General features: G+C 54.5%; 114 protein-coding genes, 1 rRNA gene, 1 pseudogene and 3 riboswitches (1 of these 119 only partly in view). Of the genes and pseudogenes, 81 read left to right on the top strand and 35 right to left on the bottom strand.

What is annotated here, in order from left to right; translation table 11 throughout:
* The first annotated feature begins 3 nt into the window (after positions 1–3).
* From rrf to BLT01_RS01835, 8 genes are all read left to right on the top strand, one after another.
* Positions 4–119: ribosomal RNA gene (gene rrf, locus BLT01_RS01800) — 5S ribosomal RNA — on the top strand.
* A gap of 461 nt (positions 120–580) precedes the next feature.
* Positions 581–1,375 carry a transporter substrate-binding domain-containing protein gene (locus tag BLT01_RS01805; protein WP_092093946.1) on the top strand — a complete coding sequence of 265 codons (795 nt, stop codon included), beginning with the start codon at positions 581–583 and terminating at the stop codon, positions 1,373–1,375.
* Between the two features lie 80 nt (positions 1,376–1,455).
* Positions 1,456–2,100: an amino acid ABC transporter permease gene (locus tag BLT01_RS01810; RefSeq protein ID WP_092093949.1), complete on the top strand. Its 645-nt coding sequence runs from the start codon at positions 1,456–1,458 to the stop codon at positions 2,098–2,100.
* Positions 2,097–2,825 carry an amino acid ABC transporter ATP-binding protein gene (locus tag BLT01_RS01815; RefSeq protein ID WP_092093952.1) on the top strand — a complete coding sequence of 243 codons (729 nt, stop codon included), beginning with the start codon at positions 2,097–2,099 and terminating at the stop codon, positions 2,823–2,825. Before BLT01_RS01810 ends, BLT01_RS01815 begins: the two co-directional genes overlap by 4 nt.
* A 173-nt stretch (positions 2,826–2,998) precedes the next feature.
* Positions 2,999–3,670, top strand: coding sequence for a response regulator transcription factor (locus BLT01_RS01820; RefSeq protein WP_092093954.1), 672 nt, complete (start codon positions 2,999–3,001; stop codon positions 3,668–3,670).
* Positions 3,667–5,049, top strand: a complete 1,383-nt coding sequence (locus BLT01_RS01825) for a HAMP domain-containing sensor histidine kinase (protein WP_092093957.1) — start codon at positions 3,667–3,669, stop codon at positions 5,047–5,049. Before BLT01_RS01820 ends, BLT01_RS01825 begins: the two co-directional genes overlap by 4 nt.
* Positions 5,050–5,129: 80 nt before the next feature.
* Positions 5,130–5,528 carry a hypothetical protein gene (locus tag BLT01_RS01830; protein ID WP_092093960.1) on the top strand — a complete coding sequence of 133 codons (399 nt, stop codon included), beginning with the start codon at positions 5,130–5,132 and terminating at the stop codon, positions 5,526–5,528.
* Positions 5,528–7,609 (top strand): MMPL family transporter, encoded by a 2,082-nt coding sequence (locus BLT01_RS01835; RefSeq protein WP_092093962.1) that lies wholly within the window; start codon positions 5,528–5,530, stop codon positions 7,607–7,609. The genes BLT01_RS01830 and BLT01_RS01835 overlap by 1 nt, the downstream gene beginning before the upstream one ends.
* A 57-nt stretch (positions 7,610–7,666) precedes the next feature.
* Here the strand turns inward: BLT01_RS01835 and BLT01_RS01840 are convergent, their stop codons facing one another.
* Both BLT01_RS01840 and BLT01_RS01845 read right to left on the bottom strand, forming a co-directional pair.
* A complete protein-coding gene (locus BLT01_RS01840; protein WP_092093965.1) occupies positions 7,667–8,113 on the bottom strand; it encodes a FixH family protein in 447 nt (148 codons plus the stop codon).
* 84 nt (positions 8,114–8,197) lie between these two features.
* Positions 8,198–9,094, bottom strand: a complete 897-nt coding sequence (locus BLT01_RS01845) for an EamA family transporter (protein ID WP_092093967.1) — start codon at positions 9,092–9,094, stop codon at positions 8,198–8,200.
* A 163-nt stretch (positions 9,095–9,257) separates the two neighbouring features.
* Here BLT01_RS01845 and BLT01_RS01850 point away from each other — a divergent pair, with 163 nt between their 5' ends.
* From BLT01_RS01850 to BLT01_RS01865, 4 genes are read left to right on the top strand one after another with little or no spacing between them, the layout of a single operon-like run.
* Complete coding sequence (locus BLT01_RS01850) at positions 9,258–9,467, top strand: PLD nuclease N-terminal domain-containing protein (protein WP_092093969.1); 210 nt, start codon at positions 9,258–9,260, stop codon at positions 9,465–9,467.
* Entirely contained in the window at positions 9,464–10,357 is an 894-nt protein-coding gene (locus tag BLT01_RS01855; RefSeq protein WP_092093972.1) for an ABC transporter ATP-binding protein, read from the top strand. Before BLT01_RS01850 ends, BLT01_RS01855 begins: the two co-directional genes overlap by 4 nt.
* Complete coding sequence (locus tag BLT01_RS01860) at positions 10,354–11,139, top strand: ABC transporter permease (protein ID WP_092093975.1); 786 nt, start codon at positions 10,354–10,356, stop codon at positions 11,137–11,139. Before BLT01_RS01855 ends, BLT01_RS01860 begins: the two co-directional genes overlap by 4 nt.
* Positions 11,140–11,152: 13 nt before the next feature.
* The gene (locus tag BLT01_RS01865; RefSeq protein WP_092093978.1) at positions 11,153–11,857 is read left to right on the top strand and encodes a CBS domain-containing protein; all 705 of its coding nucleotides are present in this window, start codon (positions 11,153–11,155) and stop codon (positions 11,855–11,857) included.
* 69 nt (positions 11,858–11,926) lie between these two features.
* Here BLT01_RS01865 and BLT01_RS01870 read toward each other — a convergent pair whose 3' ends face one another.
* Complete coding sequence (locus tag BLT01_RS01870) at positions 11,927–12,223, bottom strand: hypothetical protein (protein WP_245696843.1); 297 nt, start codon at positions 12,221–12,223, stop codon at positions 11,927–11,929.
* Positions 12,224–12,451: 228 nt separating this feature from the next.
* Between BLT01_RS01870 and BLT01_RS01875 the strand changes: the two genes are divergently transcribed.
* The 8 genes from BLT01_RS01875 (at position 12,452) to BLT01_RS01910 (ending at position 18,872) form a co-directional block, all read left to right on the top strand.
* Positions 12,452–13,465, top strand: coding sequence for a YsnF/AvaK domain-containing protein (locus BLT01_RS01875; RefSeq protein ID WP_245696844.1), 1,014 nt, complete (start codon positions 12,452–12,454; stop codon positions 13,463–13,465).
* Between the two features lie 35 nt (positions 13,466–13,500).
* A complete protein-coding gene (locus BLT01_RS01880; protein WP_092093982.1) occupies positions 13,501–13,698 on the top strand; it encodes a CsbD family protein in 198 nt (65 codons plus the stop codon).
* Between the two features lie 189 nt (positions 13,699–13,887).
* A complete protein-coding gene (locus tag BLT01_RS01885) occupies positions 13,888–14,316 on the top strand; it encodes a hypothetical protein (protein WP_125903425.1) in 429 nt (142 codons plus the stop codon).
* Between the two features lie 88 nt (positions 14,317–14,404).
* Complete coding sequence (locus BLT01_RS01890; RefSeq protein WP_092093986.1) at positions 14,405–15,565, top strand: betaine/proline/choline family ABC transporter ATP-binding protein; 1,161 nt, start codon at positions 14,405–14,407, stop codon at positions 15,563–15,565.
* Positions 15,565–16,218 carry an ABC transporter permease gene (locus BLT01_RS01895; RefSeq protein ID WP_092093988.1) on the top strand — a complete coding sequence of 218 codons (654 nt, stop codon included), beginning with the start codon at positions 15,565–15,567 and terminating at the stop codon, positions 16,216–16,218. The genes BLT01_RS01890 and BLT01_RS01895 overlap by 1 nt, the downstream gene beginning before the upstream one ends.
* Positions 16,218–17,141, top strand: a complete 924-nt coding sequence (locus BLT01_RS01900; RefSeq protein WP_092093990.1) for an osmoprotectant ABC transporter substrate-binding protein — start codon at positions 16,218–16,220, stop codon at positions 17,139–17,141. Before BLT01_RS01895 ends, BLT01_RS01900 begins: the two co-directional genes overlap by 1 nt.
* Before the next feature lie 4 nt (positions 17,142–17,145).
* The gene (locus BLT01_RS01905; protein WP_092093992.1) at positions 17,146–17,823 is read left to right on the top strand and encodes an ABC transporter permease; all 678 of its coding nucleotides are present in this window, start codon (positions 17,146–17,148) and stop codon (positions 17,821–17,823) included.
* A 212-nt stretch (positions 17,824–18,035) separates the two neighbouring features.
* Positions 18,036–18,872 (top strand): metallophosphoesterase, encoded by an 837-nt coding sequence (locus tag BLT01_RS01910; protein ID WP_092093995.1) that lies wholly within the window; start codon positions 18,036–18,038, stop codon positions 18,870–18,872.
* Between the two features lie 25 nt (positions 18,873–18,897).
* Here the strand turns inward: BLT01_RS01910 and BLT01_RS01915 are convergent, their stop codons facing one another.
* Complete coding sequence (locus BLT01_RS01915) at positions 18,898–19,968, bottom strand: PQQ-dependent sugar dehydrogenase (protein WP_092093998.1); 1,071 nt, start codon at positions 19,966–19,968, stop codon at positions 18,898–18,900.
* 108 nt (positions 19,969–20,076) lie between these two features.
* On the opposite strand from BLT01_RS01915, the gene BLT01_RS01920 reads away from it, so the two are divergent.
* Positions 20,077–21,285, top strand: a complete 1,209-nt coding sequence (locus BLT01_RS01920; protein ID WP_092094001.1) for an MFS transporter — start codon at positions 20,077–20,079, stop codon at positions 21,283–21,285.
* Between the two features lie 62 nt (positions 21,286–21,347).
* Here the strand turns inward: BLT01_RS01920 and BLT01_RS01925 are convergent, their stop codons facing one another.
* A complete protein-coding gene (locus tag BLT01_RS01925) occupies positions 21,348–22,997 on the bottom strand; it encodes an SLC13 family permease (RefSeq protein WP_092094003.1) in 1,650 nt (549 codons plus the stop codon).
* A gap of 310 nt (positions 22,998–23,307) precedes the next feature.
* On the opposite strand from BLT01_RS01925, the gene BLT01_RS01930 reads away from it, so the two are divergent.
* The 4 genes from BLT01_RS01930 (at position 23,308) to tatC (ending at position 27,205) form a co-directional block, all read left to right on the top strand.
* A complete protein-coding gene (locus tag BLT01_RS01930; protein ID WP_092094006.1) occupies positions 23,308–24,063 on the top strand; it encodes a gluconate 2-dehydrogenase subunit 3 family protein in 756 nt (251 codons plus the stop codon).
* A 17-nt stretch (positions 24,064–24,080) separates the two neighbouring features.
* A complete protein-coding gene (locus BLT01_RS01935) occupies positions 24,081–25,793 on the top strand; it encodes a GMC family oxidoreductase (RefSeq protein WP_092094008.1) in 1,713 nt (570 codons plus the stop codon).
* A gap of 190 nt (positions 25,794–25,983) precedes the next feature.
* A complete protein-coding gene (gene tatA, locus BLT01_RS01940) occupies positions 25,984–26,193 on the top strand; it encodes a twin-arginine translocase TatA/TatE family subunit (protein WP_092094010.1) in 210 nt (69 codons plus the stop codon).
* Between the two features lie 100 nt (positions 26,194–26,293).
* Positions 26,294–27,205, top strand: a complete 912-nt coding sequence (gene tatC / locus BLT01_RS01945) for a twin-arginine translocase subunit TatC (protein ID WP_092094012.1) — start codon at positions 26,294–26,296, stop codon at positions 27,203–27,205.
* Positions 27,206–27,305: 100 nt separating this feature from the next.
* Here the strand turns inward: tatC and BLT01_RS15595 are convergent.
* Positions 27,306–27,389: pseudogene (locus BLT01_RS15595) on the bottom strand (SF0329 family protein); the annotation flags it as partial.
* Between the two features lie 422 nt (positions 27,390–27,811).
* Between BLT01_RS15595 and brnQ (BLT01_RS01950) the strand changes: the two are divergent.
* Positions 27,812–29,164 carry a branched-chain amino acid transport system II carrier protein gene (brnQ, locus tag BLT01_RS01950; RefSeq protein ID WP_092094015.1) on the top strand — a complete coding sequence of 451 codons (1,353 nt, stop codon included), beginning with the start codon at positions 27,812–27,814 and terminating at the stop codon, positions 29,162–29,164.
* Positions 29,165–29,273: 109 nt separating this feature from the next.
* On the opposite strand, the gene BLT01_RS01955 is transcribed toward brnQ (BLT01_RS01950), so the two are convergent.
* Positions 29,274–29,462, bottom strand: a complete 189-nt coding sequence (locus BLT01_RS01955) for a hypothetical protein (RefSeq protein ID WP_092094017.1) — start codon at positions 29,460–29,462, stop codon at positions 29,274–29,276.
* Positions 29,463–29,682: 220 nt separating this feature from the next.
* Between BLT01_RS01955 and brnQ (BLT01_RS01960) the strand changes: the two genes are divergently transcribed.
* Entirely contained in the window at positions 29,683–31,047 is a 1,365-nt protein-coding gene (brnQ, locus tag BLT01_RS01960; RefSeq protein ID WP_092094020.1) for a branched-chain amino acid transport system II carrier protein, read from the top strand.
* Between the two features lie 66 nt (positions 31,048–31,113).
* Here brnQ (BLT01_RS01960) and BLT01_RS01965 read toward each other — a convergent pair whose 3' ends face one another.
* Entirely contained in the window at positions 31,114–31,776 is a 663-nt protein-coding gene (locus BLT01_RS01965; protein WP_092094511.1) for a GntR family transcriptional regulator, read from the bottom strand.
* 192 nt (positions 31,777–31,968) lie between these two features.
* On the bottom strand, positions 31,969–32,319 hold the full coding sequence (locus BLT01_RS01970) for a winged helix-turn-helix transcriptional regulator (RefSeq protein ID WP_092094023.1): 351 nt from the start codon (positions 32,317–32,319) through the stop codon (positions 31,969–31,971).
* 245 nt (positions 32,320–32,564) lie between these two features.
* Here BLT01_RS01970 and BLT01_RS01975 point away from each other — a divergent pair, with 245 nt between their 5' ends.
* Positions 32,565–33,425 carry a VOC family protein gene (locus tag BLT01_RS01975; protein ID WP_092094025.1) on the top strand — a complete coding sequence of 287 codons (861 nt, stop codon included), beginning with the start codon at positions 32,565–32,567 and terminating at the stop codon, positions 33,423–33,425.
* A 124-nt stretch (positions 33,426–33,549) separates the two neighbouring features.
* Positions 33,550–34,638, top strand: coding sequence for an AI-2E family transporter (locus BLT01_RS01980; RefSeq protein ID WP_092094027.1), 1,089 nt, complete (start codon positions 33,550–33,552; stop codon positions 34,636–34,638).
* Between the two features lie 221 nt (positions 34,639–34,859).
* On the opposite strand, the gene BLT01_RS01985 is transcribed toward BLT01_RS01980, so the two are convergent.
* Positions 34,860–35,252 carry a CHY zinc finger protein gene (locus BLT01_RS01985; RefSeq protein WP_312024142.1) on the bottom strand — a complete coding sequence of 131 codons (393 nt, stop codon included), beginning with the start codon at positions 35,250–35,252 and terminating at the stop codon, positions 34,860–34,862.
* 41 nt (positions 35,253–35,293) lie between these two features.
* On the opposite strand from BLT01_RS01985, the gene BLT01_RS01990 reads away from it, so the two are divergent.
* The 12 genes from BLT01_RS01990 (at position 35,294) to BLT01_RS02045 (ending at position 43,587) form a co-directional block, all read left to right on the top strand.
* On the top strand, positions 35,294–35,845 hold the full coding sequence (locus BLT01_RS01990; protein WP_092094030.1) for a biotin transporter BioY: 552 nt from the start codon (positions 35,294–35,296) through the stop codon (positions 35,843–35,845).
* 97 nt (positions 35,846–35,942) lie between these two features.
* Positions 35,943–36,587, top strand: a complete 645-nt coding sequence (locus BLT01_RS01995; protein WP_092094032.1) for a hypothetical protein — start codon at positions 35,943–35,945, stop codon at positions 36,585–36,587.
* Between the two features lie 157 nt (positions 36,588–36,744).
* Positions 36,745–37,020: a hypothetical protein gene (locus tag BLT01_RS02000; RefSeq protein ID WP_092094515.1), complete on the top strand. Its 276-nt coding sequence runs from the start codon at positions 36,745–36,747 to the stop codon at positions 37,018–37,020.
* A gap of 58 nt (positions 37,021–37,078) precedes the next feature.
* Entirely contained in the window at positions 37,079–37,933 is an 855-nt protein-coding gene (locus tag BLT01_RS02005) for an MBL fold metallo-hydrolase (RefSeq protein WP_092094035.1), read from the top strand.
* A gap of 185 nt (positions 37,934–38,118) precedes the next feature.
* On the top strand, positions 38,119–39,522 hold the full coding sequence (locus tag BLT01_RS02010; RefSeq protein WP_092094517.1) for an MBL fold metallo-hydrolase: 1,404 nt from the start codon (positions 38,119–38,121) through the stop codon (positions 39,520–39,522).
* A gap of 44 nt (positions 39,523–39,566) precedes the next feature.
* Positions 39,567–39,827, top strand: coding sequence for a metal-sensitive transcriptional regulator (locus BLT01_RS02015; protein ID WP_092094037.1), 261 nt, complete (start codon positions 39,567–39,569; stop codon positions 39,825–39,827).
* Positions 39,828–39,861: 34 nt separating this feature from the next.
* Complete coding sequence (locus tag BLT01_RS02020) at positions 39,862–40,215, top strand: rhodanese-like domain-containing protein (RefSeq protein ID WP_092094040.1); 354 nt, start codon at positions 39,862–39,864, stop codon at positions 40,213–40,215.
* Positions 40,212–41,015, top strand: coding sequence for a sulfite exporter TauE/SafE family protein (locus BLT01_RS02025; RefSeq protein ID WP_092094042.1), 804 nt, complete (start codon positions 40,212–40,214; stop codon positions 41,013–41,015). Before BLT01_RS02020 ends, BLT01_RS02025 begins: the two co-directional genes overlap by 4 nt.
* Positions 41,016–41,077: 62 nt before the next feature.
* Entirely contained in the window at positions 41,078–41,467 is a 390-nt protein-coding gene (locus tag BLT01_RS02030; RefSeq protein WP_092094044.1) for a DsrE/DsrF/DrsH-like family protein, read from the top strand.
* Between the two features lie 50 nt (positions 41,468–41,517).
* Entirely contained in the window at positions 41,518–42,072 is a 555-nt protein-coding gene (locus BLT01_RS02035; RefSeq protein WP_092094047.1) for a sulfurtransferase TusA family protein, read from the top strand.
* Between the two features lie 325 nt (positions 42,073–42,397).
* Positions 42,398–42,565 carry a PspC domain-containing protein gene (locus tag BLT01_RS15550; protein ID WP_407639296.1) on the top strand — a complete coding sequence of 56 codons (168 nt, stop codon included), beginning with the start codon at positions 42,398–42,400 and terminating at the stop codon, positions 42,563–42,565.
* Positions 42,566–42,888: 323 nt separating this feature from the next.
* Positions 42,889–43,587 carry a MerR family transcriptional regulator gene (locus tag BLT01_RS02045; protein ID WP_176764991.1) on the top strand — a complete coding sequence of 233 codons (699 nt, stop codon included), beginning with the start codon at positions 42,889–42,891 and terminating at the stop codon, positions 43,585–43,587.
* A gap of 57 nt (positions 43,588–43,644) precedes the next feature.
* Here the strand turns inward: BLT01_RS02045 and BLT01_RS02050 are convergent, their stop codons facing one another.
* Positions 43,645–44,352 (bottom strand): hypothetical protein, encoded by a 708-nt coding sequence (locus BLT01_RS02050; RefSeq protein ID WP_092094055.1) that lies wholly within the window; start codon positions 44,350–44,352, stop codon positions 43,645–43,647.
* A 92-nt stretch (positions 44,353–44,444) separates the two neighbouring features.
* Here BLT01_RS02050 and BLT01_RS02055 point away from each other — a divergent pair, with 92 nt between their 5' ends.
* From BLT01_RS02055 to BLT01_RS02085, 7 genes are all read left to right on the top strand, one after another.
* Positions 44,445–45,008 (top strand): AAA family ATPase, encoded by a 564-nt coding sequence (locus BLT01_RS02055; protein ID WP_176764992.1) that lies wholly within the window; start codon positions 44,445–44,447, stop codon positions 45,006–45,008.
* Positions 45,005–45,475, top strand: coding sequence for a YaiI/YqxD family protein (locus BLT01_RS02060; RefSeq protein WP_092094062.1), 471 nt, complete (start codon positions 45,005–45,007; stop codon positions 45,473–45,475). Before BLT01_RS02055 ends, BLT01_RS02060 begins: the two co-directional genes overlap by 4 nt.
* The gene (locus BLT01_RS02065; protein ID WP_092094064.1) at positions 45,476–46,474 is read left to right on the top strand and encodes a sodium:calcium antiporter; all 999 of its coding nucleotides are present in this window, start codon (positions 45,476–45,478) and stop codon (positions 46,472–46,474) included.
* Between the two features lie 140 nt (positions 46,475–46,614).
* Positions 46,615–47,022, top strand: a complete 408-nt coding sequence (locus BLT01_RS02070; protein ID WP_092094067.1) for a hypothetical protein — start codon at positions 46,615–46,617, stop codon at positions 47,020–47,022.
* Positions 47,023–47,173: 151 nt separating this feature from the next.
* Positions 47,174–47,980, top strand: a complete 807-nt coding sequence (locus tag BLT01_RS02075; RefSeq protein WP_092094070.1) for an ABC transporter permease — start codon at positions 47,174–47,176, stop codon at positions 47,978–47,980.
* Between the two features lie 4 nt (positions 47,981–47,984).
* Entirely contained in the window at positions 47,985–48,764 is a 780-nt protein-coding gene (locus tag BLT01_RS02080) for an ABC transporter ATP-binding protein (protein ID WP_092094072.1), read from the top strand.
* Between the two features lie 89 nt (positions 48,765–48,853).
* Positions 48,854–49,948: an ABC transporter substrate-binding protein gene (locus BLT01_RS02085; protein WP_092094075.1), complete on the top strand. Its 1,095-nt coding sequence runs from the start codon at positions 48,854–48,856 to the stop codon at positions 49,946–49,948.
* Between the two features lie 180 nt (positions 49,949–50,128).
* On the opposite strand, the gene BLT01_RS15370 is transcribed toward BLT01_RS02085, so the two are convergent.
* Entirely contained in the window at positions 50,129–50,236 is a 108-nt protein-coding gene (locus BLT01_RS15370) for a putative holin-like toxin (protein WP_221761803.1), read from the bottom strand.
* A 231-nt stretch (positions 50,237–50,467) separates the two neighbouring features.
* Between BLT01_RS15370 and BLT01_RS02090 the strand changes: the two genes are divergently transcribed.
* Positions 50,468–51,025 (top strand): YusW family protein, encoded by a 558-nt coding sequence (locus BLT01_RS02090; RefSeq protein ID WP_092094078.1) that lies wholly within the window; start codon positions 50,468–50,470, stop codon positions 51,023–51,025.
* Positions 51,026–51,232: 207 nt separating this feature from the next.
* On the opposite strand, the gene BLT01_RS02095 is transcribed toward BLT01_RS02090, so the two are convergent.
* The 4 genes from BLT01_RS02095 to BLT01_RS02110 form a co-directional block, all read right to left on the bottom strand.
* Complete coding sequence (locus BLT01_RS02095) at positions 51,233–52,198, bottom strand: DMT family transporter (protein WP_092094081.1); 966 nt, start codon at positions 52,196–52,198, stop codon at positions 51,233–51,235.
* A gap of 12 nt (positions 52,199–52,210) precedes the next feature.
* On the bottom strand, positions 52,211–53,437 hold the full coding sequence (gene pepT / locus BLT01_RS02100) for a peptidase T (RefSeq protein ID WP_092094084.1): 1,227 nt from the start codon (positions 53,435–53,437) through the stop codon (positions 52,211–52,213).
* Positions 53,438–53,569: 132 nt separating this feature from the next.
* Positions 53,570–54,220, bottom strand: a complete 651-nt coding sequence (locus BLT01_RS02105; RefSeq protein ID WP_092094087.1) for a lysoplasmalogenase — start codon at positions 54,218–54,220, stop codon at positions 53,570–53,572.
* A gap of 67 nt (positions 54,221–54,287) precedes the next feature.
* A complete protein-coding gene (locus BLT01_RS02110; RefSeq protein ID WP_092094090.1) occupies positions 54,288–55,172 on the bottom strand; it encodes a LysR family transcriptional regulator in 885 nt (294 codons plus the stop codon).
* A gap of 109 nt (positions 55,173–55,281) precedes the next feature.
* On the opposite strand from BLT01_RS02110, the gene BLT01_RS02115 reads away from it, so the two are divergent.
* Positions 55,282–56,274, top strand: coding sequence for a YeiH family protein (locus BLT01_RS02115; protein ID WP_092094093.1), 993 nt, complete (start codon positions 55,282–55,284; stop codon positions 56,272–56,274).
* 175 nt (positions 56,275–56,449) lie between these two features.
* On the opposite strand, the gene metH is transcribed toward BLT01_RS02115, so the two are convergent.
* The 3 genes from metH to BLT01_RS02130 all read right to left on the bottom strand — a co-directional run bounded on the left by metH (position 56,450) and on the right by BLT01_RS02130 (position 62,329).
* A complete protein-coding gene (gene metH / locus BLT01_RS02120) occupies positions 56,450–59,884 on the bottom strand; it encodes a methionine synthase (RefSeq protein ID WP_092094096.1) in 3,435 nt (1,144 codons plus the stop codon).
* Positions 59,865–61,718: a bifunctional homocysteine S-methyltransferase/methylenetetrahydrofolate reductase gene (locus BLT01_RS02125; protein WP_092094098.1), complete on the bottom strand. Its 1,854-nt coding sequence runs from the start codon at positions 61,716–61,718 to the stop codon at positions 59,865–59,867. Before BLT01_RS02125 ends, metH begins: the two co-directional genes overlap by 20 nt.
* Positions 61,719–61,803: 85 nt before the next feature.
* A riboswitch (SAM riboswitch) is annotated at positions 61,804–61,910 on the bottom strand.
* A 194-nt stretch (positions 61,911–62,104) separates the two neighbouring features.
* The gene (locus BLT01_RS02130) at positions 62,105–62,329 is read right to left on the bottom strand and encodes a DUF2187 family protein (RefSeq protein ID WP_092094101.1); all 225 of its coding nucleotides are present in this window, start codon (positions 62,327–62,329) and stop codon (positions 62,105–62,107) included.
* Positions 62,330–62,583: 254 nt separating this feature from the next.
* On the opposite strand from BLT01_RS02130, the gene BLT01_RS02135 reads away from it, so the two are divergent.
* Both BLT01_RS02135 and panF (BLT01_RS02140) read left to right on the top strand, forming a co-directional pair.
* Entirely contained in the window at positions 62,584–62,862 is a 279-nt protein-coding gene (locus tag BLT01_RS02135; protein WP_092094104.1) for a YhdT family protein, read from the top strand.
* The gene (gene panF, locus BLT01_RS02140; protein WP_092094106.1) at positions 62,859–64,322 is read left to right on the top strand and encodes a sodium/pantothenate symporter; all 1,464 of its coding nucleotides are present in this window, start codon (positions 62,859–62,861) and stop codon (positions 64,320–64,322) included. The genes BLT01_RS02135 and panF (BLT01_RS02140) overlap by 4 nt, the downstream gene beginning before the upstream one ends.
* 74 nt (positions 64,323–64,396) lie before the next feature.
* On the opposite strand, the gene BLT01_RS02145 is transcribed toward panF (BLT01_RS02140), so the two are convergent.
* Positions 64,397–65,197 carry a M15 family metallopeptidase gene (locus BLT01_RS02145; protein ID WP_092094109.1) on the bottom strand — a complete coding sequence of 267 codons (801 nt, stop codon included), beginning with the start codon at positions 65,195–65,197 and terminating at the stop codon, positions 64,397–64,399.
* Positions 65,198–65,626: 429 nt separating this feature from the next.
* On the opposite strand from BLT01_RS02145, the gene BLT01_RS02150 reads away from it, so the two are divergent.
* The 6 genes from BLT01_RS02150 (at position 65,627) to BLT01_RS02175 (ending at position 72,093) form a co-directional block, all read left to right on the top strand.
* Positions 65,627–65,905, top strand: a complete 279-nt coding sequence (locus BLT01_RS02150; RefSeq protein ID WP_092094112.1) for a YhdT family protein — start codon at positions 65,627–65,629, stop codon at positions 65,903–65,905.
* Complete coding sequence (gene panF, locus BLT01_RS02155) at positions 65,902–67,380, top strand: sodium/pantothenate symporter (RefSeq protein ID WP_092094114.1); 1,479 nt, start codon at positions 65,902–65,904, stop codon at positions 67,378–67,380. Before BLT01_RS02150 ends, panF (BLT01_RS02155) begins: the two co-directional genes overlap by 4 nt.
* Positions 67,377–68,615: a M20 family metallopeptidase gene (locus tag BLT01_RS02160; RefSeq protein WP_092094116.1), complete on the top strand. Its 1,239-nt coding sequence runs from the start codon at positions 67,377–67,379 to the stop codon at positions 68,613–68,615. Before panF (BLT01_RS02155) ends, BLT01_RS02160 begins: the two co-directional genes overlap by 4 nt.
* Positions 68,608–69,693, top strand: coding sequence for a tartrate dehydrogenase (locus BLT01_RS02165; RefSeq protein WP_092094119.1), 1,086 nt, complete (start codon positions 68,608–68,610; stop codon positions 69,691–69,693). Before BLT01_RS02160 ends, BLT01_RS02165 begins: the two co-directional genes overlap by 8 nt.
* A gap of 5 nt (positions 69,694–69,698) precedes the next feature.
* Positions 69,699–70,445, top strand: a complete 747-nt coding sequence (locus BLT01_RS02170; RefSeq protein ID WP_092094519.1) for an SDR family NAD(P)-dependent oxidoreductase — start codon at positions 69,699–69,701, stop codon at positions 70,443–70,445.
* 199 nt (positions 70,446–70,644) lie between these two features.
* Positions 70,645–72,093, top strand: coding sequence for an aldehyde dehydrogenase family protein (locus tag BLT01_RS02175; protein ID WP_092094122.1), 1,449 nt, complete (start codon positions 70,645–70,647; stop codon positions 72,091–72,093).
* A 122-nt stretch (positions 72,094–72,215) separates the two neighbouring features.
* Here BLT01_RS02175 and BLT01_RS02180 read toward each other — a convergent pair whose 3' ends face one another.
* Positions 72,216–74,765: a Spaf_1101 family AAA-like ATPase gene (locus BLT01_RS02180; RefSeq protein ID WP_092094125.1), complete on the bottom strand. Its 2,550-nt coding sequence runs from the start codon at positions 74,763–74,765 to the stop codon at positions 72,216–72,218.
* Positions 74,766–75,060: 295 nt separating this feature from the next.
* On the opposite strand from BLT01_RS02180, the gene BLT01_RS02185 reads away from it, so the two are divergent.
* Positions 75,061–76,083 carry an ATP-binding protein gene (locus tag BLT01_RS02185; RefSeq protein ID WP_092094128.1) on the top strand — a complete coding sequence of 341 codons (1,023 nt, stop codon included), beginning with the start codon at positions 75,061–75,063 and terminating at the stop codon, positions 76,081–76,083.
* 187 nt (positions 76,084–76,270) lie between these two features.
* Here BLT01_RS02185 and BLT01_RS02190 read toward each other — a convergent pair whose 3' ends face one another.
* Positions 76,271–77,428, bottom strand: a complete 1,158-nt coding sequence (locus BLT01_RS02190) for an iron-containing alcohol dehydrogenase (protein ID WP_092094521.1) — start codon at positions 77,426–77,428, stop codon at positions 76,271–76,273.
* Between the two features lie 115 nt (positions 77,429–77,543).
* Here BLT01_RS02190 and BLT01_RS02195 point away from each other — a divergent pair, with 115 nt between their 5' ends.
* Entirely contained in the window at positions 77,544–78,014 is a 471-nt protein-coding gene (locus BLT01_RS02195; protein WP_218123183.1) for an HAD family hydrolase, read from the top strand.
* A 94-nt stretch (positions 78,015–78,108) separates the two neighbouring features.
* On the opposite strand, the gene BLT01_RS02200 is transcribed toward BLT01_RS02195, so the two are convergent.
* Positions 78,109–79,488 (bottom strand): amino acid permease, encoded by a 1,380-nt coding sequence (locus tag BLT01_RS02200; RefSeq protein ID WP_125903432.1) that lies wholly within the window; start codon positions 79,486–79,488, stop codon positions 78,109–78,111.
* Positions 79,489–79,984: 496 nt separating this feature from the next.
* On the opposite strand from BLT01_RS02200, the gene BLT01_RS02205 reads away from it, so the two are divergent.
* From BLT01_RS02205 to BLT01_RS02225, 5 genes are read left to right on the top strand one after another with little or no spacing between them, the layout of a single operon-like run.
* The gene (locus tag BLT01_RS02205; RefSeq protein ID WP_092094133.1) at positions 79,985–80,203 is read left to right on the top strand and encodes a hypothetical protein; all 219 of its coding nucleotides are present in this window, start codon (positions 79,985–79,987) and stop codon (positions 80,201–80,203) included.
* On the top strand, positions 80,203–81,708 hold the full coding sequence (locus BLT01_RS02210; protein WP_092094135.1) for a sodium:solute symporter family protein: 1,506 nt from the start codon (positions 80,203–80,205) through the stop codon (positions 81,706–81,708). The genes BLT01_RS02205 and BLT01_RS02210 overlap by 1 nt, the downstream gene beginning before the upstream one ends.
* Positions 81,709–81,740: 32 nt before the next feature.
* Complete coding sequence (locus BLT01_RS02215) at positions 81,741–83,360, top strand: amidohydrolase (protein WP_092094138.1); 1,620 nt, start codon at positions 81,741–81,743, stop codon at positions 83,358–83,360.
* Positions 83,357–84,409 (top strand): C45 family autoproteolytic acyltransferase/hydolase, encoded by a 1,053-nt coding sequence (locus BLT01_RS02220; RefSeq protein WP_092094141.1) that lies wholly within the window; start codon positions 83,357–83,359, stop codon positions 84,407–84,409. The genes BLT01_RS02215 and BLT01_RS02220 overlap by 4 nt, the downstream gene beginning before the upstream one ends.
* Before the next feature lie 46 nt (positions 84,410–84,455).
* Positions 84,456–85,712 carry a Zn-dependent hydrolase gene (locus BLT01_RS02225; RefSeq protein ID WP_092094144.1) on the top strand — a complete coding sequence of 419 codons (1,257 nt, stop codon included), beginning with the start codon at positions 84,456–84,458 and terminating at the stop codon, positions 85,710–85,712.
* Positions 85,713–85,789: 77 nt separating this feature from the next.
* Here BLT01_RS02225 and BLT01_RS02230 read toward each other — a convergent pair whose 3' ends face one another.
* Positions 85,790–87,430, bottom strand: a complete 1,641-nt coding sequence (locus tag BLT01_RS02230) for a PucR family transcriptional regulator (RefSeq protein WP_092094146.1) — start codon at positions 87,428–87,430, stop codon at positions 85,790–85,792.
* Positions 87,431–87,578: 148 nt separating this feature from the next.
* Between BLT01_RS02230 and BLT01_RS02235 the strand changes: the two genes are divergently transcribed.
* The 3 genes from BLT01_RS02235 (at position 87,579) to ald (ending at position 91,773) form a co-directional block, all read left to right on the top strand.
* The gene (locus tag BLT01_RS02235; RefSeq protein ID WP_092094148.1) at positions 87,579–89,042 is read left to right on the top strand and encodes a CoA-acylating methylmalonate-semialdehyde dehydrogenase; all 1,464 of its coding nucleotides are present in this window, start codon (positions 87,579–87,581) and stop codon (positions 89,040–89,042) included.
* A gap of 171 nt (positions 89,043–89,213) precedes the next feature.
* Positions 89,214–90,572: an aspartate aminotransferase family protein gene (locus tag BLT01_RS02240; protein WP_092094150.1), complete on the top strand. Its 1,359-nt coding sequence runs from the start codon at positions 89,214–89,216 to the stop codon at positions 90,570–90,572.
* A 67-nt stretch (positions 90,573–90,639) separates the two neighbouring features.
* Positions 90,640–91,773 (top strand): alanine dehydrogenase, encoded by a 1,134-nt coding sequence (gene ald, locus BLT01_RS02245; RefSeq protein WP_092094152.1) that lies wholly within the window; start codon positions 90,640–90,642, stop codon positions 91,771–91,773.
* A gap of 78 nt (positions 91,774–91,851) precedes the next feature.
* On the opposite strand, the gene BLT01_RS02250 is transcribed toward ald, so the two are convergent.
* Together BLT01_RS02250 and BLT01_RS02255 are read right to left on the bottom strand one after the other, a co-directional pair.
* Positions 91,852–92,502 carry a glycerol-3-phosphate acyltransferase gene (locus tag BLT01_RS02250; protein WP_092094154.1) on the bottom strand — a complete coding sequence of 217 codons (651 nt, stop codon included), beginning with the start codon at positions 92,500–92,502 and terminating at the stop codon, positions 91,852–91,854.
* A 72-nt stretch (positions 92,503–92,574) separates the two neighbouring features.
* Complete coding sequence (locus BLT01_RS02255; RefSeq protein WP_092094156.1) at positions 92,575–93,357, bottom strand: YwqG family protein; 783 nt, start codon at positions 93,355–93,357, stop codon at positions 92,575–92,577.
* 140 nt (positions 93,358–93,497) lie between these two features.
* Positions 93,498–93,610: riboswitch (SAM riboswitch) on the top strand.
* A gap of 127 nt (positions 93,611–93,737) precedes the next feature.
* On the opposite strand from BLT01_RS02255, the gene BLT01_RS02260 reads away from it, so the two are divergent.
* Both BLT01_RS02260 and BLT01_RS02265 read left to right on the top strand, forming a co-directional pair.
* Complete coding sequence (locus tag BLT01_RS02260) at positions 93,738–95,030, top strand: O-acetylhomoserine aminocarboxypropyltransferase/cysteine synthase family protein (RefSeq protein ID WP_092094158.1); 1,293 nt, start codon at positions 93,738–93,740, stop codon at positions 95,028–95,030.
* A gap of 98 nt (positions 95,031–95,128) precedes the next feature.
* Positions 95,129–96,124, top strand: coding sequence for a homoserine dehydrogenase (locus BLT01_RS02265; protein WP_092094160.1), 996 nt, complete (start codon positions 95,129–95,131; stop codon positions 96,122–96,124).
* A gap of 118 nt (positions 96,125–96,242) precedes the next feature.
* On the opposite strand, the gene cysK is transcribed toward BLT01_RS02265, so the two are convergent.
* Positions 96,243–97,166 (bottom strand): cysteine synthase A, encoded by a 924-nt coding sequence (gene cysK / locus BLT01_RS02270; RefSeq protein ID WP_092094162.1) that lies wholly within the window; start codon positions 97,164–97,166, stop codon positions 96,243–96,245.
* A 188-nt stretch (positions 97,167–97,354) separates the two neighbouring features.
* Between cysK and BLT01_RS02275 the strand changes: the two genes are divergently transcribed.
* From BLT01_RS02275 to BLT01_RS02285, 3 genes are all read left to right on the top strand, one after another.
* A complete protein-coding gene (locus BLT01_RS02275; protein WP_092094164.1) occupies positions 97,355–98,137 on the top strand; it encodes an ABC transporter ATP-binding protein in 783 nt (260 codons plus the stop codon).
* Positions 98,121–98,882, top strand: coding sequence for an ABC transporter permease (locus tag BLT01_RS02280; RefSeq protein ID WP_092094166.1), 762 nt, complete (start codon positions 98,121–98,123; stop codon positions 98,880–98,882). The genes BLT01_RS02275 and BLT01_RS02280 overlap by 17 nt, the downstream gene beginning before the upstream one ends.
* A 62-nt stretch (positions 98,883–98,944) precedes the next feature.
* Positions 98,945–99,949 (top strand): ABC transporter substrate-binding protein, encoded by a 1,005-nt coding sequence (locus BLT01_RS02285; RefSeq protein WP_092094168.1) that lies wholly within the window; start codon positions 98,945–98,947, stop codon positions 99,947–99,949.
* Positions 99,950–99,997: 48 nt separating this feature from the next.
* Here BLT01_RS02285 and BLT01_RS02290 read toward each other — a convergent pair whose 3' ends face one another.
* On the bottom strand, positions 99,998–100,192 hold the full coding sequence (locus tag BLT01_RS02290; protein WP_092094170.1) for a PspC domain-containing protein: 195 nt from the start codon (positions 100,190–100,192) through the stop codon (positions 99,998–100,000).
* 91 nt (positions 100,193–100,283) lie between these two features.
* Positions 100,284–100,775: a QueT transporter family protein gene (locus BLT01_RS02295; RefSeq protein ID WP_092094172.1), complete on the bottom strand. Its 492-nt coding sequence runs from the start codon at positions 100,773–100,775 to the stop codon at positions 100,284–100,286.
* A gap of 7 nt (positions 100,776–100,782) precedes the next feature.
* Positions 100,783–100,828: riboswitch (PreQ1 riboswitch) on the bottom strand.
* Between the two features lie 179 nt (positions 100,829–101,007).
* Between BLT01_RS02295 and BLT01_RS02300 the strand changes: the two genes are divergently transcribed.
* Genes BLT01_RS02300 through BLT01_RS02310 form a run of 3 tightly spaced genes read left to right on the top strand, consistent with a single transcriptional unit; the run spans position 101,008 to position 103,240 of the window.
* Positions 101,008–101,580 carry a DeoR family transcriptional regulator gene (locus tag BLT01_RS02300; protein ID WP_322787842.1) on the top strand — a complete coding sequence of 191 codons (573 nt, stop codon included), beginning with the start codon at positions 101,008–101,010 and terminating at the stop codon, positions 101,578–101,580.
* Positions 101,581–101,609: 29 nt separating this feature from the next.
* Positions 101,610–102,179: a copper resistance CopC family protein gene (locus BLT01_RS02305; RefSeq protein WP_176764993.1), complete on the top strand. Its 570-nt coding sequence runs from the start codon at positions 101,610–101,612 to the stop codon at positions 102,177–102,179.
* Positions 102,176–103,240, top strand: a complete 1,065-nt coding sequence (locus tag BLT01_RS02310) for a copper resistance D family protein (protein ID WP_092094178.1) — start codon at positions 102,176–102,178, stop codon at positions 103,238–103,240. Before BLT01_RS02305 ends, BLT01_RS02310 begins: the two co-directional genes overlap by 4 nt.
* Positions 103,241–103,287: 47 nt before the next feature.
* Here BLT01_RS02310 and BLT01_RS02315 read toward each other — a convergent pair whose 3' ends face one another.
* Together BLT01_RS02315 and BLT01_RS02320 are read right to left on the bottom strand one after the other, a co-directional pair.
* Positions 103,288–104,787 carry a BCCT family transporter gene (locus tag BLT01_RS02315; RefSeq protein ID WP_092094180.1) on the bottom strand — a complete coding sequence of 500 codons (1,500 nt, stop codon included), beginning with the start codon at positions 104,785–104,787 and terminating at the stop codon, positions 103,288–103,290.
* A gap of 167 nt (positions 104,788–104,954) precedes the next feature.
* Positions 104,955–106,469 carry a BCCT family transporter gene (locus BLT01_RS02320; protein ID WP_092094182.1) on the bottom strand — a complete coding sequence of 505 codons (1,515 nt, stop codon included), beginning with the start codon at positions 106,467–106,469 and terminating at the stop codon, positions 104,955–104,957.
* A gap of 158 nt (positions 106,470–106,627) precedes the next feature.
* Here BLT01_RS02320 and BLT01_RS02325 point away from each other — a divergent pair, with 158 nt between their 5' ends.
* On the top strand, positions 106,628–107,539 hold the full coding sequence (locus BLT01_RS02325; protein WP_092094184.1) for a DMT family transporter: 912 nt from the start codon (positions 106,628–106,630) through the stop codon (positions 107,537–107,539).
* A gap of 40 nt (positions 107,540–107,579) precedes the next feature.
* On the opposite strand, the gene BLT01_RS15135 is transcribed toward BLT01_RS02325, so the two are convergent.
* Complete coding sequence (locus BLT01_RS15135) at positions 107,580–107,741, bottom strand: hypothetical protein (RefSeq protein WP_176764994.1); 162 nt, start codon at positions 107,739–107,741, stop codon at positions 107,580–107,582.
* A 168-nt stretch (positions 107,742–107,909) separates the two neighbouring features.
* On the opposite strand from BLT01_RS15135, the gene BLT01_RS02335 reads away from it, so the two are divergent.
* Genes BLT01_RS02335 through BLT01_RS02340 form a run of 3 tightly spaced genes read left to right on the top strand, consistent with a single transcriptional unit; the run spans position 107,910 to position 110,987 of the window.
* On the top strand, positions 107,910–108,599 hold the full coding sequence (locus BLT01_RS02335) for a response regulator transcription factor (protein WP_092094188.1): 690 nt from the start codon (positions 107,910–107,912) through the stop codon (positions 108,597–108,599).
* Positions 108,577–108,750, top strand: a complete 174-nt coding sequence (locus BLT01_RS15140) for a hypothetical protein (RefSeq protein WP_176764995.1) — start codon at positions 108,577–108,579, stop codon at positions 108,748–108,750. Before BLT01_RS02335 ends, BLT01_RS15140 begins: the two co-directional genes overlap by 23 nt.
* On the top strand, positions 108,750–110,987 hold the full coding sequence (locus BLT01_RS02340; protein ID WP_092094190.1) for a sensor histidine kinase: 2,238 nt from the start codon (positions 108,750–108,752) through the stop codon (positions 110,985–110,987). Before BLT01_RS15140 ends, BLT01_RS02340 begins: the two co-directional genes overlap by 1 nt.
* A gap of 165 nt (positions 110,988–111,152) precedes the next feature.
* Here BLT01_RS02340 and BLT01_RS02345 read toward each other — a convergent pair whose 3' ends face one another.
* The 3 genes from BLT01_RS02345 to BLT01_RS02355 form a co-directional block, all read right to left on the bottom strand.
* Positions 111,153–111,800, bottom strand: a complete 648-nt coding sequence (locus BLT01_RS02345; RefSeq protein ID WP_092094193.1) for a CPBP family intramembrane glutamic endopeptidase — start codon at positions 111,798–111,800, stop codon at positions 111,153–111,155.
* Between the two features lie 104 nt (positions 111,801–111,904).
* The gene (locus tag BLT01_RS02350) at positions 111,905–112,408 is read right to left on the bottom strand and encodes a hypothetical protein (protein ID WP_092094195.1); all 504 of its coding nucleotides are present in this window, start codon (positions 112,406–112,408) and stop codon (positions 111,905–111,907) included.
* Positions 112,408–112,809, bottom strand: a complete 402-nt coding sequence (locus tag BLT01_RS02355; protein WP_092094197.1) for a hypothetical protein — start codon at positions 112,807–112,809, stop codon at positions 112,408–112,410. Before BLT01_RS02355 ends, BLT01_RS02350 begins: the two co-directional genes overlap by 1 nt.
* 134 nt (positions 112,810–112,943) lie before the next feature.
* Here BLT01_RS02355 and BLT01_RS02360 point away from each other — a divergent pair, with 134 nt between their 5' ends.
* Positions 112,944–113,586 carry the 5' portion of a potassium channel family protein gene (locus BLT01_RS02360; RefSeq protein WP_092094199.1) on the top strand. 395 nt of this gene lie beyond the right edge of the window, so the window shows 643 of its 1,038 coding nt (coding positions 1–643); it begins with the start codon at positions 112,944–112,946; its stop codon lies off the right edge, out of view.

Consider the following 113,586-nt stretch of genomic DNA (forward strand, 5'->3'; position numbering starts at 1 on the left):
AGGTCCAGTGATGAAGGCGAAGAGGTCACACCCGTTCCCATCCCGAACACGGAAGTTAAGCTCTTCAGCGCCGATGGTAGTCGGGGGCTTCCCCCTGCAAGAGTAGGACGTCGCTGGGCACAAAGCCGTCTCCTGATGGAGGCGGTTTTTTTGTGCGGAAAAATGGAGCGCACCTAGAAACTTCGGCTCTAAAATATTTGGGCTCTACAATATTTGTTGGGGTGGTCGATTGGACCGACTCAAATAAAAATACACGCCAACTTCCAATTCTCTTATACTTGAGTTGTCTAGAAACAAGCAGAGAATGGAGTGGCGTGCAATTGGATTTTATCATGTATTTACCCGGGTTGAAAGATGCAAAGGTAACAGGTATGGAGAAGCGGTCGGACGGAATAGATATCCATGGCCCTGAGTGTTAAAAAGGGGTGTTTAGAGCTTTTTGGACACCCGCATGATTCAGCCCAAAATCACAGATGAGTATGCCTAAAATAGTTAACTGAAATTATTGAATTATCATTCTAAGGAACCTGCTATTATGGTATTGTAGAGATGGATGATTCTAAAGACAGGGGGATTTTGAGTGAAGGGGTTCAAATTTCTGCTGACACTGGCGGTGCTGGTTCTGTTTATCGCAGCCTGCGGAACCGATGACGGGGGAGCTTCAGAAAAAGAAGGCAGCACAGGGGAAGACAGTGGCGGACAGACATACACAGTCGGGATTGATACGACCTATCCGCCATTTGAATTTGAAGACAGCAGCGGGAATTACAAGGGGATTGATGTAGACCTGATCCGGGCCATCGCGGAAAACCAGGGGTTTGAAGTGAAGCTTGAACCAATGGATTTCGGCGGAATCATTCCGGCTCTCCAGGCAGGCCAGTTGGATGTGGCGATCGCAGGGATGAGTATCACTGACGAGCGAAAGAAGATCGTTGATTTCTCCGAACCGTATTTTGAAGCGGGGCTGACGCTTGTCTCTCAGAAAGGCAACAATGAAATCAAGACGCTTGAAGATCTCAAAGGCAAGACGGTTGTTGTAAAGTCAGGCACGACGGGTGCCCAGTTCGCCCAGGACAATAAGGATAAATATGAATATGAAATCACGGTGCTCGAAGACAGCCCATCGATGTTCCAAGAAGTTTCCAACGGCAATGCGGATGTCCTGATCGAGGATTATCCTGTGATTGTATATGCCATTGCGGAAAGCAATCTAGACCTGAAGATTGTAGGTGACCGTCTGAACGGTGACCATTATGGAATCGCTGTCCTGAAGGGAGAACATGCGGATCTTCTCGACATGATCAATACGGGGCTTCAAGAGCTGAAAGACAGCGGCAAGTATGACGAGATCCTGAACACGTATATCTCGGAATAAGCCGGTCAGGCAATCGGCGCGCTGAGGCGCGCCTTTTCCATTTGATCATCAGAGATTTGCAGCGACGGGAGAGTGAGTGAATGGAAACGATCATTGAGTCTCTTCCCATGCTGTGGGAAGGCTTGAAAATGACACTTTATATTTTTGTCATTGCGATTGTCCTTGGGTTTCTGATCGGCCTGGTGATGGCGCTTCTGCGGCTTGCACCGCTAAAGATCCTGAACTGGATTGCGAAGATTTTCGTGGATGCGATACGGGGAACACCGTTCATCGTCCAGCTATTTTTTATTTACTTTGGACTGAACTCGTTTTCCTGGGTGTCCCTGGATAACGTATGGGCTGGAATTATAACCGTTGCGATCAATGCAGGTGCCTATTTCGCAGAAATCATCCGTGCGGGAATCCAATCCATAGACAAAGGACAGACGGAAGCAGCGCGGTCGCTTGGGCTGAACCAGTCACAGAACATGAGATTCATCATCCTGCCCCAGGCTTTTCGGCGGATGTTGCCGACGATTACCAACCAGGCGATCATCTCGCTGAAAGATACTTCGCTGTTGTCGATAATCGGCGTCGCTGATCTGACACAGCGCGGCCGGGTGATTGTCAGTGCCACGTTTGATCCGTTTACCATCTATCTGGCGCTTGGTGTCATGTACTTCATCATCATCTATCTGCTTTCACTCTTGTCCGGTTATCTGGAAAGGAGGTTTGTGCTCCGATGAGTATGATCCAAGTAAAGAATCTGAAGAAATCATTCGGGAATCTGGAAGTTATCAAAGACATCACGACTGCCGTGGAGCCCTCTGAAGTGGTGTGCGTAATCGGGTCTTCGGGTTCGGGAAAAAGTACGTTTCTACGTTGCCTGAATCGGCTAGAGGAACTATCGGGCGGGCATGTTTATATCGACGGCGTGGATATCACTGATCCAAAAAATAATATTAATGAAATCCGCCAAAAGGTCGGAATGGTGTTTCAGCACTTTAACCTGTTTCCTCATATGACGGTGCTTGAGAATCTGATACTCGCCCCGGTCAAGCTAGGGAAACTGAAATCGGAACCGGCCGAGAAAAAGGCGCTCGGCCTGCTGGAGAAGGTTGGCCTGGGGGCCAAGGCCAAGGCCTATCCGGGTGAATTGTCGGGAGGCCAGAAGCAGCGCGTGGCCATTGCGAGGGCGCTTGCCATGGACCCGAAAGTGATGCTGTTCGACGAGCCGACCTCTGCCCTCGATCCGGAAATGGTCGGGGATGTTCTCGGCGTCATGAAAGAGCTTGCGAAAGAAGGCATGACGATGGTTGTCGTGACTCACGAGATGGGCTTTGCCGCTGAAGTGGCGGATCGGGTTCTGTTCATCGACGAAGGTTACATCGTCGAAGAGAATGTCCCGAAAGAACTGTTCGGCAATCCGCAACAGGTGCGGACGAAAGCATTCCTGAGCAAAGTGCTTTAATATCAGAAACCGCTTCTCTTTTCAGGAAGCGGTTTTTCTTGTTCCGCAACCGGCTAATATTAGGCTCATACACGTTTATGAACGCTCATAGAACGCCGGAGGAGCAGGCAACGTTCCCACTTGTCCGGCAATCCGCTGTGTTGCACAATGGAGTCAGGAAAGAAGGGATGAGCGTGAAGATACTTGTAGTGGATGACGATCCCGGAATCCGGGAACTGGTCAGGATCACTCTTCAGGACGCCGGATATGGAGTCGTTGCTGCGGCAGATGCCATCGCTGCACTGATGCTGCTGGACGCTGAACAGCCGGATCTGGCCATTGTCGATGTCATGATGCCCGGAATGGATGGCTTTGCCCTCACGAAGGAGCTTAAATCGTTCAGGGACATCCCGGTTCTGCTCCTGACTGCAAAGGGTGCGCTGGAAGACAAGGAACGCGGTTTTCGGGCAGGGTCGGACGACTATGTCGTAAAGCCATTTGAGCCTAAAGAACTGCTGTTTCGTGTGGAGGCGATTCTCCGGCGCTACAGAAAGGATGAGGAAGCCCGGATTCAGGCGGGACCGCTTGAAATCGACCGCCAGAGCTATGAAGTGACCTGCGGGAGCCGGACGCTGCTGCTTCCTCTGAAAGAATTCGAGCTGCTGGCGATCCTCGCTTCACGGCCAAATGTGGTGTTCGAGCGTGAGATGCTTCTGGAGCGAGTATGGGGACTGGACTATGAGGGGGATGACCGGACACTGTCGGTCCACATCAAGCGGATCCGCGACCGTCTGGAAGGGCTTACGGACCAAGTGGAAATCGTGACGGTCAGGGGCGTGGGGTATAAGCTGGAGGTCCGGCCATGAAGTCACTTTACGGGAAGTTTGTGCTTTCGTCCGTCCTGGTCATTGTATCGGGCCTTGTCCTGGCCTATCTGGTCGTCAACACGGTGTACCACCGGGATATGAAGGAAGACAATGACGCAAAGCATGTGGCCATCGCGGAGTCGATGGCTGATTTCATCGGGAACACCGATCATCTGGATCTCGGACAATTTCTGAGCACGCAGGCGGATGCCGGCTATATCTTGTATGCGACGGACAGGGAAGAGGGCGGTTCTTTCTACGGCGGCCCGTTCAACAGCAAGCAGCTTCCTCCTGAAACGGTCGGATCGGTGCTGGCGGGAGAGATTTATCACGGCATGCGGGATTTGCCCGCGGAAACGTTCTGGTCCGGTTATTTTGCCAATGACCTTGCCAATACAGTGGGGGTTCCGTTCACATATGAGGGGCAGCCGCATGCGCTCTTTATCCGGCCCGATATCGGGCTCCTGTTCAATGAGCTTCACTGGCTGACGGCGATCATGCTCGTGTCGTTTGTGCTGGTCGGGTTCCTTGCGGTGCTGTTCACGGCCAAGCGCCTCATCCGGCCGCTCACGGAGCTGACAGAGGCGACAAACCGGGTGGCGGAGGAGCGGTTCACGGACCTTCCGGATATTCGGAGGAGCGATGAAATCGGTCAGTTATCCGACAGCTTCCGCAGAATGGCGGGCAAGCTTGCGGAAAATGACCTGGCGCGCAAGGCGTTCATCAGTGACGTCTCCCATGACTTCCAGTCGCCTCTTCAGAACATGAAAGGGTATGCGACGCTTCTCATGAATCCGGGCCTGCCGGAGGAGCACCGGCTGGAATATGCAAGAATCATCCGGAGTGAAGCCTCGAGGCTCTCTACTCTCTCCGGACAGCTGCTGCTCCTGACATCGCTCGACCAGTTTACCGAACTGCCGGAGCGGGTCCGCTTCAGTGTCACGGATCAGGTCAAAGAGATGGTCCGGACGATGCGCTGGCCGTTTGAGGAAAAAGGAATTTCCGTCTCGCTGGATGCGGATAGCGCCTGCCTGGCCGGTGACCGGGAGTTGCTCGGGAAGGTTTGGGAAAATCTCTTGTCCAATGCTGCGAAGTACACGCCGGAGGGCGGAGAAGTGCATATTTCCGTCGGGGAGACACAGGATACCGTGGAGGTCATCGTGGACGACTCCGGTCCCGGCATCCCGCCCGAGGAGAGAAATCGGATTTTTGATCGCTTTTACCGGTCTGACAAAGCGCGCGGCCAAGGCGGCACGGGGCTCGGGCTCGCGATTGCCGGAGAGATCGCATCCTTGCATGGCGGCAGCCTGACGGCGGCGGAATCGCCTGCGGGAGGCGCACGGTTCACCGTCAGCCTGCCCAAGGAACTCGCGGATTGACCATTTTGTCACGCTGAGTTCATCTTCCGTTCAACTTGTGAATCTATAATGAAATCATCAAGTAAACGGAGGGATTCAATATGCAAGATAAATGGAGTTTGCGCCTGATGCGCATTGCCGCTATTTTTGGTCTGATCGGAACGGTGCTCGGCTCCCACATGGCGGGTTCCGGATCGTACGCGTTCCGCCCGATTCACGCCCATATCCTGCTTGTCGGGTGGCTGTCGCTGTTTGCGTGGGGTGTCTTCTATAAGCTTTATGCGATCCGTTCCGAAAAGCTCGTGGCCATTCAGGGGTGGACGGGGATCATCGGTGCCATCGGCCTGACTGCAGGGATGTGGATGCAGTTCATGCAGCCATTCGGCATCAATGAGACGTTCTCGCTCATCTTCTATATCGTCGGAGGAACCATTCTTCTGATCGCGTTTGCCCTGTTCGTCGCAGTCACATTCATGACAGCCAAAGGACAGGATCGGTGATGAGAGGAAAACGGAAGTATTGGGCCACCCTGCTCATCTGGGTGGTTGCAGCAGCCGTGCTGTCAGCAGTGGCACCGGGCGCTAGGGATTTCTTTGTGCCAAATGAAAACTCCGGACTTCCGGCAGACGAAATGTCCATTGTCGCCACGGAGAAAATCAACGAATACTTCCCTTCGGAACAGGAAGGGGTACCGGCTATTGTCGTCGCGGAAAATGAGGAGGGCCTGACCGATGCGCAAATCACCGACTTTGCAGAAGCAATCGGGGGGCTTGAGAACGATTTCGATCAGGTGACCTCTATCCCGGCACAGGCACTTCTCGGGGAGCGGGATGCGTTCCTTTCCGAGGACGGGACGGTGTTTTTCGCGCCGGTCAATGTCCCGGGATTGGAAGGCAGTGAACTGAAGGCGCTCCTTGACGAAATGAAGGAAACGGTCGCGGCGGAGGCCGGGGCCGGGATGGATATCTACTGGACCGGCCCTGCCGGCATTTCAGCCGATGCAGTCGAACTGTTTTCACGGGCGGATGTAGTCCTCCTCCTGTCGACTGTGGCGATTATCCTCGTTCTGTTGCTGATCATCTACCGTTCGCCGTTGCTCGCGCTTATTCCCCTGGTCGGTGCGTCGATCGTTTACGCAGTCGTCGACAGAGTGGTCGGCCTCGGAGCGGATGCGGGCTGGTACGTCACGGAGAGCCAGTCGAATTCGATTATGCTGGTTCTGTTGTTTGCGGTCGTCACCGACTATTCCCTGCTCGTCTTCTCCCGATTCCGCGAGGAGTTGCGGACACATGAAGATTCCGCAGGAGCGATGGATGCGGCCGTCCGGGCCGTTCGGGAACCGATCTTCTTTAGCGGAAGCACGATTTTCCTGGGCGTCCTGACGCTGTTCTTTACGCTTTACGAGTCCTACAGGAACTTTGCACCGGTATTCGCGATTGCGGCAGCAGTCATGCTGATTGCCGGCCTGACACTGATCCCGGCGCTGTTCGCCATCGCGGGCCGCCGTGCGTTCTGGCCTAAAATCCCGTCCTACGGAGAACAGGCGCATGATAAGAAGACGATCTGGGCGCGGGTCGCCGAGAAGGTATCGGGCCGTCCGGTGGCGTTCCTGGTGCCGGTTCTGGCCCTGATGGTCCTGGCCTCCATCAATACAGTGAACTACAAAGAATCGTTTGACCTGATCAAGTCGTTCCCGGAAGACTTGTCGTCACGGGAAGGGTTTGAGGTCCTAGGCTCCGCTTTTGGTGAAGGCGAATTGGCCCCGGGCACGGTGCTTGTCGTGTCCGACAAGGAGATCACCCATCAGGAAGCCGGAGCCCTTGCAGAACGGATCGGGGAAGAGCCGGGCATAGCGGGCACCTCCTTCCAGGGCATCCCGGTGTCCGAAGACGGCCACGCCGCTCGGGTCACCGTCACGTTTGCAGATAACCCGTATAGCAGCAAGGCGCTCGATGTGGCGAACCGCCTGAGGGATCAAGGCAAAGAGATTGCGCAAGATGCCGGCATCGATGCTGCAGAATTCCATCTGGCGGGCCAGAGCGCGATTCATGCGGACCTGAGGGACATCAACAACCGTGATACGCTTCTTGTCATGGTCTCTGTCGCACTCCTGATCATGCTGATGCTCGCTTTCCAGACCCGCTCATTCATCGCGCCGCTTTATCTGATCGGCACGCTTCTGTTGTCGTATGCGGCCGCTCTGGGGCTCTCACTCTTCCTGTTCAAGCTCATTTTCGGATTGGATGAGATCAGCTACCGCATCCCGCTCTACACGTTCGTCTTCCTCATCGCGCTGGGCGTCGATTACTCCATCATGCTGATCGCCCGGATCCGTGAGGAGAAAACACGACATGAACTGCATGAGGCTGTGAAACTCGGCCTGGAGAAGACGGGCGGGGTCATCAGTTCGGCAGGCCTGATCCTTGCCGCGACGTTCCTCGTGCTCGCGACAATGCCGATTTATGAGCTGAAGCTGTTCGGTATCATGATGGCGCTGGGGATCCTGCTGGATACGTTCGTCATCCGTCCGCTTCTGATTCCATCAATCATACTTCTGCTTGGAAAGCGCAGCGGTATCTAATCATCAAAAAGCCCCGCGGCATGGTCGTTTCTGACCATGCCGCGGGGCTTTTTCGTCTTATTCGACTGTGATTTCCTTGGTCGGCATCGTATGCTGGCCACGTGCGGTCGTATGCGGCGTCACCTTGTAGGTGCCCGGCGCATCGAATGTCTTCTTGATCGTGTACGACTCTTCTCCATCGAATTCCGCGAGAATCATCTCGCTTTCTCCGGCCTCATTCACGATTTCGTACTTGACTTCATCCGCGTCTTCGATAATTTCATCACCCATCGTGACGATTGATCGGATGGTGACTTCTTCGCCGGAGCCGGACGTTTCGGGAAGCTGCAGGTCGACCTCGAGCGGATGCACGCCTTTATCCGATTCCATGTCGCCATGCTCTGCGTGGCTGTCTTCTTGGCCGCCGCTCGTTTCCGCACCTGTTGACTTCTCTTCGCCTATGCCGCAAGCGCCGAGCAGGAGGACCAGCAAGGCGGACAGAAAAGTAAATTTAACTGTTTTCATGCAGATGACCTTCTTTCCGTTTGTACTAATTCCATCTAACCATATGATCAGCCTTCAGATATGACAATTAAGAGACGATTACGGCTATTCCGTGACAGGTGACTTTGCCGCCCTTTTGTGCTCGAAAAGGGTGGGCAGGACCATCCCGAAGATGATGATGATGATTCCTGCAAGCTGAATGCCGGAAAAAGGTTCATGCAGGAGCAGCACGGACACGGTGACTGCGACGGGCAGCTCAGCCGAGCTCAAAATCGAAGAAAGGCCGGAACCGACATGCGGAACGGCAAGACCGAACAGGGTTACCGGCAGGACGATTCCAAATACGCCGAGCAGCAGCCCGTATACCCAGAGGCCGTCAGATAAACTTCCGTTCCATAGGATCTCGGGAGATTGGAAAATCGAAATCACGATGACAGCGACAAATGATGTGACGAGCAGCCGGGTGAGCATGTCCATACCCTCGACCGCTTTGCGGTTCGAGAAAACAAATAGCGAGAAGGTGAGTGCGGCGGCCATTCCCCATGCCCAGCCCTGCCATGGAATGCCGGTCAGGTCGGTGCCGATCAGGCCTGCGGCAAGTATGGTCCCGGCAAACAGAAGAACCAGGGAGACGACTTCCGCCCGGTTCGGCAGACGCCTCCTGGCGATGCAGTCGATCAGCATCCCGATCCAGGTAAACTGGAACAGCAGGACGACAGCAAGGGATGCGGGCAAATAGACCAGCGACTTTCCATAGACGATGCCGGTCGCCGCCGTGAATACGCCCGCCGGAATCAATGCCGATGCCCCTTTCAGGTTCGGCAGCCTGCGGTTGACGGCAGCAAAAAGCAATAGTGCCAGGAAAAAGCCCGTCATGTATTGGGCGGTGACCGCTTCGGATGCTGTGAAGCCTGCGTTCATGGCAAGCTTGATAATAGTTGACAGGATGCCGTAGCAGGACGAACCTACTGCGATCATCACGGGATACATCCATTTTGGCATTTCTGTGGTTCCTCCATTCCAACCGATAGTATAGCATGGCGGCAGGGAATGGAGGGAGTGGGGAGGCAGCAGGCCGATCAAGAGACGAAAATAGTTTCCCGGATATGGAACTCCGGCCCCTCCCGGAACGTAGAAGTACCATAATGATCATGGAGGGATGTTTATGTCCTTTACGGAACAGCTTTCAGAGATTCCATGGGGATTGGTCTGGCCGCTGATTGCCATCCAACTGATTCTCATGACGGCTGCACTGATTGACCTGAACAGAAAACGCTCGACAAACGGCCCGGCCATTCTGTGGGTATTCATCATTATTTTCATTAATACCATCGGTCCGGTGCTTTACTTTACCGTCGGGAGGCGTCACTCGTGAACCCGGTTCTGGAAGTATCGGGGCTCACCAAGCAGTATGACGGATTCCGTGCGGTCGACGGGCTGACGTTCGCACTCGAGGAACATACCGCGACGGCTCTGATCGGGCCGAATGGATCCGGCAAGACGACAACGCTCTCCATGCTGGCCGGACTGCTCCGGCAATCGTCAGGTACGATCCGCTTCAACGGGGCGGGGAATGATCCGCGCAGTACCATCGGATTCCTTCCCCAATACCCGAATTTCTTTCCATGGATGACGGCCATGGAGTACATGGAGTTGGCAGCCGGGCTGAGCGGCCTCGGGAGCCGTGAAGTGCGAACAGCATGCGAGAAGACGCTTGGATTTGTCGGTCTTGGAAGTGCCGGGAAAAAGCGGCTCGGCGGTTTTTCGGGCGGGATGAAGCAACGGCTTGGCCTTGCCCAGGCGATCGTCCACCGGCCGGCACTCCTTCTTCTGGATGAACCGGTGTCCGCGCTTGACCCGGCAGGCCGGCGGGAAGTGATGGAAATGCTGAAGGAACTCGGTGAATCCACGACCATCCTATACTCGACCCATATCCTGAATGACGCGGAAGAAATGACCGACCAGCTGCTGTTTTTGCGTAACGGCCAGATGATCGAACAGGGGCCGCTCCACGAAGTCAGGAAAAAGTATGGCGGGTCGGGATACCGGGTCCTATTCGCTGACAGGAAAGCGGCAGAGCGGTTCGCCGGAGCGGCGCCATGGGACGCAAACGCCGATGGCCAGGCCGTCACAATCTCCGGCGAATCGGTCTCGATGGAAGAACTGCTCCGCTTTGCCGCGGAACATTCTCAGGGCATCACCGACATCGGCAGGGCTTCAATAAGGCTAGAGGACATCTTCATGAAGGTGGTGGAAAAGCCGTGAGACAGTTCAGCCTTTTTCTCGGCAAAGAATGGCGTGAGCAGGCGAGAAGCTTCAAGCTCGTGTGGGTGCCGCTCGTCTTCATCTTTTTTGGTGCGCTCGAGCCGCTCACCTACCATTTCCTTCCCCAGATCCTGGAGAGCGTGGGCAATCTGCCGGAAGGGGCGGCGTTCACGCTGCCCGAGATGTCGGGGGCAGACGTTTACGCTTCGCTCACCGGACAGTACCAGACAGTCGGGCTGCTCGTCCTCGTGCTGGCGTTTATGGGGTCATTGTCCGGTGAGCGGAAAAGCGGAACCGGTACACTATTGTACGTACGGCCGATCTCCTACGCGGCTTATTACCTGTCGAAATGGACGGCGGCCGTAGGGCTCGCGGTATTGTCCGTCTGGCTCGGATACGGCATGGCGGCTACCTATATTGTGCAGCTGTATGATCCGGTGCCCGGATTCCCGGATGTTGTCCTGTTTCTCCTTGTCATGTCGGTATGGATCGCATTTGCCGTCACGCTCACAATGACGGCGAGCGCTGCACTTCCGACGGGCGGTGCCGCAGGGGCTGCGCTCGGCATCCTGTTTATCGGATTGATGATTGACGGAATCGTCGGGGCGTATTGGACATGGTCCCCGTGGAAGCTGCAGGCTTACGGCCTGGCGTTCCTGACGGGCAGCCCGGATTCCGGCGATCTGGCAGGATCCCTGGGTGTCACAGCAGGATTGACGATACTGTTGGTTTTGTCAGGCATTCTTCTGGCCCGGAAGAATGCCTCAAAAGCGAAAGTTTAAGAGGGAGAGGAAGATGGCTACCCGAAATTCCGAACGGTTCCTGGTCGCCTTTAACCGGATTGAAAAGGCACTTGAGAAAATGACCGGCTCCAGCACTTATGTCTCTTTTTTCAAGTTAATCGACTTTGCAAAAAAGAAAAACGCTATTATACGCCATTTCGAGGATGATCTGCGGGAATATGGTGATTTGCGCAATGCGATTGTCCACCACCGGACCGCCGTTGAATATGCCATCGCGGAGCCGCATGATGAGGTGGTGGAGAAGATTGAGCAGATTGACCGCACGCTGACCGCGCCGCCTGTTGCGGGGGAACAGTTCCGCAGGCGGGTACACATTTTCAGTCCGGCCGATTCCCTCGCGCATGCACTCCGCACGGCAGGCAAGAAGAGGGACTTTCAGATACCGGTCTATGACCGCGGAGAATTCCGAGGCCTGATCTCTCCTTCGGGCCTGATGGAATACTTGGCCGAAACGGTGAGTGATGACGTCATTTCCCGGGAAATGACGACTCTTTCCGACATTCTCAGACATATCCAAACCGGCCGCTCCTACGAATTCATCTCCGCAAATCTGTCCATTTATGCAGCCGAGGAGATGTTTTCGGAGGCGGTCGTGAAAGGGCGCCGGCTGGATGCGCTGCTCATTACGGAAAATGGCGGGCGGGAGGAAAAGCTTCTCGGCATCATTACACCATGGGATCTGATGAAAATTGAATGAAGGCGGGAAGTCTCCCGATACACAAAAGCCCCCTGAGCCAAGCAGGCCGTCCGGGGGCTTTTGTAATGATCAGTTTTCGTCTTCCAGTGTCTCTTCATTTTGCTGATAGTCGGCACCGGGGAACTTCTGGGTAGTCGAGGAATCGTGTTTGGTCATCCGGTTATGGTTTTCCTCGATCTCTTCCTGTTTCCGGTCCTCTACCGGAATGGCGTCGACGGTCTGCATATCTTCATGCATGTCATAGATGCTCTCGCCTTCCAGTCCTTTCATGTTTTCAGGATTATCCTTGTTCTCGGGAGTCAGGTCCAGTTCCTCTTCCATTCCCCAGGTTTCTTCTACTTTTTTCTTTTCTTGACGTTTTTCCATCTACAGCACCTCTTTCCTTTATTAACCGGTACTTGCCGTATTTTTCATGGGGTCCCGGAGGTTTTCCTACCTCTATTATTTCCATGCGGGCAATGCTTCAAACCAGGAGCAGCATGGTTCGCGGAGATAGTGTCTTTCATTTTTGTAATAGTTTCAGACTCTGTCACCCGGGTAAACACCAAGTAGTCGCACCTCAACATCAACAATGAAAAGATGGAGGGATTCAGTATGGTAAACAGAAAGTATATCGGTACGTATCGCACAGAAGAAGAAGTGATGAACAAGATTGAGCAACTGAAGGCGGAAGGCTATGACGAGTCAAGCCTGTACGTCGTAACGAACAACTCGGACAATCTGAATACGCTGCGTGGCCGGATGGATGTCGACGCACGCGGCACGGATGATGACCGGGGATGGCTCGACCGCTTCATGGACTTCCTTGGCGGCGACGAAGCAAACCGCGGCGCTTTCAACGACATGGGCTTCACGGAAGAAGAGGCGAACCAGTATTACAACGATGCACGCGATGGCGGCATCCTGCTGTTTGCTGATGAAACCTACGGCCATGCCGGCGGTGATACGCTGAACAGCACGAATGTCGGCCACTATGACTCCGGCGTGATCGGCCAGGACGGCATGACAGTGGATGCACCTCCGCTCGGCGAGGGCCGCGGCGAAACAGTCGGTTCCGGTCGCTACACGGAAAGCGACCATCTCCACACTCACGAACATGACCGTCACGACCATCTGCATGACGATGATGAAGCACGACTGCGGCTTCACGAAGAAAAACTGAATGTCGACAAAGAGCGCGTTCAGACAGGCGAAGTGGACATCGACAAACATGTTGTCACAGACGAACAGACAGTGGAAGTCCCGGTCACACGTGAGGAAGTGTACGTCGAACGCCGCAAAGTGGATGGCGAATCGGCCACAGGCGAAATGTTCGAGGACGATGACAGCATCCGCATCCCAGTGACTGAAGAGCGAGTCGAAGTAACGAAGCGCCCTGTCGTGAGCGAAGAAATTGTCGTCGGCAAACGTGAAGTCCAAGATACGGAGACTGTCAGCGAAACGGTGCGCCGTGAAGAAGTGGACATCGACAAATCCGGTGATGTGCATGAGGAAATGGGCCGTGCAGGCGGTGAAACCCGCGCATTCAAAGAATCGGCGGCGGATTTCGACATCAACGATGATGAAGATCTCGAGTTGCGCAATCGCAATGACCGCGATCGTCTATAAGGTTAAGTGACTCAATTTTCAAGGAGGAATGCAAAATGGCGGATAAAGACAATGGTTTCTCGGATAAGATGAAAGGCGCTGTCAACAAGGTGAAAGGCGAAGCGAAAGATCAATGGGGCAACGCCACAAATGATACTTCCATGCAGGCTGAGGGCAAATTCGACAAAGCCAAAGGTGATGTCCAAGACAAAATCGGTGACGTCAAAGACAAATTTTCCAATGGCGATCGCTAAGCAAGCATAAATCAAACCGGGGGGGCCATGCCTCCCCGGTATTTTTTTTACCAAAATAGGTCTAAAGTCCATTGGTGAAAAAACGAGAAAATACGGGAAAAATCATAAAATATGACTAAAAGTAGTTGAATGAATTTTCTAATATCTTTATACTGGAAGAAAAAGAAAATGGGGAAGGGTGGGAATGAAATGAAATTAAGAAAGGGCAGGTTTGCCAGATGGCAAGGACAGGACTATGAACTTGCATCTTATCAGCGCATTTATTACTTGATGACTGATGATCCCTCCATGGTGAGCGAAGGATTCCGTGAGCAGGAAGGACGAGCGGACCGCTATATCCGGGAAGTCTCCACCAAGGAGCTTGAAGATGCCTATGAAATCATTCCCTATGCGATGTACAAAAGCCACAGGTTCACCATCGAGGGAGAAACCGGAGACGGAAAACTCGTTATGGTCACAAGCGATCCCTACGTGCAGAATGTCATGGATGTAAAGCCGTATGGGCGTCACGAATTCATCACCGAACTCTCACCTGATGAGGTGGAACTGATGGAAGATCGAATAGGAATCCTTGGGTTCAGCGCTCTCCCTCGAACTTGTCAGAAATATCAGAAGTAAGGAAATAACGATATGTTATAATAATAAGGTTCACCTAAATGGTGAGCCTTTGTGTTGTTCACAAATACAAAAAGGCGGAGGTTTTGGAATGCTTGTTTTTGATAATGTTTCTAAAGTTTATCCAGGCGGCAAGCGGGCCGTTGACCACCTGCAACTGGAAATTGAGGAAGGAGAATTTGTCTGTCTGATCGGGCCGAGCGGCTGCGGCAAGACAACGACCATGAAGATGATCAACCGGCTTGTCCGGCCCTCAGAAGGAAAGATCCTCCTGAACGGAGAGAACCTGCTCGATAAGAATGTCGTCGAACTGCGCCGGTCGATCGGGTATGTAATCCAGCAGATCGGACTGTTTCCTCACATGACCATCCGTGACAACATCGCGCTAGTCCCGAGACTCAAAGGCATATCTGCCGAAGAGCGGAACAGGCGTGCGGAAGAGCTGTTGGAACTCGTCAACATGCCAAAAGAATTCCTCGACCGTTATCCACATGAACTGAGCGGCGGCCAGCAACAGCGGATCGGTGTGCTGCGGGCGCTCGCCTCAGACCCGCCGCTCATTCTCATGGACGAGCCGTTCGGTGCCCTCGATCCCATCACCCGTGATTCCCTCCAGGCTGAATTCAAGAACCTTCAGCAGTCCCTCGGAAAAACAATCATCTTTGTTACTCATGACATGGACGAAGCACTGAAACTGGCGGATAAGATTGTGATTATGCGGGCAGGAAAGATTGTCCAGGTCGGTTCGCCCGATGAGATTCTCCGGAACCCGGCCGATGAATTCGTTGAAGACTTTATCGGAAAAGAGCGTCTTGCCCAGGCCAGGCAGCAGCTCCAGACAGTCGGCCAGATCATGAACCCGAATCCAGTATCGGTCGGCATGGGCGAAACCCTTTCCCAGGCTGTCAAGCTTATGCGTAAGCGCCGGGTCGATTCCCTGCTGGTCACAGACGGGGCAGGCGTGTTTCGCGGCTGGGTGACGGTTGAAACGATCGAGCGCCATAAAAACTGGGATGCGGCAGTCGCGGATATCATGGAGACGGATGTCCCGACGGTCCGTGCCGATACGCTTCTCCGCGACGCGACACGGAACATTCTGGTCCGCGGCCTGAAATACGTGCCGGTCGTGGATGACCGGAAGCATCTGGCCGGCATCCTGACCCGGACAAGCCTCGTTGATGTCCTGTATGACTCTGTCTGGGGAGACACGGAAGATGAATCCTCCGGGATGGCTGACGGGGAGGGAGCCTGATGGACAGCATCAGAACTTTCTTTTCCGAATACGGGGCACTTCTAGCCGAGAAGACCTGGGAGCATCTGTACATCTCGTTTGCGGCATTGGCGCTTGGCGTGATTGTTGCCGTTCCCCTTGGCATCCTGCTTGTCCGTCTGCCGAAAATCGCCGGACTCGTCATGGGGATTGCGGGAATCGTCCAGACGTTTCCGAGCCTTGCCATCCTCGCTTTCTTCATCCCGCTCCTCGGCATCGGGAAAGTTCCGGCAATCGTTGCGCTGTTTCTGTACTCGATGCTGCCGATTCTCCGGAATACATATATCGGCGTGAAAAATGTGGACCCGACTCTGCTGGAGGCTTCCCGGGGCATGGGCATGACCACTTTCCAGCGGACGACACGAGTCGAGCTTCCGCTTGCCGTGCCGGTCATTATGGCAGGAATCCGGATGTCCGCGGTTTACCTGATCGGCTGGGCGACCCTGGCTTCCTTTATCGGCGGCGGCGGTCTGGGTGACTTTATTTTTGACGGGCTGAACCTGTTCCGTCCGGATCTGATCATCGGCGGGGCAGTGCCGGTCACGCTCCTTGCGATTTTGCTCGACTTGCTGCTCGGAAAGCTGGAGAAAGCCGCTACGCCGATCGGCATCCGTCTGGAAAGGGGGGAAGCGTGATGAAGAACCGTTTGTTCAAGTCCGGTCTGATTGTCATGCTTTCCGTCCTACTCGCAAGCTGCTCGCTTCCCGGTCTCGGGAGCGGCGCGGACGGCACGATTCGCATATCGACACTGACCAATACCGAGACACAGGTGCTCGGGCATATGCTCCGCCACCTGATCGAAGAGGAAACCAATCTGAAAGTCGAAATGGTCGAGAACCTTGGCACTTCGATTATCCAGCATCAGGCGCTCACTGACGGCCAGGTGGACATCACCGCGGCACGCTACACAGGGACAGACATGGCGTCGATTCTTGATGTGGAGCCGATGAAGGATCCTGACAAAGCGATGGCGTTTGTCCAAAAGGAGTTTGACGAACGCTTTGATCAGATCTGGTATGACTCGTACGGCTTCCAGAACACCTATGCGTTCACCGTGACGGAGGCACTTGCCGAACAGGAAGGGCTGGAGACGGTCTCCGACCTGGAAAAAGTCGCAGACAGCCTGACGCTCGGTGTCGACAATAACTGGTTGAACCGCCAAGGAGACGGGTACCCGGGCTTCGTTGAAGCTTATGGTTTCGAATTCGGCGAGGCGCTCCCGATGTCGATCGGACTCGTCTACCAGGCGGTCCAAAGCGGCAAGATGGACGTTGTTCTTGCCTACAGCACTGACGGCCGGCTAAAAGCATTCAACCTGAAGACGCTCGAAGACGATCAGCGCTTTTTCCCGCCTTACGAAACGTCGCCCGTCACACGCAAAGATGTGATTGAGAAACACCCGGAGCTGGATGAACTGCTTCGTCGGGTGGCCGGCAAAATCGATGCGGAAACGATGATGCTGATGAACTACGAGGCTGACGTCAATAAAAAAGAGCCGGCCATCGTTGCAAAAGAGTTTCTCGAAGAACACAATTATTTCAGGGACAAGGGGGAGTGATGGAATGGAGACCATCCAGGAACTGTGGACTTACTATCAGCTGAACGGATCCTATGTCATGGAACAATTCTTCCGCCATTTCCTCATGTCGGCCTACGGCGTGCTGTTTGCTGCCATTGTCGGCATCCCGGCGGGCATCCTGATTGCCCGCTACGGCAAGCTGAGCGGCTGGGTGCTCACGGCGGCCAACTTGATCCAGACCATCCCGGCGCTTGCCATGCTTGCAGTTCTCATGCTCGCGATGGGGCTTGGCGCCAACACGGTCGTGATGAGTTTGTTCCTTTACTCGCTTCTGCCGATCATCCGTAACACCTACACCGGTATCCGGAGCGTCGACAGTTCGATTCTGGAGGCAGGGCGCGCCATGGGGATGACGGGAGCCCAGCGGCTGTTCATGGTGGAACTGCCGCTGTCTCTCTCGGTCATCATGGCGGGCCTCCGCACAGCGCTTATCATCGCGATCGGTGTTGCGACGATCGGCGCCTTTATCGGAGGCGGCGGCCTCGGATCGATCATCATCCGGGGCACGAACGTGACTGACGGAGCGGCCATCATACTTGCCGGCGCCGTCCCGACTGCCCTCATGGCTGTTGTCGCGGACATTGTAATGAGCTGGATTGAAAAAGCACTTTCGCCCGCCAACCAGAAGCGGGCCGCCAAAACCGGCACAGCGAAAACATAAGATTGAATGGACTGCCCCCGCACAGGCGTGCGGGGGCAGTCTTTGCTTCGGCCGCGAACGCAACCGACTGCCTGTACAGGGCGTCCGTCATGTTCAGGCGATCGTCATCGTACAATTCCGATAACCGGATTTCGTTTCCGTCATCAGTTTCCATGCGGTACAATGGGAACACTTTGAAACTCCCGATTTCCAAGGGAGAAAGGAAGACTGTTATGAAGAAATTTCTCCTGTTTCTGCTGCTGATTGCTGCGGCAGCCGCATACGCCGTCTATGATAACGGCCGGCTGTCGGTGACCGACTATACCGTGACGGATTCCCGGATTCCCGAATCGTTCGACGGCCTGAAAATCGTCCAAGTTTCGGATGTCCATGACGCGGAATTCGGCGGAGAGCAGGCGGACCTGATCGAGGCCGTCCGCCGGGAAAATCCGGACTATATCTTTCTGACAGGCGATTTCATCGACAGCAACCGGTACGACCTGGACCGCAGCATGGCGATGATTCCCGCGCTTACCGGAATGGCGGAAGTGTTCTACGTGACCGGCAATCATGAAGTCGCGTCCAATGAAGTGGATGCAATCACATCTGCCCTTTCGAATGCGGGGGTCCGCGTGCTCCGGAACGAGGCGATGGTGGTTGGCTCGGGAAACAGCAGCATTGCGATTGCGGGTATCGATGACCCCCTTACAGGCGTCGCCACGGAAGAGGAGGACGCGTTCACCCGCCATGCGATCGAACGGGCGACCGCGAATGTGCCGGAAAGGATGTTCACTATCCTGCTTGCCCATCGCCCGGAGCAGTTCGGGACATATACCGAACTGGATATTCCGCTTGTTTTCACGGGACATGCGCACGGCGGCCAGGTCCGCATCCCGTTTGTCGGCGGGCTAAACTCGCCCGGACAGGGATGGTTTCCGGAGCTGACTTCAGGCGTTCACGAATCGGACAGCACGCAGCTTGTCATCAGCCGGGGGCTCGGCAACAGCCAGATTCCGCTCCGCCTCCTGAATACGCCGGAGATCGTCTCGGTCACGCTCCGATCTGAATAACGAAACCATGCCCGGGTACGGAGCTTCAGTCGCTGCCCGGGTGTTTGATTTCCATGAGGCGGTCGTCCCCTTCCCGGGGAGTTCCGCGCCCGTCCGTATTGTTGGTAATGAAATAAACCGCATCGCCGTTTGAGAACACATCCCGCACCCGGCCATAACCTTCGATCCGCCTGAGAAGGCTGCCGGTCGCCGGGCCGAACACGAGGACCGCTTCGCCCCGGAGCGCACCCGCGTAAAGCCTTCCTCCAAGATAGGCCAGCCCGGACGGTGCCCAGGTTTCGTCATCTCCGGATGTCGCAATCGGCCGCTCCATGCCTTCCCGCTGTTCCGGCCCCTGGATCACCGGCCAGCCGTAGTTCCGCCCTTGTTCAATACGGTTCAGTTCATCATTGGCCGACTGGCCGTGCTCGGTCGCATACATCACACCATCCTTGTCCCATGCCAGTCCCTGGGGATTCCGGTGTCCGATCGTGTACACTTCAAATTCACCGTCCTCATTCATCCTGAGGATTTTGCCGTTCAGCGACTCCGGATCCTGTGCGGTTCCGGGATCGAGGCGGTCACCGACCGTCGCGAAAAGAGTGCCGTCCGGGGACAGGGCGAGCCTGCCGCCATGGTGCACCGCGCCTGACATGACCATGTCCAGATGGATATCCGTCTCGTGCCATCCGGCATCACCGCGCCTGAGCGTGACAATCCGGTTCACCGGCCCCGACGCCCCCTCGTAAGTGTAATACGCATAGGCCTCGCGGTTTTCATCGAATCCGGGTTTTAGCACAAAGCCCATGAGGCCCGCCTCTGCCGCGCCGGACAGCGGAGCGGAAAGCTTGGCATCCAGCCTTCTGACTGTGCCGTCCGTTTCAACTTCCGCAATGCTCCCGCCCCGTTCTGAGATATAAAATGTTTCGCCGTGCCGGTCGATCGACCAGGGGGAACGAAGCCCCGCCGCGACTTCCGTGATTTCTACCTGCAGTCCGTCCAGACTCTCCTGTTCCGGTTCAGTCCATTCTTGCACAGGCTGAACCGTTTCTTCGGCTCCTTTTGAGCAGCCGGCCATCACCAATAGAAGCAAACTCACCGCCGCCAATCGTTTCATGCGGCCCCTCCCTTTCTCCCGGTTTTCTCTATCATACCCGCTTCTGCTTTTTCCGTCCTTCCGGCTCTTTGCTATAATGGAAGAATCAGTGGATGGGAAGTGTTGTAAATGGAGAACAGGATGAATCGGTCCCCCTATACGATGAGAGACGCCGCATTCTGGAGGATCATCGGCGCGCTCGGGTTTGCCTCGCTGTTCGTATTTGCGGCGATGTACACGACGCAGCCGCTCCTGCCGCTGTTTACGGAGGAGTTCGGCGTGTCGGTTTCCTCGTCCAGTTTGTCCGTTTCTCTAACGACGCTCGGGCTGATCCTCGGCCTGCTGGTCATCAGCTTTTTGTCCGACCGCCACGGGCGCACGCTTTACATCAAATGGTCGGTCGCGCTCTCAGTGATCCCATTTTTCATCATGCCGCTGACCGAAACCTTCTGGCTGATCCTCCTTCTCCGGTTCTTGCAGGGCTTCACGCTCGCGGGGGTTCCCGCCGCTGCAATTGCTTATATCAATGAGGAAGTGGACAGGAGAAGCGTCAGCTTCGCAACCTCCCTTTATATCGCGACTAACGCGCTAGGTGGGATGGTGGGGCGGGTGATGACGGGGTATATGACCGAACATTATTCATGGCAGTCCGCGTTTTACGGTCTGGGCATTGCGGGGGCGCTGATCGCTGCAGCGGTCATTTTCCTCCTGCCGAAATCAAAGCGGTTCGAGTCGGCGGACGGAACGGTCAGGCAGGACATGGAGGCATTCCTGTTTCATCTGAAAAACCCGCTCCTTGTCATCTCATTTGGTCTCGGAATCGTCCTTCAGCTGAGTTTCACTGGTGTCTGGACGTTCCTGCCGTTTCATCTGCAGGCGGATCCGTTCGGCCTGTCGCTTGAAGCGATTTCCTATACATACTTTGCCTACGGCATCGGCGTGATCGGTTCTCCACTGGCCGGCTGGCTTTCGGACAGGCTCGGCATCCGGCCTGTCCGGATGGCAGGGGTGCTCATCCTGTCGACCGGAATCCTGATCACTCTTGCGGACAGTGTCACGCTGATCGTCGTCGGATTGTGCGTCATCTGCCTCGGCTTCTTTACGGCCCATTCGCTTACGGCGGCCACCGTCGGCCGCGATGCGGCGCATCACAAAGGCAGTGCCTCGAGTCTTTATCTCGTTTCCTATTATCTAGGCGTCGCCGCGGGGAGCACGCTCCTGTCACCGCTCTGGACGGCGGGCGGCTGGCCGCTACTCATCCTGTTTACCGCGATTATGCCGGTCATTTACCTGGCTTTTGCCGTCGCCGCAAGAAAACGTCTCGCGGCACACGCATGATACGCTATGATTCCATAACAAGAGCCATGCATCCGATCAGGATGCATGGCTTATTTCATTTCTTATTTCAGGAATTCCGGCAGCATGTTCAGGTCGATGCCGAACACGACCGGCAGCAAGAACCAGATAAACAGCGGCACGAGGATGATCCCCAAGATATTGAGGGCAAATCCGGCCTTTGCCATGTCCGGAATCCTGAGATAACCGGAACCGAAGACAACCGCATTCGGCGGCGTCGCGACCGGCAGCATGAACGCGCAGGAAGCGGCTACACCGGCTGCGACCATCAGTGCGAACGGGTGGACGTCGAGCGCAACGGCAAGCGCACCCATGATCGGGTACATCATTGCGGCTGTTGCTGTGTTGGACGTAATCTCGGTCAGGAAGATGACGAGTGCCGTGACGACGATGATCACGACGATGAGCGGAACGGCATCAAGTGCCGTCAGCTGGCCGCCGATCCATTCGGAAAGCCCCGATCCGACGAAGCCGGCCGCTATCGCGAGGCCGCCGCCGAACAGGAGCAGAATGCCCCAAGGCAGTTTGACGGCCGTCTCCCAGTCAAGCAGGCGATCGCCCTTTACATTCACAGCAGGGATGGCAAACAGGACAATTGCGAAGAGCATCGCAATGACGCCGTCACTGATGCCCGGCAGGAAGTTCTGCAGGAAGAACGAACGCGTGATCCAGGAAAGCGCCGCTAGGACAAAAACGGTGAACACCAGTTTTTCCTCCGTGGAGGCACTGCCTAGTTTTTCTTTCTCGGCATGGATCATCTCACGCCCGCCGGGCAACTCTTTGATCTTTTGCGGGAAAGCGATTTTCACGAGGTACAGCCAGATAATCAGGATGAACAGCCAGGCGAATGGAGTTCCGAAAAGCATCCACTGTCCAAAGGAAATCTCGATGCCGTACATTTTTTCCATGGCCGCGGCGAGCGCCGTGTTTGGCGGTGTACCGATCAGTGTCGCAATCCCTCCGACAGAGGCGGAGTAGGCGATTCCAAGCATGAGCGCCTTGCCGAAGCCGAAGTTTTCCCGCGAAGTGTCCGCAGAAGGGTTGTTTTTAAGCGCATCGGCGACCTGATAAGTAATGGCAAGGCCGATCGGCACCATCATCATTGCCGTCGCCGTATTGGAGATCCACATCGACAGGAATCCGGTGGCGACCATGAAGCCGAGGACAATCCTGTTGATGTTCGTGCCGATCGCCGAAATGATCGTGAGCGCGATGCGCCGGTGGAGGTTCCACTTTTCCATCGCTAGCGCAATCATGAAGCCTCCCATGAAGAGGAAGATATTCTCGTCCCCGTAGGCAGATGCAGTTGCCTTCACATCCAGCCCTCCGGCAAGAGGGAAAAGGACGAGCGGCAGCAGGGACGTGACCGGAATCGGCACCGCCTCGGTGATCCACCAGGCGGCCATCCAGACGGTTCCCGCAAGGATGGCGCGCGCCTCGGGGGACAGTCCTTCCGGTTTAAAGAATAACAGGATCAGAAAAAAGAGGAGCGGGCCGGCAATGAGGCCGGCCAATTGGGCAGTCGTATAACTGCGATCCCTCCGATTGTTTTCCGGGTCTTTCTCCGTGTAGCCGAATGGCGTCCCCGAGCCTTCGGCGTTCATCATCACTTTGTTTGGTCGGATAAAAAATGTAAAAAGCTGTTTGGCTTCATCGTGCCAATCCCACATCCGGGACCAAGCGTTTTGGAACATCAGTATACCCCCTTTGTAGTCCGCTGTGACTACACAGCCTACATTATTATACGGTGTGTTGCACCACAGGAACAATCAGTTTTTTAGAAGAATGCAGATTATTGCTGCGAGTTATCAAAAATATGGAAGGTTCCGAGAGACTTTTATCATAAATTTGGCATTGTGGGTTTACCTTATTAGGGGCAGGGGAAACGGAAGAAAGACCAGATTATGGGCAAGAGGCATGCTGTACCGGTATAAAAAGGGTAACCGGGAGGTATGCTTCATGTAGATTCCACGTATTGGCAGAACTCTTGAAGGAGGAATAGGCATGGCGGATGAAAAGAAAGACGTGTCCCGTCGCGATTTTCTCAAGACGGCAGGTGTGGCGACAGGTGCCCTGGTTGGCGGCGGTGTGATCGGCGGCCTGATCGGGTACAACGCAAAGGGCGGCGGTTCTTCGACCAAGGAAGGGGAGCGGAGCGGAGGCAGGGCGGATCAGTCGGCCGGGTCTCCGAGCGGCAGGATGTTCTTCACGAACGACCATGACTTCAACGTCCTTTCGGAAGCGACTGAGCGGATTTTCCCTGAAGATGATCTCGGCCCGGGGGCGATCGGGCTCGGAGTGCCCTATTTTATCGACCACCAGCTGGCCGGCGCTTACGGCAACAATGACAAAGAGTATATGCAGGGGCCTTTCTACGGCGGTGAGGTGACCCAGGGTTATCAGACCCGTCTGCGCCGCAAGGAGATTTTCCTTCAAGGCATCCGAAAGCTGGAGCAGGAGGCTAAGAGCCGGTTCGATAAAAGCTTCACCGATCTCGAAGGCGAGCAGATGGATGAAATCATCACGGCTTTCCAGAAGGACGAAGTTGAAATGGAAGGCGTCACGGCAGGTTTCTTCTTCCGGCTTCTTCGTTCCGCTGTTCTTGAAGGTGCATATTCGGACCCGATGTACGGAGGCAACCGGGGCATGGAAGGATGGAAGATGAAGAATTTCCCCGGCCACCAGGCAGCCTACATCGACAAAATTGACAGCGAAGAATTCCAGGAAATCGATCCTCAGTCCCTTGGCGGACATCACTGATTTAGGAGGGGTAATGAATGGCAACTACATTGGACAAAGTTGATGTCGTAACAGTCGGCGCGGGCTGGACGGGCGGCATCATTGCTGCAGAGGCAGCAAAGGCGGGCCTGAAGGTCGTGAGTATCGAAAGGGGCCGCGAGCGGGGGACGGAGGATTATTTGCGTGTCCACGATGAATATCGCTACGCCATCCGCTATGAACTCATGCAGGATCTGTCGAAGGAGACGGTCACCTTCCGGAACCGGCGTGACCAGCGGGCGCTTCCGATGCGGACGATGGGGTCATTCCTTCTTGGTGAAGGGCTTGGTGGAGCAGGCACTCATTGGAACGGCCATACATGGCGTTTCCTTCCATATGATTTTGAGATCAAGACAATGACTGAGAAAAAGTATGGCGCAAACAAGCTGGGAAAGGAGTATCAGCTTCAGGACTGGGGAATTACATACGACGAACTGGAGCCGTACTTTGATAAATTCGAATACACGGCGGGGATTTCCGGCGATGGCAAAAACCCGTTTGCCGGTAAACGCTCCAACCCGTATCCGACACCACCAATGAAGAAAACCCCGATCCTGGAGAAGTTTGAAAAGGCGACGAGTGACCTGGGGTATACACCGTTCATGCTGCCGTCGGCAAACCTGTCGGAAGCGTACACCAACCCCGACGGCCAGACGATCAATGCCTGCATGTACTGCGGCTTCTGTGAGCGGTTCGGCTGTGAATACGGGGCGAAGACTTCTCCTGAGATCACTGTCATTCCGACAGCCAGGGAAACCGGCAACTACGAGGTCCGCTTCCATTCAAATGTCGTCGAGGTCCTTCATGAAGGCGGCAAGGCAACGGGAGTCCGTTACATCAACTGGATGTCTGGGGAAGAATTTATCCAGCCGGCGGAAACGGTCGTTCTGACAAGCTATGTCATGAACAACGCCAAGCTCCTCATGGTATCCGACATCGGCGAGATGTACGATCCGGAGACAGGCCGCGGCACGCTCGGCAAAAACTACTGCTATCAGATTCTTCCTGGAGCGACGGGCTTCTTTGATGAGCAGTTCAACACATTCATGGGAGCGGGCTCGCTCGGCATGTCGATTGATGACTTTAATGGAGATAACTTTGACCACAGCGATCTGGACTTTATCCACGGCGGAAGCATGTCGCTCACCCAAGCCGGTCTCCGGCCGATCGCAACCAACCCGGTTCCGCCGGACACGCCGGCCTGGGGAGCCGAGTTCAAGAAGGCGTCGATCGAAAACTATACACGGACCCTCAATATTGGTACACAAGGGGCATCCATGCCTCACCGTGATAACTACCTGACACTGGACCCGAAGTATAAAGACGCTTACGGGGTGCCGCTCCTGCAGCTCACCTACAACTTTACGGACCAAGACCGCGCCCTCCATAAGTTCATCACCGAGAAAGCGGTGGAGATTATGGAGAAGATGGGGGCAAAGCAGACGGTCGGAAGCAACCCGATCACGGATTACGATATCGTCCCTTACCAGACCACGCACAACACAGGCGGCACGATCATGGGTGCCGACCCGGAAACAAGCGTCGTGAACAACTATCTGCAGCACTGGGACATGGACAACCTGTTTGTCATCGGAGCGGGGAACTTCCCGCACAACGGCGGATACAACCCGACCGGAACCGTCGGCGCACTCGCCTACCGATGCGCTGAAGGCATCATCAAATACAGCAAAGAAGGCGGCTCGCTAGTCTAAGTGCTTATGACCCGAGGAGCTGCCACCTGAAGCCGGATAACCTAAGTGCTGAAGGCGGCGTTGGCTCCGACAGGCATAAGACGGTCTGCGCAGCGGGAAGATATGCAGCAGGTTACTCGAAGTGGGGAAGTCAAAGAGGTTTATCCTTTCCTCCCCAGTGGAACTCTATCAATAAAAGGAGGCGATCCGCATGGGTGGCATCGCAAGCATCGGTGTTCCGGGGCTGATCATCATCCTCGTAATTGTCCTGATTCTATTTGGCCCGAGAAAACTTCCTGAAGTCGGTTCGGCCGTCGGCAAGACGCTGTCCGAATTCAAGAAGTCGGCAAAAGACATCATGGATGATGATGATGACAAGCTGAGGAAAGAGGAATTGAAGGAAGAACGTAAAGAAGCGTAACGGCAGGACCGGCCGGGCCGCCCGGCGGCTTTGAGCCGGTCTGCCGTTTTTGGCGTTTCACTAGGATTATTGAAGCGTTCAAAGACAGGAAGTGATCAAGATGGACCCATACGGAAATGATTACAATGCCACGCTCAGCCCGCTTGACAAACGGAAAGCCGAGGAGAAAAAAGCGGAAATCGAAAAGCAGGGAAAGTTGTCCGGAGAGGCGGCAGAAGAGGAAGCAACCGCCGAAACGCTTGTTCAGGCGGCTCAGGAGCAGGGCGCGGGCACACCGCCCCCAGAAAAACCCCAAAAGGACGGGAACGGGGAAAATTACATCACCCATCTCACCGATCTGCGCAAATCGCTGGTCAAGAGCACCATCGTCTTCCTGCTTGTGTTCATTGCGGTCTTTTCAACCATCAACCTATGGTTCCCGTATGTCACAAAGGGGCATGAGTTGGTGATTCTCGGCCCGCTTGAGGTCGTGAAGTTTTATATGACCATGTCAGCGGCCATTGCGCTCGGCCTTTCTCTGCCGTTCCTCTGCCACTTTATCTGGCAGTTCATAAAGCCGGGCCTGAACGAAAATGAGTCAAGATTCATCGGCCTTTATTCACCGGTGATGCTGCTTCTCTTTATCGGAGGCGTTGCGTTCGGCTACTTTATCATCCATCCGCTCAGCTACGAGTTCCTCCTCGGGTTCGGGGCAGCCAATTTCGATATCATGGTGTCGGCGCAGGAGTACATGCGTTTCCTCCTCATGACGACAATGCCGGTCGGGCTGTTGTTCGAACTGCCGATCGTGGCACTTTTCCTCGGATCGATCGGTTTGCTGACAGCGGATACGATGAAAAAAGTCCGTAAATGGTCTTACGTTGCGCTTGGGATCATTTCTGCCCTGATTACGCCTCCGGACTTTATCAGCCAGCTGTTGGTCCTTATTCCGATGGCCGTGCTTTATGAAGCGAGCATTTGGCTTGTCCGTCGCGCGGAGCGCAGGCAGGGACAGGCTGCAGTGGCAGAATAATTCATATCAGTTCAATAGCGGTTCCCGAAGGGGGAGCCGTTTTTTTGTTGTTTGAAAGGGTCTCTAATGTTGATATTTTTATTCAGTTGCTTGCGTTGTGAAAATCTACTCTCGAATACAAAGATTGACATACAAAACTCATTAAATGTTTCTTTGCTTTGCTCCATTTCGGGTGATATAACAATAAACTTCCTCCCTTTCAATTTGTTTACTGCCATCGTTCAAAAATCAATTAACCGAGTGGAGAGTGAGATTTAGAAATAACCTGCCACATGATTTATCCAGTGATTAACACGGAGGTCCGTAAATGTCGTTTTACACGCTTTAGAGCAATCAAGTTGAATATTCACCAAAACAAACATTATATGCTGACTCGCAATCAAGACAAAGATAACCCCTGCAGAACCGTTCCTGTGGAGGTCGATGCAAACGTTCATTGCATCAAGTATCATCAATAAAGATTAATAAACAATCAAATTAAAAGATTCTGTTAAATAATTTAACTAATATATTGCATTCTTCACCAATCGGTAGTAGGATAAGAAACATCACCTCTACAGAAAACGTCAGAATATTACATACATCAGTGAGAAAGGATTTTTTATCATGAAAGAAAGTTTGTCTTTTTCCAAATACGTAGCAGTCGGCGTCATGCTGTTTGCCTTATTTTTCGGAGCCGGGAACCTGATTTTTCCTGCCCAGCTGGGACAGCTGGCAGGTGAGAACTTCTGGCCGGCGATCATCGGATTCCTGATTACGGGAGTCGGCCTGCCGTTCCTTGGTGTCATTGCCATCGGATATTCCGGCAGCAGCAACTTGCAAGATCTTGCAAGCAGAATCCATCCATTATACGCAGTGATTTTCACGTCCGTCCTTTACCTGACCATCGGCCCATTCTTTGCTGCACCGCGTACAGGGACGGTTGCCTTCGAGGTCGGCATCACTCCTTATGCGGGCAATGGACCGTTTCAGTTGCTGCTGTTTACGGCTGTGTTTTTCGCCATCACGCTCTGGCTGTCATTGAACCCGGCGAAAATTGTCGACCGGGTCGGCAAAATTCTCGCTCCTGGTATTGTCATTCTGCTGGCTGTCCTGATCGGTGTGTCCATCGCGAAACCGATGGGGGACATTCAGCCGGCCACAGAAAGTTATCTGGGCAATGCATTCGCAAAAGGCTTCACGGAAGGCTATAACACGATGGATGCCATCGCGGCGCTTGTTTTTGCCATCATCGTCATCAATGCAGTCAAAGCGATGGGGATGAAGACGAAAAAAGGAATATTGAACGCGACATTTAAAGCCGGAGTGGTTGCCGCATCCCTTCTCGGCATCCTATATGTCGGCATCGCTTATATAGGTGCCACAAGCGTTGAGAAATTCGGCCTGTTCGACACGGGCGGCCCGGTTCTCAGCAGTTCGGCCGAGCATTTCTTCGGGGCTTTCGGCACGGCACTTCTCGCGGCCGTCATCGTCCTTGCCTGCCTGACGACTGCAATCGGCCTGATGATTGCAAACGCCGAATATTTCCATTCGCTTTTCCCTAAAGTGAGCTATAAGACATTCGTCACCGTATTTACGACGTTCACTTTCGCTGTATCGAACTTTGGGCTGGCGAACATCATCACTTATTCGATTCCGGTGCTGATGCTGCTTTACCCGCTGGCGATTTCATTGCTTCTGATGGCGTTCGCTTCAAAGTTGTTTAACCATTCACGCCTTGTATACGTGGCGGCTACTGTGGTCGCGTTCGCCATCGCGATTGTTGACGGGCTGAAGGCGCTCGCCGGCACACTCGGAACAGAGTTTGCATGGCTCCAGCCGATCGTGGACTTCTACACTGCCTACCTGCCGTTCTATACAGACGGCCTGGGCTGGCTGATCCCGGTCGTCACCGTCATGATCCTGACAGGTGTTATCGCACGCGTCACCGGAACGGCTGCCAACACGGCAGAAGCTTAAATTTGATGAAATGGAGAACATCCGGCGGATCACTTCCGCCGGATGTTCTCTATTCTATATCAATAAACTAACCCCCGAAGTCGTCTCTCCGGGGGATGGCGGGTGCAGATCAGCTGAAGAAGTTGGTCAGCACTCCGCCTTTTTTGTTGTCTGAGGTTGCCTGGCTGCGGCTGGAACTTTTCGGGTTTCCGGCAAAATCATTGAACTGTCCTTTCAGCTTGTCACGGGATTCCTTGTTCCTCATCAGATAAGCGGCACCCAATCCGAGGGCAGTCATCATCATCTTGTTTCGATTCATGTTGTTTTCCTCCTTGTCTGGTGCGTCTGTGTGTTATATTCCCGGATGCCGGATCGATAAACCGGAACTGGACAGACGATAGTAAAAAGTCAGACACTGTATGTTGTCATTTCGCAGAAAATACAGTAGGATGAGAAACACTGGTTTAATAGTCGACAATAATCGGTATTCTTTGACAACCTAGCAGAAAATGCAGCTCAGACAGAAAGGATTGCGTTCCATGCATGAAAAAATGTCTATCTCCAACTATATAGCAGTTGGCGCCATGCTGTTCGCCCTGTTTTTTGGTGCGGGCAACCTGATATTCCCGGCACAACTCGGACAGCAGGCAGGAGATCAGCTGTGGCCTGCTGTGATCGGGTTTCTCATCACGGGCGTCGGCCTCCCGTTCCTTGGGGTGGTCGCAATCGGTTACTCGGGAAGCAGTCATCTCCAGGAACTGGCAAGCCGTGTGCATCCGCTGTACGGTGTATTATTTACATCCCTCCTTTACCTGACGATCGGACCGTTTTTTGGAACACCCCGTACCGGGACAGTCGCCTTCGAAATCGGCATCACGCCGTTTGTCGGCCAAGACGCTGGTTGGCTGCCGCTGTTCCTGTTTACGCTACTCTTCTTTTCTGTGGCACTCTGGCTTTCACTGAACCCGGCTAAGATTGTGGACCGGGTTGGCAAGATTCTTGCCCCGGGCATTGTGGTCATCCTGATTGCCCTGATCTCGATGACTTTCCTTAAACCGATGGGCGCCGTTCAGCCCGCTGTGCCCGCCTACGCGGATCAGGCATTCACGAAAGGAATCATGGAAGGCTACAATACGATGGATGCCATCGCAGCGCTGGTCTTCGCTATTATCGTCATCAACGCCCTAAAAGGACTGGGTATAAAGTCCGTAAAAGGAATCACGGATGCCACGTTCAAATCGGGCATCATCGCCAGTCTTTTCTTGACGGGGCTTTATTTCGGAAGCGCTTATATCGGGGCGACGAGCGTCGAACGGTTCGGCATGTTTGAAACCGGCGGCCCGGTGTTGAGCAACGCCGCTACTCATTATTTCGGGACGTTTGGAACGTATCTGATGTCAGTGGTCATTATTCTGGCCTGCCTGACAACAGCAATCGGGCTTATTTCGGCAAACGGCGAGTATTTCCACTCGCTATTCCCCAAAGTCAGCTACAAAGCATTTGTATGGATGATTACTGTTTTTACGTTCACCATCGCGAATTTCGGACTGTCTAATATCATTACATTTTCCATTCCGATGCTGATGTTCCTGTATCCCTTGGCCATCTCTCTCTTGCTCTTGACGTTTACCTCAAAGCTGTTCCATCATGCACGAATCGTCTATGTGGCAGCAACGTCCATGGCGCTGATTTTCGGTATCATCGATGGCCTGAAGGCACTGGCCGGATCGCTCGATACGGAATTCAGCTTCCTTACGCCGATTGATGACTTCCTCATGGCCAATCTGCCCCTTTATGCGGACGGTCTGGGCTGGCTCTTGCCGGTTATGGTCGTCCTTCTGGCCACCGGCCTTTTCGCACGGCTGGCAGGCCAGGCTCCGGAAGAGCACCCCTCTCACAGGTAACATCCATAACGAAAACCCGCGTGTAAGCCGGTGAGGCTTACACGCGGGTTTCTTATCTCTCCCAGATCACTGGCCGCGCAACGCGCGAAGCTCGTCAATTGCCGTGAGCCAGTTTTTGGTCATGATGCTGTTCACTTTCCCGGCATCTCCATCCTTCATGGCACGGATGATGTCAGTGTGCTCCTTGAATGACTGCTCCCGGAGCACAATGGCGTCGTGGTAGAACTGGCGCCTTACATGTGCTTGAAGGTTTCCGACGATGTTGGTGATGTACGGGTTGTCGGCTGCTTCGACGATAATCTGGTGGAACTCTTCGTCAATGCGGATGGCGGACAGTTCATCGCCTCCCCGGATCGCTTCACCGAATCGTTCATTCGTTTCGGTGAGCCGCCCGATGATTTCATCCGTCAGATGAGGAATGGCAAGCTCTGCGGAAAGGGCCTGCAGAACGGCGAGCGGCGGCAGCAGATCATTGATCGCATCCGGATCGATCTCTGTCACTTGAGTCGCCTTGCCCGGATACATTTTAACAAAGCCCTGTGTCTCGAGAAGCTGCAGCGACTCCCGGACCGGCGTCCGGCTGACGCCGAGCGCCTTGGCGATTTCCAGGTCGTTCAGTTTCTCTCCGGGACGGAGCGTCCCGTCGATGATCCAGTTCTGGATCTGATTAAAAGCGGTTTCTTTCGCCGTCATGCGGATTGGCTTGGATAACTGAGTTGGTAGTGGCATGTTCCGGTCCCCCAATCGGAAAGCTTCTTTCATTCATTATACATGAGACCCAATAAAAGGGGTATACAATATATCGCACTCACGGAAATCCGGAATTTCCCCGGCAGAAGCCGGTCTGAACAAGGGGAAATCCGGACAAATGCCTGGACTGCGTGTTTTCTTCGATTAAACCCATGCGGGATCGGCTGGTTCTTAGCGGACAGTTGGTGCTTGTTTTTCTTCGGGGGCTTCCTGGACGGGCAGCCACTCCTGTGACCACTTTTGGATTTCTTCCATGACCGGCGCAAGCGCACGCCCCTTTTCGGTCAGACTGTATTCAATGCGGACAGGGGTTTCCGGATAGACGTTCCGTGTGACAATACCGTCCTTTTCCAGCTCCTTCAGCCTTTCTGACAGCAGTCGGTTGCTGATGCCGATCGACTCGGTCATCGTGCAGAACCGCTGTGATTCGCCCAGAAGGGAAAAAATGATCAGCGCATTCCAACGCTTGCTCAGCATTCCGACCGCCTGTTCAAAACGGGGACATAGTTCCGGGTGTATCATATGTCGTTCACTGCTCCTTAAAACATAGACAAGTATAGAAAAGGCAGTTGTCTATAAAAGATGATTCCTGCTTCTAATCCTTCTTCGACTGTTGTTGCTGTCTGCAAAGGTTGGTACTCCACAGGTGGTCCTTCCCATCAGTGTATCACAGGAATGAAAATGAATGAAGTAATTTGGTTACTTGAAATAACTAGAGGGAACCGTTATAGTTGTTACGAATAGTAACCGATAGGAGGACCGGACAAATGACGTTTTTCCACCAGGCACCTGCCGTCTATACAGGTGCCGTTTACCTGAATGTACTTGACTTGAATGCCATGAAGGATTTCTATACGGGCACCATCGGCTTTCGTGTGCTGAGCGAGATGGATCACCGGATTGAATTGACCGCTGACGGCAAGACACCGCTTCTCGTTCTGGAAAGCCGGGTAGGGCTCCATCCGAAGCGGCCGAACCGATCAGGGCTCTATCACTTCGCAATCCTGCTCCCGTCACGTGAGGACCTTGGCGCAGCGGCCCTGCACTTTATCCGGCAAGGCGTGCGCATGGGGGCGAGCGACCATTACGTGAGCGAAGCCCTTTATCTGAATGACCCGGAAGGCAATGGTATCGAAGTGTACCGGGACCGTCCGGCCGACGATTGGAACTGGAACGGCGGACTGGTTGATATGGCCACCGTCGCACTCGATATGGACGGGGTTGTCCGGTCCGCTCAGGAAGCAGGGCGTACATGGAACGGCCTGCCTTCGGAAACCGTCATGGGACATGTTCATCTCCATGTCTCGGACCTTGAGGAAACGGAGCGCTTCTACCGGGATGGGCTCGGATTCGAGGTGGTTGCGTCCTACCCGGGCGCGCTCTTCATGTCTACTGCCTGTTATCATCACCACCTCGGACTGAATGTATGGAACGGGGAGGGCATCCAGGCGCAGGAAAAAGACAGCGCAGGCCTAAAAGCCTATACGCTCGTTTTCCCGGACACCGAAGCGATCCGGAAGGCGGTTGAACAGCTCTGTGCAATCGGAGCGGAAGTGAGTGAAGAGGAAGGACAGATTGTTGCCGCGGACCCTTCCGGCATTCGCTTGATCCTTCAGGCAATCGCCTGATCCGGACTGCCTCATCACCAGGAAAGTTTTTTCACCAAGAAGAGGGCGGGAAATGCGGTTTGTGCATAGAATCGGTTATACTGGGAATAGGATTGGTAGAATGCAAAACAGCAAAGGGGTCCCTATGACTAAGAAACTCTGGTTCCAGGCGGGAGTCGGTATTCTCCTTGCTCTGCTCATCATTCATTTTTTCATTGATATCAAAGGTCTTTTCTCGCCGATCGGCATTATCCTGAGGGCAATTTTCCTCCCTCTTCTCGTTGGCGGTGTCCTGTTTTATCTGACGGAGCCGGTGCAGCGCTATCTGGAAAAGCGCAACTTTCCGAGGTGGGCCAGCATCCTGAGCGTGCTTGTGCTCATCGTCGGTGTGTTCTGGGGACTGTCTGCCATGGTCGGCCCGATGATCACAAAACAGGTCAATTCCTTTACCGACAATCTTCCTCAGATTATAGAAGAGGCCCAGGATACAGTCAGCTATGTGCTTGATCGTCGGGATGAACTTCCGGAGTTTTTGGAAAATGCGATTGAAGACGCTCGCGACCGGGTGAACGAAATTGCCCTGGGCATCGGCGGAGGCATGGTCAATTTCATCACAGGTTTTTTCCAGACGATTTTCATGCTCGTCCTCGCACCATTCTTCCTCGTGTACATGCTGAAGGACCATGAGCGGTTTACTCCGTTTGTGTCCCAGTTTTTCAGTGGGAAGAAAAAAGCCTTTGTCATTAATACGCTGGAAGACGTCAACAGGACGATTTCAAACTACGTCCAGGGTCAGATGCTTGTCAGTATCTGTGTCGGCATCATGCTTCTGATCGGCTATCTCATCATCGGCCTGGAATATGCGCTCATATTGGCGATCTTCGGTCTCTTTATGAACCTCATTCCATTTATCGGACCATGGATCTCCGTTATTCCGGCGCTTCTGATCGCACTGATCCAGGATCCAAAGCTCCTGATCGGAGTCGGCATCGTCATGCTGGTCGCCCAGCAGATCGAGAGTAACTTCATCACACCGAATATCATGGGCAAGACGCTCGATATCCACCCGCTCACCGTCATCACGGTCATCCTGGCCGCTGGGAATCTTGCCGGATTTGTCGGTGTTCTTCTCGGTGTCCCGCTTTACGCGGTCGGCAAGACGATTGTCAAGAACATCTATGAAGCCAGAGAAAAAATCCGCGAAGCCGCAACCAGTGATGTGGCGGAGGAATAAACGATTGAAAGCCCGAGGCACGATAATCGGCTCCCTTCAAAGCTGACAGAGTATTAAACAAAACTCTGTCATTTGGAGGGAGCTTTTTCTATGAGTCATCCGAGCAAGCGGGCCTCAGCCCCATTGAATAAGGATTGAAGCCGCTTCATCCATTTTACTTATTTCATCTGTCTGCTTGACCGGGTGCAGTTCATTCACGATGTGCGGGCTTTCTCTTGCCTTCATTCAAAATACAAATGGCGGTGAACCTTGCAGCCCGGGTTGAAAGGGGCCCTGCAGGAAGGGCATGCCGGAGCACCGTCCAGATATTCGGAGACGGCCAGTTCTTGGCCGCAGGCGCCGCAGAGGACGGCCTTCTCGGAGAACCGTTCTGCCGGCCAGACCGCATGCCTGCCGCAGCCGGACTCCGCGTGGCAGGCGTGACAGGGGAACCATTTGCCGCAGCAGAAAAACTTGATTGCAATCCGGTCGGCCTCGCCGTGGTAATGGCGGCATCGGGTCTCCCCGTCGATGACCGCTCCGTATATTTCATGCCCATGAATAGTGATCGTTAACTCCTCCTCCGATTCGGGTTGACTGATGGTCTTTTCATTATATATGATAAGTTCAGTCAACTTAAGGGGAAAGCAAGTTTACCAAATTGGAGGAGAAACAGATGGGAAATGAGCGATTGAAAATGATGATTATGGCCGCCCTTTTCGCGGCAATCATGGGAATCGGGGCACAAATCATCATTCCGATTCCGCCGGTGCCATTTACGGCACAGACGTTGGCACTTGCGCTTGCCGCGACGATACTCGGCAAACGCTATGGGACGCTCGCTGCTGCATTGTATGTCCTGATCGGTGCAATCGGCGTCCCGGTGTTTGCCGGGATGAAATCCGGTCTTGGCATCTTGCTCGGGCCGACGGGCGGCTACATCCTGAGTTATATACCGGTGGCATTTATGATCGGATGGATTTCGGAAAAAGGGGGATTCCGTGCACCGGCGGTAGTTACGGCGAATATCATCGGGGCACTGATGATTCTCGTAATCGGCACCCTATGGCTAAAGTTCATGGGCAACCTGTCCTGGACAGGCGCTTTTGCAGGAGGCATGCTGCCGTTCATCCTTACAGACTGCATCAAAGCAGTGGCCGCGGCAGTTCTTGGCGTCATGGTCCGGAACCGGCTTGCATCCGCACATCTGCTGCCGGTGGCCCATTAAAGCGTATAGCGGATCCCTGCAGAGCTCTGCAGGGATCTTTTGGTGCATGCACTTTATGATAGAGTAATCATGATAGAAACAGCCTAGGGGGCACAACATGAGAAAATGGTTTTTGATGCTGGTTCTGCTGCTTGCGGGTTGCAGTGCGGAACAACCGGAAAACGAGAAGGCGGAGGGCGGGAATAACGAGAAGCCCGCCGCTGAAGAAACGGCTTCGGATAAGGATGGAGCAGTAGTCGTGGACAAAGGCCTGGTGAACGTGGAAGTCACCATCCCCGCTGCATTTTTTGAGGGGGAAGACATGGACCAAGTCATCAAGCAGGCAAAAGAAGAGGGGATAGGAGAGGCTGTCCTCAACAGGGACGGATCGGTCACCTATAAGATGTCCAAAGCAAAACACAAAGAAATGATGAAAGAACTCTCCAAAGCACTTGAGCAATCGATCGCGGATTTTGAAGGTGGAGAGGATTTTCCATCGATCCGGGAGATCTCCCACGATCAGAAATTTGAAACGTTCACCGTGACGGTGGATCGGGAGCAGTTCGAGAACTCATTGGACGGCTTTTCCCTGTTTGGCCTTGGGCTTGCCGGGTCGTATTATCAGCTTTTCAACGGGGAGGATCCCGAGAACTATCGCGTGATCATTGAATTAAACGATGCGGCAACCGGAGAATCGTTTGACGAGGTTGTATTCCCGGACGCACTTGAGGAGATGGAGCAAAACCTGGAGGAAGGCCAATAACCCGCCGACGGGTCCGAATCAACTTAAGTTGCCTGGCCACTGTAGCGCCGGTAACTCCTTCGGGAGTGCCGGCGCTTTTGTTGTCCCCTTCAGATGAATGCGACGGATCGGCCTTGAGCATAATGACAAGGAATCCATAAAGGAGGAGATTCTTGCCGTGACGGAGTTTCCGGAAATCACCACGAACATCTGGGATATCTTTCTTGCCGTTCCGTTGGTGCTGATCGCTACACAACTGCTCAAAAATATCTTTCCGATTCCGCCGGCGTTCGTGCCGACAGTCGCTACCTTCATCGGCCTGATCCTATCCGTGTTCATCAGCCACAGGGGTGACCTGCCCGCAGGAATCTTCATGGGTATCCTTTACGGAGCGGCGGCGATATCGTTTTACGTCTCCATCAAGTTATCCGTCCGTGCCTACCGCTCCCGATAGATTAATCCGCCCCATAACGGGAATGAATAAGGTGATTTCATCACAGGAGGGATCACCGATGGATATGGAAAGAAGTTCGTCAACCGAGCGGTTTCAGCCGATCACATCAGTGAACAGCGGAGATGGCATCCCGGTCGGGGAAGATCTGTACAGCTATACCAATCAGATTGTAAATGTCATTTTCTACGGAAAGCCGGGCGCCGGGAAGGAGTGGGTACTGATTGATGCGGGCATGCCGAAATCCGGCGGCAAGGTCATGGAGGCTGCAGCTGCCCGTTTTGGCGACAGCAATCCGCCGAAGGCGATCATCCTGACGCATGCCCATTTTGATCATATCGGCGGCCTGATCGATCTTCTCGAAAAGTGGGACGTGCCGGTCTATGCCCATCCGCTCGAGCTCCCGTATATCACGGGAAAAAAGGATTATCCCGACCCGGATATGACCGTGGAAGGCGGCATGGTGGCGAAAATGTCCAGCATGTTCCCGCACGAGGCGATCGATATTGGTTCGAGGGCGCATGAACTGCCTTCTGACGGTACGGTGCCGCATATGGACGGATGGCGCTGGATCCACACGCCGGGACACACCGAGGGACATGTGTCACTTTTCCGCGAATCTGATGGTTCGCTGATTGCCGGCGATGCATTCGTCACCGTAAAGCAGGATTCATTGTACAAAGTGATGACCCAAGAACTTGAGGTCAGCGGTCCGCCGGTTTATCTGACTCCCGATTGGCAATCTGCCGAGCAGTCGGTAAAGGCACTTGCCCAGCTGCAGCCGCAGGCAGCGCTCGCCGGACACGGTGTTCCGGTCACGGGAGAGTACTTGCAGAATGAACTGGCCAACCTTGCGGAGCACTTTAAAGAAAAAGCGGTCCCGGACCACGGAAAATTCGTGGATGGTGAGAAATGACGAGCAATGTGCCCCCGGTAATTCCCATGGGGGCCTGTTGCTTTTTGTCCGAACGGGTATGGAAAACAAAGTGGGAAATAAGACCGGGTGATATACGGCAAACATTCCTATTGACGGATCAATACCCCCAGTGGTATATTCTAAATACCCGATGGGGTATAAAAACGAGAGGGATGAAGCTGAATATGTTTTTCCAATCATTTTTTGATGAACGTCTTGCTCAATACGCCTATCTTGTAGGCTGCCAGCGCACGGGGGAAGCCATCGTCATCGATCCGCCCCGTCACTCAGAGGCAATTATCGCGCGCGCCAAAAAAGAAGGCCTGAACATTACGGCTGCCGCAGAAACACATATCCATGCCGACTTCACGTCCGGCGCCCGCCAACTGGCCGAAGACCTCGGCGCCAAGCTATACCTGCCTGGTGAGGGCGGAGAAGACTGGAGCTACCAATATACGGACGGGCTCGATGCGGTTCTTCTGAAGGACGGAGATAAGTTCTCGATCGGGAACATCGACTTTAAAGTCATGCACACACCGGGCCACACGCCGGAAAGTGTCTCGTACCTCCTGACGGACCGCGGAAGCGGCGCATCGGAACCGATGGGCATCTTCACGGGTGACTTTGTCTTTGTCGGCGATATCGGACGTCCCGACCTGCTTGAAAAAGCGGCAGGCATCGCCGACACCGCGGAAAAAGGTGCCGTCCAGATGTTTGATTCGGTCCAGAAGTTCAAAGAGCTCCCTGACCATATGATCGTCTGGCCGGGCCACGGCGCGGGTTCCGCATGCGGCAAGTCGCTCGGCGCCGTTCCCCTCACGACTGTCGGCTATGAAAAACAGTTTAACTGGGCGATGAAGGAAAATGACCGTGAGGAGTTTGTAAAGCAGCTGCTGGACGGCCAGCCGGAAGCACCGAAATACTTCGCCATGATGAAGAAAGTGAACAAGGAAGGGCCTGAGCTCCTGAACGGGGAAGATATCCGGATCCTTGAAGACGCACAGGAATTCAACCGCCTCCGCGGGCAGGAAGGCACACTCGTGTTGGATACACGCCCTGCAAAAGATGCCGGACAATCGCTCGTCAAAGGCTCCATCAATATTCCGTTCAACAAATCCTTCACCAACTGGGCGGGCTGGCTGATCGGTTACGATCAGGAGCTTCTCATCATCGCCGAAGAGGGCAAGGAAGAGGAAATCCGGGAAGCGCTCGAGTCGATCCACCTGGACCGGATCACAGCATTTGTCCGTCCGGAAACCGCGATTTCCGCATCCGGTACAGATTCGTACGACACACTGACCGTCGAAGAGTTCGTGGAAGCGAAAAAAGACGACAACACTTATGTCCTCGATGTCCGGAACGATTCCGAATGGGAAGGCGGGCATATGTCCGACGCAACCCATCACTTCCTCGGCCATCTCTGGGATGAAGAGCTGCCGCGTGACAAGGAACTGCTTGTACACTGCCAGAGCGGCGCGCGATCTGCGATTGCTTCCAGCATCCTGAAAGCACGCGGTTTTGATAAAGTCTCCCACATGGCAGGAGGATTCGGCGCGTATGAACGAAAAGGTTATGATACAGTGAAGTAAAACCCCGACCGCCCGGGCTGGACGGTCCGGAAAGGAGAAAAAAGATGGAATACGATCAGAAAGTCAAAAACCGGATGCGGCGAGTGGAAGGTCAAGTGAAAGGTATCCTTCAAATGATGGAGGAAGGCCGGGACTGCCGGGATGTCGTCATGCAGCTCCGGGCGATCAAGAGTGCCATCGACCGGACCGTCGGCGTGGTCGTGAGCACCAATCTCGAGGCTTGCGTGCGTGAAAGCATCGAGTCGGGGGAAGATACCAGTGACAAAGTCCAGGAAGCGATCGACCTGCTCGTCAAGTCGAGCTGAGCCGGCGTAGAGTATAGAAAGGAAGCGAATCACCATGGAATGGCTGATCATTTTGATCATCGTCGCCTTTTTCGCATGGCGGATGATGCCGGCGAAGGGCGTGAGGACCATTGATGCGGCGGGGCTGAAAAACAAGCTCGGCGACAAGTCGGTGCAGTTTGTCGATGTCCGTACCCCTGCGGAATACAAGGCCCGCAACATCAAAGAATTCAAAAACATCCCGCTGAACACATTGCCGTCAAAGACAGGTACTTTGGATAAGTCCAAAGAGACCGTTGTGATTTGCCAGAGCGGCATGAGAAGTGCGCAGGCAGCGCGGATTCTCAAGAAAGACGGCTTTGAGAACGTCGTGAACGTCCGCGGTGGCATGGGAGCCTACAACGGGTGAGCGGCGCAGAACTGACACTGCCGCTGATCCTGACTCTGTTCGCGATCGGGTTTGCCGGCTCGTTCATCTCCGGCATGGTCGGAATCGGCGGGTCGATCATCAAATACCCGATGCTTCTCTATATCCCGCCAATGCTCGGTTTTGCGGCCTTCACGGCCCATGAAGTCGCCGGTATCAGCGCAGTACAGGTGATCTTCGCGACAATCGGCGGGGTCTGGGCTTACCGCGGCAGCGGCTATCTGAATAAAAAACTGATCATTGTCATGGGCGCGGCCATTCTGGCCGGCAGTTTCATCGGAGGATTCGGATCCTCCGGCATGAGCGAACTCACAGTGAATGTCGTTTATGGCGTCCTTGCGGCGATTGCCGCAGTCATGATGTTCATTCCGAAAAAGGAAGTTCCGGACATGCCGGCTGAAGACGTATCGTTTTCAGTGCCGCTGGCGGCAGTGCTCGCATTTATTGTGGGCATCGGAGCCGGCATCGTCGGCGCGGCCGGTTCCTTCCTGCTCGTGCCGATCATGCTGACGGTGCTGAACATCCCGACACGGATGACCATCGCGACATCGCTTGCGATCACATTCATTTCATCGATCGGCTCCACTGCAGGCAAGGTGTTTACCGGTCAGGTCCTGCTTTGGCCGGCGGTTGTCATGATCGTGGCAAGCCTGATTGCCGCACCGCTCGGGGCAAAGGCCGGCCAGAAGATGAATACGAAGGTCCTTAAATGGATTCTCGCTATTCTCATTGCTGCGACAGCCGTCAATATTTGGCGCGACCTGTTCATGCAAATGCTGTAACCGATGTTTTTTAAATGAAAATATACCCGTACAGGTAACCGTATACTAGGAGGAATTCAATTATGAAAGTAGCCATCATCGCATCGAACGGCGGTCTATTCGACGCTTACAAAGTATTCAATATCGCAACCGCGGCAGCGGCAACAGACGGGGAAGTCGAGATTTTCTTCACGTTCGAAGGCCTGAACCTGATTCATAAAGAAGGCCTGAAGCAGCTTCCTATGCCGGAAGGCAAGGAACATTTCGCGGAAGGATTCGCGAACGCGAATGTTCCGTCGATTGAAGAACTTGTCGGCATGTCGCAGGAAATGGGCGTCAAATTCATCGCTTGCCAGATGACGATGGACGTCATGGGACTTAAGAAAGAAGACTTCGCGGATGGCACGGAAGTCGGCGGCGCGGTGACATTCCTCGGTTACGCAAAAGATGCCGATATCACATTGACGTTCTGATCAGGGATTACAGAAAAAGATTAATTGAAGCCTCAGGAGGGAATGTAGAAATGGAAAACGTGACGAAGACATTGGACGCAAAAGGGCTTGGGTGCCCGATGCCGGTCGTCCGGACGAAAAAAGCGATTGAAGAGCTGTCGGCCGGAGAAATACTGGAAGTGGTGGTGACCGACCGCGGATCAATCGCGGACATTCCCATGTGGGCAAAAAATACGGGTCATGAATACCTGGAACTCGTCGAAGAAGGCGACGTACTGAAGCATTACGTCCGCAAAGGCGGAAAAACAACTGACAAGGAGGAAACGCCGGTGAAGACCATTACGAACGAAGAATATCTGGAAATTGCAGATAAAGGCCCGGTCACGCTGATCGACGTCCGTGAGCCGGATGAGTTCGCGGCAGGCCACGCGCCGGGAGCCAAAAACATCCCGCTCGGCCAGATCGACAAGCGTATGGATGAAATCCCGGAAGAAGGCGATGTCTACATCATGTGCCGCTCCGGCGGCCGTGCAGGCATGGCATGCGACACGCTCGAAACATTCGGACGCAAGAACCTGATCCGTGTGGCACCGGGAATGGGCGACTGGAACGGCCCGATCGAATAAGAACAGACCAGCCAGAACGGGACTCTCCAATAAGTCCCCAAAAATGAAGCAGGCGGAGGAAAAACAACTCGTTTTTTCTCCGCCTGCTTTTGTTTTCTGCAAGAATGACTTTGCTGACCGGCTCATTCTATTTGCGGTCGATCCCGTCCGTCAATAGAGTGAGATATACGAATCCAATTAAACGATTATAGGTATAATGGTGTATATCATAATCGAGCCATCCAGGAACAACCTAAGAACAACTTAGAAATGAAGGGGCTTATGCACAAAATGGCGTCGTCGGCATCTTAGTGTTAAAGGAGGATCCAAAATGAAACGGGAGTTAATGAGAGCTAAGAGTGACAGGGTATTATTTGGTGTCTGTGGAGGCATCGGAGATCACTTAGGAATCCGGCCTATCATGATCAGATTATTATTCTTGTTCGTTCCTCTTTCGCCTTTGATCTATCTGGTTTTGGCTATCCTCCTGCAAGAGGATAACTCGCTTTACTGAATCCTGACAAAAAGACGCCCAAGAGGCGCCTTTTTTATTGTGCGCCCGGCATGTCAAGAATGGATGAAACCTGCACGGACGGTGTGTTTGCAAACCGGAACGGAAATGAGGACTTTGTCAACGGCACCTTTTGGTAAAGGGAAGGGATGCGGAGGCAATGGGCGAGGGTTCAAAGCACCAACCTCAAATTTGGACGCACTTGCCCGCCCGTCTTCATCATCCTAACATTAGAGTGATTCATCCCTAACATTAACCGGGTTCCGTGCTACAATGGGAGATGGAGAATGCCTAACATAAGCAATCAACCGGAAGGAGCAGGACCCTTGGTTAAATACATAGGAGACGTTACAAAGGAATTCAACATTGAGTCGCACACCCTGCGCAACTGGGAGGATCGCGGGCTCATTGGGGACGTGGAGCAGGATTTCGTTCACGGCCGCATGTACAACGAGGAGCAGATCGAACGCATCAGGACCATCCAGGAAGTGATCAACGCCCAGCGCGAAAGGGGCATGAAGCGGACGGACTACCGTGAAGTGGAAGACGTCCTGCTGGACCGGTTCGGCGGCCTGGTCGTGGAACGACAGGAAAACATCCCGGCCACCCCGGAAACGTTCATCAATCTCCTGAAAAAGCTTGAGAAGCAGGAGCAGGCCAACGAGCAGCTGAAAGAACTTCTCATGACGATGGCGAAAAGCCAGGTGGAAGGAAACGACAGGATCCATCAGGCACTCGCTGAAAACACGGCCAAGCAGGAAGAAGAGATCAAGGAAATCCGTGAAGTCCGCGAGATGGTCAGTGAGCTGAACAAGAACCTTCCCGAAGAGCCGGCAATTTCCAAAGAACAGGCGGATGCCGTCATCAAGGAAAACCAGTCCCTTAAGCAGGAAGTCCAGCTCATGAAGAAAGTGCTGGACGAAGTATTGATCCAGATCGAGGAAGACCGTGAAAAGCAGGAAAGCCTTCAGGCCGCTTCGGCGGAAGAGCCGAAAAAGGGATTTTTCGCGAAGCTATTCGGATAAAACAAGAAAGCTGCAGGGATCATCCGGATCCCCGCAGCTTCTTTGTTTTTTTGAGGGTTATTGCTTCAGCGGGCAGTAGCCGCACTGAATCAGACCCGGTACGTCTTTTGAATGGCAGCACGTCGTGCGGACGGTCGTATTGAGAAGGAGAGACGGCCGCGACCCCCGCAGATACTTGGCGAAAAGGGATTCCTTTGCAAGACCCTCCCATGTCCGGCCGTCTTTCAGGATGTCCATGACGGCCTCTGCGTCAGGCGCGGTTCCCGGGTCCGACAACAGCACATGCAGATGGTAGAGCAGGAAGCCGAACATGTTCTCCCAATGGGTCAGCGACGAAGCGGCCGAAACCGTCCGGAGTGTATCGGACACCTCTTCTACATAAGCCCGCAGGAGGTTCCGGACGATTTTCGGGCGTTCCGCTTGTTCGACCATCACGTAGTCGCCGCCATCAAGGAACAGGCTGACGGAAAGCTTGCCGTATTCCTCGGCGGCGCCGAATTGGAGGGCGTCTTCCGGCCCATCCCAGATTTCTTCGTAAATGATCAGCGTATAAAGCTGCATCGCCGTGAACATGCCGATCCGCCTGCTGAAGTACGAGGCCGCGACGGCCGAGTTGTCCGTCCCGCTGATGGCGCGCACGATCCGCAATGCGCTTTCCGGGTCGGATTTCAGCGCTTTCAGGGTAAACAGGGGATGGGCAGGTTCGCCGATGTAGATGCTGTAGCTATTCAGTTGACGCTTTTGTTCTTGTGTCAGATTCATCATATCGCTAGTATACCTTACCCGACTCGGGTTCCGGAATGCGTCCGGCAGTCCGTTGTGCTATCTTGAAACTATTCGGAAAGGGGGCGGCCGGCATGAGATTGGCCATCATGACGGTGGGGAAGACTCATAGCGGGAAGACCATGTTTGCAAATCGGCTTGCCGAAGTGCTTGCCGACTCGGTCGTGATCGACCAGGATCTGCAGGCGGAATTTCTCAGCCGGCATTATCCGGCGCTACTGCCGTCCAAGGGACCCAACACGGTCAAATACGCCCTTACACAGACTCTGGTCGAGCACGCGGCCCGGAACACGGGCCTCCATCTCATTGTCTCCCACCCGGATCCGGGCCGGGAAGCGCGGATGCAGTGGCTCGATGATTACAGGAAACACGGCTTCACGACGGTTCTCGTCTTTTTCAATATTCCTGAAGACCATCTGAGGATCCGCATCAGGGAAAGCGGACGAAGCACGAAAATCTTCCGGGTGAGCCTCACTTTCGATGAATTGCTTGACCGCCAGAAAGCGGCTTTTCCGGTTGCCGCCCCGGCGGAAGATGAGGCGGACCATCTGTTCACGGTGCGCCTGCCGGATGATGCGGAATCCGTCATACATCGGATTGCCGGGCTTGCCGGCGGGGAAACGGAGGACGGACGATGAAAATTCTTGTAGATGCCGATGGCTGCCCCGTCGTGGACGAAACGATCCGCACGGCAGGGAAGCACGGCATCCGGGTCACGTTGCTGTGTGATACGGCCCATGAAATGCACCGGGACGGCGCGGAAACAGTCATCGTTTCAAAAGGTGCGGATGCGGTGGACTTTCTCCTCGTGAACCGGGTGAGTCCGGGGGACATCGTCGTGACGCAGGACTATGGCCTTGCCGCCATGGCGCTCGCCAAAGGCGGGCGGCCGATCGACCAGAACGGCCGGCTTTACACGGAAGACAATATCGATGCCCTGCTGATGAGCCGTTATGTCTCGAAAAAAGTGCGGGATGCGGGCGGTCGTATGAAGGGGCCGAAAAAACGAAGGCCGGAGGCGGATCTCCGGTTTGAACGCAATCTGGACGCGCTGCTTTCGGGAGTTTCGGGCAAAGCAGCGTGTGAGGAAGGGAACGAAAACTAAATGGCTTTTGTCTGGTTTATCCTGGCCGCCGCCGTCACGGTGTTTGCGGCCATCAAGCTGTCCAATTATGCGGATGTGCTCAGCACGAAAACGGCGATGGGCGGTCTTCTTGTCGGGACGTTGCTTCTTGCCGGAGCGACATCGCTCCCCGAAATGACGACCAGTGTATCCGCGGTGCTGATCGGCAACCCCGACATTGCGATCGGGAACGTTGTCGGATCCAATATGTTCAACCTGTTTATTTTTGCCTGCTTTGACCTTGCCTACCGCAGGCATCATCTGCTGGAGCTTGCCGGCCGGAACCACCTTTACACGGCGGGCACCGGCCTGGTGCTCATGGCGGTGACGTATTTGTCACTCCAGTTCCATCCGCAGTGGGAACTGTTCGGCGTCGGCCTGGATTCGATTGTGCTCGTTGTGCTGTATGTAATCGGAGTCAGCATGGTCGGGCGTATTTCCAAAAGTGCAGCAGCTGCGCCTTCCATGCCTGAACCTGAAGCGGCCGTGCTTCCGGACGATGGCGGAGGCATCACCGTCCGACGTGCAGTGATCGGCTTTTCCCTTGCGGCGCTTTTGATCATGGGTGCCGGAACAGTCCTGTCGGTGATGGGAGACCGGATTGCGATCATCACCGGTCTCGGCTCGAGCTTTGTCGGCAGTTTCCTGATTGCCGCGACCACTTCCCTTCCGGAAGCCGTCTCGGTGTTTGTGGCGCTCCGTGCGAAAAATGTCAATCTGGCGCTCGGATCGATTCTCGGGAGCAACATGTTCAACATGCTGATCATTTTCTTGTCCGATCTGTTTTATCGCGAAGGGCCGGTGCTTTTCGCGGCTGATCCGTCCCACCGGATCACCGCGCTTGTCGTCATGTCACTTTCGGCTGTACTTCTTTTGGCGATCGCCAGGAAAAAGACGGCGTCCCATGGTACCTATATCGTGCCGTCCGTCCTGATCATCATCGGTTATTTTGTCGCCTCTTACCTGATGTTTCAAGGATAAGTGGAATAAAAATCCGGGTATAGAGTCTAAGAGACCCTTCCGGCGGCCATGATAGGGACAGACGCGGTTTTGTGCCGCGCTTAAAACATTCATCCGCAGGGAGAAGCGAATCTTCTTGGTGAGAGACGGAGATGAGTGAAATGGCCGGTGTATTCGACGAGTTCCTGATCATGCTCTATTGCCTGGTTGTCCTGTGGCTCAATCTCGGTTATCTCCACGATCAGCCCGAAGAAGCGAGGGGGATTGCCGAGCTTTCGCCCGCTGAGGACCTTGCCATCAAACAGGACAGCATTCCGTTGCTGACGCTTTCGCTTGCCTTTAATTTCAGCCGGAGGTGGCTGTTTTATATGCTGGCGTCGATCGTGACCGGCAACCTGCTCGTCAAAGCGCTGTCGGTGGCCCTGTTTGCCGTCAGCCTGCATAACAGCATGCCCCAACAGAAAACGTCGGTATGGAAAAGGAAGCGGAAACGGGACTTGCGCCTGTTTTTGGCGATTGCGGATGCGTTCTTTATCACGGGATTTCTTATCTGGCTGATCTGGACTTAAGGAGACCGGCAACGGCCGGCTCCGGATCGACTGTCGGCCTGGGTGTGCAGCCGGACAGCCGCTGCCCGCCTCACTTGATGGGGCGGGTTTTTTGGTGCCCAGACATTCACCCGGGCGGGCTCATATCCTGTACGGGAAGGGGTGAAGGCGCATGGCATCAGACCATAACCCGGTCGCGGTCGAACGGGCCGAATGGAAAAAACGGCAGTTGAAGGAACGGATGAAACAGCTCCTCACCGTCTCCTCCCCGATCTTCATGCTGCTCCTCTGGGAAATGCTGTCCCGGACAGCCGTCCTCGATCCGAGATTTTTTCCGCCGCCGACGGCGATCCTTGAAACATTCTGGAACCTGGCGGCAAGCGGGGAACTGCTCACACATGTCGGAGTCTCGCTTTACCGGATCTTCGGCGGTTTCCTTCTGGGGGTCATTCCCGGTGTGGTCATCGGCCTCCTGATGGGGCTTTACTCGCCGATCCGGCATTTCGTCCAGCCGATCATCATGGCGCTCATGCCGATTCCGACATTGGCGCTATTGCCGATCATCATCATCCTGTTCGGCATCGGCGACCTGTCGAAGGTCGTGACCATTGCGGGAAGCGTGTTTTTCCCGGTCGTCATCAACACCGCGGCGGGCGTCATGAACATCGACCCGATTCACATGGACCTTGCAAAAAACTACGGGGCCGATTCAAAAAACTACTTTCTCAAGATCGCCTTTCCCGGCGCGCTCCCGGTCATGCTGGAAGGAATCCAGATGGGCCAGGCGATCGCCCTTCTGACGATTGTCGCGGCAGAAATGATGGGGTCGGTATCGGGGATCGGATTCCTGATCTGGACTTCCTATAAGGCATTCCTGCTGAAGGAGATGTACGTCGGACTCATCCTGATCTCATTTTTCGGTTATCTGTTCTCGCTCCTGCTGCGCGGGCTCCAGCGGAAAATCCTGAGATGGAGGTGACGGGATGAAGGATGACGTAAAAATCCGGATCCGCAATCTGACGAAGGTGTTCTACCAGAAGGGCGAAAGCATCACTGCGCTCGACAATGTGACGCTCGACATCATGGACGGGGAGTTCGTCTGCCTGGTCGGCCCGAGCGGCTGCGGCAAGACGACGCTTCTCCGGATTCTGGCGGACCTCGAGCAGCCAAGTGCCGGCGGATACGAAATCGCCCGCGAAAAGGAGGATCGGCCGCTTCAGTCGATGGTGTTCCAGGAGCGGGGGGTCATCCCGTGGCTCACGGTACGGGACAATGTCGCGTTCGGGCTTGAGATGCGGAAGTTCCCTAAAAAGACCGTAAAGGAACGGACCGATTATTACTTGGAGAAAACCGGGCTGCTGGCGTTTGCCGACCGTTTCCCGAAGGAATTGTCCGGGGGAATGAAGCAGCGGGTCGGCATTGCCAGGGCATTTGCAAACGACCCGGAAATCCTGCTCATGGATGAACCGTTTGCCGCCCTCGATGAGCAGAACAAATTCATCCTCCAGGAAGAGCTGTTGCAGATCTGGGCGGAGACGAGAAAGACGGTGCTGTTCATCACGCACAGCATCGACGAAGCGCTCCTTTTGTCCGACCGGATCCTCCTCATGAGCGCTCAGCCGGGGAGGATTTCAGAAGAAATCCGGGTAGCGGCGCCGAGGCCGAGAACGATGGAGGCCATCCGTGCCGACCCGGGCGTCGCGGAGCAGTTTGTCCGGGTGCTGAAGCATCTGCAGGACGAAGTGCAGCGGTCGAGAGGGTGACTTGAGTTTTCTGTGCGCAAATTTGAGAATTCGGCTATTCGAACAGGTCCACTGGCATGAGGAAAACAGAGGGAGACGGGGGATCAACCGTGGGTAAGCATCAATGGAAAGCCGGATTTGCCGCGGCAGCGGCAGCGCTTCTGCTTCTGGCAGGCTGTACACAGAAAGAACCGGCACCGCCGAAGGAGACTGCGGATCCGCCGGAAGGGGAGCATCCGTCCGGTGACCTGGCACCGCTTGAAAAGCGCGTGACGGTCACGATTGCGGAAGACGGTGCGGCATCAGGCGCCGGGTTCTATATCGCCAAGGAAAAAGGGTATTTCGAGGACTACAACATCGATGTGGAATTTGCCCAGTTCGCAAATAGTGACGAGATGTTGCCTGCGGTCGCTGCCGGCGAAGTTGATATAGCGGGCGGCGTGTCGACCGCCTCGTTCTTTAACGCCATCGCCCAGGGCATCGATGTCCGGATCATCGCCGACAAAGGCCATAACGTCCCGGGCAAGTCGTACTTTACATTCGTCAGGGGTGTGGACAGCAGCATCGAGGAATATGCCGACATCAAGGGGAAGAAAATCGCCGTCTCGTCCCGCAACTCGATTGACAGCTACTTTTTCGATAAGTTGCTGGAGCATGCCGGCTTCACGGAAGAAGACGTGGAGTTCGTCCTGATCGCCGACTTCGGCAGCATGCTCGGAGCGGTGGACAACGGAACGGTTGACATGGCGCTCAGCATCGAGCCGTTGATCGCCCAAGGGGTCCTTCAGGGAATGCATGAACGCTTTCGGGATGCGACCGAGTTCGCACCGGATACACAAGTGGCCATGGTGCTCGGCTCGCCTCAGTTCATGACACAGGAAAAAGACATCTCGCTCCGATTTATGCTCGCCTACCTGAAGGGATTGCGAGACTACAATGATGCGTTCCAGAAGGGTGAAGGCAAGGATGAGATCATCGACATCATGGTGAAGCATACAGCGCTGAAGGACCCGGAAATGTGGGAACAGGTGCAGGTGACCGGCCTTGACCCTGACGGCAAGATGTTCGTCGATAACATCCGCGAGCAGTATGAGCATTACAAGGCGGCAGGCGCCATCTCAGGCGAGATCGACTTCGACAAGGCGATCGATCCCACAATCACGGAAGAAGCGCTTGAGATTCTCGGGCCGTATGACCGCGACTGACCGCGCGTTTCAGAAACCGGGGTTTTCTTGAGGCAGCCGTGCCGATAAGGTATAATGGCATAAGAAAGAGGAACTACGAAAAGGACCGGATGCGCGAACATCCGGCCCCTGTGCAGCCTGTGCCCGGACGGGGCAGGCGGATACGACGAGAGCCGTCCCAACCTTGGCCGAGGGGGACGGCTATTCTTTTTTGCTGATGGCGACGATCAGTGTCACGACAAGCGTCAGCAGGCCGACGATGGCGCCGGCCACCTGAATGATCAATCCGGCCGCTTCGGCGACGGTCAATAGCATCACCCCCTCCCCGGGGAATGCCGTCCGGACAAGTTCTGCTCATCTATTATACCATAAAAGAGAACGTGTGTTCTATATTGTGTGCGAGTTGGCCGGAATGGGGCCTATTTGCCCCCCGGCAGATCCGTTTTCACTGCTTGTAAATTCGGATTCCTCCCAAAGTCCATGTGTAGCATGCCCGTTCACCGGGAATGCGAGTAGCAAGGGACAGAAGGAGGGAGCAAGATGAAGAGAAACTATGCTTTCCCGGTCATCATAGCCGGGTCGCTCGCATTGGCGGCGTGCGGTTCGGACACGGCGGAGGAAATCCTGCCGGAGAAAGAAGTGGAAGCGGCCGAAACCAAGTCAACGGAGACGGGTAATTCAGGTGAGAAAGCAACGGCCGGGACGGGCGGCGAGACATCTGTGAAATCCCGGGCCTCTGATGGAACCGGGCAGAACGAGATGAGAAAGAAGATGGAGTCACTGGACTATACGGAGTTTGAGCTTGAAGTTGAGTATACGAATGACGAAGAATATGAAGCCCAGCTTGAACTCAAATCGGATGGTTCAGTTGTGGCCGGCTATGAAGACGACATGAATGGCGTTAAAAAAGAGGGAATCAAAGCTTTTAACGATCTGTATCCGCTCGTCGGACAGCTGGAACTTACCCCATCCTCCAATCAGGAGGAAGAGATCCGGAAGGTGCTCTCGGCATTCAGCCTGCCTGATGACTACACCGACTTTTCCCTGGAGCTGAGGTTCAGCGACGGGACCAAGCATGAATTTGAAGTGGAGCAATGATATCTGAAGCTGCCCGCATCCTGCATGCGGGTATTTTTGATGCTTCCTGATCTGGCCGGAAAGGATTGGGTCATCGCTAATATTAGACATTACGTTAGTGTGAAGGAGGAGCCGAGTTGGACCGGAAGGGGACGCGGCAGTCTTTCTGTAAGTTCCCGCGCGAAAGGACCGCTCCGGATTGATCGGAGCGGTCCTTTGAGTTCTGATCTATGAAACTTCCGCGATGGCTTTCCGCTTGGCAAGCATCGTCTGAAAACTGTGCAGCGACATGCCGACGATGATGACGGCGATTCCGCCGAGGGCGACCGGGCCGGGGAGCGGAAGCGACAGCAGGATCATCTCTCCGGCAAGGGCGAAGACGATTTCCAGCGACTGGGTCGCTTCGACCGCTGCGAGCCGGCCCTGATCATGCCGGGCAAGGTCTGTCGCCATGAAAAACAGCGTCGTCGCGATTACGCCCGAAGAGACGGCGACGATGAGCGACTGGACGACCTGTCCCACGGAAGGCCATCCGGCCGTCGCCGCAGCGATTCCGCCAAGCAATATCCAGAACGGCAGCGAGGCGATGGTCATCGCGAGCACCCGCTGGAAGGTGTCGAGCCGTCCGCCAAGCACGTCCATCATCTTCCGGTTGCCGAGCGGATAGGCAACCGCCGCGACGGCGATCGGCAGCACGCCGAGAAGAAGCGTCCGGCCATCGACGGTTCCCGCATGCGGCAGCTGGATCAGCACGACACCGAGCAGGATGATGCAGGAGATTCCGAGTGAAAGGCGCGGGATCCGGTGGCGCGCCATTTTTACGCCGTCCTTTGTGGGTACGGTGGCCAGGAACAGCGGGGCAAGCAGCACGCCCGCCACAATCGTCAGCTGCCAGTTACCCGCGACCAGCCAGCCCGGGCTGTACGCCGCCGCAAATGTCAGCGGCGCGTAGAACAGCACGAACGCGAAAAAGCTCCAGAGGATGAACGGGCCCGGGATGCGCCTGATTTCAGAGAAAGAAGTGCCCAGACCCCTGCGCAATGCGACAATCAGGAGAAGAAACGGCACCATGAAGAAAAACCGGAGCGATGCGCTCCACATCCAGCTGCCGCCGTCCAGCTCCATCGAGCGGTTCAGGACGAACGTCACTGCAAAAAATAACGAACCAAGGATGCCAAGCGTGATTTCCTTCACGGTGCCGCCTCCTTATGCGCGTTCTTCGTACAGCTTCACCATTTCGATGATGACTTTCGCCGCTTTTTCCATGTTGTCGGCCGAGATGAATTCATACTTGCCGTGGAAGTTCTCGCCGCCTGTGAAGATGTTCGGCGTCGGCAGGTCCATATAGGACAGCTGGGAGCCGTCCGTGCCGCCGCGGACCGGGATGATGTCCGGTTCGATGCCGAGGTTCTTGAAGGCATCCGATGCGATGTCCACGATATGCATGACCGGTTCGATTTTTTCCGCCATGTTGTAGTATTGGTCGTTCAGCTCGAGGTCGACAGTGCCTTCACCGTACTCGGTGTTCAGCTTGGCCGCCGTGTCTTCAAGCAGCTGCTTTTTCGCTTCGAATTTTTCGCGGCTGTGATCGCGGATGATGTAGGAAAGCGTGGTTTTCTCGACTGAGCCGTCCACGTACATGAGGTGGATGAAGCCTTCATAGTCGTCGGTTTTCTGCGGGATCTCATTCGCCGGCATCGCCGCCTGGAACTCATGCGCGATGAGGATCGAGTTGACCATCTTGTCTTTTGCGGAGCCCGGATGGATGTTCGTGCCGTTGAATGTCACTTTGGCCGCAGCTGCATTGAAGCTTTCATACTGGAGCTCTCCTAGCGGGCCGCCGTCCATCGTATAGGCGTACTCCGCTCCGAACGCTTCGACGTCGAACTTGTGCGGGCCGCGGCCAATTTCTTCATCCGGCGTGAAGGCCACGCGGAGCTTGCCGTGCTTGATGTCCGGGTTTTGCACGAGGTATTCCATTGCCGTCATGATCTCCGCGATGCCGGCTTTGTTGTCGGCGCCGAGAAGCGTCGTGCCGTCCGTCGTGATCAGCGTGTGGCCCTTGTAGTTGTCCAGCTGCGGGAACACGGCTTTGGCCATGACGGTATGCTCGTTCAGTTTGATGTCGGATCCGTCGTAGTTGTCGATGCGCTGCGGGTTCACATTTTTCCCCGTGTAATCCGTCGCCGTATCGACATGCGCGAGGAAACCGATCACCGGAAGCTCCTTTTCGGTGTTGGCCGGAAGCGTGCCGAACAGGTAGCCGTTTTCGTCCAGCGTGATGTCTGTCAGGCCGATCTCCGCCATTTCCTTCTCGAGCAGGCGAAGCAGATCCCACTGTCCCTCTGTGGACGGCGTCGCTGTGCTTTCTTCATTGGACTGAGTCTCGATTTTCGCATAGCGCACAAGGCGCTCGATCAGCTTTTCTTTCATCTCGTAGGTCCCCCCTGATGTTGGATGAATTCCGAATAGTATCATTTTATCATTTCTTCCTTGGGAGCGGGTGGGTGCGGGAAAGATTCATGATGACCCGCTGAAATTACATGTTCCGTCCCCGAGATGACACTAAGCTTGCGCATGCTCATCTTCCTGCACCGCCGGCGTCCGGGCGATGCTGGCGGCAATCAGGAACTGAGCCGCATAATACGGCACCATGACAAGGGCATCCCGTCCGGCGATCGGGAAAGTGAACCGGTCGATTGCCAGCACCGAATCGGAGAGGATGAACAGCAGTGCTCCGAGGATGGCCAGCGGGTTGCCGGTGCGGACGGCGGTCCAGCCCATCATCAGAATGACGAGCATATAGGCGAGGACGGCGATGCCGAGCAGGTCGCCCTCAGCGAGAAGGGGAAAGGCGACCAGCAAAGCCATTCCGGCTCCGTATGCACCGAGCAGCACACCTGCCGTGACCGGCATCGGCCGGACAGCGGCGCGCCTGAATGCGGCGATATAAAATAGATGTCCGATCAGGAAAGTCACGAGCCCGGCGATGAACCAATAAATGACGCCGTCCGCAATCATGCAGACGAACAGTCCGATTGTGATGATCCGCTTGTAAGCTCCCGGCATCCGACCAGGCCGTGTCGCCGCATACAGAATGATCAGTGCCATAGGAATCAGCTTTGCGAAGATTTTCCATCCCACTGGTTCGGGTGGCACGATCAGAATGTAAATCAGGGCGGACAGCCCGATCAGAACAGGCAGTCCCAAACGCATCTGCAACACCTCCTATTTCAGATCATTCTCTTCCGCAGGCCGAATGTCCTGTCCTTTAGTCGATGAGTCATCGGCTTTCTTGTTGAAAGATGCTCAAAAATGCAGCCACAGCAGCGCGTTCGGCCATCACCGGTACGTGCAGGACGGAGAAGGTCCGGTGCTGGGGGGGAAGCCCGGTGTCCAGCCGGACGAGGCGGCCGGTCTCCAGGCCGTCCTTTGCGGCATGCACGGATACGGCGGCGATGCCGAGACCGGCGGTGACCGCCTGCAAGACGCCGCCATTAGAGCCGATGGTCATCCTCCGTGGCTTGACGTGGCCCAGGGAGCGGAGGAGGTGGTCGGTGTGTTCGCGGGTGCCGGAGCCTTCCTCGCGAGTGATCCAGCGGGCCTTCTGCAGGTCGGCGGCCCGGGGGTCACGTTTTTTCGCAAGCGGATGGCCCGGTCCGCAGACAACAATCAGCTCGTCTTCCATGAAAGGTACGGCAGACAGACCTTCCAGCCGGACAGTGCCTTCGATGCACCCGACATCGCAGCGCAATTCCCGGACTTTCGCCTCGACCTCCTCGGTGTTATTGATCGAGATATCGACTTCGAGTTTCGGGTGGTTGGCGAGCAGGTTTTCCAGCATGCGGGGAAGCACCGATTCGCCGATCGTGTAGCTGGCTGCGACTTTCAATGTGCCCGTGAGCTCACCGCTTTGCCGCATCATGTCTTCTTTCGTTTCCTCCGCCAGGGCAAGTAACTGCTTGGCACGCTCATACAGCAGCTTTCCTCCGGGGGTAATACTGAACTGACGTCCGCTGCGGATGAAAAGCGGCGTGCCGAACTCTTCCTCGAGCTGTCTGATATGAAGGCTCACCGTCGGCTGTGCGAGATTCAGCTTTTCTCCCGCTTTCGTGAAGTTCCGCCGTTCGGCCACTTCGGTGAATGTTTTCAATTGTTCCAGCAGCATGCCATGACCCTCCTTCCATCAGCTTTTCTGATCAATTCTATTATAAAGCTTCATTTCACTGATTGATTGTCCGGAATTATAATTAGGATAACGAAAGGGGTCTTTAGCCATGAATAAAGGATTTTGGACGGGGATCGGCCTGACACTCGTGCTCGCGGTCATTGCGAAGCTTGCTGCCGGCCTGCCTTACATTTCACTGATCGGGCCGCTCGTGTTCGCCATCCTGCTCGGGATGCTGTGGAACACGTTTCTCCCTGTGAAAAACGAGTGGGAATCGGGTACGGCGTTCGCTTCCAAGAAATTGTTGCGCGCGGGCATCATCCTTCTCGGAATGCGGCTGAATCTGGCTGATATCGCCGCAGCCGGGTGGTCCGCCTTCATACTAGCCGCGGTCAGTGTCGCAGTCGGGATCGCAGCGGTCTGGGCAACAGCGAAAATCTTGAAATCCGACCCGGAGATCGGTTTCCTCACCGCATGCGGCACGGGAATCTGCGGAGCGGCTGCCATCGTCGCCGTTTCCTCGCAAAAAAAGTCCGGGGCGGAGGAAACAGCGGTCAGCGTCGCGATCATCGCAATCATGGGAACGCTTTTCACCTTCTCCTATGCGTTTCTGCACCCGTTCCTCGGGCTCAGTGACAAGGCGTACGGCATGTTCGCCGGCGGGTCCCTGCATGAAATCGCCCACGTGGTGGCAGCTGGAGACGCGGCCGGTGCCGTCGCCCTCGACTACACGCTTGTCGTGAAGTTGACACGTGTCGTTCTGCTCGTCTTCGTTGCGTCGGCCGTCGGCTTTTGGGCAGCGCGCCGGGAACGGGAGGAAGGGGCGCCGACACTCACGTGGAGGACGCTTCCGATCCCGTGGTTTATCCTCGGCTTCCTCGCGGTGAGCGCTCTTTACTCAACGGGCATCGTGCCGGAAGCGGTCGCCGCGCGGCTCGTCGACCTGGCGTACTTGCTGATGGCGATGGCGATGGCCGGGCTCGGCCTGGGCGTGAGCTTCAGTGCCTTCCGCCGTGCCGGTATGAAGCCGTTCGTCGCCTGTCTCGTCGGCTCACTTGTGCTGGCTGCCGTCGTCTATGCGTATGTCTGGTTCGTCGTTTGATGAACACTGGCACCCCCGCAGCGAAGGAGGCTGCAGGGGTGCTGGTTGCGTGTGGGATAACTTGGGGTAGGCGAGAGTGACGATCCGGCCGTCGAGAATGACAATCCGCCCCCCGAGAATGACGATTCTCCTTAGAATTCACCCCATCACATCAAGGGCCGGCGGGCTATCCGGGTTATACGTTAAAATACCGGGCATCCGGATGCGCGAATACGATTGCCGAGACCGAGGCTTCCGGTTCCATCATAAATTCCTCGGTCAGATGGACGCCGATGTCTTCGGGTTTCAGGAGGCCGAACAGTTTTGCCTGGTCCTCCAGATTCGGGCATGCGGGATAACCGAACGAAAAACGCTGGCCCCGGTAACGTGCGGCGAACCGGTCCTGCATCGTGAAGTCGGTCGCGTCCGGGAAGCCCCACTGGTCGCGGATCTCCTGGTGGATCCGTTCGGCAAAGCCTTCCGCGAGTTCAAGTGCGGTGGCCTGGAAGGCGTGGCTTTCCAGGAATTTGCCGTCGGCTTTCAGCTTTTCTGCAAAATCGCGGACGCCGTGTCCCGCCGTCACCTGCATGAGGGCCATATAGTCCATTTCGCCGCTGTCCGCGGGCTTCAGGTAATCGGCAAGACAGAGGAACGGTTCCTTGTCCTGGCGCGGGAACGAGAAGCGTTCGATTTCCCGTCCGCTGCCTTCCGGGTCATAGACGACGACATCATTGCCGTCCGCCTGAGCGGGGAAAAACTGATACAGGCCGGAGGCGCGCAGGTTGCCCGACTGGAGAAAACCGGTGACCAGTTCCAGCAGAGCGCGGGCCCGCGGCTCGCCTTCTTCGAGCATTTTGTTGACGTTGCCCCGGAGACCGAGGTGGTGTCCGATCAGCGTCCGCATGTTGACATACGGGTAGAGGTGCGAAACGGAGTAATTACGGATGATCCGGCGCCGCAGGTCTGTCGGCACCATCACGGGGACATCGCTCCGCACGGTCCGGACCGGGCGGGTTGCAACGGCCACGGCGGTTCCGCGCGATTCCCGGTAGGCTTCGGTCTCACGGCGCTTGTCGAGCTGCTGTCCGATTTCTTCCAGCAGCTTATCGCGGTTGCCTCCCTGAAGGCGGTTGGCAAGATCCAGCCCCTGCATCGCATCTTTGGCATACAGGACGGGCCCGTCGTATTCCGGCATGATTTTCGTTTCCGTGAAACGGCGGGTAAGTGCCGCCCCGCCGACCATGATCGGCAGGTCGATTCCCGCCGACTTGAAGTCCTGGGCGGTCAGCACCATCTGCTGGGCGGATTTGACGAGCAGCCCGGACAGGCCGACAATGTCCGGCTTTTCTTTGCGGATCACATCAATCAGTGTCGCGGGCGTCACCTTGATGCCGATGTCGACCACTTTAAAGCCGTTGTTGCTCAGGATGATGTCGACGAGGTTCTTGCCGATGTCGTGCACGTCGCCCTTGACGGTGGCGAGCACGATTTTCCCTTTGCCGGAATCGTCCTCTTTTTTCTCCATGAACTGCTCGAGGAACGACACCGACGCCTTCATCACTTCGGCGCTTTGAAGCACTTCCGCGACAATCAGCTGGTTGTCATTGAACAGCCGGCCGACCTCGGCCATGCCTTCCATGAGCGGGCCGTTGATCACATCAAGCGGGGTATCGTAAAGCTGCAGCGCCGCTTCGAGGTCCGGGATCAGGCCTTCCTTCGTGCCCTCGACCACATAATAAGCCAGCCGCTCCGGCACCGTTTTCGGGATGTCGTCTTTTGTTTTTTCCTTCTTTTTGTCGCGGTAAAAGTCGGTGAAGTCCGCGAGTGTCTCGTCGGTCGTCCGGAACAGGAGATCTTCCGCCATGGCGATCTCTTCTTTGGAGATCGATGCAAAACGCTCGAGTTTTTCCGTGTTGACGATGGCATAGTCGAGTCCCGCCTGTGTGCAGTGGTACAGATAGACGGCGTTCAGCACTTCGCGCCCGACCGGGGGGAGGCCGAATGAGACGTTTGAGACGCCGAGCGTCGTAAGTGTGCGCGGCATTTCCTGTTTGATCAGCCGGATGCCTTCGGCGGTTTCGGCGGCGGATCCGATGTATTGTGCATCTCCGGTGCCGACGGGGAAGACGAGCGGGTCGAAGATGATATCCTCGGGTGCCAAGCCCCACTTTTTCGTGAGCAGGTCATAGGAGCGCCGGGCCACTTCCAGCTTGCGCTCCCGGGTGAGCGCCATCCCGGTTTCGTCGATGGTCCCGACGACCACGGCCGCCCCGTACTTTTTCACGAGGGGCATGACCGCGTCGAACCGTTCCTCGCCGTCCTCGAGGTTGATGGAGTTGATGATCGCCTTGCCCTGCGTATGCTTGAGTGCTTCCTCGATGACGTGTTCGTCGGTGGAGTCGATGACAAGCGGGACCTTCACTTTTTTCACGACTTCCTGCATGAACGCCTTCATGTCGGCCAGCTCGTCGCGGTCCGGGTTGGCGAGGCAGATGTCGATCACATGCGCCCCGCCTTTTACCTGGGCGCGGGCGATTTCCGCGGCTTCCTCGTACTTTTCCTCGACGATGAGCCGCTTGAATTTGCGAGAGCCGATGACGTTCGTCCGCTCGCCGATCAAAAGCGGGCGCATCGAGTCGTCGTAAAGGAGCGGCTCGATGCCGGAGACGGCGTGGCCATGGGCCTCTTCCGGCCGTTTGCGGGGTTCGAGCCCTTCGACCGCCGCGCGGAGGGCGCGGATATGGTCCGGCGTCGTGCCGCAGCAGCCGCCGACCATGTTCAGCCAGCCTTTTTCGGCGAAGCCTTTCAGCTTCAGCGACAGGGACTCGGGAGATTCATGATAATGGCCCTCATGGTCCGGCAGTCCGGCGTTCGGATAACAGGTGACGTAGGAGCTCGCCAGTTCCGACAGCGAACGCAGATGGTCGGTCATGAACTCGGGGCCGGTTGCGCAGTTGAGCCCGACCGACAGCGGCCGGATATGCTCGATCGACAGGTAGAACGCCTCGATCGTCTGGCCGGCAAGCGTTGTGCCCATCGGCTCGATTGTTCCGGAGATCATGATAGGCAGTTCCTTCCCGCTTTCTTCGAATGCGCGCCTGATGCCGAGCGTGCCGGCTTTGACGTTCAGCATGTCCTGGCTCGTTTCCATAAGCAGCAGATCAGCGCCGCCCCCGATCAGCGCCTTGGCCTGGACGTAGAAGTGCCGGGACAGCTCTTCAAATGTGGTGCCGCCCGTGACGGACAGCGTTTTGGTTGTCGGCCCGATTGCGCCGGCGACAAACCGCGGCCAGTCCGGCGTCGAATAGGCGTCGGCCTGTTCCCTGGCGAGAATGGCCGCTTGCCGGTTGATCTCTTCCGCCTTGTCGCCGAGGTCGAACTCGTCCAGGACAAGCGGGGTGCCGCCGAACGTGTTGGTGGAGATGATGTCGGCGCCTGCTTCGAGGTAGGCGGCGTGGATGTTCCGGATCACGTCCGGGCGGGTGAGATTCAGGTTTTCGTTGCAGCCGTCATAGGCCTCCCCTCCGAAATCTTCCGGGGACAGGTCCTCGGCCTGCAGCATCGTCCCCATCGCGCCGTCCAGGAGGAGGATGCGCTCGTTCAGCTGTTCGTCAATTCGTGATGTCGGCATAGGATTCGGACTCCTTTCGTCGGTCGATCTGCCGGATGTGGCGGAAAAGGTCGAGCGTCATTTCGTAGCGGAGAAACGGCGTGATCAGGTAGATGCCGTTGAACAGCTTTGCCGCGGTGTCGATCAGCTCGTTGGCGATTTGGACGCCTTCCGCCGCTCCTGCCGCGCGGTCTTCGCCGCAGGCCCGCATGCGTTCCAGCACTTCCCCGGACAGCTGGATGCCCGGCACTTCATTGTGGAGGAACTCTGCGTTCCGGATATGCGTGAGCGGCATGATGCCGATAAAGATCGGGATGCCGAGGTGCTTTGTCTCTTCGTGGATCTCAATGATTTTTTCCTTGGTGTAGACCGGCTGGGTGATGAAATAATCCGCTCCCGCTTCGATCTTCTTTTCCAGCCTGCGGACCGCTTTGGACAGCACTTTGACGTTCGGGTTGAACGCGGCCGCGACAGAGAAATTCGTCTTTTTCCGGAGTGATTTTCCGGAGAAGGACAGGCCTTCGTTCAGCCCTTTGATCAGGCGGATCAGCTCCATGCTCGAGACGTCGTACACATTCGAGGCGCCCGGGAAGTCGCCGACTTTCGCCGGGTCTCCAGTGATGGCGAGGATATCGGCGATGCCAAGCGCGTCCAGACCCATCAGATGCGACTGCAGGCCGATCAGATTCCGGTCCCGGCACGTAATGTGGATCAGCGGATGGACGCCGTGGCGGTGTTTGAGCAGCGAGCCCATCGCCAGGTTGCTGATGCGCGGGGAGGCGAGTGAGTTGTCCGCCAGTGTGACTGCATCGATTCCCGCTTCATACAGCGTCTGGGCGGCATGAAAGTAGGCATCCGTCTCAAGGTGGCGGGGAGTATCCAGTTCGACGATGACCGTCCGCCTTTTTTGGGCCTGTTCATGGATCGGCTCACGGGAAAGGGGATCGGCTTCCCGGATTTCCTGCGGAATGCGGGGCGCCACGTGTTTTGCCGTGACCGGAGCCAGCCCTTCCAGCTGTTTTTTCGCTTCCCGGATATGGTCGGGCGTCGTCCCGCAGCACCCGCCGATCAGCCGCACCCCTTCGTTCCGCAGCCGGACCGCGGAGCGCCCGAAGTAGTCCGCGCCTGACGAATACACGAACCGGCCTTCCCGGAGCGCGGGCAGGCTTGCATTCGGAGCGGCCGACAAAAAGGCCCGCTCCGGAAGCTCCGCCTGCTCGAAAGCCCGGATCGTATGGAACGGACCGAGCCGGCAATTGACCCCCACGACATCGGCTCCTTCCGACTCCAATAGCCGGAACGCGTCATTCAGGGCGGTGCCGTCCTGAAGGTTCTCCGGTTCCTGCAGGGACACTTGCGCGACAATCGGCAGCTCCGTCAGCTTGCGTAGCCTCCGGACCACGGCTGCCAACTCTTCGAGGTCGTAATACGTTTCCAGCAGCAGGCCGTCCGGATCGCCTTCCAAAAGGACCGCCGCCTGACGGACGGTCGATTCCACAATCTCCTCCAGCGCGGGCCCGTTACTTTGGATGCCCCGCACCCCTCCGATCGTACCGAGGACATATCGTCCTTCCGGAGCGGCCCCCTTCGCAAGGCGCATCGCCGCCCGGTTGATCTCCTCCATCTGTCCCTCGAGCCCATATCGTCCAAGCTTGAACAGGCCGGCCCCATAAGTATTGGTCTGGATCACATCGGCCCCGGCCTTTACATAGTCACGGTGGATGTTCGCGACCGCATCCGGACGGGTCACATTCAGTTCCTCATAGCAATAATCGATGCCGTATGAATACAGCAGCGTGCCCATGGCGCCGTCGGCCACCAGCACTTCGGACGTTAACCGGTCAAGCAGTTTCATGGATCATCATTCCTTTCGCCGGGAATCGGGAAAAATAAAAAACCCTCCTGCACATACAGGAAGGGCTTTATAGACAAGTTGGCCTTCCTTATCTTCCGGACGCCAATCGTCCGCTGGAATTAGCACCTTGCCGGAATCCGGCGGGTTGCTGAAGCTTCATCGGGCCAGTCCCTCCGCTTCTCTGGATAAGAAAACGTATTCGGTTGAACCGGGCAGACAGGAACCCCCGGGAACAGCTCTTTGACACAATATACAGACAAATACCAATTCGGTCAATACACAAAATTTTTAAGGAGTAGGGCGGAACCGATTCAACCTGGCGGATCCGCCCAAACAAAAACAGCGCACGCCCCCGAAGCAGGGGCCGTGCGCTGTTTTCTGTAAGCTTACTCAAAGACGTGATAGTTCTTGTGCGACACGACGGTGCGGTCGGAAGGCACGCCGATCGCTTCGGCGTCATCTTTCGTAATCTGTACGATGACCGAGTTCTCGAGAATCTTATCAATCTTCCCGATTACCTCATGATCGTTACGGACGAAAGAAATCACCTCGCCCACTTTCCGTGCTGCAACAAACGGCGACTGATCTTTCTGCTTTGCAGGAAAAGCCATCCTGATCCACCCCTTTGAAGTTTCTTGGCAAAAAAGAAAAAGCCCGGGTCAAATCCCAAGCATGAGTACGGGAACGGCGAAATTGCCGGCCCTCCGGACAGGCTGTCCGTATACGATTATATCATACTTTGTATTTTTTTGCTTGAATCAGCATGGATTTGACGAAAACAACCGTTTCCTTGGCAGTCCCGGCATTGTACAATGGGAGCAACGATGCATGGACCTTGCATAAGCCATGACAAGGGGGAAACGTGATGGTTAAAAAGGAAACGGGCGATCGCCGCTTCAGGGTGGCCCACCGAGAGGCATGGATCGGCGTCGGACTGGCGCTGTTCAACTTCATCTGGTGGTTCGGATTCGCCTATGGCCTTGGTTCCAGGCCTGTTGAGGAATATACCTATATCTGGGGACTTCCGGACTGGTTTTTCTACAGTTGTGTGCTCGGTTTCGTGGTCGTAGCGGTACTCGTCGCGATCGTGGTCCGATTCTTTTTCACGGAAGTGCCGTTTGAGGAAGAGGAGGATGCGCGATGAATTGGGCAGTGATTATTCCGCTTCTCATTTTCCTGATCATCATCTTTTTCATCGGCATCTGGTCGGGCCGCAAGGGGGCAAAGGTGGCCGATGCCGATTTTCTCCAGGATTACTTTCTCGGCGGACGCGGACTCGGAGGATTCGTCCTGGCGATGACCATGGTTGCGACATACGGCAGCGCCTCCAGCTTTCTCGGCGGTCCGGGAACCGCCTATACGATGGGGTTCGGATGGGTCCTGCTTGCGATGACTCAGGTCGTCACGGGATACTTTGTCCTGATGGTGCTCGGCAAGAAGTTCGCCATCCTCGCTCGCCGTTACGACGCACTGACGCTTGTCGACTTCCTGAAAGCGCGATACAACAGCGCGCCCGTCGTCATCTTGTCGGCCGCTGCCATCATCGTCTTTTTGTTTTCGGCAATGGCGGCACAGTGGATCGGCGGTGCCCGCCTTGTCGAATCACTGACGGGAGTCAGCTATCATACGGCACTCTTTATTTTCGCCGTTTCGGTTCTAGTCTACGTAACGGTCGGCGGATTCCGGGCCGTGGCCGTGACGGACGCCGTCCAGGGGGCTGTCATGGTGATCGGCACGCTCGTCCTGCTCGGAGGCGTCATTATTGCAGGCGGTGGAATCCCGAATATCATCTCTGACCTGATAACGGAAAACCCGAACCTGGTTACGCCGTTCGGAGCCGACGGCAACCTCGGGATGGCTTATGTGTCTTCATTCTGGATCTTGGTCGGCGTGGGGGTCGTCGGGCTGCCACAGATCGCCGTCCGGTCGATGGCCTACAAGAATTCCCGGTCGATGCACCGTGCGCTGATCATCGGGACCGTCGTCACAGGGGTGATCATGCTCAACATGCACCTGATCGGCGTATTTGCCAGGCCGATCCTGCCGGGCATCGATGTGGGCGACAAAGTCATCCCGATGATTGCGATGGACGTCCTGCCGGCCTGGCTGGCGGGCCTCGTGCTCGCCGCCCCGATGGCCGCCATCATGTCGACGGTCGATTCCCTGCTGATCCTGGTTTCATCGACCGTTGTGAAAGACGTTTACCTGAACTACATCAAGCCGGAGGCCGGCATCAAAACAGTCAAGCGCATCAGTTTCGGCGTCACTGCGCTGCTGGGCGCCATCGTCTATATCTTGGCGCTTGACCCGCCGGATCTTCTGATTTTCCTGAACCTGTTTGCGTTCGGCGGGCTGGAAGCGGCGTTTATCTGGCCGATCGTCCTCGGCCTTTACTGGAAATACGCCAACAAATACGGTGCCATCGCTTCAATGGTTACCGGCATGACCAGCTATATCGCGATCTATCAGTGGAGCTCCTCCAACGGGAATCTGTTCGGCTTGCACCCGGTCGTTCTTCCGGTGGTCCTGTCGCTTATCGCCTTCGTTGTCTTTAGCCTGGCGGTGAAGCGGGAGGCGTATGATTTTGATGGTGGAAAGGTATAAGTTTTGGCGAGAAAAGATAGGGACAATTCCCATTCCAAAATCCTGCTTCCGAAATGGGAGCAGGATTTTGGAGTTTAATCATTCAAAATCGTATAGATGATACCATCGGAATTATTACCCGATACCTGATAATGAAGATTGTCTTGCGCATTCATAGTGACTTTCTTCGAACTAGAATCATACAAGATATCATATTTTTGACCATTTACCGTCGTGGAAATTTGTTTTTCCGTTTTTAGATACTCTAAATATTCCTCTAAAGCAAAATCCTTTTCCTTCATAATCACACTATGAGGTAAACCAACATAACGGATATGCCAGGGTTCATTCATAATTCCTGTTATGTCTGTTTTGTTCTTTGGATAACGCAGAATAAATCCGTATTTCCAAGCGTTCTCTTCAATCCACTTTCCCTCAGGGGCCACCTCCATCTTCCCGTAGATGCTTCCCACATCAAGTGATAAGCCTAAATTGTGTTCGCTATAACCTGCCGGCAAGGCACGATCGGGACCCATTTCTTCAAAAAGTGCAGCTTGCTCATCAAATTCTCGAAAACCACTCGTAATTAAAAAACCGGAAATCCCATCTTTTTCTGCATCTAAAACCATATCGGAAAATTTTCTTGCTATCTCTTCTGATAAACAGATTGAGCGATCAAATAATCTGTATCCTTTTACCAAATCTTTGCGTTCATATAAATTGACGATATCTGATTTTATGCTTTCAGCCTGAACGGGGTACAGACTGTTGACTAAAAGCAAATTCCCCTGATAAATCATTTCATTATCTTTTTCACCTCGAAAGAAAGATCCGATATCAAAGACCGTAATACTAAGAAGTACGATAAAAATCAATAAAAATCCCCATTTTTTCATCTTATGTCTCCTCCGGGTTCTCTGCACTAAACCTATGATAGGTGAAAATACTTAAGAAATAAGTAGATAAACGATGAAGTTTCTCTTAAATGATGTATTTAAAGTGAAGATGTCATTTCTTTCCCATTAGACAATCTGTCCATCAATTTTAAAGAAATGTAGACATTTGAACAGAGGAATCAGAAGAGCAATTCCTAGTAATATGATTACGATAGAATGTTCTGACTCTTGTTTGAAAGCGCTATCATATCGGGCTGGCCTGTCGGTCTTGAGTAGTATCCTCATGTGATGAGGATACGGGGTCAGGGAGATTCTGAGACGCAGTTGCCGGAAAGGGTCGTTTCTGAAGGGAGAACTGGATTGTATAGAAGAATTAGATGTTTAATCAACATCTGCCTGAACAACGGGGGATGAAAAGGGGGCATACCATTGAACGAGAACGAGAATACAGACTGGCGATTTAAAGTCGCCAACCGCGAGGCGCTGATCGGCTGCGGCCTGGCGCTGATCAACTTTATCTGGTGGTTCGGTTTCGCTTACGGGATGGGCTCAAAGCCGGTGGAGGAGTATTCGTACATATTCGGGTTGCCGGACTGGTTCTTCTACAGTTGTGTGGTCGGTTTTCTGTTGATCACGGCGCTTGTCATCTTCGTAGTGACGTTCTTCTTTAAGGACGTGCCATTTGATGAAGAGGAGGAACTGCGATGAACTGGTCTGTCATTGCACCGCTGCTCGTCTTCCTCGTCATCATCTTCTTTATCGGAATCTGGTCAAGCCGCAAAGGCGCCCAGGTGTCAGACGATAACTTTTTGAAAGACTACTTCCTTGGCGGCCGTGAACTCGGCGGTTTCGTCTTGGCCATGACAATGGTGGCGACCTACGGAAGTGCATCGAGTTTTCTTGGAGGTCCCGGCACGGCCTACACGATGGGCTTCGGCTGGGCACTGCTGGCGATGTCACAAGTCGTGACGGGCTATTTTGTCCTCATGGTATTGGGCAAGAAGTTTGCCATCATGGCACGGCGCTATGATGCGCTTACACTCGTCGACTACTTGAAGGCCCGCTACAACAGTGCACCGGTCGTCATTTTATCGGCGGGGGCGATTATCATTTTCCTGTTCTCGGCGATGGCGGCTCAATGGATAGGCGGCGCACGGCTTGTTGAATCGTTGACCGGCCTTAGCTACAACACCGCACTCTTCATTTTCGCTGTCTCCGTTCTTGTTTACGTCACAATCGGCGGCTTCCGTGCAGTTGCCGTCACGGATGCCGTCCAGGGGGCTGTCATGGTGGTCGGGACGCTCGTCCTGCTTGTAGGTGTCCTCATTGCGGGCGGCGGGGTGCAGGCTATCATTTCCGATCTCATCACAGAGAATCCGAACCTCGTCACACCATTTGGCGCCGACGGCAATCTTACGAAGGCGTATGTATCCTCGTTTTGGATCCTCGTAGGAGTCGGGGTCGTCGGCCTTCCGCAGATTGCGGTCCGGTCGATGTCTTATAAGAATTCGCGGTCTATGCACCGTGCACTCATCATCGGAACGGTCGTGACAGGCATCATCATGCTGAACATGCACTTGATCGGCATCTTCGCCCGGCCGATCTTGCCCGGCATCGACGTCGGAGATAAAGTCATCCCGCTGATATCCATGGAAGTGCTGCCGGCATGGCTTGCAGGAATTGTGCTTGCCGCTCCAATGGCGGCCATCATGTCGACGGTCGATTCCCTTCTGATTCTCGTCAGCTCGACCATCGTGAAGGATGTTTATCTGAACTATATCAAGCCTAATGCGACCATCAAGGCGATCAAGCGCACCAGTTTTGGTGTGACCGCAGCCCTTGGCGTCATCGTTTATCTACTTGCGCTCAACCCGCCGGACTTGCTCATTTTCCTGAACCTGTTCGCATTTGGAGGGCTTGAGGCGGCATTTATCTGGCCGATTGTCATGGGCCTTTACTGGAAGCGGGCGAACAAATACGGGGCGATCGCTTCGATGATCGCCGGGATTGTCAGCTACGTGGCGATTTACCAATGGACCGCCGCGCAAGGCGATCCATTCGGGATGCTGCATCCTGTCGTCATTCCGGTCGTTCTGTCGTTCGTCGCATTCGTCATCTTCAGCCTGGCCATGAAGCAGGAGGCCTATGACTACAATCTCATTAAGGAAGGGGAGATTTCGTGAAAGTCGATACAGGAAACGCATCGTATACGAGAGACCGGGAGGCGGTCATCCGGCTCACCCGGGAACTCGTGCAGATCGAGAGTGTGTACCGGGGAGAAGGGGTTCCTGGAGGAAATGAGGAAAAGGTCGCCCATTATGTGGCGGATGTTCTCAGGGGCTATGGCATCGAGACGCATGTGGAGGAAGTGGTTCCGGGCAGGCCGAACGTCATCGGCATCATCGACTCGGGCAAGCCGGGGCCGACCCTGCTGTTTGAGGGCCATACGGATGTCGTGACCGAGGGGAACCGTGACGCATGGACCTATGATCCGTTCGGAGCGGAGATCGTCGATGGACGTATGTACGGCCGTGGAACGAATGATACGAAAGGAAACCTCGCCTGCATGATCACCGCCGTGCATTCGATTCTCCAGGACGGGGAGGACTTTAGGGGCAAAATCATCCTGTGCATCCCGTGTGATGAGGAAGGCATGATGATCGGCATCAAGCACTTCATCAAGCAAGGATGGGCAGACGGCGTCGACGGGGCGATCATCTGTGAACCGGAAGAGAACCAGGTGTGCATCGCCCAGCGCGGCGCAATGCGCATCCAGGTCGATATGTACGGCAAGATGGCGCACGGCGCGATCTCCTGGAGCGGCATCAATCCGAACTGGCACATGGCCCGCCTGATCGCGGCACTCGAAAAGCTGGAAAAGGAAGAGCAGGAGCGGCTCGGCGAAGACCCGTATCTGAAGTGGCCGTCGATCACGCCGACAATCCTGCAGGCACCGGTCAAAGGAGACGCACAGATCAACGTCATCCCCGACCATTGCCGCATGACGCTCGACATCCGGACCGTTCCGGCACAAGACCACGGCGAGCTGCGAGAGAAGATCAAGTCCATCATTGAGGGGCTGAAGGCTGACGACCCGGACGTGAACTGCGAACTGACCGTGCTGGATGACCGTCCTGCAACGTTGACGCCAAAAGAAGACCCGGTCGTTGAGGCCATCTGCGGCGCGGTCCGCCACGTGCTGGGGAAGGAGCCGGTATACAACGGCGTCCCGGGCGCAACCGACGGCACCTTCCTCCATGTTCACGGGGTTCCGATCGTCACGATCGGGGCGGGCGACCGGGAGATTCCGCACCAGATCGATGAATATGTCGACATCGAGGAGCTGGCAGAGACGACAGCCATCTACCGGGATGCCGCGCTGCGTTTCCTGAACAGGGAGGTGCGAACAGATGGCTGATTACCGGATTGCCGTCATTGCCGGAGACGGCATCGGGCCGGAAGTGATGGATGAGGCCCTGAAGGTTCTGTGCGAAGCAGAACAGGAAGAAGGCTTCTCGTTGGAGATCCAGGCCTTCCCGTGGAACTCGGAGTATTACTTGGAGCATGGCCGGATGATGCCGGAAGACGGGCTGGACACGCTGCAGACGTTCGACGCGATCTTATTCGGGGCGATCGGCGACGCCCGTGTTCCCGATGAAGTGACGATCTGGGAGCTCATCATGCCGATCCGCAAAGGCTTCCGACAATACGTGAACTTCCGCCCGGTCAAATCGCTCCCGGGAATTCCGTCCCTGCTCGCGAACGGCGAGGACATCGACTTTGTCATCTTCCGCGAGAATGCGGAAGGCGAGTATTCCGACAGCGGCGGCCGGCTGTATGCTGGCCAAGAAGGCGAAATCGCCATCCAGAACACGATCATGACCCGCACGGGAGTGGAGCGGATTACGCGCGCCGCCTGCCGGTACGCCGAAGAACACGGGCTTGGAAAAGTGACGAGCGCGACCAAATCGAATGCCGTCATCCATGCGAATAAATTATGGGATGAGCACGTGCGCCGGATCGTGGAGGAAGAATTCGGCGGACTCCAATTCGAGCAGTACTACGTCGATGCGCTTGCGGCCTATTTTGTCCAGCGGCCACAGTCGTTCGATGTCGTGCTCGCCTCGAACCTGTTCGGCGACATCCTGTCCGACCTCGGCTCAGGACTCGTCGGCGGACTCGGCCTCTCTCCGTCCGGCAATATCAACCCGGAAAAAGACTACCCGTCGATGTTCGAACCGGTCCACGGCTCGGCTCCCGATATCGCCGGCCAGGGCATCGCCAACCCGATCGCCCAGATATGGTCGGCGGCGCTCATGCTGGAGCACCTCGGAGAAAAGCGGGCAGCCGGGCGGATCGTCAAAGCGATCGAAGACGTGCTCGCAGAAGGCAAGGTGAAGACCCGTGATATCGGTGGGACAGCCACGACCCGGGAGATGGGCAGCGCGATCGGAGAAGCATTCAAGAACCAAACGACGAAGGCGACGGAAGGATGAACGGCATGAGGATGAAAGGGAAAACAGTGATCGTGACAGGAGCAGGCGGCGGCATGGGGCAAGCCATCAGCCGCAAGCTGCTGGAAGAAGGCGCAACGGTCGCCGGGATCGACCTGAACGAAGACTCGATGGCGGGGCTCTTACACGACCGCTTCACGGCATTTGCCGCGGACATTTTAGATGAGGAAGCCGTGGCAGGTGTATTCCGCGACATGCACGGGAAAACCGGCCGCATCGACGGACTCGTCTGCGCGGCGGGCATCGCCCAGGCGGCCACCCCGATCACGGACGTCTCGCTCGATCAGTGGCACCGCCTCATGAACATCAACGCCACGAGCCTGTTCGTCCTGTCGAAGGAAGCCGCGGGCTATATGAAACCGGCCGGCACCGGCTCGATCGTGACGATTGCGTCGGTCTCGGCTGCACGGCCGCGTCCCGGCCTGCAATCCTATATCGCGTCTAAGGGAGCGGCAGAAAGCTTCACGCGCGGACTCGCCATCGAACTCGCCGAGCACGGTGTCCGCGCCAACACGGTCCACCCGGGCCCGGCGGATACCGGCATGCTGAGCCAGTTCACCGCAGCAGGTGCGGACTCCGACCAAACCCGCAAGGAGATCTTCGAAAGCAGCGTGCCGCTCGGCAGGCTCATCCAGCCGGATGACATTGCCGGAGGCGTCGTCTACTTGCTGTCGGACGATGCGTCGATGGTGACGGGTACGACGCTGCATATTGATGGGGGACGTGGGCTTTGATGAGTGGAAGCTGACATAAAAAATTGAAAACGGTCAGGACTCTGGTCGCTTACCGCGGGCCGGCGCCGAGCTCCACAGATGTGGGTGTCTCGACAGCCCGGTTTTTCCCGCAGGTTCTCCCGGCGTCCTGACCGTTTGCTATATGGGAGTAAGAACTCCATTGCAATGGATGAAAAGTAAAAGAAAGGGGACGAATGAGATGAAGAAGATTCAAATGCTGATCGGCGGCCGGTGGGTTGGGGGAGAGGAAGACGAGTGGCTCCCGGTCATCAACCCGTCGGACGGAGAGCAGATTGCGGAAATTGTGAATGGAACAGCTGACCACGTCGATGAGGCGGTCCGTGCGGCGGAAGCCGCTTTTGAAAGCGAGGAGTGGCGGGCATGGAAGCCTCATGAGCGCGGCAACTTGCTCATTGAACTGGCACGGTACATAAGGGAAAACGCAGAGCACTTTGCGGAGCTGGAATGCCGCGACGTCGGCAAGCCGCTCACGCAAGCCCGGGCAGATGCGGAAGCCGCCGCCCGCTATTTTGAGTTTTACGGCGGCGCAGCCGACAAAGTGATGGGCGACACGATCCCGATTGAAGACGGCCTGCTCAATGCGACCGTTCTGGAACCGGCCGGAGTCACCGCCCACATCATCCCGTGGAACTACCCGCTTCAGATCATCGCACGAAGCGTCGGAGCGGCGATTGCGACAGGCAACGCCGTCGTCGTGAAAAGTGCGGAAGACACCCCGATGACCGCACACGCCCTCACCGAATGGTTCGCCGACTGCGGACTCCCGGCCGGCATCTACAACCATGTGACCGGACTCGGTTCCGGAGCGGGAGCGGCACTGTCCTCCCACACGAAGATCAACCACGTCACCTTCACCGGCTCAGTCGGCACCGGCATCTCCGTCATGCAGGCAGCCGCGAAAAACGTCGTCCCCGTCACACTCGAACTCGGCGGGAAGTCCCCGAACATCGTCTTCGCCGACGCAGACGAAGAGAAGGCACTCGACGGAGTAGTACGAGCGATCATCCAAAACGCCGGCCAGACGTGCTCGGCAGGATCCCGGCTGCTCGTGGAAGAATCATATAAAGAAGAATTCCTAGGCAAACTGAAGGCACGGTTCGAGTCGCTCGAAGTCGGCCGCGGCATGGACGACAAAGACATCGGCCCGATTCTAAATAAGCGCCAGTTCGACCAGATCATGCAACGAATCGAAGAAGCAAAAGCCCAGGGAAAATTGATCTCCGGCGGAGAAGCGGTGAAGGTCGAAGGCGGGGAAGGCGGCCACTACATCGCCCCGACCATCATCGACGGTCTAGATCCGGAATGCTCGATCGCCCAAGAAGAAATCTTCGGCCCTGTACTTTCGGTCTTCACTTTCAACACTCCACAAGAAGCCATCGAACTCGCCAACTCCACCGACTACGGCCTCGTCGCCGGTGTGTGGACGAAAGACATCGACGTCGCCCACACCGTCGCCGCCCGCGTCAAAGCCGGCCAGGTGTTCATTAATAACTATGGAGCTGGAGGCGGTGTTCAGATGCCGTTTGGCGGATATAAGAAGAGCGGGATTGGCAGGGAGAAAGGGTTTATTGCGCTGAGGAATTATGTGCAGGTTAAGAATATTGCGGTGAAGTTTGAATTGTCCTAGTCTATATATTTATCGCAGTATTAAAAGTGTAATGAGTGAAGAAAACAAAATATAGCAACATGTCATTTGTAAAATGACATGTTGCTAGTTTACTTTCTTCTTGATTGTCTTATGAATTTGAACTAGATTTTATCAAGAATTGCAGAATAACTTTGAACTTTATTTTCAAAAGCATTTTCCCCTCCTTCTAAATGGACTAATATTAATTTCATAACAGATTTATCACTCAAATAACCTTTTTTTCTAATTAATCCGTTTAGACCATTTGACTCTAAGACAATTACTTGCTCTGAATCAGCATTGGTTACAATAGAAGAGTTGTGCGTCACTATAATGACTTGCCGATAATTTTTAATATTACGTAAACTCGCAACGAGATTATTATAAATATATTGATTGTCTAAGTTATCTTCAGGTTGATCAATAATAAACGGTGTATTGTCTCCGCAATATTTACCATATTCAATGATTAGTGTCAATATTGCAACTACTTGTTGACCCAGCGATAGGTGCTCAATATTATTAAAGTGAATAGGTAAGTTTTCAATTGAAGCTTTAGAGTTCACATTAAATTGGAGGGTATAATTATCCATTGATTCAACATATGTTGCAATACTTCTAATAATATTGTGTTTATACATACGAAGTATTTTTAATATCTCACTATAAAGGTCTTTTTCAGAAATACTATTGATATTTTGATATCCTGATCCGATACTCTTTATTGTTAACTCGTTGGATGTAAACTTTTTTATAGGCTCTATAGAGTTTAAATCATTGAATTTTCGGTTGAACAGTAAGCTTAAAAGAGTGAGGAAATCTATATGGTAGAGCACCCTATGTGTGTAATCAATGAAGTCACCAATTGTGAACATCGTATTTAATATTGGAGTGCTAGTATTAATACCCTTAAATAAATCGTCTAAATAACGATAGTAGTTATCTGCTCTCGCTTCATATTTAATAGAAATGAGTTTGTTATGCATATTATTGAACGAGTCAATTTTGTCATTCGCATTTATTTTAAACCTTTCGAGTTCCTCACGTATGGCTACTAATGATGATTTTAGTGTTTTATTAAAGTCTCTGTTGGATGTGTTATAGAGATTATTTATCTTTTCATCGAAAAAGCCCTTAGTTTCTCCTGCTTGGACTACTGACTTAATAAAATCACCAGTTTTACGGTTTTGAATCATATTCACTATGTTGTTTATTGAGTAATGCTTTTTATAGACACGGTGAAGAATATTTTCAGTTTCGTATTCTGATCCTAGCAACGTTATATTTTTGTTTTTGTCTACCTTAAAAAGATCGTACCAATTTTTGTTCAGTTTGATATTGTTCCCCTTAGGGGGTTGCCCCTTCTTGTCAAATGCAGCTTCAAGAAAAAAATCAGGATGGGATGTCGGTAATGCTTGATTTGCTTGTGGGATAAAACGAATAATAAATTCTTCATTGTTATAAGAAAAAAGAATAAAAATACTTGAGTAAAGAGAAATGAATTTCAAGGTATCTAAATCTTTTGCTTCATTAGTAAATACGGTATCCAAAATATTGAGAATAGTACTTTTTCCTGTTCCGCGGCCACCTATGATACAGTTTAAGTCCTTTGAAAAATCTACTATGAAGGATTCTTTACCGGTACCTTTTAAGAAACCTGTAGAACCAGGATTAAGTATAATTCCTTTTATATATGTATCAGTAGTCGTTGGTTTTACAGTGTAAACGCAAAACAAATGATTATTTATTGATTTTATAAGAGAATTAAAACTTATCTCGTTCATTTTTATCCAAGTATTTTGGATTCCTAATTTATTTATTGAATGAGCATCACTTTCAAAAAGATAGCAAACTTTATCATCTTTAAAATCTGGATGCGTTTTATTCTTCCAAGATTTTGAGGATAAATTTGTGAGGCCTAATATTTTTAAATTTGTAGAAAAAAGATTTTTCTTGTATAAACCCGATCCTATTCCTTCGTATGTATTAACATGAGCAATATAACTTATTCCGTTAAGAAGATTAATTTGGTTTATTATAGAAAAACTAGTCTCTATAGTTCCGGTCTCTTCAGTATATATATTGTCTTCGAGGAATTTTTCTACGTTCTCGTAATTTTCTTCATTAAAAATACCCACTACGTGAGTTTGATCAGAGCATGAAATCTCAACACCCAAAAAAAGATAGACAGGGATTTTCCCTTCTTTTTTTCCTTTTACATTTTTCGAGAAATAGTCTTCAAGGGCATATTTTAATTTATAATACCCTTTGATAGTATTGTGATCAGTGATAATAGCTATATTTATATCCTCTTTGTAAAGTTTAAAAGCAATCATGCTGTAGGCCAAAAATTCTTTGAAGCTATCATATGGGGCACTTCTATCTTTTAAAATATCTTTATAAGATTCACCTGAAAACTCTCCGTTTTTAAACTTGTTTTGAATAATATTTTTTTCGTCATTATTAAACATAGAAATCTCTACGCAATAATCCAACATTTCGTACTCTGTCAACTGCTGATAACGCTTTCCTTCTATTAAATTATAATCATAAGACGCTGGGGTATGAAAATGTATTTCGGCTTTCTTTAGTTTACCGTATTTGCTTCTAGTACTCTCAATTTCTAGATAAGCGCTTAAGACGTCGCTTGTTGATGTTTTTAATTTTCTCAAAAAATAACCCAACCTTTAAAAAGGATATAAACATTTATATGTAATTATACATATGTTTTCCTGTTTAATATATAGTATACATATATATAGGTATTTAATAAATCCGGTTGAGTATTTTCTTTTTATAGTCTTACAATGGATAGTAGACTCAATTGTTCATTGGTTTTGAGATGAAGAGAGCTACAAACTTGGTCATGCTTGTTGATGAAGGTAGGGGCGTTTTCTAAACTTTAGACTTGTTGTAGGCGTAGGTGACCTGGAGTTTCCTGAATAAAACAACAAAGGGGGGAGCTACTTGATAGTTGTGAAAGAAATGAAATACGAGAATATGCTAAAAATGACTAACCATTTACGCTTGAAAGGATATTATTTAAATGATGATGAAGATTTAAAAATTACATTTGAACACTTAGAATTTATCGAACCGGCAGGCGCAATTGTGTTCTTAAATGCAATGGATAAAATAAAAGAATCTAAAACTCAGTATGAGATTGAACCTATTAATCATTTAAGGCAATCGCGTTCCGCAATTTCATATGGTGAAACTATGGGGATTTTTCAGCTAATAGGTATTTCGGATGCTACCTCGCATACATCGGGTTCAACATATTTAGCGCCAACAAAAGTTGGAATAAGAGAAGTATATAGAGAATTAGATGAAAATGGGATTCCATTAGGGCTATACTTTGAACAAATTTCAGGGCGAATAGTTAATAAGGCTTTAGGACTCGTAGAATATAATATAGAAGAAAAAATTAATGATTTATTTATTTTTGTTGTTAGGGAGATGGTAAGAAACATTTTTGATCATGCCCAAACACCTCACTATTACTATGCATTACAAGCATATAAAACAACAAACTATGTAGAAGTAGTCATTGCAGATGTGGGTGTAGGATTACGAGCAACAGTACCATTTAGTGAGGAGGAGATATGGCATGAGCAGAATACTGACGAAGAGGCAATAAAAAAGGCATTAATCCCTGGGTTATCCGCTTTTTCAAACCATTCCTACGCACCAGAAGAATATAAAAACTCTGGTTTTGGACTAGCTTTAGTAAAAAGTATAATCCAGCGTACAGGAGGAATTTTTAGCATTGCATCTGGCACAAAGTCTATAACCTATGGCTCAGCCGAAAAAGTTGTTCAAGATTGCGATGTTAAAGGAACAATTGTTAGGATGAAAATAGGATTAGATAAACTCGGTAATGTTAACTTTGATGAAGTGCTGAAAGAGGCAGAAATTGAAGCTATAGGAGAAGGTTTCAAACAAGCACCATCAAATGCCTCAAAAACAGTTAAAAGTAAATACATATAATCTTATTTAGAGACGAACAGTTCCTTACTGGGAAGCCACTTGCTTAGTTTCAGGAACGCCGTTAGATCGTTGCTCTTCGGTTATACAAATGGCTCCAAGCACAAAAGTGCATGGAGCCGTTTTTTAATATATTTAAAACAATACGTGGAATCTAAGATACAGTCAAGTGCTTTAATGCTACCTCCAATTACATCGCACTCCTAATAATCCCCATCACCTCATCCAAATTAGGCTTACGTGGGTTCGTTGCTGCAGTTGCATCTTTCATCGCATTCGTAGCTAGCGTCTCGATATCTTCTTCTTTAGCTCCGAGTTCTGCAAAGCCGCTTGGGATGCCCAGGTCTTTGGCCATTTGTTCGATTTTCTCGATTCCTTTTTCGGCGGCTTCGCGTGTGCTTAGGCCGTCTACGTTTTCTCCCAAGGCAATCGCGATATCAGCAAAGCGTTCTTCTTTGGCGATCAGGTTGAATTTGCAGACGTGGGGGAGGAGAATTGCGTTGCATACGCCGTGCGGGTAGTTATAGAAGCCTCCGAATTGGTGGGCAATCGCATGGACGTAACCGAGGGAAGCGTTGTTGAAGGCCATGCCTGCGAGTGATTGGGCGAAGACCATCTGCTCGCGTGCTTCGATGTCTTTGCCGTTCGCCACTGCTTTCGGCAGGTACTGAGGGATAATTTGAATTGCTTGAATGGCGAGTGCATCTGTAATCGGTGTGGCTGCTGTGGATACATAGGCTTCAATGGCATGTGTCAGTGCATCCAAACCGGTGGCGGCTGTTAATGCGGGGGGCATGCCCACCATCAGGTCCGGGTCATTGATCGAAAGCGTTGGCGTGACGTGTTTGTCGACGATTGCCATCTTTACTTTGCGTGCGGAGTCTGTGATGATCGTGAATTTCGTGACTTCACTGCCTGTGCCGGCGGTTGTGTTGATCGCGATTAACGGGACCATCGGCTTTTCGGAAACGTCCACCCCTTCGTAATCGTGAATCCTACCTCCATTAGCGGCGACAATTCCAATCCCTTTGCCTGCATCGTGGGAGCTGCCGCCGCCAAGCGTTACGATGCTGTCGCAGTTTTCGGAGTGGTATGCGTCCAATCCTTCTTCCACGTTTTTATCGGTGGGGTTTGGCTCTGCCTTCGGGAAAATCGAAACTTCTACACCAGCCGCCCGTATGATACCTGCTATGTTTTCCGAAATACCCAGATTGTGCAATCCGGCATCCGTGACCAACAATGCTTTCTTTGCGCCGAGACCTGCTAATCGGGTGCCTGCTTCATTTACGGAACCTTGTCCGAACAAGTTGACCGACGGCATGTAAAACGCGCTTTGTTTGTTTGTCATGTGAAAACCTCCTGTTTTTTGGATGCCACGGATTTTCAGCAGCATCGTGTGATGTCCCCCTGTATTTTTATCAATTATCCTTCTTTGTATACCGACGGTTAAGGAGATGTTTATTGTGGAAATCAACATACCAGGAAGAGGAAAACCCTTCATTGAAAATTTGTTGTTGGACTATAACGGAACGATTGCTTGTGATGGTGAGGTGATCGCATCCATAAAAGAGAAAATCGGGGAGGTCAAGAAAAAAGGGATCAGCGTGCATGTCGTGACTGCAGATACCCATGGCACCGTAAGAAAACAATGTGCCGATCTGCCTGCGGACATACGGATATTTGATCACTCAAATGCTGCGGAAAATAAAAGAGAAATTGCGGAGGAACTCGGAGCGGAGCATTGTGTATGCATCGGGAATGGATGGAACGACGGGCTGATGTTTGAAGCCTGCAGCATCTCGATAATTGTCATAGGTGATGAAGGATGTTCTGCACAATCCTTACTGAAAGCTGACATTGTATGTAAAGACATTCACGATGCTTTTGACTTGATTTTGAAACCAAACAGGCTCATTGCCACACTGCGGGGATAAACATGCTTCGTTTTTTGATCGCATGGGTCCACAAAGAAGCTCCCCTCGAAACTGTTACCACCAGCTTCGAGGGGAGCTTTTCTTTATTCTCTGATCACTTCGCAGATTGCTGCACACCCACCGGATTCTGGCCGTAATTGACAGCTTCTTTCTTCCGGTAGAACACGAAGTAGATGCCGACGACACCCGCCGTGACGATGCTGGTCAGGATGACCTGGATCCGGGTCGAAGGGATGAAGAACATCGCCAGGTAGATGCCTGCAACAACGATGATCGTTGCGTAGGTCAAGTATGGGAACAGCCACATCTTGACCGGCAGGTGGCCGCGCTCCTTCTCGAGCCGCTTCCGCATGCGCAACTGAGAGAAACAGATGATCAGGTAGACGAGAAGGGCGACCGCGCCTGACGAGTTGATGAGGAACAGGAACACTTTGTCCGGCGAGATGAAATTCAGGACCACTGCTACATACGAGAACACGGTACTGAACAGGATGGCGCGTACCGGGACGCCTCTTTTGCTGAGTTTCAGGAATGCCTTAGGTGCATCACCCTTTTGGGCCATCCCGAACAGCATCCGGGAGTTGGCATAGAGCGCCGAGTTCAGGCAGCTGAGGACAGCGGTCAGGACGACGAAGTTCATGATCTGTGCGGCCGCAGGGATGCCGATATGGTCGAGTACGGCGACAAACGGGCTGACCAGGATGTTCGCCGAGTTCCAGGGAAGGAGCGTCACGACGACGGCAATCGAACCGATGTAGAAGATGAGGATCCGCCAGACCACGCTGTTGGTGGCGACACGGACGGAACGGACGGGGTCCTTTGACTCACCGGCCGCGATGGCAACGATTTCGGTGCCCATGAATGAGAAAATGACGACCGTAATGCCGAGCATGATCGCCCCGAAGCCGGACGGCATGAATCCGCCTTCGCCGAGGAGGTTAGCCGTGCCGGGCGCCTCAATGCCCGGGTACCAGCCGAACAGTACGGAAACGCCGAGGACGAGGAAGAGTGTGATGCTGACCACTTTGATCAGGGAAAACCAGTATTCAAACTCACCGAACGCCTTGACGGAGAACAGGTTGGTCGCTGTCAGTGCCACGGTCAGGATCAGGCTCATCAGCCAGATCGGGAAATCCGGAATCCAATACTGGATGATGGCCGCTCCGGCAAGCGCCTCGATGGCGATGACGACGACCCAGAAAAACCAGTACAGCCATCCGATCGTGAATCCGGCCCACGGTCCGATCGCCTCATTTGCATAAGTCGAGAACGAGCCGCTTGTCGGGTACGCGGCAGACATCTCGCCGAGCATCCGCATGACCAGAACGACGATGAGCCCGGCAAATGCATAGGAAAGAATGGCGCCCGGACCGACCGAGTTGATGACCGCACCGCTTCCGATAAAGAGGCCCGCACCGATCACTCCCGCAATCGAGATCATCGTGATGTGGCGAGTCTTCAAGTCCGACTTCATGCCTGGCTGCCCGGAAGTGGCAGGGTCCGTCTGATTCTCTAAGGTCATTTGAAAAACCCCTTTCTGATTAGCTTCAATAAGGAAGCGCTTTCACCAATTGGTAGAAGATACTGACTTCTTTCATCATAGTGAATCGAATCGGCCGAAGGAATAGACAGGACGTTAAATGCTCTTGCTGAATGCGGGACGTAATGTAAAAATCACCCGGTAAAGCTTGGTTAACGCCTGATTGCTCTTAAAATGCGGCTATTAGATTTTGAATAGGATCCCGTACGTTTGTTGATAAATTTTCCTGTATTAGTAAAGGTGTTCACAACTATTAGACAAACTGTCCAGTAGATTGTAACGTTCATTATACATCTAAATAGAAGAATCAGAATTTTCTATACCGTAAGATGTTTAGTGAAAGATATTGCAGTCTGATTGACTCTGTTTTGAAAGCGTTATCATTACCGTTGCCAAACTGTCATTGGAAAAAAACCTCGGGGGGAAATGCATGAAAGCAACATTTAGAACGCCTAAGACTTACAAGGGGTGGATCGGTTTGTTCGCTATTTTGACGGTTGTATTGCTTGGGAGTTGGCCGGTCATACCACTGCTTAATCATGAAGCCATCTTGTTCGGAATGCCGATTCTCATGTTTTGGTCGGTTGTCCTGATCTTCCTGACAACAGGCGTCCTGATGGCACTTAATAAGATGGGGGTGAATGGCTGATGGCACAGTGGATTCCTTTTTTGATTACGGTATCTTACATGGTAATTGCAGTCTGGCTCGGCTTCGGGGCAGGCAAAGGGCGCGATATGAACAAAGTGGAAGAATGGGGAGTTGCCGGCCGAAGTCTGGGACCCATTGTCATGTACCTCCTGGTTGGTGCGGGGGGCATCAGCGCATATACGTTCATGGGAGCACCGGGATGGGCGTATTCGAAAGGGGTACCGGTGCTGTATGTGGTTATATATCTGACATTTATGGGCATTACCGCGTGGTATCTTGGGCCAAAAGTGTGGGATCTGGGAGCGAAGTATAATCACGTGACGCAGGGAGCAGCCATCACACACCGTTATGAAAGCCCGGCACTAGGAGCACTCTCTTCTTTCGTCACCTCGATAGGTGTCCTGGCTTACGCCGTTCTCCAAACGACAGGTTCAGCTTATATTCTGAATGTCATGAGTCATGGCAAGATCCCGGTTTGGCTTGGTGTCATCTTATCTCTGGCCGTTATTTCAATCTATCTTTTCCGTAGCGGGTTGCGGGCGATAGGGATTACGAATGCGTTTCAGGGTGCTCTAATGTTCGTTGTTTCGTGGGCATTCGGACTTTGGGTAGTCAAGCAGTTCACGGGAGGATACTCGTTCGGACCGGTATTTGAACGGGTTCGCGAGGAGGCACCGCAATTCCTGACACTGCCGGGCAACCTTGGGGACATGGGCTTTGCATTCTGGACGACATCCATCCTGATATCCATGGTATCAGTCTGGCAAACTCACTGGATTCAATGGATGGGCGCTAATACACGCAAATCAATCCGTACCGCAGCCACGATGCTTCCGACATACTACATCGTGTGCATCCCGATGCTGGTGGTAGGATTCATCGGCATCTTCGTATATCCCTCACTCGCCAAGGCTGACACTGTTGCCATCCAAATGGCTATGGATAATATGCCTGTGCTTCTCGCAGGCCTGTTGGGTGCGGGCACTTTGGCTGCTGCAATGTCCTCTAGTGAACCGTGCATTCATTCGACGGCTCTCAGTTACAGCAAGGATATCCTTCAGCCAATTTTCAAGCTCACTGATGATAAAGCAGGCAAAATGACACGTTGGCTGATCTTCCCGATTATGGGCCTGATTGTGGCGCCAATCTCAATCATGCAACCTGCAAGCCTTGTCTATATTCTACTGATTGGTTACGGCTTCATTGGCCAGGCGTTCCCGGCATTGGTCGGTATGTTCTTCTGGCCGCGTGCGACAAAGCAGGGTGCATTCTGGGGCCTGGCCGCAGGCTTTGTCGTGACATTGATCTTCTCGGTCTGGTTCCCGCACCCGTTAGGCATTCACGCCGGTATATGGGGACTATTCGTCAACCTGCCGATCTTCTTTATTGTCTCTCTCATGACGGAGCCGGTTTCCAAAAAGACGGTTGAAGACTTCTTCCCGGATATGGTGGATGAGCTTTATGAAGAAGCACCAGAAACGACAACCAAGCCTGTATCAATCTGATCTATTTTCGTTTATGAAAGGGGAATGCGATTATGGCAAAGGAACTGTTCATCAACGGTGAAGTTATTACCGTCAACAGCCAAAACGAAATCATGGAAGCTGTCGCCATAGAAGACGGAAAAATTCTTGCTGTCGGTACCACGGAAGATATTCTGAAACTGAATGACGAGGAGGGGACGGTCACTGACCTGGAAGGGCGCACGCTCATGCCCGGACTCATTGAATCGCATATTCATACGACGATGTATGGGGCAAACGTCCTTGCCATCTCCTGCAAGGACCCTGGTATCCGGACCATCCCTGACTTACTGGAAAAGTTGAAGGAGCAGGCGGCTTCAGTATCCGATGGACAATGGGTCCGTGCTTGGGGCTTTAATGAGAACGCCATCGAAGAAGGCCGGTTCCCGACTCGGGAAGAGTTGGATGGTGTCACAAATCGGCACCCGGTGATGGTGGTCCGTGCTTGCGGACATATTTCCGCGGTCAACAGCAGGGGACTGGCGATTGGGGAGATTACCCGTGATACGCCGGATCCTGAAGGCGGGACAATCGGCCGGGGGGCTGACGGCGAGCCGGACGGACGCCTCATTGAAAATGCCCACATGAACCTGTATCAGCGTGCCGCACATACCCGTGATGAAATCCGTGAAGCCCACAGGGTCGCTTCCCGGCATTTTGCGGAAAAAGGGATTACGGCTGTCCATGATGCGACCGGTTATGGTGTCGATAATATTGAAGCGTTACGAGAGGATGCCGAGGAGGGGGTCATCGCACAGCGTGTGTATGCGATGGTCGGGGCATTGAACAATCCGGATCAGGTCGTCAGGCATTATCTCAAGAAAGACGTCCGCACCGGAGACGGAAACGACCGTTTCAGATACGGCCCGGTCAAGGTATTTCTGGATGGCTCCAGCAGCGGTCCGACCGTCTGGACCACGGAGCCGTATACGAGTGATCCTGAAAACTACGGCATTCACTATATGACACAGGAAGAGCTCGATGACCTGTTCGTTCCGGCACATGAAAAAGGTTGGCAGATCACCGCCCATGCACAGGGCGACGCGGCCATCGATCAGTTGCTGAATACGATCGATAAGGCACACCGGCTCCATCCGCGTGAAGATGCACGCCACCGCATTGAACATGCCGGACTTGCAAGAAAAGACCAGGTGGAGCGTATGAAGGAGCTTGGCGCTGTCCCGACACCAAACCCGGCTTTCTTCCATGAATACGGGGACGGATATCTGAAGAACTACGGTGAACGCGCACTGAACATGTACCCGCTTGCCAGTTACCGGGAGGCCGGTGTTCCGGCAACGCTCACAGCGGACTGCCCGGTCACGGATTATAACCCGATGAGAGGCATCCACAGCGCCATGACCAGAAAGGCGCCGTCCGGACAGGTTGTCGGAGAGGCGGAGCGGATTGGCCTGCTCGATGCTATCCGCTGCTGCACGATCAATGCGGCGTATTCAGGATTCAGCGAGGACAGCACAGGATCCATTGAACCCGGCAAGCTTGCCGACCTAGCCATCCTGGACCGCTCCATTCTAAATGCTGATACTGACGATATTCCTGGCATCCTGGTCGACCGGACGATCATTGGAGGAGAAACGGTCTTTGAACGGAGCGAAGAGGCGGTCCGGTCATGAACGTTACCCGCGCAGTCCGGAAAATTCATCTGAGTGGTACGCCTTATGAGATCGGCCGCGCTCACGGGGAGCAAGGGAAGAGAGAAATCGCAAATAGCCTGTCCACCTATCAGGCACTCTTCCGCGGGTACACGGGGATGTCCTGGCAAGAGGCCTGCGAGAAGGCGCTTCTGCACCATGACGCGATATCGGCATTCCGCCCCGATTATCTGGAAGAAATGCAAGGCGTCGCGGACGGTGCCGGTATCCGGTTTGAGGACATTCTCGCATTAAATGCGCGGAGTGAAATAGCGCTAACGGCTACCCCTGACGGATGCACATCATTTGCTCAGCATAAGGGAGGCAAAACCTGGCTCGGGCAAAATTGGGACTGGAAAAGCAGCCAGATTGATTCCCTCCTGGACATTGAAATCGAGCAGGAAGGGAAACCCTCTGTACGAATGATCACGGAAGGCGGCATTATCGGGAAAGTCGGCTGCAACAGCGCCGGCGTGGGTGTGTGTCTGAACGCACTCATGACAAGGACCTGGCAGCCGAAAGTACCGATACATCTGGGGCTGCGCGCGGTTCTGGACTCCCATACGTTCGGGGAAGCTTCTGAAGCCGTAAGTGATGGGCGGATGGCCTCTCCCGCGCATTTCCTCATCGCCTCCAAAAGCGGTGAGATGGCGGGGACAGAGGTGTCTCCTGTCCATACCGCAACCATTCCGCCCAAGGACGGAGTGGTTGTCCATACCAACCATATATGCGATCCGCAGATGCAAGAGGCCGTATCTGACTTTCCGATTCCGGACTCTGCTCCTCGCCTGGATCGAATCAAAGAGCTGATGAAAGAGTTGGATGAAGAAGCAAGTGCTGAGCAGATGTTTGGCGTGCTGTCCGATCATGAGAACTATCCGGACTCCATTTGCAGACACATCAACCCGTCTTTCCCGGAGCACACACAGATGGAGACTGTCTTCAGCATTGTCATGAATCTTACCACCGGCTCGTTTGACTATCGCACAGGAAGGGCATGTGAGGCAGGCGCCGGTTCAGGCAGTTTCTGAACCGGTGCTCTTTTAGTCGGATATACATGTTAAGGGGGAAGGCCAAGTGGAAAAGATCAATCGTCAGCGTTTGCAGAGCTTGCTGGAACAGTTCAGTGCATTTGGGGCCACAGAAGGGAATGGTGTGACCAGACTCTCCTTGTCACAAGAAGATATCAAAGCACGCCAGAAGTTCATCGAAACCAGTGAAGAAATCGGGTTGTCGGTGAAGGTGGACGATATGGGGAATCTGTATGCAACGCTGCCCGGAAAAGAAGATTTGCCGCCGATTGCGATGGGTTCCCATCTTGATTCCGTCGTAAAAGGAGGCCGGTTCGACGGAACACTGGGTGTTGTGGCCGGATTGGAAGTTGTACGGACGATCGTTGAGCGAAACATCAAGACCAATCACCCGATCACAGTGATTAACTTTACTAATGAAGAAGGTGCCCGCTTCGATCCGGCGATGATGTCTTCAGGGGTGCTGGCGGGCAAGTTTGCAAAAGAAGTCATGCTTCAGTCTTCAGACACGGAAGGCGTGACATTTGGTCAAGCACTTGAGCAAAGCGGGTATGCAGGAGAAGTCGGGAACCGTCTCAAGGAAGCAGCTGCATTTGTAGAGCTTCACATTGAACAGGGCCCAGTTCTTGAACATAACGGCGAGGAGATTGGCGTTGTCGAAGGGGTAATGGGAATGGCTTGCTACGATATTTCACTGAAAGGCGAGTCGAATCATGCCGGTACCACACCGATTCCGATGCGGAGAGATCCAATGTTTGCTTCAGCGCAAATCATTGTGGAACTTCAGCGGGAGCTCAAGAAGCTGCCGGAGGATCTCGTTTACACAATCGGCAGGATCATTGCCTATCCCAATATTCACACGGTCATTCCGAATGAGGTCACGTTCACTATTGAGGCCCGCCACAAGAGCATGGAAGTCATCCGCCAAGTGGAAAGGATCATTGACCGTCTCCCCAAAGTGGTGGAGCGGTGCACACTGACCTCCCGGAAGTTGTGGGGAAGGGATACGGTCGAATTCAAGGAGGACATTGTTCATGCAGTCTCAGAATCGGCTGAAGAGCTTGGTTTCAAAGGCCGCAATATGTACAGCGGAGCCGGACACGATGCACAATTTATCGCCAGTTATATTCCGACAGCGATGATTTTTGTTCCCAGCGCAAAAGGCTACAGTCATCGTGAAGATGAATATACATCGTTTGAGGAATGTGCAAACGGTGCTGATGTTCTCTTGAATACGGTGTTAAAGCTGGATCGGAATTTCAGATCGGAAGAGAAGAAGGTGTTAGAAGAAAATAGAGCTTAACAGAAATACCGGGGACGTCCTTTTCAACGGGACATCTCCGGTATTTGCATGTTGGCCTGATAACAAAGGCTGATCACTTAATGTACCGGAAGCCTCTCTCCCGCTTCGGTCTGCTCCAGCATCCGGTACGCCTGCACCGCCACTTCCAGAGCGAGCCTGTTGGCGGGTTCCATGAAGTCTGCGCCAAGCAGGCCCTCAAGCTTTCCGATCCTGTGGTAGAGCGTCTGCCGGACGATGAACAGGCGATCCGCCGCTTCTTTCTTGGCGCCGCCGCATTCCAGATAGACGACGAGCGTCTCGAACAGGCGGCTGTCATGGCGGGCATCATGTTCAATCAGCATTCCGAGATAATCGTCGACGTAGGTCTCCAGTTCGCCGCTCCTCTTCAAAAGCAGTAACAGGCGGTGGATTCCGAGCTCTTCATAAAACACCGACTCCGTGATGGCTTCCTCCTGGAGCTGGATGACATCCTCGCTTTCGCGGTAGGCCCGCCGAATGTCGGCAAGGTCCTGGTAGGTTTTGCTGATGCCGAATCGGCTGTTTCCGAACTGCGGCATCGGCATGTTCCGGAATTCCCTGATCAGCGGTTCGAACCGGGCATTGCAACGGCTTTTTTCTTCTTCCGAGATAAAAAAGGCGAGCACGGTCATCTCATTTTCGCCCGAAGTGATGGCAGGGAAGAACCCGTGCCGCTGGAACAGGCTCCGGATGAGCAATGCCCGCTGGACAAGTTCTTCTTCCAGCAGGTCCTGTGACGGGAAAGGTGCATTCGTCCCCGGGCGGATGCTGAACGCCCGGTAATACATATTCCTGCTGCGTGCAGGAAGGACGGAGCGGACCGTTTCCGGATCCACATGGCGATCGGTAATGAGGTTGCGGACGACTTTGTCCTCAAGGTTCTGCTTGCGCTCCTCGACCGTCCGGTTGCGGAGAATCACCTGGGAAATGGCAAGACTTGCGCGATCCAGGATCAGAAAATAGAAATCCTCCTGGAGCGGCTCGTCCATGCCGAGAAAGAGCCGTCCCCATACTTGCCCGGGCCCTCGCACCGGAACGCTCGCAAAGCGTCTGTCCGCGATTTCCACATAACGTTCAGTGTTCTCCAGCCCGCCTTCAGACCCGATGCGGGAGCGCAGGATGGCTTCGCTTTCTTTGGCCCCAGACGGATAAAAGTAGGGGGCCGGCCGGTCGGAGATGAAGATGGCCTCCCGCCGGAAATATTCATGGAGCTCCTGGAGGATTTTCAGGATGCCGTTGGACGTGAGGGACAATTCAATGAATCGGCCGGACAGTCTGTCCAGCTCGGAGATCATCTTGTGATGGCGGTTGATCAGCGCTGTGTGGAGATCATGTGTGAGATCGACGAACCGGATCACTTCCTCGAATACGAGAATCGGGAAGCCGAGGCTGTCCGCGAGCTCCAGCACCTCCGCGGAAATCCGTTTTGACGGGTCCGCCAGTTCGATGCACAACGCGGATGCGCCCAGTTCATCCAGCTTGCGGATATAGGCAAGCTGCGTCTCCAGGTCGAGCGCCAAGCTGATGCCGGTTGTCAGGATCAGCTCTTCCCCATTGATCAGCGACTCGAATTCGAGGACTTCAAGAATGTGCGACCAGCGGATTTTCCGGGAAAGGCCGGATGCGCCCGCTGCCAATTTCGCTTTTTGAAAAGACTCCCGTTCCATTACGTCCCGGACAGTCAGCTCGATATTTTTCATACTAAGCCCTTCCTTTCGTCCAATCTTCCAGCTCGTCTATTTGACACTCTGTAAAATGACAAAGATTCTGATAGTTTGTAAAGTAGAGTATGAAGTGAACAGGGCAACCCGTCAAGATGGCATTTAGACCAATGAGGAGGAGTCAGCAATGGAAACAGCTACTGTAAAAACGCAAACGCTTTCAAATTTCATCGGTGGACAATGGGTCAAATCGACCACTGAAACATATGAGGAAGTCCCAAACCCGGCGACAGGAGAAATCATCGCGGAAGTCCCGATTTCCACCAAGGAAGATCTCGACAAAGCCGTTGCCGTCGCAAAAGAGGCATTTAAAACCTGGAAAAAGACACCTGTGCCGCAGCGTGCAAGGGTGATGTTCAAGTTTCAGCAACTGCTCGTCGAGAATTGGGATGAGCTCGCACGTCTCGTCACCACCGAGAATGGCAAAAGCTTCACGGAAGCGCACGGTGAAGTGCTCCGCGGCATCGAGTGCGTTGAGTTCGCAGCAGGCGCGCCTTCCCTCATGATGGGGCAGCAGCTGCCGGACATCTCGAAAAACATGGAATCGGGCATGTACCGATATCCGATCGGCGTCATCGGCGGCATCACGCCGTTCAACTTCCCGATGATGGTGCCGGCGTGGATGTTCCCGCTTGCCATCGTCGCAGGGAATACATTTGTGCTGAAGCCGTCCGAGCGCACACCGCTCCTGGCAAACCGCCTGGCGGATCTTCTGAAAGAGGCGGGCCTGCCTGACGGGGTGTTCAATATCGTCCATGGGGCGCACGACGTGGTCAATGGCCTTCTCGAGCACAAGGACGTTCCGGCCATTTCCTTTGTCGGTTCCCAGCCGGTCGCGGAATACGTCTATAAGACAGGAACGGCACACGGCAAGCGGGTCCAGGCGCTGGCCGGCGCAAAAAACCATTCCATTGTCATGCCGGATGCGGACCTCGATCATGCCGTCAAAAACATCACGGGCGCGGCGTTCGGCTCGGCCGGCGAGCGCTGCATGGCTGCGGCGGTTGTCGTCGCGGTCGGTGATGTTGCAGACGAACTCGTCGACCGTCTGAAGCAGGCCGCCGATGACATCACGATCGGCAACGGCCTGGATGAGGATGTGTTCCTCGGCCCTGTGATCCGCCCGGCCCACAAGGACCGTACGATTGGTTATATCGAAACGGGCGTTGAAGAAGGCGCCAAACTCGTCCGCGACGGCCGCAATGACAAATCGAGCTCCGAAGGCGGCTACTTTGTCGGACCGACGATCTTTGATGAGGTGACACAGGAGATGAAGATTTGGAAAGATGAAATCTTCGCACCGGTTCTCTCGGTCGTCCGAGTCGATACACTGGCGGAAGCGATCGAGTTCGCCAACGCTTCCGACTTTGCAAACGGCGCCTGCCTGTACACCGACAGCGCATCGGCAATCCGGGAGTTCCGCGACGACATCGATGCCGGAATGCTCGGCGTCAATCTCGGCGTCCCGGCACCGATGGCCTTCTTCCCGTTTTCGGGCTACAAAAAGAGCTTCTACGGTGACCTTCACGCCAACGGCAAAGACGGCATCGAGTTCTATACAAGGAAGAAGATGCTGACTCAGCGGCACTGATTGACGGCGCCATTTCCGTGAAAGAACAATAAGGGAGCGCGAAAGATCAATAAGGGACGGCGAAAGATCAGTAAGCCGTCCGAAAGATCAACAAGGCCCCATGGAAGATCAATCAAGCGGCCGCCCCCTGAGGCGGCTGAAAAACGAACCCATCCGAAAGGGGATAGAACGATGACCGTCGTAAAAACGGAAGCCCAGTCGCTCGTCGAAAAAGACCGGCAAAACGTCTGGCACCACATTTCTCCATATGTGGAGAAAAACCCGCCAATGATCTGGGCAAAGGGGGAAGGCGCCTGGGTGACGGACCATGAGGGGAACCGTTACCTGGACGGCATGTCCGGACTGTGGTGTGTCAACGTCGGCTACGGCCGCGAAGAGCTTGCGAAGGCAGCTTATGACCAGATGAAGGAACTGTGCTACGTGCCGATGACACAAAGCCATGAGCCGGCGATCGAGCTTGCGGCAAAGCTGAACGAATGGCTGGATGACGACTACATGATCTTCTATTCCAATAGCGGTTCCGACGCGAACGAAGTCGCATTCAAGATCGCCCGCCAGTACCATCAGCAAAAGGGCGATGCGTCGCGCTACAAGTTCATCAGCCGCTACCGGGCCTACCACGGCAGCTCGATGGGCGCGCTCGCCGCGACCGGACAGTCGCTCCGCAAGTACAAGTACGAACCGCTCGCGCCGGGGTTTCTTCACGTCGCGCCGCCTGACAACTATCGGCGTCCGGAAGGCATGAGCGTCGAGGAGTACAACCTCATGCGGGCGGAAGAACTCGAGCAGAAGATCATCTGGGAGCAGAAAGAGACGGTTGCCGGAGTGATCATGGAGCCGCTCATCACAGGAGGCGGCATTCTGATCCCTCACCCGGTTTACCTCCAAAAAGTGGAGGAGATCTGCAAAAAACACGGCGTCCTTCTCATCATTGATGAAGTTATCTGCGGATTCGGCCGCACGGGCAAGAAGTTCGGCCACCAAAACTTCGGCCTGAAGCCGGACATCGTCACCATGGCCAAAGGCCTCACAAGCGCCTACCTGCCGCTGTCCGTCACGGCAGTGCGCAAGGACATCTACGAGACGTTCAAGGACAGCGAGGAAAACAGCCACTTCCGCCATGTGAACACGTTCGGCGGCAACCCGGCGGCATGTGCGGTGGCTCTGAAGAACCTCGAAATCATCGAGCGGGAGGGCCTCGTCGAACGCGCGGACCGTCATGGCGAGCGTCTCCGCGCGGAACTGGCACATCTTCAGGAGCATCCGTATGTCGGTGAAGTCCGGGGAATCGGCTTCCTGCTCGGCGTCGAACTGGTGGAAGATAAACAGACCCGCGAACCGGCAAGTGCCGCGCGGATTGGCAAAATCATCGCCGACTGCAAGGCGAATGGCCTGATCGTAGGGAAAAACGGGGACACGGTAGCCGGGTATAACAATATTCTGACCCTGTCCCCGCCGCTCTCCTGCACGGACCAGGATGTCGATTTCATTATTTCCGTGATCAAGAAGGTTTTTGAAGAAAACTGTTGAAATAGAAGAGTTGGGGAGTTGGAATCCGGGAGGCGCCTGCCTCCCTTTAATTTGGAGGGAAATGGAAATGAGAATCGGAGTACCTAAAGAGATCAAAAACAACGAAAACCGGGTGGCGATGACGCCTGCAGGTGTGGCGATATTGGCAACCGCCGGCCACAACGTGATCATCGAGAAGGGGGCGGGCCTCGGTTCCGGCTTCACGGATGAGGAATACGCGGCTGAAGGCGCGGCAATCGTTGAAACGGCTGCAGAAGCGTGGGCGGCCGACATGGTGATGAAGGTCAAGGAGCCGCTTCCGGAAGAGTACGGCTATTTCCGTGAAGACCTGATCTTGTTCACATACCTGCACCTTGCTGCGGAGCCTGAGCTTGCGGAAGCGCTTGTTGAGAAGAAAGTGACGGCGATCGCTTATGAAACCGTCCAGTTGCCGAACCGCTCGCTGCCGCTCCTTTCGCCGATGAGCGAAGTCGCCGGCCGCATGGCGACGCAGATCGGTGCCCAGTTCCTCGAGCGCATCCACGGCGGCAAGGGCATCCTTTTATCAGGCGTGCCGGGCGTCCAGCGCGGCAAGGTCACCGTCATCGGCGGCGGCATGGCCGGCGCAAACGCCGCGCGTGTCGCGGTCGGAATGGGCGCGCAGGTGACGGTCATCGACCTGAGCCCGGAACGTCTCCGCCAGCTGGACGACCAGTTCGGAAATGACATCCAGACGCTCATGTCGAACCCGTTCAACATCGCGGAAGCGGTGAAGGACGCGGACCTGGTTGTCGGTGCTGTTTTAATCCCGGGTGCCAAGGCGCCAAAGCTTGTCACGGAAGAAATGGTCAAGTCGATGCAGCCGGGCTCGGTTCTCGTTGACATCGCAATCGATCAGGGCGGCATCTTTGAAACATCCGACCGCATTACGACGCATGACGCCCCGATCTATGAAAAACATGGCGTCGTCCATTATGCTGTAGCCAATATGCCGGGCGCGGTGCCGCGTACATCCACGATGGCGCTCACGAATGTCACGGTGCCATATGCACTCCAGATTGCGAACAAAGGCTGGAAGCAGGCGGCCCTCGACAACGAGCCGCTCCGCAAAGGCTTCAACACTTACGCGGGCCATGTCACTTACAAGTCGGTCGCGGAAGACCTCGGATACACTCATGCCGATCTTCTGGACCTGATTGAGCCGGTTGCGCAGCACAACTGAACATTACGAAGGGGGACCTGTCCGGACAGGTCCCCCTTTAGTATCAGTGCTAATATTAGCTGAAAAAAATAGGATTCCTCAGGCAGCCCTTTTCTTCCGGAACACGGCTGACACCCGCTTTTCCTCCCCCGCCCGCATCCTGCGGAAGTTCTCGATATGCTTCCAGGCCGCCATCGCAAACAATCCGACTGCGATCAGGTCAGGTCCGATCCCCGGTGCCAAGAAAACAGCCGTCACGGTGAACGTGACGTACAGCATGAGAACACCGAAGACCAGAAAATCGGTCGCGAGGGAAACGAGGATGAGGAGGGCGAGGCCGATGAGTCCGATCCTCCAGTCAAAACCGAGAAGCACCCCGATCACCGTTGCCGTTCCTTTGCCGCCATTGAAGCGCATATGGAACGGGAAATTGTGGCCGAAAATCGTCGCGGCGGCCATCGCGAAGACAAGCGTCGCTCCCGCTGCCGGGCCTAGCCCGATTGCTTCGGCAACCCATTTGGCGAGAAGCACGGCCGCGATGCCTTTTCCGATATCAATGGCGGCAACGAGTGCCCCGTATTTTTTGCCGAGGACAATGGCGGCATTGGAAGCGCCGGCGTTTTTGACGCCTGTTTCTTTCAGGTTCACACCGGACATCCGTCCGGCGATCGTGGAACCATGGATGTTGCCGATCAGATAGCCGGCCCCCACGGCAATTGCAATCCATAACCAGCCCAGTTGTTCGGGCATGTCGTCAGCCTCCTGTGATGAGATGTCTTACATTAGCCTTCATTCACCCTAATATAAGGTGGGTTCAACCTTTTAACTGCATTGCATGACCATCTGTGTCCGATCAAAGCGTTTTTCGGCAAGATCGTCTTTACGGATGCAGAAGTACAGCATGCCGAGGTCGCCCCAAACCGCATCCAGATCGTCGTCGCTGTCCATCTGTAAGAGAAGGACGTAGTCTTCCGCAGCTTTCTCCGCCTCATCCCAATCCGCGACGCCGCCGCAGTAGTGGGCGACCTCCGTGAAAACAGGGTTCTGGACGGCGAACGGATGGCCGAGCACCCGGTGATGGGGTGCGCCTTCTTCGAGCAATTCGAAGATCGTTTCTCCCGTTTCGTCATCGAAGTCCATGTCGAAAACAGCATCTGTGTCCAGCGTTTCCTGCGCGCGGAACGAAGCGGCAAATTCCGGCAGCATCACTTCTTCCGGCACTTCACGCCGCTCAAGATCCGTCGGGTCTTCAAAATAAAGCACCTTCCATCCTGACCGGTCGCCTTCCTCTCCGCCCCACGGCTGTTCTTCCATATCATAGAAAAAGGATAGGACTCCGGAGGCGGGGAGCGGGCGGGCGTTGCCCGCTAGCGCGGCGTCCGAGAGATTCAGCTGTGCAATCAGCGTAAGCGGCTTGCCGTCTTTGGACGGGGGCTCCATGTCCGGCGGCAGGTCCGGAGCGCCCCCGAACTTTGACGCGCCGGGCGCCAGTGTACCGGCGGCGTCTTCTTTGGCCAGGGCAAACCCCGGCTTTGCCAGTCCGGAAAGGGGGGCAATGAATTCGGCAAGTCCGTTTGCCTCAAGATTTTCTCTCCAAGTTTTCATCGAATTCCTCCAGATTAGCAGTCTTCTATAGATTAACGGATGAACGCCCGAAACGTTTCATGTTTTTTCTGAAAAATACACTTGACTTTGCCGGTAGTACAGACCTATACTGTTTACCAGATGGAAAACAAATCAGAATACTCTTATCAAGAGCGGCGGAGGGAATAGGCCCTGCGAAGCCCGGCAACCGGCAGACGATGTCTGCAAAGGTGCTAAATCCTACAGATCCGGGAGCGGATCTGACAGATAAGGGGAGGCATGCGGCGTGTTCGCATCGGCCCTCTTCCTATCAGAGAAGAGGGTTTTTCGTTTTTCCGAAAAGATAAAACCTCCTCTCCTATCGTGTTTCCATCGAAACCATACTTTAGGAGGCAATCACTATGACAAACCCATTCAAACCAGAAACGATTCTCGTGCACGGAGGCCAGGAGCCTGACCCGACAACAGGCGCAATCGCTGTTCCGGTCTACCGCACGACGGCTTACGCATTCCGTGATACAGAACACGCCCAGAACCTGTTCGCCCTGAAAGAGCCGGGCAACATCTATTCCCGAATCATGAACCCGACGGTCGATGCGTTCGAGAAGCGCATCGCGGAACTGGAGGGCGGCACCGCGGCAGTGGCGCTGTCTTCGGGCATGGCGGCCATCGCGTTCTCGATCCTGAACGTCGCCCAGGCAGGAGATGAAATCGTCTCCGCTGCAAACCTGTACGGCGGAACGTACAACCTGTTCGCGGTTACACTCCCGCGTTACGGGATCAATGTGAAGTTCGTCGACTCGACGGAGCCCGAAAGCTTCCGCGAGGCGATCACCGACAAGACAAAAGCGATCTTCGGCGAAATCATCGGCAACCCGAGCCTGAATGTTCTCGACGTGGAAGCAGTCGCAAACATCGCACACGAAAACGGGCTGCCGCTCATCATCGACTCCACATTCGCGTCACCATACGGCTCGAACCCGATCGAGCACGGAGCGGACGTCGTCGTCCACTCCGCGACGAAATGGATCGGCGGACACGGCCGCGGTGTCGGCGGCGTCGCGGTCGATGCGGGCAGATTCGACTGGACGCAAGGCCGCTTCCCGGGATACACGGAGCCGGATGTGACTTACCACGGCCTCCGTTACGGCATCGACACGCCGAACGCGGCATTCGCTACGCGCCTCCGCGTGCAGTTGCTCCGTGACTTCGGTCCTACGCTCAGCCCGGACAACGCATTCCTGTTCCTCCAGGGGCTTGAGACGCTTCATCTCCGAATCCAGCGCCACAACGAAAACGCCCTGAAGGTTGCACAGTGGCTGAAGGATCACCCGTCCGTCGAGTGGGTACAGTACAATGGCCTCGAGGAGCACCCGTCGTATGAACTCTCGAAAAAGTACCTGAAAAACGGAGCCGGCTCGGTCGTCATTTTCGGCATCAAGGGCGGCCGCGAAGCGGGCCGTAAGCTGATCGATAACGTGAAGCTGTTCTCGCATGTCGCGAACGTCGGCGATGCCCGCTCGCTCATCATCCACCCGGCTTCCACGACGCACCAGCAGCTGTCCGCGGAAGACCTGAAGAAGTCGGGCACAACAGAAGAACTCGTCCGTCTTTCCATCGGCCTCGAGAACGTCGAAGACATCATCGGCGACCTGAAGCAGGCGATCGAGGCTGCGGCACCGGTTAACGCATGAATGTTTGAGAAATTTTAAACTTTTCCCGCCCCGGGGTTTCCTTGCGGGGCGGAACTTGTTATATTGGAAGGAATCTTTGTGTCGGAGGTGTTTCGCCCATGGCTCCAGTAAAAGCGGCCATCCTTGGATTCGGTACGGTCGGCCAAGGCATTTATACAATCGTGCATGAACGGAAACAACAACTTGAGAAAACGATCGGCACCCCGATCGAAATTGCTGCGATCCTCGTCCGCGACTTGGATAAAACCCGCCCTGAGACACCGGATGTCCTCATTACCGACCGGTTTGAGGACATCCTTGCCATTCCGGATCTGAAGGTCGTTTTCGAGGCGATCGTCGGCGAAGAGCCGGCGCGCACGTATCTGGAGCAGGCGATTGCGGCCGGCTGCCATGTCGTCACGGCGAACAAGGTCATGTACGCGAAAGCCGCCCGGGCACTTGAGCGGCAAGCCGGGGAACAGGGGACCGGCGTCGGCTGCGAAGCGACCGTCGCAGGCGGCGTCCCGGTGATCAAGACGATCCAGAACCTGAATCTTGCCAACGAAGTGACCGGCATCCAAGGCATCCTGAACGGCACATCGAACTTTATCCTGACGAAGATGCGCAAAGAATCATGCACTTTCGAGGACGCGCTAAAGGAAGCGCAGGCACTCGGCTATGCAGAGGCAGACCCGACCAATGACGTATCCGGGTTTGATGCCTTCTGCAAGCTGATGATCCTGAGCGGCCTGTCGTTCGGTGAACAGCCAAACTGGGAAGACGTTCCGATGGAAGGCATCGATTCGCTCTCCCTAGAAGAAGTGATTGATGCCGACCGCCAGGGCCTCCGCTACCGTCACATCGCGGATGTCCGCCGCGGGGAAGACGGCTCCATCCAGGCGTCCGTCGGCCCGGTATTGATCGGCCCCGACCATCCGCTCTACGGCATCGATGGTGTCGACAATGCGGTCGCCATCGAAACCGCCTATGCCGGGACACTCACCGTCATCGGCCCGGGCGCCGGCATGCTGCCGACCGCGAGCGTCATGGTCGAGGACGCAGCCGTGCTGCTCCGTGAGCATGCCACCTTTCGCGAACTCGTGACGCGGCCATAAATCAAAGCGATGCCCCGCAATCAGTTGCGGCGGCATCGCTTTTTTGTCATCTGGTGAGCGAGTGTTAAGAAAGGGGCCGTGAGTGTTAAGGAAGCATCCCCGCCCCGGTTGACCGGGCTCACTCCGGAAACAGATCGGACGACAGGTAACGCTCTCCTGTATCAGGTGCGAGGCACAGCACGTTGGCGTCCTTCGGCAGCGACTTGGCGATCTGGACGGCGAAGTGGGCGGAGGCCGCCGCGGAGGCGCCGACGAAGATGCCTTCTTCTGAAGCGAGGCGGCGTGCCATCACCTGGGCGTCATCATCCTCGATGAGGAGAATCTCATCAAAGACCTCCCTGTTGAGGATGGCCGGGACGAATCCGGGGCCTGTTCCCGGAATTTTATGCGGGCCGGGTTCTCCGCCGGACAGAACGGGGGACCCTTTCGGCTCGACGACATAGATCTTCAGTTCCGGGATCCGCTTTTTCAGCTCTTCTCCGGTTCCGGTCACGGTGCCGCCGGTCCCCGCCGTCAGCACGAACGCATCCAGCTTGCCGTCGAAGGCATCGAAAATTTCCACGGCGGTCGTGCCGCGGTGGGCGTCGGCATTTGCCGGGTTTTCAAACTGCATCGGGATAAAAGCATCGGGAATGTCCGCCGCCAGTTCATTCGCCTTGGCGATGGCGCCGTTCATGCGTTCGGCCGAGGGCGTCGAATACACTTCCGCGCCGTAGGCTTTCAGGATTTTGACGCGTTCGGCGGTCGCGTTGTCCGGCATCGTCATGATGCACCGGTAGCCTTTTGCCGCGCAAACCATGGCGAGGCCGATTCCCGTATTGCCGGAAGTCGGCTCGATGACCGTGCTTTTGCCGGGAATCAGTTTGCCTTGCGCTTCGGCGCGCTCAATCATATTCAGTGCGGCGCGGTCCTTTACGCTGCCGCCGGGGTTGAAGGATTCCAGCTTGATATACACATTCGCACCGGCCGAATCAGGAATCTTATTGAGCCGGACGGCGGGTGTATTTCCGATCAGATCCAGAATGGACTGGACAATTTTCATGGCAGTTTCCGCCTTTCTCACATACGATGAGGTTAATCCCTATTTATCAAGTATAGTTTAAATGGATTTCGCCGGCAACCATCCGGTTTCTTGCATCTAACCATTGACAATGAAACATTTTGGGGTATGATTATCATCAAAACCTAGTATTTCGATAAGTATTATAAATTTAAAAAGGAAGTGCAAGGATGTTCCTTAAAATAAATGGAGTCCAAAAAAGTTTCGGGAAGGACGACCGGCGCGAGCAGGTGCTTAAGGATATCAGCATCGATGTCCGGGAAGGAGAATTCGTATCACTGCTTGGGCCTTCCGGCTGCGGCAAGTCGACGCTGCTGTCGATCGTCGCCGGGCTGAACCGACCGGATACCGGCATCCTGCAACTGGATGGATGCGATATCGTGAAGCCGGGCAAGGAGCGGGGCATGGTATTTCAGCAGTCGGCGCTGTTTCCTTGGCTGACCGTCGAGGAAAACGTCATGTTCCCGCTGAAGGGTATGCCGAAAGAGAAGGCGAGAGAAATCGCCAAGAAATACCTTCGGCTCGTGCAGCTGAGCCAGTATGCGGGACACCATCCGCATGAGCTGTCGGGAGGCATGCAGCAGCGCGTGTCGATTGCGCGTGCACTTGCGATGGACCCGGCAGTTCTGCTCATGGATGAGCCGTTCGGCGCGCTGGATGAACAGACGCGGATGCGTCTCCAAAGGGTGCTTGAAGAAATCTGGATGGAAACGAAAAAGACGATCATTTTTGTCACGCACAGCATCCAGGAAGCGGTCCGTCTGTCCGACCGCATCATCGTCATGGGAACCCATCCCGGCCGCATCCTGAAAGACATTGAAGTTTCTCTCGGCCGCCCGAGAGAAGGCCAACTGAAAGAGATGGCGGCCTATGAGGAATCGATCCTCGAGATGCTGAAGACGGAAAACGACAAAGTGGAAGAAGAGGAACGAAGCCATGCGGTTGGTTATTAAGCGGCTCGTATTCTTCGCCTCTCTGTTTCTTGTATGGGAACTCGCGGTGCGGCTGTTCCAGGTTCCGGCGGTCCTCCTGCCGGCGCCGACCGATGTGTTCCGCGCACTCGGTGAAATGGTTGCCGACGGCACGCTGTTCCGTGACCTCGGAGCCAGCTTTATGCGGCTCCTCGTCGGCCTGGCGATCGCCCTCCTGATCGGGCTCCTGCTCGGCATTTTGCTCGCAAAATCCAAGACGGCCGATGAAACGCTCGGTTCGCTCATCCTAGCCTTGCAGAGTATCCCGAGCATCGTCTGGCTGCCGCTTGCCATCATGTGGTTCGGCCTGAACGAAAAGTCGGTCATCTTCATTATTGTGCTCGGTGCGGCGATCGTTATGACGATCAATGTGCGCACCGGCATCCAGAACGTCTCGCCAATCTACGTGAAGGCCGCGCAGACGATGGGCGCATCAGGTCCGGATCTGTTTTTCCGGGTCATGCTGCCGGCATCGGTGCCGTATTTCGTCACCGGCACACGGCTTGCCTGGGCATTCGGCTGGCGCGCCCTTATGGCCGGGGAGCTTCTCAGCACCGGTCCGGGGCTCGGCTACACGCTGAAATACGCATCCGACTTCGGCCGGATGGACATGGTGCTCGGCATCATGATTGTCATCGGTATCATCGGGGTCACAGTCGACCTGCTCCTGTTCCAGCGCTTTGAACAGCAGGTCAGGGCAAAATGGGGGCTTGAACCGTCTTCGTGACGGGGTTCAAGATGCATTGGATTTCACTACAATGAATAACCGGGCAAGAACCCGGAAAGGGGATGTTGGATTTGAAGAAATGGTGGCTTGGAGCTTTCATGCTCGGCATCATCACGCTGCTCGCGGCATGCGGCGGAAACACGGACCATGCAGAAGGCGGGGACAAGGAAAAGATGGTCATCGGCTACTTCCCGAACATCGACCACGCGCCAGCGATGGTGGCAAGGGAAAACGGCTATTACGAAGAAAAGCTTGGTGATGACATCGAACTGGAGTACATGACGTTCCCTGACGGCGGCACATTCATGGCTGCCCTCAAGTCGGGGGAGATTGACGCAGGGCTCGTCGGACCGGGCCCTGTCCTGAACAACTTCTCGAACGGAGCGGACGTGAAAGTCCTAGCCGGCGCGTCTTCCGGCGGCACGGTCGTTGTCGCGAGCGAGAAAAGCGGCGTCGAATCGGTCGAGGACATGGCGGGCAAGACGTTTATCACGCCCGGCATCGGGTGCACACATGATGTCCAGTTCGAAACGTACCTCCAGCAGCTCGGCAATGACGAACTGGCTTCTTCCCGGATTGGCGGCTCGCTTCATCACGTGACCGGCAATCCGGCGTCCTACCAGGCGATGTTCGAATCCGGCAAGGTTGACCTGGCGGCTGTTCCTGAGCCGTGGGCTTCGATCCTCGTCGATAACGGCGCGAAAGTCATCATCAGCACGGAAGAGATCGCCTACGGGGAAAGCCTTCCGAACACCGTACTCGTTGCGAACAACAAGCTGACAGAAGAAAAGCCGGAACTTGCGGCAAAACTTCTTGAAGCGCACGATGAATCGGTTGCCTTTATCAATGACAACCCTGAAAAGGCGAAGAAAATCGCCATCGACTCCATCAAAGACCTGACCAACCAGGAGATGGATGCGAAAATTGTCGCACAGGCAATGAGCCGGGTTACGTATACCACAAAAGTCAATGAAGCGGTCCTCAAGGAATTCGGCAACTCTTCCTACGAACTCGAATTCCTGAAGGAAGCCCCGGAATTCGATGGCCTTGTGGCGGATCAGGAATAACCCGAAAAAGCGATGCCCCCTCCGGCATCGCTTTTTTCGTGCAATCAGTTAATCCAATTGTTTGTCCGTCGGCATCACAATGGCTGCGATCAGGTAAATCAGCCAGGTGATTCCTGAAGTGAAAAATCCGGACACGACCGTCACGATGCGCAAAATGCTCACATCGATTCCAAATCGTTCACTAAGACCGCCAAGCACACCCGCCAGCTGCTTTTCCCGTGTGGATCGATAATACCTTCTCATCGGATCACTCCTTCTGACTACTATACGGATGAGACCGCTGACAGTTCCAAGAAAATAAGCCCCGGCTGGCTGCCGTGGCTTTATTTGTGGATCAGTCTTCAATCAATCGGCTGAAGTCGATCCGTTTATTCAGGGCGTTCATGATCGGTATGCCGACAATCATCACGGCAAATTCGCTGATGGCGAGCGTTGCATAGGTCAACCAGAACGGAAAGCCGAGTGCCAGCTTCAATTCAATCGCAATGATGAACATGGTCATCGTGAAGACTATCGTGTTCGCGACCATCCCCTTCACACGTCCCTTGACGAACTTGCACAGCACGACGGTGATGGAGAGGGAGATCAAGGAATGGGCAACGCCGAAAGTCAAATCATACCAGCCGAGCGTCGACATGAGCAGATTCGAGACAAACACGCCGAGGACGATTCCGACCAGGTATTTTTTGTTGAACACAACGAGGTGATTAAACATCTCGGACACGCGGAACTGGATATTCATATAGCCGAAGGGCGCAATGATGGCCGTAACGGCGAGGTATAGTGCGGCAATGACGGCATTCACCGCCATCGTTTTAATCTTCATGGTGTTCTCTCCCTTAGTTTTGTTATCGCGGGATGGTTACGAACCGCGCGGGTGGGTAAAAAGCCCGAAGTTCAATACTATTACAGCTTGCACGTCCGGGTCAATGGGGAATGGTGGAAAGTGCGTGTTGGACTTCATCAAATTTTAACAAAAGAATGCGCGGTGATATTGTTTTGGGTGGCTTGGTGATGAATAATTAAGTATATAACTAGTAATTGTAGGAGGAGGATGTGTGTTGCTGCCTGTTGAAAGACAACAACAGATCTTAACATGGATTGAAGAAGAGGGGGCTTTGAAAGTCTCAGAGGCAAGCCGTCGGCTGGGGGTTTCCGAAATGACGGTGTACCGGGACATCCAGCCGCTGACCGAGCAGGGCAAGATCCTGAAAACATCAAACGGACTCGCCCGGGTATCGCTCCCGACTGTGCGCGCGGACCACTGTGTGTATTGCGGCAAAGGGACGTCCAGCCGATTTGCTGTCCAGATTATCCGAGCGGATCATGGCGTGGAACAAGCGTGCTGTGCTCATTGCGGTCTGCTTCGCTACGGGGATGCCAAGGAGGATGTGGCCCAAGTGATTTGCAGGGACTACCTGGCCGATACGACGATCGGTGCACGGAGCGCTTCGTTTCTTATCGGTGCAGATGTCCGTCTTAACTGCTGTGACCCACAGGTGCTGGTTTTCGGCTCCAGAAAAGATGCAGAACGGTTCAGGGCTGGATTCGGCGGAGAACTTTACGGATTCGATGAAGCGATTCAAGCGGTCAAAGAGGAGATGGACGGTGGCGCTTGCTGCCGGGGGTAAACATCATGGAATGGAAAGAAGGGCGAAACATGAAAAAATGGATAGTGACGATGCTGATTTTACTAATGTGGCCGGCAACTGTGATGGCGCACTCCCATATGGAAACATCGGTGCCTGAAAACGGTGCGACAGTGATTGAGCCGCTTGAAGAAGTGGTCCTGACATTCAGTGCAGGCATTGAAGAAGGCAGCACATTGACGTTAACTGGAGTGGAAGGGAAGGTCGAGTTCACGGAGTTCGAGATTGAAGATAGAAAAGTAAGGGGAACGCTCGCCGAACCTTTGCCGGATGGTCAATGGACGCTTGGCTGGAATGTCATCAGTGAAGACGGTCACCCCATTGAAGGGGAAATTAACTTCGAGTCCGCTGCGGGTATTTCTGCGGAGGAAGAAGTGAACGAAGGAAGTGCAGAAGAGGAAGGGACAGGAGCGGATTCGCCAGGAGGCGAGGAACCAATGACAGAAAAGGACCGTGGGGATCAAGATAACGCCCAAGACCAGCAGGAAGAAGGGAATAACACCCTGCTAACCGTGGGGCTAATTATCGTCGTGCTCATTCTCCTTGCTCTGATCTTCATGGCGGTACGCAAGAAGAAATGATCACTTTCTTCACGGCGTTGGCGGATTTCTTCCTATATATTCTGATGGCTGTATTGGCAGGTGCGATTGTACTCAAGTTCGTACCGGCGGGCCGGAGGCCGGGCGTCAGGCTTGGGCGTCGTACAGAAGTCTTGCTCGCGATGATTATTCCGGTTCTGGGTGCGGCTCCCGTCATTCAGCTGACGTTCCTTCTCGCGCCGGAGGGGTATCGGGTCGAAGGCTTTCTGGATATCGCGACGGGGTTCCGCTCCGGACATAGCTTCCTTGTGCTTACGGCAGCAGCCTTCCTCCTCATGTTGGCGTTCAGGTTTGGAGCACCCCGATGGATTCAGGGGATTCTCCTTTTGTCGGCATTCGGGAGCATCGCATACGGCAGTCACTCTGCAACTATCGAAGAAACAGGCGGGCTCATTGCCCACGGAATTCACCTGACGGCACTTTCCGTTTGGGCGGGGGTGCTCCTTCATGTAACGGTGAAGCCCAGCAGCGCACCTGATTGGCGCGGCTTCCTGAGGTGGTTTACCCCGGTAGCCGCCGGTCTGTTGGCAGTGATGATCGGAACGGGATTCTACCTGATGCTGCTCGTGATGAAAGCCGGGGATTACGCAAGCTCTTGGATTCTTCCATATGGCCAGATGCTGCTTCTTAAGCATCTAAGCCTTATCCCGCTTCTTGCAGCAGCAGCGATCAACGGATTCATCGCTAACAAGGACCGTCCCCCTGCAGGTTGGCTCAAAGTGGAGAGCCTCATGCTGCTGCTCGTGCTCTTCTTCACGGCGGTGATGAGCAAGTTGTCGCCTCCACATGAAGTCGATTCGACATTCGGTTCGGAAGGGGCGGCACCATTTGCTGAGTGGTTATCCGGCACTCCGATTTTACCGATTGAGGCACAGTTTTCTCCGTCGCCGGAAGGGGTTCTTTTCTTGGTGATCTCGCTGCTCTTGCTCAAGATTCTATTCATCTGTAGCCGGCTGGATTTGCCGCGATGGCTACCCGCGTTATCAGGGCTCGGCTTCATTGCCACAGCTTATCTTGGACTGATGATGGTCACGTCGTTTTGAACAGTAAACCGCCCGCTCCCAGTATTAGGGGGCGGGCGGTTGTGGGTTTATTTCCCTTGTGCGTTCCGTTCAATCCGCCAGCGCTCTTCCCTCAGCGCTTTGAGGATGCCGATCGTCATCAGGATCATCACGAAGGAGAACGGCAGTGCGGCGATGATGATCGTGTTCTGGATGGCCTGGAGGCCGCCGACATACAAAAGCAGAATCGCAATCGCCGACTGGGCGACGCCCCAGATCAGCTTGACCTCGTTCGGAGGTGTCAGAGAGCCTTTTGTCGACTGCATGCCGAGGACAAATGTCGCCGAGTCTGCCGATGTGATGAAGAAAGAGGCGATCAGCAGAATTGCGATGACCGACAGGACCATGGACAGCGGCAACTGGTCAAACATGTTGAACAAAACGAGCTCGGTCGGGAAGTTGCTCAGGTCCTTGCCTGAATCATGGACAAAGGCGGCCGTCGATCCGAACGCTGCAAACCAGATCGATACGAACACCGTCGGAATGACAATCACCCCGAGCAGGAATTCACGCACCGTGCGGCCGCGCGAAATACGTGCGATGAACATGCCGACAAACGGTGCCCAGGAAATCCACCATGCCCAATAGAAGATGGTCCAACCGTCCACAAAACTCCGATTATCTTCAACGAGCGGCGCGGTCCGGAAACTCATTTCAAGCAGGTTCACGATATACAGTCCGAACGTCTCCGTGAACAGGTTCAGGATCATCAGGGTCGGGCCGACGACGATCACGATGATCAGCAACAGGACTGCGAGCACCATATTCGTATTGGACAGGTACTTGATCCCTTTGCTGAGGCCGGACCATGCGGAGAAGATAAACAGCACGGTGACAACCGTAATGATCAGGAACTGGGACATGAATCCGATTTCCAGGCCGAACAAGTGATTCAGGCCCGCGTTAATTTGGACAGCACCGAAGCCGAGAGAAGTCGCCACACCAAATGCAGTCGCGAAAACAGCGAGCACATCGACGACAACCCCCCAGGGACCGTTCATCTTATCACCAAAAATCGGCTTCAATGTTGACGAAATTAATCCGGGTTCGTCTTTGCGGAACTGGAAAAAGGCGAGTGACAACGCGGTAATGCCGTACATGGCCCAAATCGGCGCTCCCCAGTGCAGGTAAGAATACGTCAAGCCTTCCTTGAGGGCTGCGCCCGTACCGGGCTCTTTTGTTGCAGGATTGATTGCATAGTGAGACAGCGGTTCGGATGCGCCATAGAAGACGAGCCCGATTCCCATCCCTGCGGAAAACAGCATGGCCACCCACGTCGCCGTCGAAAAGTCGGGCCGGTCGGTGTCTTTGCCAAGACGGATTTTGCCGTATGGGCTGATGGCGATGATCAGTGAAAGAATAAGGAATGCGGCAAACAGCAGCAGATAATACCAGCCAAATGACGTAGAGACAAAAGACTGGATGTTGCTCGTGATCCGTTCGTACGTTTCCGGCGCGACGACGCCGAAGACAACGGTCAGCGCAATGATGGCGACAGTAATATAAAAGACATTTGAGACTTTCTTCATAATTCCCCCTGTGAATAATATGGCCTGACATACAGCTTTCCACCATACCAGACTTTCAAACCAAACGCAAAGCGGATTGTTTGAATTTTTCCTCCAGGACCCGGAAAAATCGCCTGAAATCAAAAAGCTGCCCGCTTCCCGGAAACAGGAATGCAGGCAGTCGTCTTTTATTTGTTACGGGTGATCTTTCCTTTTGCAAGTTCTTCCATTCGGTGGCGTTCCTGTTTCAGCGCCTTGAACGTACTGTACGTCATCAGGATCAGAATGATCGAAAACGGCAGCGCGGCGATGATGATGGTGTTCTGGATCGCCTGCAGCCCGCCGACGTACAGAAGAAGGGCGGCGATGCCGGATTGGGTAATGCCCCAGATCAGCTTGACCTGGTTCGGAGGCGTCAGGGAGCCGTTGGTCGACTGGATGCCGAGGACAAATGTCGCCGAATCCGCGGATGTGATAAAGAACGAAGCGATCAGAAGGATGGCGATGCCGGATAAAATGATCGACAGCGGAAGATGTTCAAACACATTAAACAGAACAAGTTCCGATGCAAGCCCGCTCAGATCCATGGCCGTATCCTGGACATGGGCAGCCGTCGTGCCGAAGGAGGCAAACCAGAAAGTGGAGAACAGCGTCGGGACGAAAATAACGACAAGCAGGAATTCGCGGATGGTGCGCCCGCGTGAGATCCGTGCGATAAACATGCCGACAAATGGCGCCCAGGAGATCCACCATGCCCAGTAGAAAATCGTCCAGCCTTCAACAAAGCTTCGGTTGTCTCCGGAAAGCGGGGCGGAGCGGAAACTCAGCTGGATCAGATTCTGGAAATGAGTGCCGAGTGTATCGGTGAAGAGGTTTAAAATCATAAGGGTCGGACCGACAATGACCACGAAAATCAGGAGAAGCACGGCAAGGACCATATTCGTGTTCGACAGGTATTTGATGCCTTTGCTGAGGCCCGTCCAAGCAGAAATCATGAACAGCACGGTCACGACGGAGATAATCGCAAACTGCGCGGCAAAGCCGACTTCCACCCCGAACAGGTGATTCAGCCCCCCGTTAATTTGTACAGCACCGAAGCCGAGGGACGAGGCGACACCGAACGCAGTTGCAAAAACAGCGAGGACGTCGACAGCGATTCCCAATGGGCCGTTCATCTTGTCGCCAAAGATCGGCTTCATTGTTGCAGAAATTAATCCGGGTTCATTTTTGCGGAATTGGAAAAAGGCGAGCGCGAGTGCGGTGAGGCCATACATAGCCCAAGGCGGGACGCCCCAGTGAAGGTAGGTCGACACCAGGCTGTCTTTAAGCGCGGCTTCCGTGCCGGGTTCTTCTGTGGGCGGATTCACCACATAATGAGTCAGCGGTTCGGCTGCCCCGTAGAAAACCAGCCCGATCCCCATGCCTGCGGAAAACAGCATCGCGACCCAAGTGACTGTCGAGAAATCAGGCCGGTCGGTATCTTTGCCGAGCCGGATCCTGCCGTACGGACTCAGCGCGATGATCAGCGAGACAAGTACGAATGCCGCCATGATCAGCAGGTAGTACCAGCCGAAATTCGTGAGGATAAAGGACTGGATGTTTTCGGTGACCGTTTCGTATTGTTCGGGCACGATAACTCCGAACAGGACGGCCATGGTAATCAGTGCGAGTGTGATGTAAAAGACGTTTGTGACTTTTTTCATGGTTCCCCCTTAAAAATTGCGTTTTGGTATGGATACAGTTACCCACCCTAACAAAACAGGAAACCGATTGCAAATAAGCTCTGGACAAAAAGAGACGCCGGGCGCTCTCCCGATTGTGTTATAGTCAAATCAAAATAATGGAACAGGGAGGAGTCAAAATGAATTTACTGCCGTTTATCAGTGTGCTGATCGGCGCCATTTTGTGGGGGACGACGGGGACGGCACAATCCTACCTTCCCGAGAGCGTCAATCCGCTGACGGTCGGCGCGCTCCGGCTTGCCGGCGGCGGATTGATCCTCCTGTTCGTTGCGGTTGTCCTGCGCCAGGTGAATTTCGGAGAGTGGCCGTGGCGGGCGACTTTGATCGCGGCTGTCGCGATGGCGCTGTTCCAGCCGTTTTTCTTCGGATCTGTCCGACTGACGGGCGTTGCGGTCGGCACGGTCACCGGCATCGGCAGTGCGCCTGTTTTTGCCGGGCTCATCGAATGGGTGGTCCTGAAGCGCAGGCCGACCAAGAGGTGGGCGATGGCCACGGTGCTAGCGGTTGCCGGATGTGCGCTCCTGCTTTTGACAGGCGACAGCCTCATGGTCAATCCTGCCGGTGTCCTGCTTGCGCTGGGGGCGGGGCTGACGTTCGCCGCTTATTCCATGACCAGCAAGATCGTGCTGGAGTTTGCGAAGCCTGCCGCGTCGGTCGGGGTCATCTTCACGATTAGTGCATTGCTCCTGTCGCCGTTTTTCTTCATTTATCCGATGGATGGCTTAAAGTCCCAGGAAGGCATTTCGGTCATCGTCTACATCGCGATCGCCGCGACCGCGGTCGCCTATCTGCTTTTTTCATCCGGCCTGAAGGAGATCCCGGCGGCCACCGCCGTCACGCTGTCGCTCGCAGAGCCGCTTACCGCGGCGATTCTCGGCGTCGCCATCGTCGGAGAGGAACTGAACTTTTTCGCCTGGATGGGCGTCGGACTGCTTTTGGCGGGACTTGTGGTCCTGACTTTCGGCAGGCGCGGTGCCGATGAGACGAAAGCGCCGTACTTCCGGAAGCGGATCCGGGAAGAGAAAGAATAAGTCATCAAAACGGGCAGCCGTCATGGACGGCCGCCCGTTTTCAGCGTTCTTCTTTTTTGTTTCCGCGGGGCTTCTGCTTTTTCGCGGCATCATTTTGTCCGATCACCCCCATGTCATCGATGCTGAGGTCATAGCCGTAGCCGAATTCCTCGCGGTTTAACGTGCTGCCGGGTTTGTTTTGTTGCTTCTTGTTTTTTCCCATGATGCACCTCCATTCCCAGAGTGCCCGAGGATAGAGCGCTTCATACACCAGGCCAGCCCGGCAATGACCGGCTCCGCTTTTCTTCCTTAAGAAAATCTTCATCTTTCCCCTTCTAATTTCTTCAGTTTTCCGCGGTACAATGAAATCAACGAGAAAGGGGCGCTCCAAATGCGGTACACAGTGCTCGTCGTCGACGATGACAAAGAGATCCGGGACGGCATCGAAATCTATCTGAAAAATGAAGGCTATGGCGTGCTGAAGGCGGGAGACGGGCGGGAAGCGCTCCGCCTGCTGGAGGACAACGAGGTGCACCTGATCATCCTCGACATCATGATGCCGGAAATGGACGGCATTCAGGCCACGTTCCGCATCCGGGATTCGCGGAACATCCCGATCATCATGCTGAGCGCGAAGTCCGAGGAGACCGACAAGATCCACGGGCTGTCGGTCGGGGCCGACGATTATGTGACGAAGCCGTTCCATCCGATGGAACTGATGGCGCGCGTGAAGTCGCAGCTCCGGAGGTACGTCCGGCTCGGCACGTATGCGGATACGGGCGGCGAAATCCGTGTGGGCGGGCTGACGCTGAATCCCGATTCCAAGGAACTGCTTGTGGACGGCGAGCCGGCAAGGCTGACGCCGACGGAATACCGGATCACCGAGCTGCTCATGCAGAACGCGGGCCGTGTGTTTTCGATCAATGACATTTATGAGCGGGTGTGGAACGAAGAGGCCTACAATGCCGACAACATCGTTGCCGTCCACATCCGGAAAATCCGCGAGAAGATCGAGGCGGATCCGAAAAATCCAAGATACTTGAAGGTGGTGTGGGGCATTGGCTACAAAATCGAAAAGTGATATTTGGCTGTCGCTGATCGCGCTGGCGATCGCGGCCGCGAGTCTCATCTATTGCTCGGGCTTTATCGGGGAGTTTTTCGACAGCCGGGGCGTGGATGCGTCAAAGACGATTGCCCGGTTGCGTGATGTGCTGAAAGGAAGTGCCCTCTGATGCCCAAGCATAAGTGGACTCAGGCCGTCTGGCTGTTTCTGGCCGCGTTTGTCCTGTTTTCCGTGATGGTGCTGATCGAGGCGGGACCGCGGATTATCGGGAAAACATACACCGAGTCGGAGGATTTCCGCGGCAGCATGGATTTCTTCTACAACCAGATCGGGCCGTATATCCTGAATCCGGTGGACCCCGAAGAAGCGAAGAAAACCATCGGGGTGACGGAAGAAGAATTGGATGATCACAGGTACCGTTACGGGAACCTGGAAGATCAGTTGGCGTCGATCAGGGACCAGTATGAGGGCCGGATCGGGGCGGCGGAAGATGCCGGGGAAAAAAAGGAACTCACGGCGGAGCGTGATGAGAAACTGGAGGACATCCGCCAGAATTTCCTGGACGATGACCATGTCGCGGAAAAGGTCCGTGCCGAGAAGGGCCGGGCAATTGACGAGTATATGAAAGCACTCGGTGAAAACCGGCCGTCATTCGAGCACCAGGTTCGTCATGTTTACTATGAGCTGACCGACACGGCAACCGGGAAAACCTATACGAACGGCAATATCCGGGAAAAGGCGGCCTACAAGCGGGAGTTCAATGAGAAAAACGGCTATCTCCGGGCTTCACAGATAACGGGGGACCTGGACTATACAGGCGAGGCCGACAGCCTGATTCCGGATGAAGTAAAAACCTTCGAAGGGACGGTGATCGTCCCGCAGTCGGTATTAAGTGATGCCGCGGATCGGGGGATGGCAGATGCGGTTTACCTGAATGATGACCAGCTTATCTGGGGGTACGCCGTCTTCAAAGCGGAACAGCGGGCGTACATGGGCGTCTGGCTGGCCGGCATCCTGGCATTGGCGCTGATGCTGACAGTGTTCCGGCTTCAGCCTTCTGTCTGGACAGGGAGCACACTGTCACTGAAACTGGAGCGGTTCCCGATTGATGGGGTGACGGCTGCTGCTGCGGTGGCGTCGCTGATCGCACTTGCGTTTGCGGAATATATGAAGGAAACCTTCATGAATTTCGTCCACCATACCGGAAGTTTCCTGTACTCGGAACTGACCGTGAACGCCGCATTCTTTATGGCGGCTCTCGGGGTGGCCGTGTTCCTGATCCTCCACGTCGTCCGCCGGTTTACGGACAGCGGGCGGATCGGGCAGGACCTGGAACGTGCTTATATCCGGAGGGCGGCGGATGATCTGCGGGCATTTTTCCTGAACAGGAAGCTCGGAACGCAGGTGCTTTTCCTGCTCATCGTCGTGTTCCTTGCCGGGCTTGGGTTCGGGGGAGTCGTTTTATCGGTGCTTTCCGGGTTCGGCGGAGAGGCGTTGGTTCTCGGCGTCATCTGGCTGTTCCTCTTCTTCACGGTCGCCTTGCCGGTGCTGCTGTTGATGGCACGGCGGACTGGCTACTTGAACCGGATCATCGATGCCACCGGCCGGATGGCGGCGGGCCGCTTCACCGAGGAGGTTCCGGTCAGGGGGACCAGTGTGTTCGCGAAGCACGCTTCAGACCTGAACCGGCTCCGGGAAGGCGTCCGGCTTTCAATGTCCGAACAGGCCCGCAGCGAGCGGCTGAAGACGGAACTCATCACCAACGTCAGCCACGACCTGCGCACCCCGCTGACATCGATCATCACCTATACGGATTTGCTGAAGAAACCGGGTTTGACGGAAGAGGAGCGCGCAGAATACGTGGATGTCCTCGACCGCAAATCGCAGCGGCTGAAAACGCTCATCGACGACTTGTTCGACGTCTCCAAAATGGCGACCGGCAACGTTGAGCTGAACCGGCAGCGGGTCGACCTCGGGGAACTCGTCCGGCAGGCGATCGCCGAACACGGTGAGGAAATCGCCGCGTCCCCGCTCGACTTCCGCATCAGCATCGCCGACGGCGCGCTCCCGGCCTCGGTCGACGGCCAAAAGTGGTGGCGCGTCATCGACAACCTCATCCAGAACGCACTCAAGTACGCGATGCCGGGCACACGGGTGTATGTCTCACTGGATGAGGCCGAAGAAGGCATCCGCTTCACCATCAAAAACGTCTCGAAATACGAACTGGGTGACAATGCGGATGAGCTGTTCGAACGCTTCAAGCGCGGAGATGCCTCCCGCCATACCGAAGGCTCCGGCCTCGGCCTCGCCATCGCCCAGTCGATCGTCGACCTGCACGGCGGCCGGATGACCATTGATTTGGACGGGGATCTGTTCAAGGTGACCGTTGAGGTGCCGCGCGCGTGAAAAAAGGATGCGTTGGAGGTGAGTGCTTCCAAAGGGGGCGTGAGTGCATCCAAAGTGGAGCCCGGCGCCTCGAAATCAGAAGTGAGTGCATCAGACGAGCGCCCATCACTTAAAATGGAGCCCCCGCAAATTGCGGGGGCTCCATTTTCGGTCGGCTGACAGGCGTTATCCGTAGATCATCATGGCTCCGATAATGAGAATTGCGAGGTCGGCGGCCATATGGATGATCCAGGAAGGCAGGATCGTGCCGTCCCGGCCGTTCACCAGCTGGAAAATCACTCCGCCTGCCCACAGACCGGCAACGGCCAGCAGCAGGATCGGCAAATCAAACCAGGGCAGGAAGATTGCGATGTGGTAAACCGCGAACAGGAGCGGCGGAATAGTGAGGCCGAGTCGCGGGTACCCCCTGAACTGCGCGGGGAGTACGCCCCGGAAAAAGAATTCCTCGAGCAGGGAGTTTCCGAACAGGATATAAAGCGCGATAAACGGATAAACCCCGCCCGTCACGCCGACGCGCCCGGCAAGATCTTCGGTGAGCGCTTCCGCATCGATCCAGCCGCTGAGCAGAAAATACGCGGAGAACAGAGCCGCCATCACGCCCGCTCCCGTCCAGAGGGCAATCCGGATCCGCCGGGAAACGGTTTGCCTGAAAGCCATGAACCGCCGCACTTCTCCACGGAAGACAAAGAGGGGGACGGCGAGGAAAAGAACAATCTTCGCGAGCGTTTTCCATCCGTATGAAACCGCGAGCCCCTGCTCGACCCAGAGCAACACGGCAATACCCGTCAGCGCAATGAACAGCCCCCGCTTCATCAAGCCCGCCTCCTTCAATGTTTTCCAATAGGACGGGATGCGGCAAAAGGAGTTGCGGAAAAGACGAAAAAGAGCTTCCGGAACGATTCCGGAAGCTCTTTTTCTTACAAAGCGGACTGAAGCAGGGCGGGAAAATCACCGGGCAGCTCCTTCAGATAGACGATGAACATAAAAAAGAGCCAGACAAGAGCGGGGATGGCGAGACTCTTGAGGGCTGCCTGCCATCCGGGGGCGGGCCGTTTCCTGAGCAGCCGGTCTGCGGCGAAGCCGAGAAGTGCCGCCGGAACGCCATAAACGAGCGCGACGAGTCCGGCCGCGGCATGCAGCACGCCGGAAATCACCGGCTCAGCGGCAGGCTTCTCCAACCGGCTTGCCAGACGCTTGGCAAGAAAGTCCGCAAGCAACGAAGCCGGCACACCGAATAAAAGAATGACCGGAAAGCTGTACATCAGATAGACCGGGACGATCAGCGTAAAGGCATTCAGGAAGCCGCCGGGCGTTGTTCCGCCGAACGGGTCCGGAACGATGAGGCCGAGCAGAACGGCAAAAACAGCGCCTGCCAAGGAAGCGGCGGTGATTTTCCTGCGGAGCGGCCCGCCAACGGCCATCATTCCGTCTCCTTGATTGTCAGGCCATCGTCGCCGAATACGGCGTGTGCCCAGGAGGCCCCATCCTTAAGCTTCACTGGCTTGGTTTGCCGGGCGCCGACCCCGGTGCCGACTGTACTGACCGTCAGGGCGACTGCCGTCGTATCTGTCCACTGCCCGGGCTGGATATCAAACCAGATGACTTCACCGTCCTCGAATTGGCTGCCGTCCGCGTTTACTACGCTTTCATCCGGCACCTTCTCGCCATTTTCGTAACGGATCAGCTGGACATGGCGGTATTGTCCGCCCGACTGCATTTCCACCGACAGGCCGCTGCCGTGGTCCGCCGCGGTTTTTTCCGCTCCGCATCCGGAGAGCAGCACCATGGCGGCGACAGAAGCTGTAAGCAACAGGTTCTTCACTGGCTTTCCCTCCTTTCTGGCCGAAGAGATCGATATTTCCATTAATAGGACGCACGGTCCGCCGGTGAGTTGCGGTTACCGGCACGTCTCCCGGGGTAAGAGAAAAAGACCAGACCCGGAAAGAAGGGTGTTTTATGTTCAGAAAAAAATGGCTCGACATCCCGACCGGCTACCGGCGGCTGCTGTTTCTCAGCCTGATGGTCATCCTCCTCGTCGGAATCGGGGTCGCCGGATTCATGCATTACGAAAGCCTGACCTTTTTTGATTCCCTCTGGATGACGATCATTTCGGTCATGACGATCGGGTACGGGGATATGTATCCGGTGACCGATGAAGGCCGGCGGTTTGCGCTGCTCATCGTGCCGCTCGGAGCGGGCATCGTGACGTACGGGCTCGGCACTGCGGCCTCTTATCTGATTGAAAAACAATTGTCGCAGAAAGTGTGGGATAAGCAGATGGACCATGAAATCGACAAATTGGAGGACCACATCCTCGTATGCGGATTTGGCCGGGTCGCCCGGCAGGTGTACCGGGAATTGCGGGATATGGAAGAAGAAATGAAGGTTCTGTACATACATGACAATGAAGATGAACTCCTGGAAGTGGTCGACCAGGGGACGCTCCGGCTCGTCGGCGACCCGACCGACAGGGACATCCTCGAGAAAGCCAGGGCGGACAAGGCACGCGGCCTGATCGCCGCACTCGACAACGATGCGGACAATGTGTTCATCACGCTGACGGCGAAGGGCATGAATGAGGACATCGAGATCGCCGCGC

The organism is Bhargavaea beijingensis, assembly GCF_900101985.1.
GTDB classification, from domain to species: domain Bacteria; phylum Bacillota; class Bacilli; order Bacillales_A; family Planococcaceae; genus Bhargavaea; species Bhargavaea beijingensis.

Coding starts and splice junctions, on each gene's coding strand:
- BLT01_RS01810 (WP_092093949.1), top strand. CDS start 1,456: ATGGAAACGATCATTGAGTCTCTTCCCATGCTGTGGGAAGGCTTGAAA.
- BLT01_RS01815 (WP_092093952.1), top strand. CDS start 2,097: ATGAGTATGATCCAAGTAAAGAATCTGAAGAAATCATTCGGGAATCTG.
- BLT01_RS01825 (WP_092093957.1), top strand. CDS start 3,667: ATGAAGTCACTTTACGGGAAGTTTGTGCTTTCGTCCGTCCTGGTCATT.
- BLT01_RS01830 (WP_092093960.1), top strand. CDS start 5,130: ATGCAAGATAAATGGAGTTTGCGCCTGATGCGCATTGCCGCTATTTTT.
- BLT01_RS01835 (WP_092093962.1), top strand. CDS start 5,528: ATGAGAGGAAAACGGAAGTATTGGGCCACCCTGCTCATCTGGGTGGTT.
- BLT01_RS01840 (WP_092093965.1), bottom strand. CDS start 8,113: ATGAAAACAGTTAAATTTACTTTTCTGTCCGCCTTGCTGGTCCTCCTG.
- BLT01_RS01845 (WP_092093967.1), bottom strand. CDS start 9,094: ATGCCAAAATGGATGTATCCCGTGATGATCGCAGTAGGTTCGTCCTGC.
- BLT01_RS01850 (WP_092093969.1), top strand. CDS start 9,258: ATGTCCTTTACGGAACAGCTTTCAGAGATTCCATGGGGATTGGTCTGG.
- BLT01_RS01865 (WP_092093978.1), top strand. CDS start 11,153: ATGGCTACCCGAAATTCCGAACGGTTCCTGGTCGCCTTTAACCGGATT.
- BLT01_RS01870 (WP_245696843.1), bottom strand. CDS start 12,223: ATGGAAAAACGTCAAGAAAAGAAAAAAGTAGAAGAAACCTGGGGAATG.
- BLT01_RS01875 (WP_245696844.1), top strand. CDS start 12,452: ATGGTAAACAGAAAGTATATCGGTACGTATCGCACAGAAGAAGAAGTG.
- BLT01_RS01880 (WP_092093982.1), top strand. CDS start 13,501: ATGGCGGATAAAGACAATGGTTTCTCGGATAAGATGAAAGGCGCTGTC.
- BLT01_RS01885 (WP_125903425.1), top strand. CDS start 13,888: ATGAAATTAAGAAAGGGCAGGTTTGCCAGATGGCAAGGACAGGACTAT.
- BLT01_RS01890 (WP_092093986.1), top strand. CDS start 14,405: ATGCTTGTTTTTGATAATGTTTCTAAAGTTTATCCAGGCGGCAAGCGG.
- BLT01_RS01895 (WP_092093988.1), top strand. CDS start 15,565: ATGGACAGCATCAGAACTTTCTTTTCCGAATACGGGGCACTTCTAGCC.
- BLT01_RS01900 (WP_092093990.1), top strand. CDS start 16,218: ATGAAGAACCGTTTGTTCAAGTCCGGTCTGATTGTCATGCTTTCCGTC.
- BLT01_RS01905 (WP_092093992.1), top strand. CDS start 17,146: ATGGAGACCATCCAGGAACTGTGGACTTACTATCAGCTGAACGGATCC.
- BLT01_RS01910 (WP_092093995.1), top strand. CDS start 18,036: ATGAAGAAATTTCTCCTGTTTCTGCTGCTGATTGCTGCGGCAGCCGCA.
- BLT01_RS01915 (WP_092093998.1), bottom strand. CDS start 19,968: ATGAAACGATTGGCGGCGGTGAGTTTGCTTCTATTGGTGATGGCCGGC.
- BLT01_RS01920 (WP_092094001.1), top strand. CDS start 20,077: ATGGAGAACAGGATGAATCGGTCCCCCTATACGATGAGAGACGCCGCA.
- BLT01_RS01925 (WP_092094003.1), bottom strand. CDS start 22,997: ATGTTCCAAAACGCTTGGTCCCGGATGTGGGATTGGCACGATGAAGCC.
- BLT01_RS01930 (WP_092094006.1), top strand. CDS start 23,308: ATGGCGGATGAAAAGAAAGACGTGTCCCGTCGCGATTTTCTCAAGACG.
- BLT01_RS01935 (WP_092094008.1), top strand. CDS start 24,081: ATGGCAACTACATTGGACAAAGTTGATGTCGTAACAGTCGGCGCGGGC.
- tatA (WP_092094010.1), top strand. CDS start 25,984: ATGGGTGGCATCGCAAGCATCGGTGTTCCGGGGCTGATCATCATCCTC.
- tatC (WP_092094012.1), top strand. CDS start 26,294: ATGGACCCATACGGAAATGATTACAATGCCACGCTCAGCCCGCTTGAC.
- brnQ (WP_092094015.1), top strand. CDS start 27,812: ATGAAAGAAAGTTTGTCTTTTTCCAAATACGTAGCAGTCGGCGTCATG.
- BLT01_RS01955 (WP_092094017.1), bottom strand. CDS start 29,462: ATGAATCGAAACAAGATGATGATGACTGCCCTCGGATTGGGTGCCGCT.
- brnQ (WP_092094020.1), top strand. CDS start 29,683: ATGCATGAAAAAATGTCTATCTCCAACTATATAGCAGTTGGCGCCATG.
- BLT01_RS01965 (WP_092094511.1), bottom strand. CDS start 31,776: ATGCCACTACCAACTCAGTTATCCAAGCCAATCCGCATGACGGCGAAA.
- BLT01_RS01970 (WP_092094023.1), bottom strand. CDS start 32,319: ATGATACACCCGGAACTATGTCCCCGTTTTGAACAGGCGGTCGGAATG.
- BLT01_RS01975 (WP_092094025.1), top strand. CDS start 32,565: ATGACGTTTTTCCACCAGGCACCTGCCGTCTATACAGGTGCCGTTTAC.
- BLT01_RS01980 (WP_092094027.1), top strand. CDS start 33,550: ATGACTAAGAAACTCTGGTTCCAGGCGGGAGTCGGTATTCTCCTTGCT.
- BLT01_RS01990 (WP_092094030.1), top strand. CDS start 35,294: ATGGGAAATGAGCGATTGAAAATGATGATTATGGCCGCCCTTTTCGCG.
- BLT01_RS01995 (WP_092094032.1), top strand. CDS start 35,943: ATGAGAAAATGGTTTTTGATGCTGGTTCTGCTGCTTGCGGGTTGCAGT.
- BLT01_RS02005 (WP_092094035.1), top strand. CDS start 37,079: ATGGATATGGAAAGAAGTTCGTCAACCGAGCGGTTTCAGCCGATCACA.
- BLT01_RS02010 (WP_092094517.1), top strand. CDS start 38,119: ATGTTTTTCCAATCATTTTTTGATGAACGTCTTGCTCAATACGCCTAT.
- BLT01_RS02015 (WP_092094037.1), top strand. CDS start 39,567: ATGGAATACGATCAGAAAGTCAAAAACCGGATGCGGCGAGTGGAAGGT.
- BLT01_RS02020 (WP_092094040.1), top strand. CDS start 39,862: ATGGAATGGCTGATCATTTTGATCATCGTCGCCTTTTTCGCATGGCGG.
- BLT01_RS02030 (WP_092094044.1), top strand. CDS start 41,078: ATGAAAGTAGCCATCATCGCATCGAACGGCGGTCTATTCGACGCTTAC.
- BLT01_RS02035 (WP_092094047.1), top strand. CDS start 41,518: ATGGAAAACGTGACGAAGACATTGGACGCAAAAGGGCTTGGGTGCCCG.
- BLT01_RS15550 (WP_407639296.1), top strand. CDS start 42,398: ATGAGAGCTAAGAGTGACAGGGTATTATTTGGTGTCTGTGGAGGCATC.
- BLT01_RS02050 (WP_092094055.1), bottom strand. CDS start 44,352: ATGATGAATCTGACACAAGAACAAAAGCGTCAACTGAATAGCTACAGC.
- BLT01_RS02055 (WP_176764992.1), top strand. CDS start 44,445: ATGAGATTGGCCATCATGACGGTGGGGAAGACTCATAGCGGGAAGACC.
- BLT01_RS02060 (WP_092094062.1), top strand. CDS start 45,005: ATGAAAATTCTTGTAGATGCCGATGGCTGCCCCGTCGTGGACGAAACG.
- BLT01_RS02065 (WP_092094064.1), top strand. CDS start 45,476: ATGGCTTTTGTCTGGTTTATCCTGGCCGCCGCCGTCACGGTGTTTGCG.
- BLT01_RS02070 (WP_092094067.1), top strand. CDS start 46,615: ATGGCCGGTGTATTCGACGAGTTCCTGATCATGCTCTATTGCCTGGTT.
- BLT01_RS02075 (WP_092094070.1), top strand. CDS start 47,174: ATGGCATCAGACCATAACCCGGTCGCGGTCGAACGGGCCGAATGGAAA.
- BLT01_RS02080 (WP_092094072.1), top strand. CDS start 47,985: ATGAAGGATGACGTAAAAATCCGGATCCGCAATCTGACGAAGGTGTTC.
- BLT01_RS02090 (WP_092094078.1), top strand. CDS start 50,468: ATGAAGAGAAACTATGCTTTCCCGGTCATCATAGCCGGGTCGCTCGCA.
- pepT (WP_092094084.1), bottom strand. CDS start 53,437: ATGAAAGAAAAGCTGATCGAGCGCCTTGTGCGCTATGCGAAAATCGAG.
- BLT01_RS02105 (WP_092094087.1), bottom strand. CDS start 54,220: ATGCGTTTGGGACTGCCTGTTCTGATCGGGCTGTCCGCCCTGATTTAC.
- BLT01_RS02110 (WP_092094090.1), bottom strand. CDS start 55,172: ATGCTGCTGGAACAATTGAAAACATTCACCGAAGTGGCCGAACGGCGG.
- BLT01_RS02115 (WP_092094093.1), top strand. CDS start 55,282: ATGAATAAAGGATTTTGGACGGGGATCGGCCTGACACTCGTGCTCGCG.
- metH (WP_092094096.1), bottom strand. CDS start 59,884: ATGCCGACATCACGAATTGACGAACAGCTGAACGAGCGCATCCTCCTC.
- BLT01_RS02125 (WP_092094098.1), bottom strand. CDS start 61,718: ATGAAACTGCTTGACCGGTTAACGTCCGAAGTGCTGGTGGCCGACGGC.
- BLT01_RS02130 (WP_092094101.1), bottom strand. CDS start 62,329: ATGGCTTTTCCTGCAAAGCAGAAAGATCAGTCGCCGTTTGTTGCAGCA.
- BLT01_RS02135 (WP_092094104.1), top strand. CDS start 62,584: ATGGTTAAAAAGGAAACGGGCGATCGCCGCTTCAGGGTGGCCCACCGA.
- panF (WP_092094106.1), top strand. CDS start 62,859: ATGAATTGGGCAGTGATTATTCCGCTTCTCATTTTCCTGATCATCATC.
- BLT01_RS02145 (WP_092094109.1), bottom strand. CDS start 65,197: ATGAAAAAATGGGGATTTTTATTGATTTTTATCGTACTTCTTAGTATT.
- panF (WP_092094114.1), top strand. CDS start 65,902: ATGAACTGGTCTGTCATTGCACCGCTGCTCGTCTTCCTCGTCATCATC.
- BLT01_RS02165 (WP_092094119.1), top strand. CDS start 68,608: ATGGCTGATTACCGGATTGCCGTCATTGCCGGAGACGGCATCGGGCCG.
- BLT01_RS02170 (WP_092094519.1), top strand. CDS start 69,699: ATGAGGATGAAAGGGAAAACAGTGATCGTGACAGGAGCAGGCGGCGGC.
- BLT01_RS02175 (WP_092094122.1), top strand. CDS start 70,645: ATGAAGAAGATTCAAATGCTGATCGGCGGCCGGTGGGTTGGGGGAGAG.
- BLT01_RS02190 (WP_092094521.1), bottom strand. CDS start 77,428: ATGACAAACAAACAAAGCGCGTTTTACATGCCGTCGGTCAACTTGTTC.
- BLT01_RS02200 (WP_125903432.1), bottom strand. CDS start 79,488: ATGAAGTCGGACTTGAAGACTCGCCACATCACGATGATCTCGATTGCG.
- BLT01_RS02205 (WP_092094133.1), top strand. CDS start 79,985: ATGAAAGCAACATTTAGAACGCCTAAGACTTACAAGGGGTGGATCGGT.
- BLT01_RS02210 (WP_092094135.1), top strand. CDS start 80,203: ATGGCACAGTGGATTCCTTTTTTGATTACGGTATCTTACATGGTAATT.
- BLT01_RS02215 (WP_092094138.1), top strand. CDS start 81,741: ATGGCAAAGGAACTGTTCATCAACGGTGAAGTTATTACCGTCAACAGC.
- BLT01_RS02220 (WP_092094141.1), top strand. CDS start 83,357: ATGAACGTTACCCGCGCAGTCCGGAAAATTCATCTGAGTGGTACGCCT.
- BLT01_RS02230 (WP_092094146.1), bottom strand. CDS start 87,430: ATGAAAAATATCGAGCTGACTGTCCGGGACGTAATGGAACGGGAGTCT.
- BLT01_RS02235 (WP_092094148.1), top strand. CDS start 87,579: ATGGAAACAGCTACTGTAAAAACGCAAACGCTTTCAAATTTCATCGGT.
- BLT01_RS02240 (WP_092094150.1), top strand. CDS start 89,214: ATGACCGTCGTAAAAACGGAAGCCCAGTCGCTCGTCGAAAAAGACCGG.
- ald (WP_092094152.1), top strand. CDS start 90,640: ATGAGAATCGGAGTACCTAAAGAGATCAAAAACAACGAAAACCGGGTG.
- BLT01_RS02250 (WP_092094154.1), bottom strand. CDS start 92,502: ATGCCCGAACAACTGGGCTGGTTATGGATTGCAATTGCCGTGGGGGCC.
- BLT01_RS02255 (WP_092094156.1), bottom strand. CDS start 93,357: ATGAAAACTTGGAGAGAAAATCTTGAGGCAAACGGACTTGCCGAATTC.
- BLT01_RS02260 (WP_092094158.1), top strand. CDS start 93,738: ATGACAAACCCATTCAAACCAGAAACGATTCTCGTGCACGGAGGCCAG.
- BLT01_RS02265 (WP_092094160.1), top strand. CDS start 95,129: ATGGCTCCAGTAAAAGCGGCCATCCTTGGATTCGGTACGGTCGGCCAA.
- cysK (WP_092094162.1), bottom strand. CDS start 97,166: ATGAAAATTGTCCAGTCCATTCTGGATCTGATCGGAAATACACCCGCC.
- BLT01_RS02275 (WP_092094164.1), top strand. CDS start 97,355: ATGTTCCTTAAAATAAATGGAGTCCAAAAAAGTTTCGGGAAGGACGAC.
- BLT01_RS02280 (WP_092094166.1), top strand. CDS start 98,121: ATGCGGTTGGTTATTAAGCGGCTCGTATTCTTCGCCTCTCTGTTTCTT.
- BLT01_RS02285 (WP_092094168.1), top strand. CDS start 98,945: ATGTTGGATTTGAAGAAATGGTGGCTTGGAGCTTTCATGCTCGGCATC.
- BLT01_RS02290 (WP_092094170.1), bottom strand. CDS start 100,192: ATGAGAAGGTATTATCGATCCACACGGGAAAAGCAGCTGGCGGGTGTG.
- BLT01_RS02295 (WP_092094172.1), bottom strand. CDS start 100,775: ATGAAGATTAAAACGATGGCGGTGAATGCCGTCATTGCCGCACTATAC.
- BLT01_RS02305 (WP_176764993.1), top strand. CDS start 101,610: ATGAAAAAATGGATAGTGACGATGCTGATTTTACTAATGTGGCCGGCA.
- BLT01_RS02310 (WP_092094178.1), top strand. CDS start 102,176: ATGATCACTTTCTTCACGGCGTTGGCGGATTTCTTCCTATATATTCTG.
- BLT01_RS02315 (WP_092094180.1), bottom strand. CDS start 104,787: ATGAAGAAAGTCTCAAATGTCTTTTATATTACTGTCGCCATCATTGCG.
- BLT01_RS02320 (WP_092094182.1), bottom strand. CDS start 106,469: ATGAAAAAAGTCACAAACGTCTTTTACATCACACTCGCACTGATTACC.
- BLT01_RS02325 (WP_092094184.1), top strand. CDS start 106,628: ATGAATTTACTGCCGTTTATCAGTGTGCTGATCGGCGCCATTTTGTGG.
- BLT01_RS15135 (WP_176764994.1), bottom strand. CDS start 107,741: ATGGGAAAAAACAAGAAGCAACAAAACAAACCCGGCAGCACGTTAAAC.
- BLT01_RS02335 (WP_092094188.1), top strand. CDS start 107,910: ATGCGGTACACAGTGCTCGTCGTCGACGATGACAAAGAGATCCGGGAC.
- BLT01_RS02340 (WP_092094190.1), top strand. CDS start 108,750: ATGCCCAAGCATAAGTGGACTCAGGCCGTCTGGCTGTTTCTGGCCGCG.
- BLT01_RS02345 (WP_092094193.1), bottom strand. CDS start 111,800: ATGAAGCGGGGGCTGTTCATTGCGCTGACGGGTATTGCCGTGTTGCTC.
- BLT01_RS02350 (WP_092094195.1), bottom strand. CDS start 112,408: ATGGCCGTTGGCGGGCCGCTCCGCAGGAAAATCACCGCCGCTTCCTTG.